General features: G+C 39.3%; 103 protein-coding genes and 1 pseudogene (1 of these 104 running past the window's edge). 45 read left to right on the top strand and 59 right to left on the bottom strand.

Annotated elements, in window-relative coordinates:
• Window positions 1-209, bottom strand: the 5' portion of a protein-coding gene (locus B155_RS0100530; RefSeq protein ID WP_018126273.1) for a DoxX family protein. The gene continues 163 nt to the left of window position 1, outside the view; the window shows 209 of its 372 coding nt (coding positions 1-209); the start codon lies at window positions 207-209; the stop codon falls past the left edge of the window.
• Between the two features lie 102 nt (window positions 210-311).
• On the opposite strand from B155_RS0100530, the gene B155_RS0100525 reads away from it, so the two are divergent.
• Window positions 312-656, top strand: coding sequence for a winged helix-turn-helix transcriptional regulator (locus B155_RS0100525; RefSeq protein WP_018126272.1), 345 nt, complete (start codon window positions 312-314; stop codon window positions 654-656).
• An 81-nt stretch (window positions 657-737) separates the two neighbouring features.
• Entirely contained in the window at window positions 738-1,067 is a 330-nt protein-coding gene (locus B155_RS0100520; RefSeq protein ID WP_018126271.1) for an antibiotic biosynthesis monooxygenase family protein, read from the top strand.
• An 861-nt stretch (window positions 1,068-1,928) separates the two neighbouring features.
• Here the strand turns inward: B155_RS0100520 and argH are convergent.
• The 8 genes from argH to B155_RS0100480 are packed head-to-tail and all read right to left on the bottom strand — an operon-like array spanning window position 1,929 to window position 10,047.
• Complete coding sequence (gene argH / locus B155_RS0100515) at window positions 1,929-3,233, bottom strand: argininosuccinate lyase (RefSeq protein ID WP_018126270.1); 1,305 nt, start codon at window positions 3,231-3,233, stop codon at window positions 1,929-1,931.
• Window positions 3,234-3,242: 9 nt separating this feature from the next.
• Complete coding sequence (locus B155_RS0100510) at window positions 3,243-4,298, bottom strand: M20 family metallo-hydrolase (RefSeq protein ID WP_018126269.1); 1,056 nt, start codon at window positions 4,296-4,298, stop codon at window positions 3,243-3,245.
• 60 nt (window positions 4,299-4,358) lie between these two features.
• Complete coding sequence (gene argB, locus B155_RS0100505) at window positions 4,359-5,120, bottom strand: acetylglutamate kinase (RefSeq protein WP_018126268.1); 762 nt, start codon at window positions 5,118-5,120, stop codon at window positions 4,359-4,361.
• Window positions 5,117-6,061, bottom strand: a complete 945-nt coding sequence (locus B155_RS0100500) for an N-acetylornithine carbamoyltransferase (RefSeq protein WP_018126267.1) — start codon at window positions 6,059-6,061, stop codon at window positions 5,117-5,119. The genes argB and B155_RS0100500 overlap by 4 nt, the downstream gene beginning before the upstream one ends.
• Window positions 6,058-7,185: an aspartate aminotransferase family protein gene (locus B155_RS0100495; protein ID WP_018126266.1), complete on the bottom strand. Its 1,128-nt coding sequence runs from the start codon at window positions 7,183-7,185 to the stop codon at window positions 6,058-6,060. Before B155_RS0100495 ends, B155_RS0100500 begins: the two co-directional genes overlap by 4 nt.
• Complete coding sequence (gene argC / locus B155_RS0100490) at window positions 7,185-8,147, bottom strand: N-acetyl-gamma-glutamyl-phosphate reductase (protein ID WP_018126265.1); 963 nt, start codon at window positions 8,145-8,147, stop codon at window positions 7,185-7,187. The genes B155_RS0100495 and argC overlap by 1 nt, the downstream gene beginning before the upstream one ends.
• A complete protein-coding gene (gene argG / locus B155_RS0100485) occupies window positions 8,140-9,336 on the bottom strand; it encodes an argininosuccinate synthase (protein WP_018126264.1) in 1,197 nt (398 codons plus the stop codon). The genes argC and argG overlap by 8 nt, the downstream gene beginning before the upstream one ends.
• 36 nt (window positions 9,337-9,372) lie before the next feature.
• Window positions 9,373-10,047, bottom strand: a complete 675-nt coding sequence (locus tag B155_RS0100480) for a GNAT family N-acetyltransferase (protein WP_018126263.1) — start codon at window positions 10,045-10,047, stop codon at window positions 9,373-9,375.
• Window positions 10,048-10,434: 387 nt separating this feature from the next.
• Here B155_RS0100480 and B155_RS14090 point away from each other — a divergent pair, with 387 nt between their 5' ends.
• Window positions 10,435-10,992 carry a VanZ family protein gene (locus B155_RS14090; protein ID WP_018126262.1) on the top strand — a complete coding sequence of 186 codons (558 nt, stop codon included), beginning with the start codon at window positions 10,435-10,437 and terminating at the stop codon, window positions 10,990-10,992.
• Window positions 10,993-12,134: 1,142 nt separating this feature from the next.
• Here the strand turns inward: B155_RS14090 and B155_RS0100470 are convergent.
• Entirely contained in the window at window positions 12,135-13,991 is a 1,857-nt protein-coding gene (locus tag B155_RS0100470) for a radical SAM protein (protein ID WP_018126260.1), read from the bottom strand.
• 295 nt (window positions 13,992-14,286) lie between these two features.
• Here B155_RS0100470 and B155_RS0100465 point away from each other — a divergent pair, with 295 nt between their 5' ends.
• Entirely contained in the window at window positions 14,287-15,486 is a 1,200-nt protein-coding gene (locus tag B155_RS0100465) for a serine hydrolase domain-containing protein (RefSeq protein WP_018126259.1), read from the top strand.
• A gap of 20 nt (window positions 15,487-15,506) precedes the next feature.
• Here the strand turns inward: B155_RS0100465 and B155_RS0100460 are convergent, their stop codons facing one another.
• Entirely contained in the window at window positions 15,507-16,190 is a 684-nt protein-coding gene (locus B155_RS0100460) for a class I SAM-dependent methyltransferase (protein WP_018126258.1), read from the bottom strand.
• A gap of 183 nt (window positions 16,191-16,373) precedes the next feature.
• Here B155_RS0100460 and B155_RS0100455 point away from each other — a divergent pair, with 183 nt between their 5' ends.
• The 3 genes from B155_RS0100455 to B155_RS0100445 all read left to right on the top strand — a co-directional run bounded on the left by B155_RS0100455 (window position 16,374) and on the right by B155_RS0100445 (window position 18,381).
• Window positions 16,374-17,444, top strand: coding sequence for a class I SAM-dependent methyltransferase (locus B155_RS0100455; protein ID WP_040368012.1), 1,071 nt, complete (start codon window positions 16,374-16,376; stop codon window positions 17,442-17,444).
• 131 nt (window positions 17,445-17,575) lie between these two features.
• On the top strand, window positions 17,576-17,884 hold the full coding sequence (locus tag B155_RS0100450; RefSeq protein WP_018126256.1) for an ArsR/SmtB family transcription factor: 309 nt from the start codon (window positions 17,576-17,578) through the stop codon (window positions 17,882-17,884).
• A gap of 14 nt (window positions 17,885-17,898) precedes the next feature.
• Window positions 17,899-18,381 carry an SRPBCC family protein gene (locus B155_RS0100445; RefSeq protein ID WP_205617747.1) on the top strand — a complete coding sequence of 161 codons (483 nt, stop codon included), beginning with the start codon at window positions 17,899-17,901 and terminating at the stop codon, window positions 18,379-18,381.
• A gap of 174 nt (window positions 18,382-18,555) precedes the next feature.
• Here B155_RS0100445 and atpC read toward each other — a convergent pair whose 3' ends face one another.
• Together atpC and atpD are read right to left on the bottom strand one after the other, a co-directional pair.
• The gene (gene atpC, locus B155_RS0100440; protein WP_018126254.1) at window positions 18,556-18,819 is read right to left on the bottom strand and encodes an ATP synthase F1 subunit epsilon; all 264 of its coding nucleotides are present in this window, start codon (window positions 18,817-18,819) and stop codon (window positions 18,556-18,558) included.
• An 11-nt stretch (window positions 18,820-18,830) separates the two neighbouring features.
• Window positions 18,831-20,324, bottom strand: a complete 1,494-nt coding sequence (gene atpD, locus B155_RS0100435) for a F0F1 ATP synthase subunit beta (RefSeq protein WP_018126253.1) — start codon at window positions 20,322-20,324, stop codon at window positions 18,831-18,833.
• Window positions 20,325-20,557: 233 nt separating this feature from the next.
• Between atpD and B155_RS0100430 the strand changes: the two genes are divergently transcribed.
• From B155_RS0100430 to B155_RS0100400, 6 genes are all read left to right on the top strand, one after another.
• Window positions 20,558-21,928, top strand: coding sequence for a cytochrome ubiquinol oxidase subunit I (locus tag B155_RS0100430; RefSeq protein WP_018126252.1), 1,371 nt, complete (start codon window positions 20,558-20,560; stop codon window positions 21,926-21,928).
• Window positions 21,929-21,935: 7 nt separating this feature from the next.
• Window positions 21,936-22,979: a cytochrome d ubiquinol oxidase subunit II gene (cydB, locus tag B155_RS0100425; protein WP_018126251.1), complete on the top strand. Its 1,044-nt coding sequence runs from the start codon at window positions 21,936-21,938 to the stop codon at window positions 22,977-22,979.
• Window positions 22,980-23,086: 107 nt separating this feature from the next.
• On the top strand, window positions 23,087-24,637 hold the full coding sequence (locus B155_RS0100420; protein WP_018126250.1) for a DUF4139 domain-containing protein: 1,551 nt from the start codon (window positions 23,087-23,089) through the stop codon (window positions 24,635-24,637).
• A gap of 198 nt (window positions 24,638-24,835) precedes the next feature.
• The gene (rsmB, locus tag B155_RS0100415) at window positions 24,836-26,158 is read left to right on the top strand and encodes a 16S rRNA (cytosine(967)-C(5))-methyltransferase RsmB (RefSeq protein WP_157464688.1); all 1,323 of its coding nucleotides are present in this window, start codon (window positions 24,836-24,838) and stop codon (window positions 26,156-26,158) included.
• A 107-nt stretch (window positions 26,159-26,265) separates the two neighbouring features.
• Entirely contained in the window at window positions 26,266-28,941 is a 2,676-nt protein-coding gene (locus B155_RS0100410; RefSeq protein ID WP_018126248.1) for a valine--tRNA ligase, read from the top strand.
• A gap of 915 nt (window positions 28,942-29,856) precedes the next feature.
• Complete coding sequence (locus tag B155_RS0100400; protein ID WP_018126246.1) at window positions 29,857-30,891, top strand: hypothetical protein; 1,035 nt, start codon at window positions 29,857-29,859, stop codon at window positions 30,889-30,891.
• Between the two features lie 155 nt (window positions 30,892-31,046).
• Here B155_RS0100400 and B155_RS0100395 read toward each other — a convergent pair whose 3' ends face one another.
• Window positions 31,047-32,045, bottom strand: a complete 999-nt coding sequence (locus tag B155_RS0100395) for a 6-bladed beta-propeller (RefSeq protein WP_276130742.1) — start codon at window positions 32,043-32,045, stop codon at window positions 31,047-31,049.
• 1,512 nt (window positions 32,046-33,557) lie between these two features.
• On the opposite strand from B155_RS0100395, the gene B155_RS0100385 reads away from it, so the two are divergent.
• The 9 genes from B155_RS0100385 to B155_RS0100345 all read left to right on the top strand — a co-directional run bounded on the left by B155_RS0100385 (window position 33,558) and on the right by B155_RS0100345 (window position 45,991).
• Window positions 33,558-35,861: an ATP-dependent helicase gene (locus B155_RS0100385; protein WP_018126243.1), complete on the top strand. Its 2,304-nt coding sequence runs from the start codon at window positions 33,558-33,560 to the stop codon at window positions 35,859-35,861.
• 40 nt (window positions 35,862-35,901) lie between these two features.
• Window positions 35,902-37,443 carry a DUF5723 family protein gene (locus B155_RS0100380; protein WP_018126242.1) on the top strand — a complete coding sequence of 514 codons (1,542 nt, stop codon included), beginning with the start codon at window positions 35,902-35,904 and terminating at the stop codon, window positions 37,441-37,443.
• A 139-nt stretch (window positions 37,444-37,582) separates the two neighbouring features.
• The gene (lon, locus tag B155_RS0100375; RefSeq protein ID WP_018126241.1) at window positions 37,583-40,108 is read left to right on the top strand and encodes an endopeptidase La; all 2,526 of its coding nucleotides are present in this window, start codon (window positions 37,583-37,585) and stop codon (window positions 40,106-40,108) included.
• A gap of 126 nt (window positions 40,109-40,234) precedes the next feature.
• Complete coding sequence (locus tag B155_RS0100370) at window positions 40,235-40,798, top strand: type 1 glutamine amidotransferase domain-containing protein (protein WP_018126240.1); 564 nt, start codon at window positions 40,235-40,237, stop codon at window positions 40,796-40,798.
• Between the two features lie 155 nt (window positions 40,799-40,953).
• Window positions 40,954-41,403 (top strand): SRPBCC family protein, encoded by a 450-nt coding sequence (locus B155_RS0100365; protein WP_026167111.1) that lies wholly within the window; start codon window positions 40,954-40,956, stop codon window positions 41,401-41,403.
• 195 nt (window positions 41,404-41,598) lie between these two features.
• The gene (locus B155_RS0100360; protein WP_018126238.1) at window positions 41,599-41,961 is read left to right on the top strand and encodes a hypothetical protein; all 363 of its coding nucleotides are present in this window, start codon (window positions 41,599-41,601) and stop codon (window positions 41,959-41,961) included.
• 896 nt (window positions 41,962-42,857) lie between these two features.
• Complete coding sequence (locus tag B155_RS0100355; RefSeq protein WP_018126237.1) at window positions 42,858-43,814, top strand: oxidoreductase family protein; 957 nt, start codon at window positions 42,858-42,860, stop codon at window positions 43,812-43,814.
• Between the two features lie 76 nt (window positions 43,815-43,890).
• Window positions 43,891-44,802: a ribosome small subunit-dependent GTPase A gene (rsgA, locus tag B155_RS0100350; RefSeq protein ID WP_018126236.1), complete on the top strand. Its 912-nt coding sequence runs from the start codon at window positions 43,891-43,893 to the stop codon at window positions 44,800-44,802.
• An 85-nt stretch (window positions 44,803-44,887) separates the two neighbouring features.
• Window positions 44,888-45,991, top strand: a complete 1,104-nt coding sequence (locus B155_RS0100345) for a DUF6588 family protein (RefSeq protein ID WP_018126235.1) — start codon at window positions 44,888-44,890, stop codon at window positions 45,989-45,991.
• 80 nt (window positions 45,992-46,071) lie between these two features.
• On the opposite strand, the gene B155_RS0100340 is transcribed toward B155_RS0100345, so the two are convergent.
• The 8 genes from B155_RS0100340 to B155_RS0100305 form a co-directional block, all read right to left on the bottom strand.
• Window positions 46,072-46,779: an ABC transporter ATP-binding protein gene (locus B155_RS0100340; protein ID WP_018126234.1), complete on the bottom strand. Its 708-nt coding sequence runs from the start codon at window positions 46,777-46,779 to the stop codon at window positions 46,072-46,074.
• 10 nt (window positions 46,780-46,789) lie between these two features.
• On the bottom strand, window positions 46,790-48,175 hold the full coding sequence (locus tag B155_RS0100335; RefSeq protein WP_018126233.1) for an efflux RND transporter periplasmic adaptor subunit: 1,386 nt from the start codon (window positions 48,173-48,175) through the stop codon (window positions 46,790-46,792).
• Between the two features lie 46 nt (window positions 48,176-48,221).
• Window positions 48,222-49,589, bottom strand: a complete 1,368-nt coding sequence (locus tag B155_RS0100330) for a TolC family protein (protein ID WP_018126232.1) — start codon at window positions 49,587-49,589, stop codon at window positions 48,222-48,224.
• Between the two features lie 113 nt (window positions 49,590-49,702).
• Complete coding sequence (locus tag B155_RS0100325) at window positions 49,703-50,041, bottom strand: hypothetical protein (protein WP_018126231.1); 339 nt, start codon at window positions 50,039-50,041, stop codon at window positions 49,703-49,705.
• A complete protein-coding gene (locus B155_RS12705) occupies window positions 50,031-50,450 on the bottom strand; it encodes a phage holin family protein (RefSeq protein ID WP_018126230.1) in 420 nt (139 codons plus the stop codon). Before B155_RS12705 ends, B155_RS0100325 begins: the two co-directional genes overlap by 11 nt.
• Window position 50,451: 1 nt before the next feature.
• Complete coding sequence (locus B155_RS0100315; protein WP_018126229.1) at window positions 50,452-50,667, bottom strand: hypothetical protein; 216 nt, start codon at window positions 50,665-50,667, stop codon at window positions 50,452-50,454.
• Between the two features lie 69 nt (window positions 50,668-50,736).
• Complete coding sequence (locus B155_RS0100310) at window positions 50,737-51,960, bottom strand: ABC transporter permease (protein WP_018126228.1); 1,224 nt, start codon at window positions 51,958-51,960, stop codon at window positions 50,737-50,739.
• A complete protein-coding gene (locus B155_RS0100305; protein ID WP_157464687.1) occupies window positions 51,960-53,186 on the bottom strand; it encodes an ABC transporter permease in 1,227 nt (408 codons plus the stop codon). Before B155_RS0100305 ends, B155_RS0100310 begins: the two co-directional genes overlap by 1 nt.
• Before the next feature lie 92 nt (window positions 53,187-53,278).
• Here B155_RS0100305 and bshB1 point away from each other — a divergent pair, with 92 nt between their 5' ends.
• On the top strand, window positions 53,279-54,007 hold the full coding sequence (bshB1, locus tag B155_RS0100300) for a bacillithiol biosynthesis deacetylase BshB1 (RefSeq protein WP_018126226.1): 729 nt from the start codon (window positions 53,279-53,281) through the stop codon (window positions 54,005-54,007).
• On the opposite strand, the gene B155_RS0100295 is transcribed toward bshB1, so the two are convergent.
• Complete coding sequence (locus B155_RS0100295; RefSeq protein ID WP_018126225.1) at window positions 54,008-54,823, bottom strand: inositol monophosphatase family protein; 816 nt, start codon at window positions 54,821-54,823, stop codon at window positions 54,008-54,010. It lies immediately after the preceding gene.
• A gap of 102 nt (window positions 54,824-54,925) precedes the next feature.
• On the opposite strand from B155_RS0100295, the gene rpiB reads away from it, so the two are divergent.
• The 4 genes from rpiB to B155_RS0100275 all read left to right on the top strand — a co-directional run bounded on the left by rpiB (window position 54,926) and on the right by B155_RS0100275 (window position 58,148).
• The gene (gene rpiB, locus B155_RS0100290) at window positions 54,926-55,366 is read left to right on the top strand and encodes a ribose 5-phosphate isomerase B (RefSeq protein ID WP_018126224.1); all 441 of its coding nucleotides are present in this window, start codon (window positions 54,926-54,928) and stop codon (window positions 55,364-55,366) included.
• Window positions 55,367-55,375: 9 nt separating this feature from the next.
• Window positions 55,376-56,674, top strand: coding sequence for a serine hydroxymethyltransferase (glyA, locus tag B155_RS0100285; RefSeq protein WP_018126223.1), 1,299 nt, complete (start codon window positions 55,376-55,378; stop codon window positions 56,672-56,674).
• Between the two features lie 13 nt (window positions 56,675-56,687).
• Window positions 56,688-57,527, top strand: coding sequence for a twin-arginine translocase subunit TatC (gene tatC / locus B155_RS0100280; RefSeq protein ID WP_240386227.1), 840 nt, complete (start codon window positions 56,688-56,690; stop codon window positions 57,525-57,527).
• Window positions 57,528-57,629: 102 nt separating this feature from the next.
• A complete protein-coding gene (locus B155_RS0100275; RefSeq protein WP_018126221.1) occupies window positions 57,630-58,148 on the top strand; it encodes an FKBP-type peptidyl-prolyl cis-trans isomerase in 519 nt (172 codons plus the stop codon).
• Window positions 58,149-58,153: 5 nt separating this feature from the next.
• On the opposite strand, the gene alr is transcribed toward B155_RS0100275, so the two are convergent.
• On the bottom strand, window positions 58,154-59,215 hold the full coding sequence (gene alr, locus B155_RS0100270; protein WP_018126220.1) for an alanine racemase: 1,062 nt from the start codon (window positions 59,213-59,215) through the stop codon (window positions 58,154-58,156).
• Window positions 59,216-59,242: 27 nt separating this feature from the next.
• Window positions 59,243-60,838, bottom strand: a complete 1,596-nt coding sequence (locus B155_RS0100265) for a phytoene desaturase family protein (RefSeq protein ID WP_018126219.1) — start codon at window positions 60,836-60,838, stop codon at window positions 59,243-59,245.
• A gap of 98 nt (window positions 60,839-60,936) precedes the next feature.
• On the opposite strand from B155_RS0100265, the gene B155_RS0100260 reads away from it, so the two are divergent.
• On the top strand, window positions 60,937-61,782 hold the full coding sequence (locus B155_RS0100260; protein ID WP_018126218.1) for an MBL fold metallo-hydrolase: 846 nt from the start codon (window positions 60,937-60,939) through the stop codon (window positions 61,780-61,782).
• A gap of 126 nt (window positions 61,783-61,908) precedes the next feature.
• Here the strand turns inward: B155_RS0100260 and B155_RS0100255 are convergent, their stop codons facing one another.
• Window positions 61,909-64,656 (bottom strand): alpha/beta hydrolase family protein, encoded by a 2,748-nt coding sequence (locus B155_RS0100255; protein WP_018126217.1) that lies wholly within the window; start codon window positions 64,654-64,656, stop codon window positions 61,909-61,911.
• A gap of 86 nt (window positions 64,657-64,742) precedes the next feature.
• Here B155_RS0100255 and B155_RS0100250 point away from each other — a divergent pair, with 86 nt between their 5' ends.
• Together B155_RS0100250 and B155_RS0100245 are read left to right on the top strand one after the other, a co-directional pair.
• A complete protein-coding gene (locus B155_RS0100250) occupies window positions 64,743-65,285 on the top strand; it encodes a hypothetical protein (RefSeq protein ID WP_018126216.1) in 543 nt (180 codons plus the stop codon).
• Window positions 65,286-65,315: 30 nt separating this feature from the next.
• The gene (locus tag B155_RS0100245) at window positions 65,316-66,080 is read left to right on the top strand and encodes a hypothetical protein (RefSeq protein ID WP_018126215.1); all 765 of its coding nucleotides are present in this window, start codon (window positions 65,316-65,318) and stop codon (window positions 66,078-66,080) included.
• A gap of 1 nt (window position 66,081) precedes the next feature.
• Here the strand turns inward: B155_RS0100245 and B155_RS0100240 are convergent, their stop codons facing one another.
• Genes B155_RS0100240 through holA form a run of 3 tightly spaced genes read right to left on the bottom strand, consistent with a single transcriptional unit; the run spans window position 66,082 to window position 68,095 of the window.
• Window positions 66,082-66,327, bottom strand: a complete 246-nt coding sequence (locus tag B155_RS0100240) for an anti-sigma factor (protein ID WP_018126214.1) — start codon at window positions 66,325-66,327, stop codon at window positions 66,082-66,084.
• Window positions 66,328-66,373: 46 nt separating this feature from the next.
• On the bottom strand, window positions 66,374-66,985 hold the full coding sequence (locus B155_RS0100235; RefSeq protein WP_018126213.1) for a sigma-70 family RNA polymerase sigma factor: 612 nt from the start codon (window positions 66,983-66,985) through the stop codon (window positions 66,374-66,376).
• Window positions 66,986-67,036: 51 nt separating this feature from the next.
• Window positions 67,037-68,095 carry a DNA polymerase III subunit delta gene (gene holA / locus B155_RS0100230; RefSeq protein WP_018126212.1) on the bottom strand — a complete coding sequence of 353 codons (1,059 nt, stop codon included), beginning with the start codon at window positions 68,093-68,095 and terminating at the stop codon, window positions 67,037-67,039.
• A gap of 132 nt (window positions 68,096-68,227) precedes the next feature.
• Here holA and B155_RS0100225 point away from each other — a divergent pair, with 132 nt between their 5' ends.
• Window positions 68,228-68,533, top strand: a complete 306-nt coding sequence (locus B155_RS0100225) for a TIGR03643 family protein (RefSeq protein ID WP_018126211.1) — start codon at window positions 68,228-68,230, stop codon at window positions 68,531-68,533.
• A gap of 63 nt (window positions 68,534-68,596) precedes the next feature.
• Window positions 68,597-69,505, top strand: coding sequence for a DPP IV N-terminal domain-containing protein (locus tag B155_RS0100220; protein WP_018126210.1), 909 nt, complete (start codon window positions 68,597-68,599; stop codon window positions 69,503-69,505).
• Between the two features lie 38 nt (window positions 69,506-69,543).
• On the opposite strand, the gene B155_RS0100215 is transcribed toward B155_RS0100220, so the two are convergent.
• The 4 genes from B155_RS0100215 to rpsO all read right to left on the bottom strand — a co-directional run bounded on the left by B155_RS0100215 (window position 69,544) and on the right by rpsO (window position 75,022).
• Entirely contained in the window at window positions 69,544-71,040 is a 1,497-nt protein-coding gene (locus B155_RS0100215; RefSeq protein ID WP_018126209.1) for an asparagine--tRNA ligase, read from the bottom strand.
• Window positions 71,041-71,092: 52 nt separating this feature from the next.
• Window positions 71,093-72,346, bottom strand: a complete 1,254-nt coding sequence (locus tag B155_RS0100210; protein WP_018126208.1) for a M16 family metallopeptidase — start codon at window positions 72,344-72,346, stop codon at window positions 71,093-71,095.
• A 168-nt stretch (window positions 72,347-72,514) separates the two neighbouring features.
• Window positions 72,515-74,629: a polyribonucleotide nucleotidyltransferase gene (gene pnp / locus B155_RS0100205; RefSeq protein WP_018126207.1), complete on the bottom strand. Its 2,115-nt coding sequence runs from the start codon at window positions 74,627-74,629 to the stop codon at window positions 72,515-72,517.
• Window positions 74,630-74,752: 123 nt separating this feature from the next.
• On the bottom strand, window positions 74,753-75,022 hold the full coding sequence (rpsO, locus tag B155_RS0100200) for a 30S ribosomal protein S15 (RefSeq protein ID WP_018126206.1): 270 nt from the start codon (window positions 75,020-75,022) through the stop codon (window positions 74,753-74,755).
• Window positions 75,023-75,418: 396 nt separating this feature from the next.
• On the opposite strand from rpsO, the gene B155_RS0100195 reads away from it, so the two are divergent.
• The 9 genes and pseudogenes from B155_RS0100195 (at window position 75,419) to B155_RS0100155 (ending at window position 83,400) form a co-directional block, all read left to right on the top strand.
• Complete coding sequence (locus B155_RS0100195; protein WP_018126205.1) at window positions 75,419-76,126, top strand: CPBP family intramembrane glutamic endopeptidase; 708 nt, start codon at window positions 75,419-75,421, stop codon at window positions 76,124-76,126.
• Window positions 76,127-76,184: 58 nt separating this feature from the next.
• Window positions 76,185-77,546 (top strand): amidohydrolase family protein, encoded by a 1,362-nt coding sequence (locus B155_RS13995; protein WP_071594787.1) that lies wholly within the window; start codon window positions 76,185-76,187, stop codon window positions 77,544-77,546.
• Window positions 77,547-77,668: 122 nt separating this feature from the next.
• Window positions 77,669-78,181, top strand: a pseudogene (locus tag B155_RS12700) (VOC family protein).
• Window positions 78,182-78,408: 227 nt separating this feature from the next.
• Window positions 78,409-79,038 (top strand): SDR family oxidoreductase, encoded by a 630-nt coding sequence (locus B155_RS0100180; protein ID WP_018126201.1) that lies wholly within the window; start codon window positions 78,409-78,411, stop codon window positions 79,036-79,038.
• A gap of 100 nt (window positions 79,039-79,138) precedes the next feature.
• Complete coding sequence (locus tag B155_RS0100175) at window positions 79,139-80,143, top strand: NADP-dependent oxidoreductase (protein ID WP_018126200.1); 1,005 nt, start codon at window positions 79,139-79,141, stop codon at window positions 80,141-80,143.
• A gap of 57 nt (window positions 80,144-80,200) precedes the next feature.
• Window positions 80,201-80,881, top strand: coding sequence for a type 1 glutamine amidotransferase domain-containing protein (locus B155_RS0100170; RefSeq protein ID WP_018126199.1), 681 nt, complete (start codon window positions 80,201-80,203; stop codon window positions 80,879-80,881).
• A 227-nt stretch (window positions 80,882-81,108) separates the two neighbouring features.
• Entirely contained in the window at window positions 81,109-81,939 is an 831-nt protein-coding gene (locus B155_RS0100165; protein WP_018126198.1) for an alpha/beta hydrolase, read from the top strand.
• A 1-nt stretch (window position 81,940) separates the two neighbouring features.
• Window positions 81,941-82,267 carry a DMT family transporter gene (locus B155_RS0100160; RefSeq protein WP_018126197.1) on the top strand — a complete coding sequence of 109 codons (327 nt, stop codon included), beginning with the start codon at window positions 81,941-81,943 and terminating at the stop codon, window positions 82,265-82,267.
• Between the two features lie 125 nt (window positions 82,268-82,392).
• Entirely contained in the window at window positions 82,393-83,400 is a 1,008-nt protein-coding gene (locus B155_RS0100155) for an alpha/beta fold hydrolase (RefSeq protein ID WP_018126196.1), read from the top strand.
• Between the two features lie 112 nt (window positions 83,401-83,512).
• Here the strand turns inward: B155_RS0100155 and rho are convergent, their stop codons facing one another.
• The 10 genes from rho to polA form a co-directional block, all read right to left on the bottom strand.
• A complete protein-coding gene (gene rho, locus B155_RS0100150; protein WP_018126195.1) occupies window positions 83,513-85,174 on the bottom strand; it encodes a transcription termination factor Rho in 1,662 nt (553 codons plus the stop codon).
• Window positions 85,175-85,272: 98 nt separating this feature from the next.
• The gene (locus B155_RS0100145; protein WP_018126194.1) at window positions 85,273-86,547 is read right to left on the bottom strand and encodes a bifunctional folylpolyglutamate synthase/dihydrofolate synthase; all 1,275 of its coding nucleotides are present in this window, start codon (window positions 86,545-86,547) and stop codon (window positions 85,273-85,275) included.
• Window positions 86,547-87,380: an aminotransferase class IV gene (locus tag B155_RS0100140; protein WP_018126193.1), complete on the bottom strand. Its 834-nt coding sequence runs from the start codon at window positions 87,378-87,380 to the stop codon at window positions 86,547-86,549. Before B155_RS0100140 ends, B155_RS0100145 begins: the two co-directional genes overlap by 1 nt.
• On the bottom strand, window positions 87,373-87,900 hold the full coding sequence (locus tag B155_RS0100135; RefSeq protein WP_018126192.1) for a TlpA family protein disulfide reductase: 528 nt from the start codon (window positions 87,898-87,900) through the stop codon (window positions 87,373-87,375). Before B155_RS0100135 ends, B155_RS0100140 begins: the two co-directional genes overlap by 8 nt.
• A gap of 73 nt (window positions 87,901-87,973) precedes the next feature.
• Window positions 87,974-89,191 carry a flavodoxin-dependent (E)-4-hydroxy-3-methylbut-2-enyl-diphosphate synthase gene (gene ispG / locus B155_RS0100130; protein WP_018126191.1) on the bottom strand — a complete coding sequence of 406 codons (1,218 nt, stop codon included), beginning with the start codon at window positions 89,189-89,191 and terminating at the stop codon, window positions 87,974-87,976.
• Window positions 89,192-89,199: 8 nt separating this feature from the next.
• Window positions 89,200-90,054 carry a rhomboid family intramembrane serine protease gene (locus tag B155_RS0100125; RefSeq protein WP_018126190.1) on the bottom strand — a complete coding sequence of 285 codons (855 nt, stop codon included), beginning with the start codon at window positions 90,052-90,054 and terminating at the stop codon, window positions 89,200-89,202.
• A gap of 15 nt (window positions 90,055-90,069) precedes the next feature.
• On the bottom strand, window positions 90,070-90,696 hold the full coding sequence (locus B155_RS0100120; RefSeq protein ID WP_018126189.1) for a rhomboid family intramembrane serine protease: 627 nt from the start codon (window positions 90,694-90,696) through the stop codon (window positions 90,070-90,072).
• A 10-nt stretch (window positions 90,697-90,706) separates the two neighbouring features.
• Entirely contained in the window at window positions 90,707-92,209 is a 1,503-nt protein-coding gene (locus B155_RS0100115) for a phytoene desaturase family protein (RefSeq protein ID WP_018126188.1), read from the bottom strand.
• Between the two features lie 166 nt (window positions 92,210-92,375).
• Window positions 92,376-92,666, bottom strand: a complete 291-nt coding sequence (locus tag B155_RS0100110; protein WP_018126187.1) for a GIY-YIG nuclease family protein — start codon at window positions 92,664-92,666, stop codon at window positions 92,376-92,378.
• A 221-nt stretch (window positions 92,667-92,887) separates the two neighbouring features.
• Window positions 92,888-95,644 carry a DNA polymerase I gene (polA, locus tag B155_RS0100105; RefSeq protein ID WP_018126186.1) on the bottom strand — a complete coding sequence of 919 codons (2,757 nt, stop codon included), beginning with the start codon at window positions 95,642-95,644 and terminating at the stop codon, window positions 92,888-92,890.
• 80 nt (window positions 95,645-95,724) lie between these two features.
• Between polA and add the strand changes: the two genes are divergently transcribed.
• Both add and B155_RS0100095 read left to right on the top strand, forming a co-directional pair.
• Window positions 95,725-96,726, top strand: a complete 1,002-nt coding sequence (gene add / locus B155_RS0100100) for an adenosine deaminase (RefSeq protein ID WP_018126185.1) — start codon at window positions 95,725-95,727, stop codon at window positions 96,724-96,726.
• A 71-nt stretch (window positions 96,727-96,797) separates the two neighbouring features.
• Window positions 96,798-97,937, top strand: coding sequence for a PP2C family protein-serine/threonine phosphatase (locus B155_RS0100095; protein ID WP_018126184.1), 1,140 nt, complete (start codon window positions 96,798-96,800; stop codon window positions 97,935-97,937).
• 53 nt (window positions 97,938-97,990) lie between these two features.
• Here the strand turns inward: B155_RS0100095 and tkt are convergent, their stop codons facing one another.
• From tkt to uvrC, 9 genes are all read right to left on the bottom strand, one after another.
• A complete protein-coding gene (gene tkt, locus B155_RS0100090; RefSeq protein ID WP_026167108.1) occupies window positions 97,991-99,991 on the bottom strand; it encodes a transketolase in 2,001 nt (666 codons plus the stop codon).
• Between the two features lie 171 nt (window positions 99,992-100,162).
• Window positions 100,163-101,176, bottom strand: a complete 1,014-nt coding sequence (locus B155_RS0100085) for a tetratricopeptide repeat protein (protein ID WP_018126182.1) — start codon at window positions 101,174-101,176, stop codon at window positions 100,163-100,165.
• A 145-nt stretch (window positions 101,177-101,321) separates the two neighbouring features.
• Entirely contained in the window at window positions 101,322-102,020 is a 699-nt protein-coding gene (locus B155_RS0100080) for an LOG family protein (RefSeq protein WP_018126181.1), read from the bottom strand.
• Window position 102,021: 1 nt separating this feature from the next.
• On the bottom strand, window positions 102,022-102,654 hold the full coding sequence (locus tag B155_RS0100075; RefSeq protein WP_240386226.1) for a DUF5683 domain-containing protein: 633 nt from the start codon (window positions 102,652-102,654) through the stop codon (window positions 102,022-102,024).
• The gene (locus B155_RS0100070) at window positions 102,632-103,567 is read right to left on the bottom strand and encodes a ParB/RepB/Spo0J family partition protein (RefSeq protein WP_018126179.1); all 936 of its coding nucleotides are present in this window, start codon (window positions 103,565-103,567) and stop codon (window positions 102,632-102,634) included. Before B155_RS0100070 ends, B155_RS0100075 begins: the two co-directional genes overlap by 23 nt.
• A 9-nt stretch (window positions 103,568-103,576) precedes the next feature.
• Window positions 103,577-104,374: a ParA family protein gene (locus B155_RS0100065; protein ID WP_018126178.1), complete on the bottom strand. Its 798-nt coding sequence runs from the start codon at window positions 104,372-104,374 to the stop codon at window positions 103,577-103,579.
• Window positions 104,375-104,487: 113 nt separating this feature from the next.
• Window positions 104,488-105,063: an anti-sigma factor gene (locus tag B155_RS0100060; protein ID WP_018126177.1), complete on the bottom strand. Its 576-nt coding sequence runs from the start codon at window positions 105,061-105,063 to the stop codon at window positions 104,488-104,490.
• Window positions 105,038-105,679 (bottom strand): RNA polymerase sigma factor, encoded by a 642-nt coding sequence (locus B155_RS0100055; protein WP_018126176.1) that lies wholly within the window; start codon window positions 105,677-105,679, stop codon window positions 105,038-105,040. Before B155_RS0100055 ends, B155_RS0100060 begins: the two co-directional genes overlap by 26 nt.
• Before the next feature lie 237 nt (window positions 105,680-105,916).
• Window positions 105,917-107,761 (bottom strand): excinuclease ABC subunit UvrC, encoded by a 1,845-nt coding sequence (gene uvrC, locus B155_RS0100050; protein ID WP_018126175.1) that lies wholly within the window; start codon window positions 107,759-107,761, stop codon window positions 105,917-105,919.
• A gap of 105 nt (window positions 107,762-107,866) precedes the next feature.
• Between uvrC and B155_RS0100045 the strand changes: the two genes are divergently transcribed.
• Window positions 107,867-108,568, top strand: coding sequence for an RluA family pseudouridine synthase (locus tag B155_RS0100045; protein WP_018126174.1), 702 nt, complete (start codon window positions 107,867-107,869; stop codon window positions 108,566-108,568).
• A gap of 43 nt (window positions 108,569-108,611) precedes the next feature.
• On the top strand, window positions 108,612-109,487 hold the full coding sequence (locus tag B155_RS0100040; protein WP_018126173.1) for a class I SAM-dependent methyltransferase: 876 nt from the start codon (window positions 108,612-108,614) through the stop codon (window positions 109,485-109,487).
• 3 nt (window positions 109,488-109,490) lie between these two features.
• Here B155_RS0100040 and mtgA read toward each other — a convergent pair whose 3' ends face one another.
• From mtgA to B155_RS12690, 7 genes are all read right to left on the bottom strand, one after another.
• The gene (mtgA, locus tag B155_RS12695; RefSeq protein ID WP_169331248.1) at window positions 109,491-110,387 is read right to left on the bottom strand and encodes a monofunctional biosynthetic peptidoglycan transglycosylase; all 897 of its coding nucleotides are present in this window, start codon (window positions 110,385-110,387) and stop codon (window positions 109,491-109,493) included.
• 58 nt (window positions 110,388-110,445) lie between these two features.
• Window positions 110,446-111,780: a DNA recombination protein RmuC gene (locus B155_RS0100030; protein WP_018126171.1), complete on the bottom strand. Its 1,335-nt coding sequence runs from the start codon at window positions 111,778-111,780 to the stop codon at window positions 110,446-110,448.
• Between the two features lie 6 nt (window positions 111,781-111,786).
• Window positions 111,787-112,590 (bottom strand): alpha/beta hydrolase, encoded by an 804-nt coding sequence (locus tag B155_RS0100025; protein WP_018126170.1) that lies wholly within the window; start codon window positions 112,588-112,590, stop codon window positions 111,787-111,789.
• Window positions 112,591-112,605: 15 nt separating this feature from the next.
• Window positions 112,606-114,072, bottom strand: a complete 1,467-nt coding sequence (locus tag B155_RS0100020; protein WP_018126169.1) for an ABC transporter permease/substrate-binding protein — start codon at window positions 114,070-114,072, stop codon at window positions 112,606-112,608.
• Complete coding sequence (locus tag B155_RS0100015; RefSeq protein WP_018126168.1) at window positions 114,072-114,818, bottom strand: ATP-binding cassette domain-containing protein; 747 nt, start codon at window positions 114,816-114,818, stop codon at window positions 114,072-114,074. Before B155_RS0100015 ends, B155_RS0100020 begins: the two co-directional genes overlap by 1 nt.
• 117 nt (window positions 114,819-114,935) lie before the next feature.
• Window positions 114,936-115,139 carry a PID-CTERM protein-sorting domain-containing protein gene (locus B155_RS0100010; RefSeq protein ID WP_018126167.1) on the bottom strand — a complete coding sequence of 68 codons (204 nt, stop codon included), beginning with the start codon at window positions 115,137-115,139 and terminating at the stop codon, window positions 114,936-114,938.
• An 18-nt stretch (window positions 115,140-115,157) separates the two neighbouring features.
• The coding region (locus tag B155_RS12690) for a T9SS type A sorting domain-containing protein (RefSeq protein WP_040368007.1) at window positions 115,158-115,343 on the bottom strand (186 nt) is incomplete at its 5' end.

Genomic DNA, 115,343 nt, shown 5'->3' with positions numbered 1-115,343 from the left:
TCATGATACCAGAAGCCAACTAGCAAGCCAACTACTCCTAATAATTCACCATACCCAATAAATAAAGTCCATAATTTACCGAAGCCAAAATTATTCATATTCTCCATCATACTTTGCTTTTGAAATACTTTAAATAGACTTGCATAACCAAAAGCATAAACTAGATAACTATATGCGCCCCAATTGATAATTTGAAATAATGTTTTCATAAATAATAATTTAATATTGAATGTTTATTTCAAAAACTAGAGGTTATAAGCATGAGTAAACAGTACTTACAAAATTGTATGGTACTAACAAATGAGTAAGAAATGAGAAAGAGTTGTTCTACCAATACAATTAATAAAAAACAGATAGAAGAAAATTGTGGTATAGCCTATACCAATTCCATTTTAAGCGGGAGGTGGAAGCTAAACATATTAGCATTTCTATTAAGCGAAAAGACACTTCGATACAGTGAATTAAAAAACCTCTTAGTTGGTATATCAGAACGTATGCTTATCACCCAATTGAAAGAACTCCAAGTAGATGGTTTAGTTAATCGCATTTCTTATCCTGAAGTACCACCTAGAGTTGAATATGAGTTAACCGATAAAGGTAAGTCCTTAGAACACATTTTAATCGAAATGGCAAAATGGGGTTCAACACATAAGTAAAGTACTCATCATTTCTGGAATTCGTATCATTTCTGCTAATCGGCAATTAGTTCATGGAAACCAATCTATTCCCATTTCTTTATGAAACCAATTAGTGTAATAAATTCAATTGAAGTACCTGAGGGCTTTGAAGAGGAAGCCATCAAAGTAAGAGATATCTATATCGCGTATTTCAAGACTAAAAAAGGATTTGTGAGTTCAACCTTCTATAAATCTATCAATGCTAATAACACCTTCGATTTTGTAAATATCGTGGTTTGGGATTCGTACGAATCATTCCAAGAGGTAGTGAATAGTGGGTTTGATGATGTAGATGGATTGAACGAAGATAATATGAAAGTACTTGGGAAAGGCTTCCCCCACCCTATTAAGGTATCCCCCGGTCAGTTTGAAGTTATTCGTAGTGATTAGAGTGAAGTCTTACCGATCTGCGAGTTTGCATTGTGGGATCTTTCGGGAAAATAGCTAGGGATTAACAATCCATTGAATGCTGTGAACAATATACCCACGGCCCTTGATTTACATCAATTCAGTAAAAAATACCTCAAGATCCTTCGCTACGCTTAGGATGACTGGAGTAGTTTCACGTGGCTTAGTATGCAAATAAAGATCCTGAATCACGCTGCACTTCGTTCCGCTGTTCAGGATGACATCGTTGGTTTTTTTGTTTGGTTGCGAGATAAGAGTTAAGTAACACTTGCTGGATAAACCTAAAAGCTCCAAGCACTCCCGGCGTTGGAATTGAGCAGGAGTTGCCTTCATTTCGCACAGCGGCAGAGATGCAGAACATGCGCCGCGACGCAAGGGTTGCGGAGCGGAATTGCATGTTGTGCCTGGCGCGGATAATGAAGGCCCGAATAAATTCCTGCCGGTGGCTTTTGCTCCCCTTTTGTCCACACAAAAGGGGAAAGAGAAGAAGTGAATGTGGCTTGGTAGGAGTGACAATATTTATAATATGAATCAGCTTAAAATTAATTGGTCATCCTGAACTTGATTCAGGATCTGTAAGGGAAACCTATTTGCGTTGCATGAATCTCAAGCAACGCTTCATCCAAAATCCTAACGCACAATCATAGCCAGATTAAGATCCTGTCCGCCAGCTGGCGGATCAGAATGACGGCGTTTTTATATGGGTGGATAAATAAAAGAAATTGCATCGTTGTTCCTTATCTTTAATGTTCTCGTTTTACGACTCCTATTATATAGAGCTTCGATATAGTCAGAGTTTCATAAACAAACACTCATATATAAACTACTTCCTTCCCTTTTGAGTCAATGTTCTAAATTTAAGACGTTCTCCATTCTACGCTGAATATCTTTTAACATTAAGTTTCCTATACTCCCTTCATGAGTATGATTCAATTTACTTGTTTGAGATTTTAATTCACCCTTATCTATCATCTTCGCTACTTGAAGATAGGCTTCTCTGAATGGTGTACCATTAATAACTAAATCATTAACAGCTTCTACAGAAAAAATAAGTTTGTATTTAGGATCTTTTAAAACGTCTTTAGCAGGTTCGATTTTTGAGACCGCATAACAAGTTATACTTAAACAATCTTTTATCTCTGTGATAGCGGGAAATAATAGTTCTTTTAGTAGCTGATAATCTCTATGATAGCCTGAAGTTAAATTACTTATGCTCATCATTATCTGATTCGGTAGTGTTTTTAAAACATTTGTTTTAGCACGTAATAATTCGAAAACATCAGGATTCTTTTTATGAGGCATAATACTAGATCCCGTAGTTAACTCATTAGGTAAATGTATAAAATTGAAGTTCTGGCTATTATATAAACAAACATCGGCCGCTAGCTTATTTAAAGTAGAGGCTATATTTGCAATAGCAAAGGCTACCACTTGCTCGGTTTTACCACGTCCCATCTGTGCATACACTGAGTTATATACCATACTTTCAAAGCCCAATAATTCTGTGGTCATTTGTCGGTTTAAGGGGAAACTTGAGCCATAACCAGCGGCAGAACCTAAAGGATTTCTGTTCACAACTTTATACGTGCCCTTCAACACTTCCATATCATCAACTAAGCTTTCTGCATACGCCGAGAACCATAGCCCAAAACTACTTGGCATGGCGGCTTGAGTATGAGTATAACCGGGTACTAATACTTTTTTATACTCATCTGCACTATGTATAAGTACCTCAAATAATGCCTTCGACAATGATTGGATTTCTTTTATTTGATCTTTCAAGTATAGACGAATATCAACCAATACTTGATCATTACGAGATCTACCTGCATGTATTTTTTTACCTAAATCTCCGAGTTTTCGTGTAAGTAACAACTCAATTTGTGAATGAATGTCTTCTACTTCATCTTCAATTTCAAATGTATTAGTAGTAGTAATTTCATCCTGAATTCTATTTAATTCTTTGGTCAGCTGTTCTAACTCAGTTGGCTTAATAAGCCCTATCGACTCCAACATTGTAATGTGAGCGATGGTACCGATAACATCATACTTTGCCAATTCAATATCTAGCTCTCGATCTTTCCCAATGGTAAATTGCTCAATAATTTGATCAGTTGTATACCCTTTGTCCCATAATTTCTTTGCCATTATAACTCCCTAAAACTCTAGATTACTTAATAATTGTATATATAAATCGATGCCTTCTTTAATTTCACTTAAGTAAATAAATTCATCTACTGTATGAGAACGGTGAGTATCACCTGGACCTAATTTAATACAAGGAAAAGGCATATGAACTTGATCAGACATTGTTTGAGAGCCGTAGCTTGTAATTCCTAACTCCATACCCTTACATACAATGGGGTGATCTTTGGGGATACTTGAGGCTTTTAAATGTGTAGACCTAGGAACAACATCACAATCAATGTGTTGTTTAATCACATTTAAAATTTCCGAATTGGTGTAATACTCATTGGGACGCACATCTACAACAAAACTACATTCATCAGGCACCACATTATGTTGGCTACCAGCTTCAATTTGAGTCACTGTCATATTCACCTTACCTAATATGTCTGATTCCTTTTCAAACTCATACTCTTTAAACCATTTGATGTAATCCATTGCTTTATAAAGTGCATTATCTCCTTCTCCTCGTGCGGCATGTCCACTTTTTCCATGTACTAAACAATCCAGTACAAGAAGGCCTCGTTCTGCGATGGCCATTTTCATTGAAGTGGGCTCTCCAACAACACCTAGATCAATGGAGCCCAATTCATCTAATACAATAGGAACCCCATTTTTTCCTGATGTTTCTTCTTCAGCAGAAGCTAAAAATACCAGATTATATGGCTGTTCAAATTTCGCCAAATGAAGAAATGTGTGAAGTAAACTAACAAGCGGACCACCTGCGTCATTACTCCCCACCCCATATAGTTTACCATCCACAAGTGTGGCACTAAATGGTTTATAAGTCCATTTTGAAGAGACTTTTACAGTATCGTGATGGGAGTTTAATAATAATGTAGGCATTTGAGGGTCTCTTTCTTTTGACCATGCCCAAACGTTATTTTTTTTTCGCTGAGTGCTGAAACCCAAAGTTTTTAAATAGTTTTCTATCACATTAGCGGTTTTATCTTCTTCACCACTATAGGAAGGAATTGCAATTAGCTCTTTTAAAAGTTCAATTGCCTGCTGGTTTAAATTCATCATAATTCAATCTCCTTCTTGAAAGGTGTCCCCTTAGTATTAATCAATGCAGTCTTAATTTTTCTATTTCACTATCCTAGTTCCGGCTTTCTTATTTTTAAAGGTATCAAAGCCTAGAATTCGAACATTTATTACCCCCTCATTCAAAGCTTTAAATCCTAAATCTACTTTAGGTATCATTCCGTTAGTTATTTTACCCATGCCTTTTAAATAGCGATAGAGTAATAAATTCATCTCTGTTACAAGTTCATCTCCGTTCAAAACCCCTTGGAGATCTAAACATAGATCTAGTGAAACGATTGAATGATTTACTAAGCTACAGGCAATGTAACTCGCCACATTATCCGCATTGGTATTTAATAATTGATCTTTTCCATTATGCGTTAGTGGAGCAACAACTGGTGTTATCCCCATATTTAATAATTGTATTAAAATCTCGGAATTCACGTATTGAATATCTCCTACCATACCAAAATCAATAGGATTCGAGCTTCTTTTAACCGATCGAATCAAATCTAGATCTGCCCCCGTTAATCCCAAAGCATTACATCGTAGAGCCTGAAGTTTAGCTACAATTTTTTTATTTACAAGTCCTGCGTAAGTCATAGTAGCCACCTCTAGCATTTTAGCATCAGTTATTCTTCTACCAGAAACCATTTTACTTTGTACACCTAGCTGATCCGCAATCTCTGAAGCTAAATTGCCTCCACCATGCACTAGAATTTTCTTTCCTCCAGTCTTTTCGAAATCGTGCAGAAATTGATCTAGTTTTGCCTCACTTTGAATTACTTTCCCACCAATTTTTATAACTTTTATTTCACTCATTGTTCAAGAATATTTTTGAATATAGTTTGTGCAGATACAATTCGATTTGAGGCTTCTTCAACTACAAGGGAGTTCGCACTGTCAATTACGTCATCGCTCACTACTACATTTCTTCTAACGGGTAAACAATGCATGAATTTAGCCTCATTGGTTCTTTGCATCTTAGCCACATCAACCATCCAGTTTCTATCATTCGTTAGAATTTTACCGTAGTCCGAATAACTGCTCCAGTTTTTTGCGTAAATAAAATCTGCGCATTCAAAGGCTTTTAATTGATCATATTCAACCTTTGCATTACCAACAAACTCAGGGGCAAGCTCATAGCCTTTGGGCTGTACAATTGTTAACTGGTAGTCTGATTTTTGAACCCAAAGAGAAAAAGAATTCGCTACAGCTTGAGGTAATGCTTTTGGGTGTGGTGCCCACGTTAATACCACCTTTGGCTTCTCGACCTTTTTATGACTTTCAATAGTCAATACATCAGCAAAGGCTTGCAGTGGATGTCGTGTTGATGACTCCAAATTTACTACAGGTACAGGGCAATGCTTTATAAATTGATTCAATACCTGTTCGGAATAATCTAAACAACGATCTTGTAACTGTGCGAAAGCTCGAACTGCAACAATATCAAAATAGGTCCCAATCACAGCAGCAGCTTCTTTTATATGTTCAGCACTGTTCCCATTCATAACCGCACCATCTTCAAATTCAATCTGCCAACCTCCTGCACTTACATCAAATACTGTAACGTGTACCCCTAAGTTTTGTGCAGCCCTTTGTGAACTTAATCTGGTGCGAAGACTTGGGTTCAAAAATAACAAGCATATCGATTTATTTTGTAGTTCTTTATGCTGTTTATAGGGGTTCTTTTTAATATCCTTAGCCATTTTAATGAGGTTAGGTAAATCGTCAACATCATCGATTGAAAAAAATCCGTTCATAATAATTCCATTTTTAAGGCTGATATAAATATTTCTAAATCTGGTTTTTTAATACTCAGGGAGGGTAATAATCTTAGCGTATGCTTATTTGAAGAGGATCCAGTAAAAATTTGGTGAAAATAGAGTAGTTTTTTCCTCAATTCTGCGATTTCAAAATCAAATTCAACACCAATCATAACACCTGCACCACGCACTTCTTTTACCCTTGGAAGTTTGCCGAGTTCATCCATCAAGAATGAACCCATACTTTCTGCATTGTTAATTAAGTTTTCGGCTTCAATAACTTCTAACACTGCTAAACAAGCAGCACATGCTAGATGATTACCGCCAAATGTAGAACCTAACATTCCTAAGGAGGCTTCGAATTTAGGTTGAGAGATAATAGCCCCAACTGGAAAACCATTGCCCATACCTTTTGCCATACTCACAATATCGGCTTCAATACTAGCCTGTTGATGTGCAAAAAATTTACCCGTTCGCCCATAACCAGATTGAATTTCATCAAGTATTAAAACTGTGTTCGTTTGCGAACATAATTTTCTTAGGTGTTTTAGAAACTTCACAGAAGGTGTATGAATTCCACTTATCCCTTGAATACCTTCTATTAACACAGCACATATATCCTGTTTTAATATCTCTTCCTCAGTCCCTTCAAAATCTTCCATTTGTAAACGAACAACTTCTGCTCCTTCATTAATTGGGAATACAATATTTGAATTGTCTGTAGCTGCCACTGCCAGTGAGGTTCGTCCATGAAAAGCTTTCTCAAAGACCAATATCTTTTTTCTTTGATTGTACGCTGAAGCGAGTTTCAGTGCATTTTCATTTGCCTCTGCACCCGAATTACACATGAACAAATTCCAATCTTTATAACCGCACATTGCTCCTAGCTTCTTAGCTAGTTCTAGCTGATTTCTTATTAGAACGGAGTTTGAGTAAAATGCAATCTTTCTTAGTTGTTCGGATAGGCGCTTTACAAAATGTGGATGAGAGTGACCAATAGATATAACGGCATGGCCTCCATATAAATCTAGATATTTAGTGCCATCAATTGTGTATACATATTGGCCTTTAGCTTCAACAGGTTCCACATCAAATAAGGAGTACACAGGTAGTAAATTCATTAAAATGCACTCCCTTTTAATTTTAGACCTAAAGATTCATCCATAGCGAACATTAGGTTCATATTTTGAATTGCTTGCCCAGAAGCTCCTTTTAATAAATTGTCAATAACACCTGTTATTAGTAATTGATGGCCTTCTTTTTGCAAATGAATGATACATTTATTCGAGTTCACTACTTGTTTTACATCAACCGCTTTTTCTGAAATAATTATGAATGGATGGTGGGCATAATATGTACTGAATAAATGAGTAGCTTCTTCAAGAGTAAGAGATGTATGCATGTAACACGCAGCTATGATACCTCTAGTAAAAGCACCTCGGAATGGAATGAAATGAATGGATTGATTAAAACTATGTTGAAGCTCTATAATACTATGAGATACCTCTACCAAATGTTGGTGCTTAAATGCCTTATAAATGGAAGCGTTATTACTTCTCCAGCTAAAATGGGTATTCGCTGTGGGTTTCTGCCCAGCACCCGTACTCCCTGTTATGGCTGAAATATGTATATCATTATTAAGATTTTTTGCAGCTGCTAATGGTATCAGACATAATTGTATACAAGTGGCAAAACAACCTGGGTTGGCTACATAATCTGCTGTACGAATCTGTTTTCTCTTTAACTCTGGTAGGCCATAAATAAATCCATGATCTTCTTTATATCTAAAGTCCGTACTAAGATCAATGATTTTTGCTTGTGTAGGTATTATACCTGAGGCTAGTATTTCTTTTGACTTTCCATGCCCCGAACAAATAAAAACTAGTTCTACATCATCTTTTAATTCGGACTCAAACACTAAATCAGTTTCACCTATAAGGTCTGGGTGAGCTTCATATATTTTTTTAGAAATATGACTATTACTCATTATTGACACCAATTCTGCTTTCGGGTGTGCTACTAAGAGTCGTATTAATTCACCCGCTGTATACCCTCCTCCTCCTATAATTCCAACTTTAATCATTTTGGTGCACCGCGTTTTGGATTTGAGTTGCGTTCGCTAAGATTTTCGTAAATCCTTTTACATCCTCACCGCTCCATCCGTTATTCATTTCACCATATTGACCCTGATTGGTTTGCATTAAATCGTTGTCAGATTCTATTCCTAATAATTCTATCTGCTTTGATTCTAATTTTATCTTCACGCTGCCCGTTACGTTGTTTTGAGTGCTTTCTAGAAAAACTTCTATGTCTCTCATAACCGGATCTAAAAATTGTGCCTCATGCATAAGCATACCATACCAATTAGCTAGTTGATCTTTCCAGTGCATTTGCCATTTGCCCAATACATGCTTTTCTAAAAGTTGATGAGCTTTGATTAGAATTATAGGTGCAGCTGCTTCAAAGCCTACACGACCTTTTATACCTATGATGGTATCGCCTACATGCACATCTCTGCCAACGCCATAAGGTTGTGCAAGGGCTTGTAACTTTTTAATAAGTTGAATTGGAGATAGAAGTGTATCATTTAAACGAACCGGTTCCCCTTTTTTAAAACCAATTTCAAGGGTAATTGAATCTTTGCGGGTTAACTTCGTAGGCCAAGCCTCTTCAGGTAGGGGTAGATTTGAGGTCAATGTTTCATCACCCCCAACACTAGTGCCCCACAATCCTTTGTTAATAGAATATTTGGCTTTTTCCCATTCTTCTTTAATTCCATGTTGAACTAAATAACCCACTTCTTCTTCACGGCTCAGTTTCATATCACGAATGGGGGTAATAATTTCCAAGTTAGGAACCATTACATTAAAAATTAAATCAAAGCGAATTTGATCGTTTCCAGCTCCTGTGCTACCATGAGCAATAGCATCAGCCCCAATTTGTTTAGCATATTCAGCTATAGCAATAGCTTGAAAAACACGTTCCGCACTTACCGAAAGTGGATAAGTATGATTTTTTAACACATTCCCATACAACAGATATTTTATTCCTTGCTCATAGAATGTATGCTCAACATTTATACAAGTGTGATGTTTTATACCCAGTTTAGTAGCTTTATTTGCTAATGCATTTTGTTCTGCATCATTAAAACCACCCGTATTAACAGCTACTGTATGTACTTCATACCCCTTTTCTTTTGCTAGATGAATTGCACAAAAACTGGTGTCTAATCCTCCACTAAATGCTAATACTACTTTCTTATTTTTTTTCATGATTACTATCTTTTTATTTCCTGAGTAAGGTTTCAGTTAAGCTTTATTCACTATCCCTTTTACAAAGCTTTTAAAAAACGTTAGAGGTTTTAGACCTTTATGAATTAAAGTGATTTTCATTTGCACCCATTGGTATAGTTTCTTCATGTTTACATATTCTTGTGCTTTTGGCTTCTTGTACTGAACCTGAGGGTTATATAGCATGCCAGTACACAAACAATTTTTACTGTCATTCCTAGATAGGATATCGTAATTCGGACAGCTTTTGCATCCTACCCAGAATGTTTCATCCTGAGTTAGTTCAGAGAAGGTGACGGGTTTATACCCTAATTCTGAATTGATATTCATAACCGCCAAACTCGTAGTAATACCAAAAAGCTTTGAGCCAGGATATTTCTTACTCGATAGTTCGAATGCCTTAGATTTAATTTGTTTGGCTAACCCTCTATTCCGGTATTCTGGATGTACTATAAGTCCTGAATTGGCTACATACTTTTTATTTTCCCATATCTCGATATAACAAAACCCAACCAGTTTTTTCCCATCTAATGCTATTACAGCATTTTCATTTTTAAATTTATTCTTAATGTACTCTGGGTCACGTTTAGCAATACCAGTGCCTCTTTGTTGTGCAGCTTTTTCAATTAAAGCACAAATTTCTGCTGCATATACCGCATGTTTGGACGTACCAAAATAAATAGAAACCGACATGTTATTGAATGGTTGTCTCGTAAGACAAATTAGAATTGAACTGCTTAAAAAAGCGTATAAGATGAGAGAGGTATTCGTGTATAAACGATTACCCTAAGACGTTACTGCCGCCGGAGAGTGCGCCGTAATGAACGTTGATCAATTCTATGTGCAAGTGTTGTTTGCATGACTTGCAAAATGAGAAATAAGAAACTTCTATGCAAAGTCTGATTTAAATTTATTTGTCAAGTATCAAATTTTAACATTTAAATGCGCCATAAACATAAATTCTAAACCTCCATCAAGCATCAAAACTAAAAATAATACGTACTTCAATAATATAATTATAGCTATTCTAAACTGAGCTAAGCTTATTAAATAGACATAGTGACTACACAATGTACATCGATGAATAAAAAAGCTCCGTTATTTACTTCGAAATTAGAGAAGAAACTTTGGATCTCCACATTTTTGGTCCTACTAGCAATTTACATTAGCATAGGCATCGCTCGTCCGCTAAATTCAATTTTAAAAGATTCAGGGTTATTGGTTCCCCTCTTTATCCTTAGTTTTATTTTCATACTACTTGCTCTTGTATTACTTGGATTAAAAAAGCGACCTGACATTTCTATTATAGGTGTATCTATAGGAGTGTTTGCTGTTTACCTGTTTGTACTTGTGCGAATAGAAATACCTGAAGAGCGAACACATATTATTGAATACAGTATATTTACTTCTCTTTTATATCTCACTTTAATAGAGAGAAATCGGCATTTAAACACCCTCACATATCCGTCAATTTTAGCTATCCTATTTACAATTCTATTTGGAAGCATTGATGAATGCATTCAATTTTTCCTACCCAATCGTGTATTTGATCTACGGGATATATTATTCAATTCACTCGCTGCAGTACTCGCAATATGCTCGTTAAAATCTTTGAGTTGGGCGAGAAATCGAAGCTAGAGCTTCTTGAATGCATTCCCAACGAGGACGTTGGGAACGAAGGAAAACGTTTGTGAGAGTAATCATAGCCAACTTAAGATCCTGAATCACGCTGCACTTCGTTCCGCTGTTCAGGATGACGTCGTTGTTTTTTGTTTGGTTGCTAGATAAGAGTTAAGTAACACTTACTGGATTAACCTAAAAAACTCCAAGCACTCCTGGCGTTGGAATTGAGCAGGAGTTGCCTTCATTTTGCATAGCGTCAGAGAAGCAGAACATGCGCCGAGTCCGCCAGTTGGCGGAAGAGGAATTGCATGTTGTGCCTGGCGCGGCTAAGGAAGGCCCGTATAAATTCCTGCCGGTGGCTTTTGCTCCCCTTTTGTCCACACAAAAGGGGAAGAGAAGAAGTGAATGTGGCTTGGTAGGAGTGACAATATTTATAATATGAATCAGCTTAAAATTAATTGGTCATCCTGAACTTGATTCAGGATCTGTAAGGGAAACCTATTTGCGCTGCATGAATCTCAAGCAACGCTTCATCCAAAATCCTAACGCACAATCATAGCCAACTTAAGATCCTGTCCGCCAGCTGGCGGACCGCTGTTCAGGATGACGCCGTTGTTTTTTTATCGAGGTTGAAAAAGGAAATTTGTTTCTATCTAAGACCTTTAGACTTCTCGTATGCACTCGAAGTGACAAAACAGGTGGATTCTATTTCTTTGTCATATCGACCGAAGGGAGATATCTATAGATGTAAGTAGATGCCCCTAATATACCTTAATGGCTCCAAGCACTCCCGGCGTTGGAATTGAGCAGGAGTTGCCTTCATTTCGCACAGCGGCAGAGAAGCAGAACATGCGCCGCGACGCAAGGGTTGCGGAGCGGAATTGCATGTTGTGCCTGGCGCGGATAATGAAGGCCCGAATAAATTCCTGCCGGTGGCTTTTGCTCCCCTTTTGTCCACACAAAAGGGGAAGAGAAGAAGTGAATGTGGCTTGTAGTCATAAAAGATCCTGAATCACGCTGCACTTCGTTCCGCTGTCCAGGATGACGTCGTTGGTCGGTAGTTTAGAGAGCATCGCCATATGCGAAGCTGGAGCTTCTAGAAGGCATTCCCAACGAGGACGTTGGGATCGAGTAAAAGTGGTAATGCTACAACCCCCTTAATTCAAATAGCTTTCAATCAAGTTACGAGGGTGACTAGGTGGGGTAACCGGGAAATCAAACCAATCCTGTAATTCGACATCAAAGCCTGTGCGGTTAAGATAGTTATGCAGTGCTTGGTTTAGTCCTTTAGTATACATTGGATGATCGGTGCCTTCAGGATCAACATGCCAGAGGTCGTTTTGGGCAAAGCCTTGGAATTCAGGACCTGTTACTTCAATACTAAACTCTTCAGGGTTTTTGCCAATCGGACTGTGTACAGTCGTTGTAAACAAGTGCCAAAAAGCAGATTGAATGCAGTTCTTTTCAAAGAGTTGACGAACTACTTCTAAGGAATCGATGGTTTCTTGCTGTGTTTCGGTTGGGAAACCATACATCAAGTAGGCATGCACCATGATGCCATTTTTCGAGAAGTTATTCGTTACACGACTCACTTGAGCGATATCCACCCCTTTATTCATTTTGGCAAGCAGGCGATCTGAAGCCACTTCGAGTCCACCCGTAACCGCAATACACCCTGCTTCGGCCATCAGCTCACAAAGCTCAAAGTTAAATGTTTTTTCGAAACGAATATTGGTCCACCAAGTAATCTTAACCCCTCTTTCTAGCAAGGCTTTAGAAAGCGCTTTACACATTTTAGGCGGTGCGGCTTCATCCACAAAATGGAAGCCTGTGATACCGGTATCCTCAATGATTTTTTCAATTTTATCTACCAAGAGATCCGCAGTCGAATTTTGATAATTGCCAATGTAATCTAAACTCACATCACAGAAGGAACACTGTCGCCAATAGCACCCATGCGAAATGGTTAGTTTATTCCAGCGCTTATCGGTCCACATGCGATGCATCGGGTTCACAACATCCAAAAATGACACATACTTATCATAAGGCAAGCCTTGATAGTTTGGTGCTGGCAAGCTGTTGTGGTGATAGATGGTATTCGGAATCTTATTCTTGTACACCACCTTCTCATCTTCCAACACATAGGTTCGCTCAAGGTCATCTAGGCCCACTTTCCCTTCTTGGAACTCAATCATTTTAAGTAGGGGGCCTTCCCCATCATCTAGGGAGATGAAATCCACGATTTCGAAGATGCGAGGATCTTCCAAACTTCGAAGTTCGGTGTTGCAATAGCCCCCACCAAAAGCCACCTGTATATCTGGAAAGAACTGTTTGATAAACTGCGCACATCGCAATGCAGCGAATAGATTCCCAGGAAAAGGTATGGTAAAACCAACAAGCGTTGGAGCGTATGCTTGAATCTTTTCCTCTAAGATGTTCAGCATCTCATCTTCAATCAAGGTAGGCTGATACCTCAAAAATTCATCCAATTGATCAAAGCTGCTAGCCGATGATCCAATTTGTTCAGCATATTTCGTGAAGGCAAAAAACTCATCTACATTCGCTTGTATATAATCCCCTATCTCTTCCACAAATAGTGTTGAGTAATGCTTGGCTTTATCAATAATGCCCTCATCACCTTCTGCCCATTCAATGTATTTATTCACATTTTTGAGTCGATGCCCTTGCGGCAGAAAACCCTCTTCTAAAATTTGACGTGCTGTTGCAATATCGTGCTGTTGTAGAAAAGCTATGACTGTATCAACTTGAGAGATGTAAGCATCTCTATGGGCATGAAGCTCTGGAAAATGGTTATTGCCCAATGCTTCGGCTTCATCAAAAATCTCATTTAAAAATGTACTTGTGAAGATGGTAGTAAATAACTCGATACTTAAGTCGCAATGAGATACCGAAACATCATGTTCTTCCAAGAATCCTTTTAAGTACGCCGTGGCAGGATAGGCGGTATTCAGCTGTGTAAAAGGTGGTGTTATAAGAAGGAGCTTGGCTTGCATGCTACGCGTTTGTGCATTGGGAAAATTACGTGGCCAAAATTACCCTTTTATGCAATGAAAATCAGCTTTCCACAACATCTATGGTAATTCTAAGGTTACTCTAAATTCGCAGACAAGCTCCATAACCTTTCACCCATACATACTGATTTTTATTTATCCCGAAGTACTTCACGTGTATGATTCTGCTCGGATGTAACAAAATACATTCAATTCCCTATAGGCCATTAGTTTAGAAGCTACATGAACATCTCTAAAGTGTTAATGATTTCCTCTTACAACTCACAAAAACTACATAATGCAATATCTATCCATCTTAATTAGCCTATTTATCATTCTTTCCTGTGCCCCTCCCAATTCACAAAACGAAATTCAACGACTAGATGATTCAACCATGCAGGAAGAGCAGTTAACTCAACACATTCAAGCGTTAGTAGATTCAGCCAATGTAACAGGGTTAACGGTAAGTATTTTTAATGAGCACTCCCTGCGTTATCAGAAAGCATTTGGGTACTCAAATGTGGCTTCTAACGATAGCTTGCAAACCAATCAGGTATTTTATGGCGCTTCCTTAAGTAAAGCTGTATTTGGATACATTGTGGCTGAGTTAGTGCACGAGGGTAAAATAGACTTAGACAAACCGTTAGAACACTATTTGGAGGTCCCCCTTCCCGAAATGCCTTTCAAAAGAGAATGGAGAAATTTCTCAAAAATAGCAGATGATCCCCGATATAAAATAATCACTCCCCGTATGTGCATGGCTCACACAACCGGTTTACCAAACTGGAGATGGCTGAGTAGAGAAGGTGAATTTACGCCTGATGGTGAAATTAAAATCTATTTCGACCCGGGCACTGAGTATAGCTACTCGGGAGAAGGTATTCGGTTATTACAAAAAGTGATGGAAAAACACCTAGACGTTGGCTTGGAGGAGCTAGCTCAAGATCGAGTATTCACACCTCTAGAAATGAATATGAGCAGTTATGTATGGCAGGATAGATTTGAGGATGTATATGTTAATGGGCATACCAAAGACCAACAAATTTTTGAGAAGGATATTGAAGACGAAGCTGGTGCGGCGGGCTCTATGGAAACGACTCCAGAAGACTATGCCAAATTTCTAACGCATGTTATGACCTTAGCCAGTAAGGACTCCGAAATCACAAATATCTTATTTGAACCGAATATTGAAATCAACTCGAAAAAGCAATTTGGCCCACTTTCCCTTGAAAAAACAGATGCTAATAAAACCATCGGATTGAATTACGGACTAGGTTGGGGCATACTAGATTCCCCATATGGAAAAGGATACTTCAAAGAAGGTCATAGTGAAGGATTTCAACATTACTCCATCATCTTTCCAGAAGCAGGAATTGGCATGTTACTCATGGCAAATAGCGACAATGCGGAAAGTATCTTCAAAGAATTGCTAGAACTTGGCATCAAAGACACCTACACCCCTTGGTATTGGGAACACTACATACCATACAACATGTAGGAATTGAGCATAGAATTTTTTTAGAACATCTGATACATGGTAGTTACGATAATCCCCTTTCCCTCATTGGGTTTTATCGTTAGCATAGTCTGCATCGATTTTGGTTTTAGGTTAAAAGGAGGTTGAGTGAGCTCTACCCCACTCCCTTTCTTCACGCGAGTGCCTTGCCCTGAGATTATATCTGTATTAGCCTCAAATTTGCCCTCTGGAAGGTGTTCGGTCACAATCACATACTGGTAAGTGGGAAGTTTATTTACCACGCTTGAAATCTCCGCATTTGAAAGATGCTGTAGAACTTGTCGCAGCATCGCACAATCGGCTTTAGGTAGTTCATCTTTGGCTATGTCTAAGCAATGAAATTCTAAATGATCCGCTTTAAATAACGTCTTGTTGTGCCTAATTAAAACTTCAACAATGTCTACCGCGTGATAGTGCGAAGCATATGGAAGAAGCTGCCGACCTACATTGAAATCTCCACATCCTAAATCACACACAGAAAGTGGGTGTTCAAAAGCTTGAAGAAAAGATGTCACCACTTCTAGGTAGGGATGTACGATATCGGGATTATGTGAGCCATCTCCCGAGTAAAATTCACCTTCTTCCCCACCCCAAAGATTAATGGCATACACCTGCTCCATAGCCTTTTTGGTTGGCCACGGCTTTTTGGTTTTCTTATATGAAGTTGAGGAGTTTTTCTTTGCCATTAAACAAGCCATTATAAAAAGGAATAATAGGGTTATTCACCTTTTGATGTATGTATTTCCAATAGATTTTAAACAGTAATTAATCATAGTTGTAGACCACCCATAATTTACCGTACTTCAACTCAATATTTTATACCAAAACGACACTGCCACGCATTCGTGGCTCTCGATTAATTCAATTATATGGAAACCGTCAGCTGTGATTATTGTGGCTCAAAGAGCTACACCACAAAGTTTGAAATAAACGTTTCAGATCAAGTATTAAGGTATTACAGGTATGCTCGAAATATCCCCAATAAAGAGGAAATGACGGGAGTTCAAACTATTGTTACCTGCGATGATTGCGGACTGATGTACACCAATCCTAGATTCAATACAGAGGAATTAAACCTAGTGTACTCTTCCGAAAAAATTATAGGGGGAAACTGGAGAAATTTTTGGTATTTGTTCGATTCTAATGCTCCAGATGCCTTTGAAAGCGGTGAACGCGTAGAGACATACAATCCTAATTTATATCAATGGAAGTTTGATATCATTGAAAAGTATTGTGGGAAGCCGGAAGGTAAACAAGGTTCAAAACTACGACTTCTAGATATAGGGTGTGGAGATGGGAAATTTGTGCACGATGCCATAGAACGTGGCTATGATGCCATGGGAGTAGATTTAAGTCCAGATCGTGTTGCTAAGGGTAAAGCACTTCATAATTTACAAGACCACCAAATTGCCTGCATGAATGTGGACGACTTTGAAGGTGAGGACAAATTTGACATCATTGTGATGTGGGATGTAATCGAACACGTTGAAAGCCCTTCTTCCCTGCTACAATCCATTCAAAAAATTGCCCACAAAGATACCAAGATCTTTGCGCTCACAATGTCGATTGACTCCATCACATATAAGCTGTTTAAAGAACACTGGACTTATATCAACCCTACTCAACATCTCCACTATTTTTCTCATAATACGATGGAGAAACTCTTTGCAAAATGTAATTTCAAGCTATTAGGGGTTGAAATGGATAATTCTAAGAATAAGAATGTTATCCATCTTTGCGCTCGTATTCTTGTAGGTCAGCTTAATCAGTTCTTCTTTTGGATGTTCGCCCACAAAAAAGGCATTCGCAAACTCTTTAAACCTTTCTATGCCGGTATTTCAGATGAACGCATGATGCTTCGTCTAGAAAATCTACACCCCGGTAAATATATAGGTAGATACCACGATAACTATGTATTTGTTGGGGAATTAGAGAAATAACTAAGCCTTATTTCCTCCTCTTTTTCTTATATCAACATGCCTTCATTAAAAATATATACCTACATATTTGCGCAAGTAAATTATTGCGTATATATTAGCAAGCAATTACTTGCACATTAATCATCTTTGATATGAGACGAGACGTATTTAATGCCATCGCCGATCCTACACGTAGAGATATCCTTCTAACTTTAACAGAAGACCCTCACAACGTAAATGCCTTAGCAGATAGATTTGATATGAGCCGACAAGCCGTTTCTCAACACGTTAAATATCTACATGAATGTGGTGTGATTACCATAAAAAAGGAAGGTCGTGAACGATTCTGTATGCTTGACCCTCAAGCACTTACTGAAGTGGCAGATTGGTTAGAACCATTCCGAAAATTATGGGAACAACGATTCAATCAACTAGACCAATTATTAAAAAACAAAAAATAGGATGAGGAGTTTTAATGATGAACGATACTAAATTTACCCAAGATGGTAACACGTTAACGGTAGAACGAACTTTTGATGCCGACTTAGACACAGTGTGGCCCTATTGGACCGAAGCTGAACTGTTAGACCTTTGGTGGGCACCTAAACCTTGGGTTTCAAAAACCAAAGAAATGGATTTTAGAGAAGGTGGACGCCGTTTATATGCTATGTGTGGTCCCGAAGGCGAAGAGCATTGGTGTTTAGCTACTTATACTCGCATAACTCCAAAATTATCGTTTTCTGGGGAAGATGCTTTTTGTAATGAAGAGGGAACCATCAATGAAGAGCTACCGGTATCAACCTTCACCAATACCTTTACAGATGAAGCCGGTAAAACCCATGTTACTATAGTTTCTGTTTATGCATCTGAAGAGCATTTAAAACAAATCATTGATATGGGTGTTAAGGAAGGGCTTAGTATGATCTTTGATACGCTTGATGAAATCTTAAGCAAGTAGCTCACTCTTTCAACTATATTCGAGCGATGATCATTTGATCATCGCTCGTTTATGGTACAAAGCTCGTTTCAAGCAGTCGTAGTTACCAATAATATTGAATAGTGGCCATAAAAAAAGCCAACCTTCTATCGAAGATCGGCTTTCTACGTTCCCTAATTGAATTGGAGAACAGGATTATTTTTCTTCTTCTACTACTGATTCAGCTAGAAGAGTAAGCTTGTTATTCGCTACTTCAACGAAACCTCCAGAAATGGTGTAGTTCGTGTCGCCGTCATTCTTACGGATTAACACTTCACCCTTCTCAAGAGTAGATACGATAGGCGCGTGATTGGCCTTAACTTCGAAGCTACCTTGAGTTCCAGGCATCTTTACACCGGTAACATCACCTTCGTATAAAGAACCTTCCGGAGTTAATATCTGTGCTTTAAAGATGCTCATAGTTTCCTTGATTAAGCTTCAGGCGCTTCAGCCAACATTTTTTCACCTTTCGCGATCGCTTCGTTGATGTCGCCTACCATGTAGAACGCACCTTCTGGAAGATGATCAAGCTCACCGTCGATAATCATTTTAACACCTTTCACAGTGTCTTCAATCTTAACGTACTTACCAGGAGCTCCAGTGAACTGCTCAGCTACGAAGAATGGCTGAGAGAAGAAACGCTGAACACGACGTGCACGGCTTACAATAAGTTTATCTTCATCAGAAAGTTCGTCCATACCAAGAATCGCGATGATATCCTGAAGGTCTTTGTAGTTCTGAAGTAAGATAGTAGCTTTACGTGCAGTGTTGTAATGCTCTTCGCCTACTACTTTAGGATCAACAATACGTGAAGTTGAATCTAGTGGATCTACCGCAGGGTAAATACCGATCTGAGTCAATGCACGGTTTAGTACTGTAGTTGCATCCAAGTGAGTAAAGGTTGTAGCTGGAGCCGGATCCGTTAAATCATCCGCAGGTACATAAACAGCCTGTACAGAAGTAATAGATCCTTTCTTAGTAGAAGTAATACGCTCCTGCATAGCACCCATCTCGGTTGCTAGCGTTGGCTGGTAACCTACCGCTGAAGGCATACGCCCTAGAAGTGCTGATACCTCAGAACCTGCCTGAGTGAATCGGAAAATGTTATCGATGAATAATAGGATATCACGAGATACTTCATCACGGAAGTACTCAGCAATAGTTAATCCAGATAATGCTACACGAGCACGAGCACCAGGAGGCTCATTCATCTGACCGAATACAAGCGTTGCTTGTGATTCTTTTAATTTAGTTTTGTCTACTTTGCTAAGGTCCCACTCACCTTTCTCCATAGACTCTTTGAATTCATCACCGTAGTTGATTACACCACTCTCGATGAACTCACGAAGAAGGTCATTACCTTCACGAGTACGCTCACCAACACCAGCGAATACTGAAAGACCACCGTGCTGCTTTGCGATGTTGTTAATTAATTCCTGAATAAGTACGGTTTTACCTACACCGGCACCACCGAAAAGACCAATCTTACCACCTTTAGCGTACGGGCAAAGAAGATCTACTACTTTAATACCTGTTTCCAACATCTCTGTTGAAGTCGCTAGCTCATCAAAGTTCGGAGCCTCACGGTGAATTGGGTAGTTCTGTTTTCCTTCAGGTGCTGAGATACCGTCAATAGATTCACCTACTACGTTGAATAGACGACCACGGATATCTTCACCAACTGGCATTGAAATGGCTTTGCCAGTATCCACTACTTCCATTCCACGAACTAAACCATCGGTTGAGTCCATCGCGATAGTACGCACACGATCTTCACCAAGGTGCTGTGCAACCTCGAGATAAAGTGTTGAACCATCAGTAGGGTTTTGAATTGTAAGGGCATTTAGTACGGCTGGAGTTTCGCCGTTTGAAAAGTCAACGTCTACTACAGGTCCAATAACCTGTGCAATTGTTCCTTTATTCATGTGCTAAATCGCGATTATATTAAAAATTTTAAGTGGGTTGAGTTTCTTAAAACTTGCACTCCTGCAAAGGCTGGTAAAGATAGGCAGATATAGAAACAGAGGCAATCGTTTTTCGCACTTAAAATAATCTCTTTTTTATTTGTGTAAAATAAATCACCCTTCACATTCTCTTCATAAATGCTCACTTTATTACAGCGTATTTATCTACTTGTAATAACAATGGCTTTGCACTCATGGATGTAGAAATTTTATCCCGCATACAGTTCGCCTTCACTATCGCTTTCCATTACATCTTCCCTCCTCTTAGTATTGGTCTTGGTTTAATGATGGTTCTATTTGAAGGAAACTATCTGATCACTAAAAATAAAAAGTATGAACAATTAGCTCGGTTCTGGACCAAGATCTTTGCCGTTACCTTTGGCCTAGGTGTAGCTACAGGCATTGTGATGGAGTTTGAGTTTGGTACCAACTGGGCTACCTACTCCCGGTATGTGGGCGATATCTTTGGTAGTGCACTTGCTGCCGAAGGGCTTTTTGCTTTTGCCCTAGAATCGGGTTTTCTGGGTATACTTTTATTTGGGTGGAACCGAACCAGTCCACCTGTCCATTTTATTGCCACGGTAGGAGTTTGGATAGGAAGTATGTTTTCAGCGGTATGGATTGTGGTTGCAAACTCATGGCAACAAACCCCCACGGGGTATCATATTGTAGGGGAAGGCATGGATGCGCGTGCCGAGATCGTTGATTTTTGGGCCATGGTTTTTAATCCTTCGAGTGTAGATCGTGTGCTTCATGTTTGGAATGGATCTTTATTAGCGGGTGCTTTTATGGTGTTGAGTGTAAGTGCATGGTACCTGCTTAAAAAACGCCATGTTGAGTCTTCCAAAAGTGCCTTCAAAATTGCCTTGATGGTAGCTACAACCTGTTCATTACTCCAATTGGTAAGCGGACACTCCTCCGCAGAAGTTGTAGCAGAACATCAACCTGCAAAGCTAGCCGCAATGGAAGGCCATTTTGATTCCTCTAAACCGGCCGACCTCTACTTATTTGGTTGGGTGAACCGGGAAGCACAAAAAGTAACGGGCCTTGCAATTCCTGGAGGAACGAGTTTCCTACTTCACCAAAATTTTGACGCTCCTGTAACAGGTCTCAATGATTTCGCCCGAGAAGATCAACCCGATGCTGTGAATGCCGTCTTTCAGTTTTATCATATTATGGTATCCATTGGTATGATTTTAATAGCACTCACACTTTGTGCCTGCTTTTATCTGTGGAGGGGCAAACTATTTCAAACACGATGGCTGCTTTGGGTTTTTGTGCCATCGGTGTTGTTTCCTCAAATTGCGAATCAAGCGGGATGGTTCGCCGCTGAAATGGGACGACAGCCATGGGTCGTGTATAACCTACTTCGCACTTCTGATGCACTTTCTAAGTCGGTACAAGCAGGACAAGTGCTCTTTTCCATTATCCTCTTTGGTATTGTGTATTTCATCCTCTTCTTACTGTTTATATATCTTTTGAATAAGAAAATTCAACACGGACCTGAGGAACTCGATACCGACACCTCCGATATGTATACCGATAAACTATCACCTGCTAAATAATAAGACCATGACAGAACTCGAATATTTCTTAGGACTAGATTACAATACTTGGTGGTTTCTTGTTGTGGGTGCTGTGTTTTCAGGCTATGCCATTTTAGATGGCTTCGACATGGGAGCTGGAGCACTTCATCTATTCATTAAAGGAGATGAAAACAGACGTATTGCCTTCAATGCTATTGGGCCCGTTTGGGATGGAAATGAAGTTTGGCTAGTTATTGGAGGAGGAACCCTCTTTGCCGGCTTCCCTGAAGTGTATGCCACTTTATTCTCCGCTTTTTATATCCCTATCATTCTATTTCTAGTGTTGCTCATATTCAGAGCCGCTTCCATCGAATTCCGCAGTAAAGAAGAAATGAGTTGGTGGCGCACCACTTGGGACGTGAGTTATTGTATATCAAGTATTTTACTCGCATTCATCCTGGGCATCCTTCTTGGAAATGTTATGCAGGGCATTCCCCTTGATTCTGATTTTGAGTTCGCAGGGCATTGGCTTGGATTTTTAAATCCTTATGCAATCATTGTAGGCTTTACAACACTGGCTTTATTTATGATGCATGGAGCTATTTACTTATCCCTGAAAACAAAAGGGAAGTTGTTAACAAAGGTCACCCATTTTGTGCGCTATACTGTAATTGGATTTGTGATCATGTTCATCATCCTTTCGTTTTATACCATGCTCTATCTACCCGAGCAAACACAAATCTTTAAAGAGCACCCCTCATTATTCATAGTCCCTATTCTTATGGTGCTTACCATTTCGAATATTACCCGATTGATAGCACACCGAAAATACTTCCCGGCTTTCCTATTCTCGGGTATAACCATCTGCTTACTGCTGATAGTAGCTGCATTGAATTTGTACCCAAACATTTTGGTATCTACTGTGGCAGAAGCTAATACATTGAATATATATAATGCCGCAGCTTCACAGAAGTCATTGGGTATAATGCTTACAATTGCTTCGATTGGTGCACCTCTTGCTATCTTTTATTCACTCTTTGTTTTTTGGGTATTTAGAGGTCGTGTTGAATTGGATGAGCACAGTTATTGAATAATAAACAAGCAATTCCTCGTTATTCATCATAGTTAGTAGAAACATGAAACAACCCCTTCCCTATGAATACGCTATTGCTCCTCCTCCTATTTTTGAGCGCACCTATGGGCGCAAACGCTCAAGCAGATACCGTAACAGTATCCACTAACATTGAAGATGTAACGGTTTATCGATCTCAAGCACAGATTGTACGCGTGGGCACCGCAACCCTGAAGCCCGGTAAAACCGTACTCATCTTCCCTAAACTCTCACGCTATCTACAGGCCAATTCTATAAGTATTCAATCTAACGGCTCTTTCACCCTCTACTCTCAAAACAGCCGAATGAATTATCTGAGTAATTCGGTTAAACGAGCAGAAATTGAGGCATTAGAGCGCCAAAAAGTAATTCTTCAAGACAAACTAGAGCTAAATAAATCTGACCTCATCGTTAATGAGCAAGAATTAGAAGTGATTCAAGCTGCTCTACAAGGACTTAAAAATGAAGCTTTAGATGCATCAGAACTTACTCAGGTTTTAACGACCTATCGAACTGAGTTCAAGCGCTTGCAAGGTGACAAACGAGCGTTGAATCACTCCAGCAAAGAACTAAACGAACAGATTCGAAAGGTTAATAATCAACTAAATGTGTTAGGTGCGAATGGCCGCGAAACAGCACAGGAAGTGATAGCAATAGTAGAATCTAATAATGCACAGAAGGTAGATTTCACTTTAAGTTATATGGTTCATGGGGCGGGAAGGGAACCAAGTTATGAAATCAGAACCCCTGATATTACCGACAACATCACCCTAAGCTACAAAGCCAATATTTACCAAAACACCGGATTCGACTGGGAGAATATCGCTTTTACCATTAGCTCTGCAGACCCAAGTGTAGGTTTTGAGTTGCCAGAATTGAACCCAGCTTATGCTCAGTTTTATACTTCCATTCCTCGTCCACGTCGCCAAGCTCCAGTGGCTCAAGATATGCAATTAGAGGAGGTCGTAATTACGGGATATGGAAATGATCAACTCAAAGCTAAAGCCCCAGGAGTTAGTATTGTTCAGAATCAAACCAACTTCAACTATAAGTTAGACAAACCGTTTAGTGTGCCTTCCGATGGAGACTGGCATACCACAACCATTAGAACCGAAGATGCCAACACTAGTTACGACTACTACGCCGTACCTAAGCATGCTAAGTACGCATTTTTAACGGGAAATATTGAGGATTGGGAGTCCCTTGATTTAATAAATGGTGACGCTCAAATATTCTTCAATAATCAATTTATTGGGAATTCAACGATTGATCCTTACACCATCGAAGATTCACTTCAACTTTCTTTAGGGAAAGATGAACGCATTCTTATTAGTCGGGAAAAACTTAAAGAATTTGAAGAACGAAATTTCTTTGGCAATAAAACACGTGAAACATTGGTGTATGAAATCACCATTAAAAACACCAAACAAGCCCCTATTAGTATAAAAATAGAAGATCAAGTACCACTATCCACCGATGAAAGCATCAAGATTTCGGTTAGAGATCTGAGCGATGGTACGCTCAATAAAGAGTCGGGAATTGTGAGCTGGAATCTTAACTTGAAAGCGGGCGAACAAAAGGTGCTACGATTGAGCTATCAAATGGAATATCCTAAAGGTAAGCGTGTGATATACTGATTTAGCGGTGTTAAAACACGAAATATTTCTGTGATTTTTGATATAGTTGCATTAGCAACTCCCCTCACAATATTTTATCTTTGAAGGAAATAAAGCCGGCTAGAAACCGGCTTGTTTCTTTTGAAGCATTCAAACAATAAAGGTGGCTCGATCACCTTTTTTTATAAGCACCTAACATCAATTAAAAACCTGAGTCCATTGGAACCCGAATTATCAGAAAGATCCGTCAGTGTAGAAATTCTACTAGAATTCGATAGAGAAAAAATTTTAGACTACTCCCTTGCCAATGAGTTGGACTCAAGAGAGAAAGCTCAGGTACGCGAGTATGTTCAGAATATTCTTCGCAAAAGAAGTTACCTCGACTTCCTAATCGACCACTTTTCGTCGGTGAGTTTAGAGGATATGAAGCCTGAGCTAAAGAACATCCTTCGTTTAGCTATTTACGATATGCTATTTATGGATAGCACTCCAGATTATGCAGCTATCAACGAAGCGGTAGACATCGCTAAGTACATGTTAGGTTCAAAAACAGGCGACCTTGTAAACGCAATTCTTCGCAACCTTCAGCGTGAAGAACAAAACTTACCAAAGCCAGCATTTAAAGACCGTACTAAGTTAGTAGCTACTACATTTTCACACCCTGAGTGGTTAGTAGCTCGTTGGAGTAAACGTTATGGTGAGCGTGAAGCTTTCCAGTTAATGCAAGCGAATAATACGCGTCCAAATTACTTTGTGCGTGTTAACACCATTCGTACTAAACCTGAGAATTTTGAAATGCGCATGGATAAAATGGGCATCGAATTTGAAGCGAGCGATTGGTTACCAAATTTCTACAAAGTAGACAGCGTGCAGCCATTCATCGAAAAAGGATTATTTGCGAAAGGCCTTTGCCATGTTCAAGATCTAGCGGCTGGTTTTGCACCCTTTGTACTCGATCCTCAGCCAGGTGAGAAAATTTACGACTTGTGTGCCGCTCCAGGTACCAAAAGTATCATGATTGCTGATTTAACTGAAGCAAAAAGCGATATACTTTCTGTGGATATTTCCGCAGAGCGTTTAGAAAAACTTGCTGAAAGCGCTCTCAACTTCGGTGCTGAAAACATCAAAATCCGTCGTGGTGATGTACTCGAACTTTCATTACCCCTCGCCGATGCTGTTTTACTTGATGCACCATGTACAGGAACAGGTGTACTAAGCAAACGTGCCGATTTACGTTGGAGACGTGATGAAGAAGGCTTAAGAAAAGCTGTTGAGCTGCAAGAGCAATTGCTCGAAGAAGCAGCGAACATGGTTAAACTTGGTGGCCGTTTAGTGTACAGTACGTGTTCACTAGAGCCAGAAGAGAACATGGACCAAGTGCATAAGCTTCTCGACAAAATGGAAGACAACTTCGTACTTGAATCGCTTGAAGATTTTGTACCTGAAGAGATCTTAGCTGAAGACGGCAAAGCTTATCAAACCTATCCACACAAACATGGTTGTGATGGGCACTTTGGCGTTCTGCTAAAACGTGTGAAATAACACAACTATCCTTTTTATAAGTGACAGGACTTTTGTTCTGTCACTTTTTTATTCTTCTAGATATTCTAGAACTCTTTTAATTCCCTGAACGACTAAAGCTCTTTACAGTGAAAGAAGCCGCTAAGAACAAAGAAATTCCAGCTCAATACAATCCTTCCAACATCGAAACCAAGTGGTACGATTACTGGATGAAGGAAAACTATTTTCACTCTACACCTGATGATCGTGAACCATTTACGGTAGTAATTCCCCCACCTAATGTAACGGGTGTACTTCACATGGGGCACATGCTGAACAATACTATTCAGGATGTATTGGTTAGAAAAGCTCGAATGCAAGGCTTCAACGCTTGTTGGGTACCGGGAACCGATCATGCCTCTATTGCTACCGAAGCAAAAGTAGTTCGTAAGCTTCGTGAAGAAGGCATTAAGAAATCAGATTTGAGTCGTGATGAGTTCATGGAACATGCTTGGGAATGGACGCACAAACATGGCGGCATCATCCTTGAGCAGCTTAAGAAATTAGGGGCTAGCTGCGATTGGGATCGCACTACATTCACCATGGATGAAAAGTATTCAGAAAGCGTAATTGATACTTTTATCGACCTGTTTAACAAAGGGAAGATCTACCGTGGTGCTAGAATGATCAACTGGGATCCAGCTGCTAAAACGGCCCTCAGTGATGAAGAAGTAATTCACAAAGAAGTAAATTCTAAACTTTACCACGTTCGCTACCAAGTAGAGGGTACCGACGAGTATGTTACTATTGCTACTACTCGTCCTGAAACGATTTTAGGCGATACGGCTGTATGTATCAATCCTAACGACGAACGCTATACGCACCTTCATGGTAAAAAAGCCATTGTGCCTTTAGTAAACCGTGAAGTGCCTATCATCTTGGATGATTATGTAGATATGGAATTTGGTACAGGGTGCCTTAAAGTAACTCCTGCCCATGATGTTAACGATTATGACTTAGGTGAACGCCATAACTTAGAAACCATCAACATGATGAATGCGGATGGTACCATTAGTGAAGAAGGCGAGCTTTATGTTGGTATGGATCGTTTCGACGTTCGTAAGCAAATCGTAAAAGATCTTGATGAAGCTGGAAATCTAGTTGAAGTTGAAGATTACCAAAATAAAGTAGGTTATAGCGAGCGTACTGATGTGGTTATAGAACCACGCCTATCATTGCAGTGGTGGGTCGCTATGAAAGAATTGAGCCAACCTGCTTTAGAGAATGTGATGAACGATAACATTCAGTTCCACCCGGCTAAGTTCAAAAACACTTATCGCCATTGGATGGAAAATGTTCGTGATTGGTGTATCAGTCGCCAGCTTTGGTGGGGACATCGAATTCCTGCCTACTACTACGGTGAAGGTGAAAACGATTTTGTAGTAGCTAAATCAGCCGAGGAAGCGCTGAAACTTGCACAGGAGAAATCAGGGAATGCTTCCTTAACTGCGGCAGACCTCAAGCAAGATGAAGACGTACTCGATACATGGTTCTCGTCGTGGTTATGGCCAATCTCTGTATTCGATGGCTTCTATGAAAAAGACGAAGTTGACTACTATTACCCAACCAACGACTTAGTTACCGCTCCTGAAATCATGTTTTTCTGGGTAGCGCGTATGATTATTGCCGGCTATGAGTACCGTGGTGAAATGCCATTCAAGAATGTGTATTACACCGGTATTGTTCGAGATAAGCAAGGTCGCAAGATGAGTAAAAGCTTGGGGAACTCCCCAGATCCACTTGATCTCATTGCTCAATATGGTGCTGATGGTGTTCGTATGGGTATGCTATTCGCAACACCAGCGGGTAACGACCTCCCCTTTGATGAAAAGCTTTGTGAACAAGGCAGTAAGTTCTGTAATAAAATCTGGAATGCCTTCCGCTTCTTAACCATGAATATGGATGAGAACGAGACCTACACACCAACTATGGTTATTGATGAGGATAACCTCGTAGACCGTTGGATGCTAAGCCGTATCAATCAAACTATTAAAGAGGTGGAAGATGACTTCCAAAACTACCGCCTTAATGATGCACTCAAGAAAGTGTACTCTTTAATTTGGGATGACTTCTGCGATTGGTATATCGAGCTTGCGAAGCCTAATAACTATGGCGACAAGTTTGATGTTGCTAAAATGAACATCGCCCTTGGTATGTTCGAGCAACTGATGAAGTTATTACACCCATTCATGCCATTCATTAGTGAAGAAATTTGGCAGTACATCGACGAGCGCTCTAACAAAGAAGCACTTTGTATTTCCGAGTGGCCTAGCTACAACGAAGAGCAAGTGTTTGAAGATGATATCGCACTCTTCGAGCGTATTCAGCAAATGGTATCGTCGTTGCGCAATATCCGTGCTGAAATGGGACTATCGCCAAAGGCAGATATTGAAATTCAGATTAAGTCGGATGATGCAGAACGCCTCAATGACAACTACTGGATTATTCGTAAGCTACAGTCGGTGAAGTCGCTCTATATTGCTTCAGTGATGGAAAAGCCTAAGGCCTCTGCTTCTGCACTTATCGACAAAGATGAACTCTATGTACCACTTGCTGACCTTATCGATGTAGATAAGGAAAAGGAGCGTATTCAGAAGGAAATCACTCGGGTTGAAGGATTCCTTAAGGGAGTAAATGGCAAGTTGAATAACGCTAATTTCGTAGACAACGCCCCTGATGCGGTTGTTCAAAATGAACGTAATAAAAAGCGTGACGGCGAAGCCAACTTAGAGAAGCTTAAAGCACAACTAAAAGACTTCGAGTAAAGCTGTTTGCGAAATGAAGGCATTGCTTTCATTTCGCACAGTGTCAGATAGAAGAGCATTAAGAATGCATTCCCAACGGGGACGTTGGGAACGAGGTCAATCGGTTGCGAAGAGTCTCAACCCCTGAACTAGCTATGAATAGTTCTCTTATTTGAGATTCTTCGTGTTAACACCCTTCAGCATCAATGCAGCCTTTCCTACTCAGAATGACAGCTTTTTTATTAGATCTTTAAACTTCTCATTTCACGCGAAGTGACAAAATGTTTAGTATCTCTATCTTTGTCATATCGACCAGAGGGAGATATCTAAAGTTTGACTCAACTATTCTAATAGAACTACAAGACTCCAAGCACTCCCGGAGTTAGAAATAATCATTCATAGCCCATTTGTATCCACCTATTCTAGTAAAAGGAAGAACAACCTAAGATTCCCTGTTTGACGAACCATCGGCATGGATTATTATCAACGCCTTGCTCAGAATCCGATGGGAGGAGTTTGGAATCTTATTGACCTTTTGGGCACTGGCGCCTGTCCCGTTGCAGAACGGGAGGTCAAGCCAAAAGTGTCAAAGAGTTACCCAACATCTACAAGGATGACGCCGTTGTTGGGTATTTGGTTAATTGAATGAATTTGCATTGATACTACTGATGCTGGAGTTTCTAGAATGCATTCCCGTCGTGGACGTTGGGAATAAGGGTAAAGTGAATTAGAAGTGCTATGAATATTGTATTAATTACACTTTTAAGTGTTTCGATTTATAGATATATATTTAATTATATTCACTTAGTAAGAGTATTAAATAGATATTGATTGTCCGATAAATGTCCTCGTACGGTAGATGATTATTTACACTTTTATCAAATGAGGCAAACATTGAAACTCTTTCTTCACTTTTGAAAAGCAAGATCAGCCCATATGAAATATTTAATTAGTACTGTATTCACACTAGGCATCTCTTTACTATTTTTCTCTCAACTTCCGTGGAATGTATCTGGACAAATTGAAAATTCTATATTTGACCCTGAAAATATTTGGATAATAAATGAGTCAGAGATTCTTGTAAATGACCATGGTTTTAAATCTTCCCCTATTAGCCTAATAGATTTTAACAGCGACACTCTAATCTCAACTTTGAGAAAAGGAAGAGGTCCAGGTGAAGTAACTAGTACTTTCTATAAAAGAGTAACTGCTTTTTCTAATGGTGATCTTCTTTTATGGGATGCGGGTGCCAATAGAATAATGAAATACACCAAGCGCTTAGATTATATAACCGATTTAAGGTTTGATGGAAAAGGAAGAAAGTTTTTTCAGGTAGGGTTAATTAACGACTCTACGTTATTCACAATGCAAAATTCATCAAATTTTATAAGTGCATGGCGCATAGAGGATAATGGGATATTAAATAGGAATGAATTATGGAGTATATCCATCGATGAGTATGAGGAATTAGCACCATTAAAAAATTTCATACTACAGCAAACTCTATACCTGACAAATTATGATGGAGTACTATATCTAGCCTTTGAATTTTCATCACTTCTTGTAGCGATTGATGAAAATGGTATTAAATACTTTCAAGATGGACCTGATAATATCCCTCTACCAATGAATGAAGACGAAGGTGGTATTTACAGTTTACCAGTAATGGGGAAACACCCAGAAGGTGCTCGTGATATATCAGTTAATAAGGATCATGTATATATAACATTTAGTGGCGAAACCATCAGTAAATGGGAACAGATAAAATATACATTTAACTTTGATGAACTCATTGAAAAAATTTCACACTCAAAACGCTTACTCATTTTTGATCGAGAAACGGGGAACTTTATTGATGAAATTGAATTACCACGTGCTGCAATGAAGCTTAAGATTGTAGGGAATTCGGCCTTTCTATTGAATAGCATTGATGATGTACCAAGAATTTATAAGTATACCTTAGAAGAGTGAGCGGCCATTTTATATGTGTTGATATCTACAAGGATGATGTCCGTTGTTGGGTGTTAGGTAAATTAGTGAAATTGCATCGCCATATGCGAAGCTGGAGCTTCTAGAATAAGAATGCATTCCCAATGAGGACGTTGGGAATGAGGGTAAACCTTACCCTATTCCTTCAACTCAATGGTACCACGATACACGTAAAATCCATCTTCCGCCCCATCAATCACATATAACTGGTCTTGCTCATCCATCCAGTAGAATCTCATTCGGCGATAAAAGTCATTCTTTTGAATTCCGGGGTGTAAGTTGGTCACCGGACCGTGAGCTTTTAATTCCCCCTGTTCATCAAATAGATTCACATACAGCTTTTGGCCATCACCTATCTCTAATAAACCTAAATGTAAATAGTCTCCGTTTTGCTTTTGAAATATACCTAGACTCTCGTTCTTCATTATTCCCGCCAAGGGCCCATATTGTTTAGGATTTGATGCCATTCCTTTTCCAATTACTTCTCTGGGATTTTCATATTCAACATAAACTCTCTCTGTTTCCCGATATCCTTCAAACACCTTCTTCAATTTCCAAGCCCCATTTGTTTTTTTGTATTGTAAAATTTTACCTCTATAAAAAAAAGGAGCTAAGGTTAATATATTATCTCTATAAGTGATTAAACCTTTATAAAATTTCCCTTCAAAATACCTTTCAAAATCTTTATTGACATCTATTGTATGTATAATTGGCACAAAGCTTTGTACAACCTTAAAATCATTCAGTGATACTTCATGCATCAAAAAATCTTTTTCCGGAGGTATCTGCTTTCTTACACCCTCCATTAACCGATTGTAAGAAAGAATTTTATTCTCACCCATATACATCAAGTAGTCTGGGTACATATACACATCTTTAGGGAGTACTTTCGTTTCTAGTACTTCTCCTTTGTTACTAAACGTAGTAAATCTTCTCTGAAAGAAATCAAATACCAAAACTTCATCATTTGGCAAAATTGCCATCTCACTAATCTTTGAAAATTCTCCAGGTCCTCTCCCTTTATTACCAATAGATTTTATATACGAACCCTCTTTATCAAAAACTAAGACGGAACCTTGTCGTTCATCTGCCACATAGATATCACCCTCGGAATTTGCTACTACTATTGTGGGCATTGCAAATAGATACTCTGGGTCATTTTCTGACCCTAATTCTAAGTTCTTCTCAAAAGTGAACTCTATTCGGGCATTCTGGCTGTACAATAGCAAAGGCAGTAAGCACCAAAAAAGTACGGTTGTAATAAAGCGCATAAGTTGTTGTATATACGTTAATTACTGAATTAAAGAGTATACAGCTTGAATTACAACCACTAAGTTTATGTATCCTCAAATATCCTTATAGAGGGTCATAACCCTTACAAGGATGACGCCCTTTGTTGGGTGTTGGGAATTAACAATCTATTTAATGATGTGAACAACTTCCCTATGTCCCTTGATATATATCAATACAATATAATAATGCCCCACCTCTTATCCCCTAAGATCCTGCGCTATCGCTTAGGATGACACTATTAATTAATTTCGTCATCCTGAACTTGATTCAGGATCTGTAAGGGAAACATTTTTGAAATGCTTAGACTTTTCTCAACGCTCCGTGACCCAATCCTATCACACAATTCTAGCCAGCTTAAGATCCTGAATCACGCTTCACTGCGTTCCGCTGTTCAGGATGACGTCGTTATAATTTGGGTGGGTAAATTAGTGAAATAACATCGTTGTTTACGAAGCTGGAGCTTATCTCTAACATTCCCAACGTGGACTTTGGGAATAAAGTCAATCGGTTGCAAAGAGTCTCAAGCTATGAACTAGCTATGAGTAGTTCTCTTATTTGAGATTCTTCGTGTTAACACCCTTCAGCCTCAATGCAGCCTTTCCTACTCAGAATGACAGCAAAATTGAGAATCGTTGTAGATGAATTAACTTAAACACCTCCAACCATCTCCGGCGTTGGAGTTGAGCAGGAGTTGCCTTCATTTCGCATAGCGACAGAGAAGCAGAACATGCGCCGAACACGACAACTGTCGGGTGAGGAATTGCATGTTGTGCCTGGCGCGGCTAAGGAAGGCCCGAATAAATTCCTGCCGGTGGCTTTTGCTCCCCTTTTGTCCACACAAAAGGGGAAGAGAATCGTTTGTAAGAGTAATCATAGCCAACTTAAGATCCTGTCCGCCAGCTGGCGGACAGCTGTTCAGGATGACGTCGTTATTATATGGGTGGGTAAAATTAAGAGATAGCATCGCCATATGCGAAGCTGGGGCTTCTAGAATGCATTCCCAATGAGGACGTTGGGAACGAGGGAAAATGTCAACGAAATACCCAACATCTACAAGAATGATAGCTTTTTTATTAGATCTTTAGACTTCTCATTTCACACGAAGTGACAAACAACAGAAATATCATTGTAGCACCAATATTGCCACTAACTAGGGATAAGTACCTTCTTAAAAATTCAAAAATCTACTCCCTCAATACTCTATTATTCTTCCTATATTCTAAACTTAGTTTTTGACCCGCTATGAGTAAATGAATCTTTCACATAGGCGCTCCTTCTTCCCAAACTTTGGTATATATGAAGGTGGTTCAATGAACTAACACTTCAAGCAAATTGATCACTTAAACCACGTTGGATTGAAGACCTTTTCACTACAACCAGAGACACCTAAAGCAACCCCTGATTTCCTTAAAGGGCTTAACGAGCAACAGCATAAAGCAGTAACTCATACCGACGGCCCATTGCTTATAATTGCAGGTGCAGGTAGTGGTAAAACACGTGTACTTACCTTTCGAATTGCTTACCTGCTTCAGCAGTTTAAAGCAGCCCCCAATGAGATTTTAGCCCTTACCTTCACCAACAAAGCCGCTCGAGAAATGAAAGAGCGTATCAAAGATTTAATTGGTGATAAAGCACAGAAGTTATGGATGGGTACCTTCCACTCTATCTTCTCGAAGATATTGCGTTTTGAAGCCGACAAACTAGGGTACGGCAAAGACTTCACCATCTACGATACCAGTGATTCTGAAACGGTGATAAAGCTCATTCTTCAAGAGCTTAATTTTGATCCTAAAGAGATTAAACCAAAAACGATTCGAAATAAAATCAGTGATGCAAAAAACCAGTTAATCTCTCCAGATCAGTTTCAGCATCGTTTTGTAAGCAGCACCCTCGACGACATCACAGCTAAGGTATATCAGATTTACATCAAGCGTTTGAAGCAGAGCAACGCCATGGATTTCGATGACCTGCTAGTGAAACCTATTGAGCTATTTGAAAACCATCCAGAGGTATTAGAGGCCTATCAAGATCGCTTTAAGTACATCATGATTGATGAGTATCAAGATACCAATCATGCCCAGTATAAAGTGACTAAAATGCTGGCAGATAAATTCAAAAATATCTGTGTGGTAGGTGATGATGCTCAGAGTATTTACAGTTTCAGAGGCGCTGATATTTCTAACATTCTAAACTTCCAAGAAGATTATGAGAATGCCACTCAGATTCCCTTAGAACAAAACTATCGCTCTACAAAGTCTATTCTACAATGTGCTGATTCCATCATCAAAAAGAACAGCAAGCAATTAGATAAAACCCTGTGGACGGAAAAGAATTACGGGGATCCCATTACTCTTTTAGACAATTTTGATGAACGTGATGAGGCGAATCGTGTGGCCGATCATATCATCAATTTGAAGATGAGGCATGGCTACAAAAATAACGATTTCGCCATTCTGTATCGAACGAACTATCAGTCGCGCGTATTTGAAGAAGCCTTACGTCGAAAAAGCCTCACCTATCAACTTGTGGGTGGTTTATCCTTCTACCAACGGAAAGAAATCAAAGACGTTATAGCCTACCTCACACTATTGGTAAATCCACATGATGAAACGAATCTAATTCGAATCATCAATGAACCATCTCGTGGCATAGGCAACAAAAGCATCCAAGATCTGCGTGCCGAAGCTCGAAATACAGGTCAAAGTGTATGGTCGATCTTACAAGAAGTAGAATCCACAAGTGTTTATAAGCCTGCCAAGGTTCGTATTCGTGAATTTGTGAATATGATTCATCGATTGCGTTCTGACTTAGAAAATGGTGCTGGCCTTACCGATGCCACTCGTAATGTGCTTGAGCAATCGGGGTATATGAAAGCATTAGTGGAAGAAAACTCGCAAGAGTCGATGATGAGGCGCGAGAACATTCTTGAATTCCAGAATGCCATCGCTTATTACGAAAAAGGTGCTAAAAAAGCCTCTCTCAGTGCATTCCTCCAAGAAATTAGCTTAATCACTGATGGTGATAAATTTGATGAGAATAAACCAGCAATCACCTTAATGACTGTGCACGCCTCAAAAGGACTTGAATTCCCATGTGTATTTGTTGTAGGCATGGAAGAAAATTTATTCCCTGTTGGTGGCCGTGAAGGATTTGAAGCCGACATCGAAGAAGAACGTCGACTTTTTTATGTAGCTATCACTCGGGCAGAAGAGCGCTTGTATTTCAGCCATTGTAGAAACCGCTATAAGTTTGGGGAAGAACAGCGTCAAATACGTTCTCGCTTTATTGATGAAGTAGATGCTGGTGTAGTTCGTACAGAAACAGGTGCTACCATCTCACAGCGACAAGATCGCTTTACATTAAACGACGAACCACCAAAATCAACTACCTCATCCGGAACCCAAGTTGAATATGACTGGGAACAACCTATCAGCAAAAAGACTTACAAGTCAGCCTCAGGTAGTACCATTCAATATGATTACAGCGATGGCGAAGATCCCTTTCAAGTTGGTGCGGTTGTAGAACATGCAAAATTTGGAGTAGGTAAAATCGTTAGTAGGTCTGGATTAGGATTGGACACCAAAGTTGTTGTATTTTTTAAATCCAGAGGGCAAAAGAAATTAATGCTTAAAGCAGCCCCATTACAGGTTATAGGTTAGTACAGTTTTACAGACAGACGGCATTCGATTTATGAGGACATTGTTATTTACGCTCTTACTTAGCACACTAGCATGGTGTGCAACTATAGCACAGCCTGTAGTTACACCTCAGAATATGGCTTTGGGTGGCGGCGGTGTGACCTATATCACCGATTACAATGCCAATTTCATTAATCCTGCAAACCTGTTGATAAAAGATCGCAAGAGATCTATCGACATTGGATTATTCTCTACTACCACCTCCTTCAACGCTGTTCGGAATCACGAAAACTTATTTAACCAACTCGATAACTACCGGCTCTATTTCGAGAATTATGACGAAGGCAGCTATGATGTTAGCATGACTGAAAAGCGTGATATCATAGAAGATCATTACAAAAGAGAGCGCCTTCTATCGGTTCATCAAGCCAATATGCAGTCTACACTTTTTGGCCTAAGCTGGAAGCGTAGTGATAAAGCATACTCTATCGCAATGCGAAGTAGAGTGGGTTCAACCATAGGCACCGGAAGAAATTGGTATACAAGCCAACCTGTTGTCCGCGATAATGTATCTATGTGGAATCAATCGTTGAATCACGACTATCAGATCCTCCACGAGATTTCCTTTGGCTATGCTGAAACACTTCCTCTTTTTAACGGCCTCAGTTCGCGCCTAGATCGTTTTATGATTGGTATTGCCCCCAAATTTATCATAGCTGGTGCCTATCAAAATGCTGAGTGGAAAAACACTTACAACAAAGCGGCTACTTCAGATGATGTAAATCGCTCCCAGACATTTTCATGTAGAGCGGTAGGCAGTATCTCAGACGTAACTAAGGCATATTTGGAAGGTGAACCTGCTGATAACGCTACTACAAATCTTTTACCTTCACTTAAGAATGAGATTCAAAATGTATATGGCTATGGTGTAGGGCTAGATGTAGGCTTTACTTATTTACTTACCTTCGGAAGTGATTTCTCTACTTTAAATGATCGAGTTGAACAGACGCGAAAATCACTTCGTGTTTCATTTTCAATTACCGACATCGGATTTGTGAAATACAACAAACAAGGCATTGTATACGATGAGCAAAGCCAAAATACCACTATTACTACAAGTCCAAGTTCAGGTTCATCAAGTTCACATTATGCAACCGATGAAGCCACTGAAATGTTTGTTGGGGCTCCAGGCCAATACTTAAACTACTTAGTGAATCAAAGCAACACTAATCCCTTCAATACCTTTGATTATTCAGAAGAATATTTTTCAACGATGTTACCTACGGCTGTAAATACCGGCATCATGTTGGAATTAAATCGCATTAAAATGATGGGCGATTTCAGTGTAGGCTTATCAAATAATGCATTTAATACAACAAAATTAGTAACTTCAGTAGGTATGGAGTTACGTCCCATTAAGTTCTTACCTCTTCGAGGTGGAATACAAATAATTCCAGGACTCCCGGGCTCATTTAATGTGGGTACAGCCATTGAAACTAAGAAGTGGGACTTGTCATTATCCGCGGGCGTATCAGCGAGAGCTTTTACGAATGGCACTTATACCTCGGGAATTGGCGTAGCGGCTTTACAGTTTCATTTATAGAGTTAGAGAAGTTAAACTGACAGTTTGCCCGACCAGCCTGACATTCTCCATAAAACTATGACGGTTTGTGTTTGCCTATAGTTTGGCTCTGTATTTGCCATGTGCATACCAATAAAGAAATTTTGAGATAATCCCTTTTATGAAAGACCGATTTAATATTTTTGAACGCTTAGACGAATCAGATCATGGGTTTGATGATTTTGAACAAGCTATTCCACTGATGTCTGAAGAGGAAGAGCGTGAACTCACGGAATCTGTAATCCCTGAGTCGCTTCCTATTCTACCTCTAAAAAACACCGTGTTATTTCCAGGTGTTGTTGTTCCTATTACTGTAGGTAGAGATCGCTCATTAGCACTCGTAAAAGAAGCCTATGCCGGTGATAAGATAATCGGTGTTGTTACCCAAAAAGATGAAGATGTTGAAGAACCCGAAGCATCTGATTTACATACCGTAGGTACTATGGCTCGTATCATCAAGCTGATTAAAATGCCTGATGGTAGCAAGAGCATCGTCATTCAAGGAAAGTCAGCGTTCGAAGTAGAAGAATTCACACAAAGTGATCCTTATTTCAAAGCCAAGGTGAAAAGCTATCCTAAAGAAATGGATATCCAAGGCGTTGAATTAGATGCATCCATTCGCAATATCAAGGAGACCGCAACTCGAATTATAAACCTGTCGCCAAACATTCCAACAGAGGCGACCATAGCGGTGAACAACATCAATAGTCCATCGTTTCTATTGAATTTCATTTCATCTAACTTAAATGTTGGTATCAATAAGAAGCAAGAATTGCTCGAAATCCAAAACTTCTCTGAAAACCTAAAGAGGGTGATGGAGTTTCTGGAGCAAGAAGTTCAAGTGTTGGACATGAGCGAAAAAATCCGAACTAAAGTGAAATCGGATATCGATGACCAACAGCGTGAGTTCTACTTACGCCAACAGATGAAGGCCATTCAAGAAGAACTTGGCGAAGATGCAGAACACCAAGAAATTGAAAAACTGCGCGAGAAACTAAAAACCAAAGATCTTCCAGAGCACGCTAAAACAGAAGCAGAAAAGGAACTTCGTAGACTTGAAATGACGCCAAATTCATCTCCGAATTATGGAATCATACACAGCTATCTAGAATGGATTTTAGATCTTCCTTGGAATGAATATTCAGAAGACAAACTCGACCTAAAATACGCTAAGGAAGTTTTAGATGAAGACCATTACGGCTTAGAAAAAGTTAAGAAGCGTATCATCGAATACTTAGCCGTTCTTAAGTTAAAGCAAGACATGAAGGCTCCTATCCTTTGTTTTTACGGCCCTCCGGGTGTTGGTAAAACATCGTTAGGTAAGTCGATTGCTCGTGCTTTAAATCGTGAATTTGAGCGCTTCAGCTTAGGTGGAATCCGTGATGAGGCTGAGATCAGAGGTCATAGAAGAACTTATATAGGAGCCCTTCCAGGTCGCATTATCCGTTCTATGAAGAAAGCCGGAAAAGGTAACCCTGTTATCATGCTCGATGAAATTGATAAGGTTGGTGCCGACTACCGCGGCGACCCTACCTCTGCCCTACTTGAGGTTTTAGATCCAGAGCAGAACGATACCTTCAGCGACAATTACCTCGAACTCGAGTACGATCTTTCAAAAGTACTCTTTATCGCAACAGCGAACAGTTTAGATACTATCCCTGCCCCACTACGCGATCGAATGGAAATCATTGATATCAGTGGGTACACATTGGAGGAAAAAACTCAGATTGCTAAAAAATATCTGATTCCAAAGCAGGTAAAAGAAAATGGCTTGAAGGAAGAACAAATTAGCTTCCACGACGATGCCATTGAACGCATCATCGACCAGTATACTCGTGAATCGGGCGTACGTAACCTTGAACGCCAAGTAGCAGGTGTTAGCCGTGGGGTAGCTGCAAAAGTTGCCGCTGGCGAAATCGAAAATTTTGATGTGAAAGTAGACGACATTGAAGAGTTTCTAGGAAAACAGAAGTTTTTTAGTGATGCTGCTGAACGCACAACCGTTCCTGGTGTGGCAACAGGCCTAGCTTGGACCCCATACGGCGGTGATATCCTCTTTATAGAGGCTAGTGTTTCAAAAGGTTCTGGCAAACTGAATATCACAGGTCAGCTTGGCGATGTTATGAAAGAGTCGGCCATGCTTGCTGTTTCATACCTCAAAGCTCATTCCGAAACTATAGGAATTCCAGAGGAAGCCTTTAAGTATTGGGACCTACATATTCACGTTCCTGCAGGTGCTGTACCCAAAGATGGACCATCAGCCGGTGTTTCACTCATGTCGGCTATTGCTTCAATCTTTACACAGCGTAAGGTTAAAGGTACAATAGCCCTTACGGGTGAAATTACCCTACGTGGTTTAGTACTTCCTGTTGGTGGTATAAAAGAGAAAGTATTGGCTGCAAAACGTGCAGGTATCACGCAGGTATTGTTACCGAAAAAGAATGAGAAAGACGTCGCTGAAATCGAACAAGATGTAATCGGTGATCTTAAAGTAAATTACCTAGAACGTATGGATGGAGTGCTCGATCTGATGCTCGAGAAAGAGACGATGAACGACCCTACTGAATACTTTAAAGTAAGCGATGCTTATAAAAATACAGTTTCTGGAAATGGAGCTGGAAGTTCACAAGTCACCGTGAACAAGTAACTTAGAAAAGCGAAGGACTTCCCTCCTTCGCTTTTTTTATTTATCTCTTAGAAGTCGGAACTAAGCCCCCAATCATCTCTTATAAATAGTGTAATTACAAACTATTAATTCAAGAGATTAAATAAGATGAATACCGACTTAAGTAATAAAACTGTTGCCATTTTAGCTACCAACGGTTTCGAAGAAATTGAACTTACCAATCCAAGAGAAGCACTCGATAATGCCGGTGTAAAAACATTTTTAGTGGCGCCATCAGCCGAGACTATCCGTAGCTGGGATTCAGATAAATGGGGTGGAGAATTTGAAGTAGATGTGAAGCTTGAAAATGCTAAAGCCGAAGAGTTTGATTCATTACTACTACCTGGTGGAGTTATAAACCCCGACCAACTTCGTATGAATGAAGACGCCTTAAATTTTATACGCGCATTCTTTGACGCTGGTAAACCCGTAGCCGCAATTTGCCACGGTCCCCAAATACTCATTGAAGCAGGTGTACTTGAAGGTAGAACGATCACCTCTTATCCATCCATTAAAACCGATATTGAAAATGCAGGTGCTCGCTGGCTCAACCAAGAAGTAGTAGTAGACGCAGGGCTTACAACTAGTCGCAGTCCTGAAGACTTACCTGCTTTTAACGATAAGATGCTCGAAGAGCTACGTGAAGGTGTTCACGATGAACAAACCACCTAATAGTTAATTACCTAAATTAAGCCCTGCTTATTCATTTAAGCAGGGTTTTTTTATGCCTGAAATTCGAGCAATTACCATCACACCCTCGTTAAATCTTAGTAGTTGTAAATGCTTCCTAAATGCTGTTAATTGGCTTTCAAAAATGGAGTATCACTATGGAGACCTCAGTATCGATTCTAATTAATAAGCCAAAAGAAGATGTTTGGGAAGCTATTACCGACTTCGAAAACTGTCAAAATTATATTGAAGCCATCGAAAGCCTAGAAATATTACACAATCCTGAAGACACTCTACTTGGCTTCAAGTGGAAAGAAACGCGTGTGATGTTCGGAAAGGAATCTACCGAAACTATGTGGATTACGGCATTTGCTGAAAATGAATTTTACCAAGCCCGTGCTGAAAGCCATGGTTCTATTTATACCTCGCGACTATCCATTCAGGAAGAAGGCGATCAAACTAGATTAACGATGAGTTTTGCAGGAGAAGCTATTTCCTTTTTTGCTAAAGTGATGTCGAAATTAATGAGTTCTATGATTATGAAATCTATGGACAAAGCACTCCTCAAAGACCTAGAAGACATCAAAGCACATGTTGAGTCTAAATAAAATTTGAACGCTCGAGGCTGATTCATTTCATATTGTCATCGGCTTAAATTATTAGGAGACAGTTACTTCACCTCGTTGTAATCCTCAAATTACAAGGTTTGTACCTATCCAGATATATGCCCGCCTAGAACCAACCGTTTGTTTATTGCACCACGATTAACTATCTAATTTGTACAAGTAACAACGCTATTTCTCATGAGCAACTCCCTCCTGTTAAAAAAGAAGCCTAATATCGAATTTCATTTCTTGGAGCACGGCTTTCAACTAAATGATACCGAAACAGCATTAAACTCTGGATTTTACTCCTATCAAGAAATTCAATCTGTAGTATTACATAGAGTGTGGTTTCCCCGACTTTCGGTATGGATGCGAGTATTTACAACCTTCTTAAATGGAGTGCCCTTCTTTCCAGATGCCGATAGTTATAAATTTTCGAGTATCGTTATCCAAACCGACTCCTTAAAAATTGGGATTTGGTTAACCAATACAACTATGGCTAAACAGGCTAAGAAGCTCAAAGAGATGCTCGATAAGGTGGATGGGGAAATCAAATCCTAGCCTTCTGCTTTCCTAAGTAAACCATCCGACGGATTGCCCGTCAGGTGGTTGAATAACGAGCTATTTTATCTCAACACTGGCGAACATCACGGATCTAGCCCTCACCCATCCATCGGACGGGGCATCCGCTTCTTCCTTAGCTAACCATCCGACGGATTGCCCGTCGGGTGGTTGAATAACGAGCTATTTTATCTCATCACTGGCAAACAACTCAGTTCCAGGCCTCACCCATCCATCGGACGGGGCATCCGCCCGATGGAATAGCCATATTCTTCATCCCTTTGTTAACAATCCGACGGATTGCTCGTCGGGTGGTTGAATGACCAGCTATTTTATCTCAACACTGGCGAACATCACGGATCTAGCCCTCTCCCATCCATCGGTCGGAATATCCGCCCGATGGACTTGCCATATTCTTCATCCCTTTCTTAACCATCCGACGGATTGCCCGTCGGGTGGTTGAATAACGAGCTATTTTATCTCAACACTGGCGAACATCACGGATCTCGCCCTCAACCATCCATCGGACGGGGCTCCGCCCGATGAACTCGCCATTTTCTCCATCCCTTTGTTGACCATCCGACGGATTGCCCGTCGGGTGGTTGAATGACCAGCTATTTTATCTCAACACTGGCAAACAACTCAGTTCCAGCCCTCAACCATCCATCGGACGGGGCATCCGCCCGATGGACTAGCCAAATTCTCCATCCATTTCTTAACCATCCGACGGATTGCCCGTCGGGTGGTTGAATGACGAGCTATTTTATCTCATCACTGGCAAACAACTCAGTTCCAGGCCTCACCCATCCATCGGACGGGACATCCGCCCGATGGACCAGCCATATTCCAATTCCTCTCTAGCAAAGTCTAATTACTATGCCTTATCTTTGGAGCTTATGGACGAACAACTAAACTCTATCATACTAAACGCTACAGGCGCAAAGGCAATCCTTCAACAGGAAATAATCCAAGAGTTATGGAGTGGCTATGGGAAGATTCTTCGTGTAGGCTTAAAAGGTGCCACATCAAATAGCGTAGTAGTAAAACACGTTCAATTAACATCGAAAAAACAACATCCTCGTGGTTGGAATACTGATATCGGCCATAATCGAAAGTTGAAATCATATGAGGTAGAAACTAATTGGTACCAACATTACAGTAGAGAAAGTGCAGCTCGATTACCCCATTGTTTAGCGATAGAAACCATGGATGGGCAGGTGGTTATGATTCTCGAAGATCTTAATGAAGCAGGTTACCATCTTCGAAAAACACATGTGAGTTGGGATGAAATTTCCGCTTGTTTGAAGTGGTTGGCTCAATTTCATGCCAGTTATCTAAATCAGAAACCTGCTGGACTTTGGGATACTGGAACCTATTGGCATTTAAATACTCGTCCTAATGAACTTGAAGCGTTAACCGACATTCCATTAAAAGAAGCTGCCCACCTCATTGATAAAAAGCTAAATAGCTGTATATACAAAACTTTTGTTCATGGTGATGCTAAGCTAGCTAATTTTTGTTTTTCTGAACAGGGAGCAGTAGCAGGTGTTGACTTCCAATACGTTGGTGGTGGTTGTGGGATGAAAGATGTGGCCTACTTTATTGGGAGTTGCCTTCACGAGGATGACTGTGAACAGTTGGAAGATCAAATCCTTACCACATATTTCAATTATCTACATCAAGCCTTAGGAACGAAAAATGACGCCCTAGAAGAAGAATGGCGCTCACTATATAAAGTAGCTTGGGCCGACTTCCATCGGTTTTTAAAGGGATGGAGTCCTGGGCACTGGAAAATTAATAGCTATATCGAGCGGGTAACAAAAGAAGTCATTCAGGAATTGATGACTCCATAGTTAGTCCTTTTATGTACCTAATTGTATTAATGGTTTATTTAATGCCATTATCCCAACTAGTTTCTTATTATTGGGCATGAAAAAAGGCAGAGTTATAGAATCTACAGGTAGCTGGTATAAAGTTGATACAGGAAACGAAATTATTAAAAGTCGTTTGCCCGGTAAGTTTCGACTTGAAGACAAAAAAGTAACCAACCCTATTACCGTAGGCGATTGGGTGAGTCTGGATATCAACTCAGATGAAACGGGTTCTATTACTGAAATTCATGAACGTGAAAATTACCTTACCCGCCAAGCCACACATGGTAAACGTGGCGAACATATTCTCGTTTCAAACTTAGACCATGCCTTTGTGGTTCAAAGCATTCGTAAACCAAAGCTTAATGAAGGCTTTATAGACCGTTTTTTAGTTACCTGTGAGGCCTATGAAGTGAAGCCTTCAATCATTGTTAACAAAATGGATTTAGCTACCGAGGGCGATAAAGCCTTTTTGGCGGATGTGTCGGCCGTTTATCAAGATCTCGGATATGAAGTTATACCAACCAGTATTGAAGACCCAGAGAGTATTGAATTCTTACAGACTAAATTGAAAGGGAAAACCTCTGCATTCATCGGACCATCGGGTGTAGGCAAAACGAGTTTATTAAATGTGGTTGATCCCGACTACGATTTCAAAATTGGTGAAATATCTGACTTCTCCAATAAGGGTAAACATACCACTACCTATGCTCGCCTTATTCCACTTTATTTTGGTGGGTATCTCGCGGATACGCCTGGCATTCGGGAATTTGGACTCGTAAATATCGAACCATGGGAGTTATCTTTGTATTTCCCCGAAATGTTAGAACCTCGAGAAGTATGCAAATTTAATACTTGTACTCACGTTCATGAGCCCGGATGTGGTGTAATGGCAGCATTTGAAGCAGGTGAAATTGATGCAAACCGATACCGATCTTATATGAATATGCTCGAATCTCTTGTTGATTAAGAAATTCCAATACCTCTTCGAGGGTATTCATAGTGTTGAAATAATTCGTGATATTACGCACAAATCAAAATAAAATGGAGATCCCATGAATAAACGCTACCATAAAGGTATAAAAGCACTACTTAGTACTCTGGTACTTGGCGTATTGCTCATTACCCCTGCCAAAGCTCAATTTGGTGACATCGGTGCCTTCTTAGAAGCAGGTGCTAAAGATGCAGAGTTATTAACTCGTGAATATTTAAAGCCTTTTCCAACAGGTTTTGGATCTGGTTTAAATGCTGGTTTTACTGAAGGCGCAGCACCTAAAAAGATTTTAGGATTCAGCATTCAGATTCGTCCATCTGTGGCGGTGGTACCAAGTACCGATCAAAGCTTCGACATCTCAACTCTAGATTTAGAAAAAATCAGAGTGGCCGCTGGCGAAGACCCTATAGCCCCAACTATTGCTGGTGAAGACAAAGCTGGACCACTACTCGAAATCTTCGATGACCCTAATGATCCAAACAGAAATAAGTTAGGTGAATTCAGAATGCCAAAAGGTACGGGCTTCAATTATGTGCCCGCTCCTATAGTTCAAGCAAGTATTGGCTTAATTAAGAAAACAGATGTAACCGTACGTTACTTACCTGAAACTAACATTAGCGACTTCGGCGATATCAGTATTCTTGGTGGTGCTATCAAGCATGAACTATCGCAATATGTTCCTGGTGGCAAGTTACTACCTGTAGATATTTCTGTAATGGTTGGTTTCAACCAAATCACAGCTAATGCTGATTTAAATTTAGAACCAGTTGGTACTCGTGACCCTAATGACCCTAATTTAGGTTCAAACCCGAATCCTAATTTCGACGATCAACAAGTAAAAACTACTACGAATACGTTTGTAGTAAATGCGTTAGTTGGTAAATCACTTCCGTTCATCAGTGCTTACGCTGGTGTAGGCTTCCAACAAGCAACTTTTGATCTTGATATGAAAGGTGACTACCCGGTTAAATCTTTTAACCCAATCACACCTACCCAAGATTATAACGTTGTTACTGATCCATTCGGATTTTCTATAGATAGCGAATCTAACATGCACCTATTAGGTGGTTTTAGACTTCGCTTAGGAATTCTTGCTATCTATGGTGAAGCTACCTTAGCAAGTTACTTTACTGCTAACGCTGGTGTTGGTATCAGTTTTAGATAATCGAATCTTAGATATCGATAAAACAAAAAAGGCACTCCATTTGGAAGTGCCTTTTTTATTTAAAATACATTAGCCTAATTCTATGCTAGAACAGGGTTTTCCACTTTCTGATCTGATTCGATAACCCCATCACGAAGTCGAACTATGCGTCGAGAATACTCTGCTATTTCATTCTCGTGAGTTACCAAAATTATGGTATTCCCTTGGCGATAAAGCTCTTCAAACAAATGCATAATTTCATCACCTGTTTTGGTATCTAAGTTACCCGTTGGCTCATCCGCTAGGATAATAGAAGGTCGGTTAACAAGTGCTCGTGCAATAGCCACACGTTGACGCTGACCACCAGATAATTCGTTAGGCTTGTGATCAAGTCGATCGCCTAAGCCAACCTTAGTAAGTACATCGGTAGCTCTTTCACGCCGATCAGCACCTTTAATACCTGCATAAATAAGTGGAAGTTCAACATTAGCTAAGCAAGTAGTTCTAGGCAAGAGGTTGAAAGTCTGAAATACAAAACCGATTTCACGATTTCGAACTTCAGCAAGCTCAGCGTCATCCATTTCACTAACTTTATTGTTGTTCAAGATGTACTCGCCTGATGTAGGGGTATCTAAACACCCAATCATATTCATCAAGGTCGACTTACCTGAACCTGATGGCCCCATAATTGCGATATACTCATTCTTGTCTACTTCAAGTGATACCCCATTTAAAGCCTTCACTAAGGTCTCACCCATTTGGTAGAAACGAGTTAGATCGCGAATCTGAATTACAGCATTTGATGACATATTGCCCCTTTTAAGATGCGTCAGTGTTTGATGACTCTACACTCACTTTATCTTCATTTTTTAAGTTCTTAGATAATGTACGATAACTACCGATTACAATTTCATCGCCAGCTTGAACTCCAGAAAGAATCTGTATGTGTGTGTTATCACTAATACCGGTTTCTACCTCACGACGGTTTGCTACTCCACCCTCCACTACAAATACTACTTTTCTGATGTCTTCCTGCTTTACAATCAGTTCGTCATCCGAAGTACTAGACGACTGAATGTCATCATTTGTTTTATCATCTCCAGATTTTCCAGCACTTGATTTACTATCTTTTGCAAAATCACGCACTGTTACGGCTTGAATAGGCACAGATACCACATTGATAGCTGTTTCTGTTTCAATATCAACGGTAGCCGACATTCCTGGCTTAAAGTTTGGAGAAAAAGAAGCAGCTGGGTTTTCAGCAATCTCGTCTTTTACCAATTTACTACCACTCATACCAAGGTTATGTGGGGTAACAATGCGAACTTTCACCTGATAGTTTGTGATTTGCTCGTTAGAACCTGCCCCTGTTACACGTGCAGAGTTTGCAATTTCTGTTACAATACCATCAAATCTACGCTCAGGATATGCATCCACTTCAATACGTGTAGTATCGTTTAAGTCGATATTAACAATGTCATTTTCGTTTACTTCAACCAATACTTCCATTCGATCTAGTAATGAAACACGCATCATCTCCGTACCAGCCATTTGAGAGTTCCCAAGAACACGCTCACCGGCTTCAACCGTTAATCCTGTAACCGTACCATCTTGAGGGGCACGAATTACCGTTTGCTCTAACTCTTCTTCCGCTCTACGAATCTGAGCTTCCGCACTTTGAATTTGATATTCAGAAGCTTTTAAACTCGCCTTTTGTGCATCATAATTTGATTTACTTTGCACATAATCCATTTCTGAAATAACGCCTTTCTTATAAAGCTCTTCATTCTTTTTGAATGCAGATTCAGCTTGAATCAAACTAGCTCGCGTTTGCTCAAGTCTAGCTTTCTGAGTAAGAAGTGCGGCCGTTAACTCATCAATTCTAGCTTGATAAATATCTGGTTTAATACGAACCAGTAAGTCACCTTTGTTAATGAAGTCACCTTCTTTAACGGCTAACTCAATGATTTCACCCGATACATCTGGACGAATAATTACTTCCACTTCAGGCTGTATTCTACCAGAAGCTGATACCAGCTGAGTGATAGTTTTTAATTTCGCTTTGGTGGTTTCAACCATTACCCCTTCGGTTTCACCCCCTATAATTCCAGCAGCTCTTAAGCCAAAGCCTACTACGAATATTAGTACTAAGAAAACCCCTAAATAAGTTAGAATCTTTCCAGTCGATGACTTTTTCTTGGCCATTTCAGTATCCCGTTTTATTAATTTTAATTATTCTCTAAATGAATGTTTAGTCGAACCTTACATCCTCACCCGTGAGCTTTCCTAAGTAGTAATCCAATAGTTTTTCTTGGAAAATTAGATTGTAAAGGGCACTCGTTCTTGATGATTGTGCTTGTAGGTATTGGTTTTGAGCTTGACTCAATTCAATGAGTGTACTCGCTCCTACATTATACCGCTCTTGTTGAGTAGCAAAGGCTCTTTCTGAGGCAACAAGTGATTTTTCTGCTGCTTCTAATTGTGCTGTTAATGAAGTGAAGTCATTAAACGCTTGTGTAATTTCTTGAATGATTTGCAGCTTCGTGTTTTCTAAGCCAAGCTCAGCATTCTTTAAGCTTACTTGCGACGATTGTATGTTGTACATACGGTTCCAATTGTTGAAAATTGGTAGTGATAAGCTAATCCCAAGCGACTTATTAACTCGTTGATCAAAGAACTGATCACTGAAGCTTACGTCTTGTCCACCTAAACGGTATTGATCACTATAACCCGAAGAAACAGAAGCATTGGCACTTACAGTTGGAAGTAGACTTCCTTTTGCAATTTGTAGCTGGTACTTCAACGACTCTAAGTTGTATTCAGCACTCTTCAAATCCGATCTATTTAATAGAGCTTCTTCGATAAGGTCACGTGCATCATAGTTAGCTACTGGCGACGACTTTACCGCTTCTGGATCAAAGTTAGGAACTACAAATTCGTAGTTAACTAAAGGATCAACTTGCAAGGAACGCACTAACTGTAGCTTCGATAGCTTTAATGCATTTTCACGTTGAGTGATGGTTAATTCTGCATTAGCAACTGTTGCTTCTTGGTTGTATAAATCCACATTTGGACGAGAACCAACTTCAACTTGAGCTTTTGTTTGATCTAACTGCTTTAAGGTAGTTTCTAAATTCTCTCTAGCATCCTCAAGCAATTGCATGTCCAATAATACACGAAGGTATCTACTGGCTGTGTCAAAAATTACATTTTCACGTGTACGATTGAAGTTTTCTTCACTTGAGTTCTGCCCCGACTCACTCGCACGTAGGGTTAAAATATTATTGAACCCATTAAAAATTGGCATGTTTGCACTGATACTACCGCTGGTACTACTTGATGTAACGTCGGTAAAAGAAAGGGTTTCCTGTACAAACTGACGTCCAGTTGTTTTAGAGTATCGCATACTCGAAGACACGCTTGGTAAGAAATCTGCTTTTTCACTTAGAATGCGCTTGTCGGATAATTCTAAATTGTTCTCCGCTTGCTTAAGTAAGTAGTTGTTATCAAGAGCTAAATCGATAGCTTCTTGTAAGGTTATAGTTCGCGTCTCCTGAGCTTGAATAGAATTGATTAGAAATAAAGCTCCAAATGCCGTCAGTAAGAATAACTTTTTCATTTAATATACAATTTGGTTGATGATTCGCTTCCACGAAATCATTCAATGATAGTTTCAATGAGATGGAAGTTTTTTTGAACTTCCTTCGTTTCTTACTTAGGCGAAAAGTATTCTTATTTCTCGCGGGAATTTATTTTCCCATCTATGAAGTCGGTGAGCAGCGATAAACCCTTTTTTGTAATCGCTTTTTTGATTTCTGAGGCAATCAAAGAACTTCCTGATGAACTGCTATATCGGTTCTTTCCTTTTGGGCGGGCTAGAAGAAAGCCTACAACGAGCGCTCCTCCTACAACATGCAGTGGGTACTTTCTAATAATTTCTTTAGGATCGAGTGATTCCACCACTTCATCCTTTACATCATCGATAGAGCGATCGATACCTTCTTGAATGCGAACTAACTGATTTTCTAATTCCTGCTTCTTCTTTTCTATGTCAGATACTTTAGTTGCCATGGTTTAGCTCCTCTTCTACCGTTTTTTCGGCAATATATTTGAGTTGTTCTTCTTTCTTTGAGTCAAGTGCATCGATGATATCATGCATAATTTGAGCCTGAATTTTGCGAGAAAGATTTTTAGGCTGGGATAGTACTAAAATCAGGCCTATTAAAAACACAAACCCGCCCACTATGCAAAAACCGAGAGCGGTGTTATTAAGTAATTCACCTAAATAAAAACTTAAGGCGAGCATCAAGAACAGAAGGCCTGTGCCCAATATGGTGTAACCAAATAATTGCTGAACAAGTTTACCTACCCAAAGAGATGCCTTATCACTCACATTGAGTAACAATAACTCAATGCGAGTCTCTACATACTCTTTCAGCTCATTTGTTACTTGCTTGATACGCTGCCCTAATTGATCCATGTTAGTCCTCGTTTGAGGTGAATGCTTTACCAATTAAGAAACCAACGGCTAAGCCCAGGAGTACGCTCTTAACGGGATTGGCACGTACAGTGTCTTCAGCTTGGTTGCGGATTTCTTGAATCCGCATCTGAATATCTTCATCAGCAAGCATTTCGCGGCCTCTTTCAAAAGCCACATCTAACTTGTCGTTTAGATTTCGAATGATTTCGTCGTTCATAGGTTTGCCCTTTTTTGATACTAAGATAGTAAATAGGAACCGAAGCGTAAATCATTCCTTTAAGGAAAGTTATTCGTAGCGTAAACTCTCTATTGGATCAAGCTTTGAAGCTTTAAATGCTGGGTATACACCAAAAACTAGACCAATAATTAGCATCCCAAAAAAGCTTAAGCCTACCGACCATATTGGTATTACAGGTTCAGAGTCGATTAACACAGCTACATAGTTTCCAGCTGCAATACCGGCAATCAATCCAATAACACCACCTAGCTGGCATAAGAATACAGCTTCCATTAAAAACTGATTCACAATAGCCTTACGAGTGGCTCCTACTGCTTTTCTTACTCCAATTTCCTTCGTTCGTTCCGTAACAGAAACCAGCATGATATTCATTACACCAATTCCAGCTCCTAACAAGGTTATACCACCGATAGCAAATCCAGCGAAATAAAGAATGTAGGTAAAAGCATCAAAGGTGCCACTTAAACTATCGTTGGTCACTACTTCAAAGTCATTATCATCTACTGGAGATACACCACGAATTACCCGCATGATTCCTGTAACTTCATCTATCGTCTCTTCCATCATAGTTATAGCTGGAGCACGCAATTGAATTCCAATTCCCCTATTTCCACCGTACACATTTATACCCGTGGTATAGGGAATGAGTACAAAATCATCGAACGACTGCCCCATGATTTGCCCTTTCGATTCCAAAACTCCAATCACCGTATAAGGCTGCCCATCTATACGAATGGTTTTCTGAAGCGGATATTCACTTTTGAATAACTCAGTTTGAATGTCTTTCCCGATTATAGCTACTTTGCGAGCATACTGAATGTCTTCTTCGTTGAAGTTTCTTCCATCTTCTAAGTTGTATGCATTGTTCGCTATATACTCGCTATTACCTCCACGAATGGATTTATCAGGATCTGTTTCTTCGTTGTTAAAAGATACTTTTGTGAAGCTAAAAGAGGTCACAGGACTCATGCCCTCCCCAATATTCATTCGTTCATCTAGTTCTTCAGCATCTTCAAACTTTATGTTCTTACGGTTTCTCTTACTTGCATCATCGGGACCTAATTGCACCGCTGGATTTTTCTGCACCGTTATTACATCGGTGCCAAGAATACTCATCGTGTTGGTAAAGAAGCTATCAATTACAGCAACGGCTGTAGTAGATACAATTACAGAGAATACTCCTATTACTAGAGCTAAAAGTGTAAGACTCGAACGAATTTTATTCGCCTTTAGAGAATCAGTTGCCTGTGAAAACGTTTCTTTAATATTCATTATTCAAACCTTAGTGATTCAATAGGATCCGACTTTGCTGCTCTATATGCGGGTATAAAACCAAATATGACTCCAACCAGTGAGCAAAGTATAAAGGCAAAAGCCACCACACTCACATTCATAGTTGCTGTAAAAAATTGATCAATGATGAGTGTTAGAATACCTGCAATTATCACTCCAATTACTCCTCCAGCCACACAGATAGTAACAGACTCAATTAGAAATTGACTGAGAATCTCCCATGATTTAGCTCCTACAGCTTTTCGTATCCCAATTTCTTTGGTACGTTCACGAACGGAAACAAACATGATATTCATAATTCCGATCCCTCCAATTAATAACGACAAGCCTACTAGCACAAAGCCCCCCATATACAAGCCGTTTTTGAACTGAGATAAAACTTCCTCGAAAGCTTGAGGTTTGTTGATAGCAAAATCATTGTCTTCTGCGGCATCCAGTTGGCGCACTTGGCGCATCAAACCTTCAATTTCGTATTCTCCGTCAATAAATGTTTCTTCATCGGGAAATTTCACTCCTAATCGCACATCATTTTTCAATCCAAAAAGAGTACCATATGTTTTAACCGGTATGATTACTTGGTTGTCGGCATCCCCTAAGCCTAAAAACATTCCCTGTTTTTCAAGCACTCCAATAACAGTAAACTTTCGTCCTCTAATTTTAACCTGTTTCCCTAAAGGATCTTCATTCTCTTCAAATAGCCCATCTACTAGCGATTGCCCAAGCACAATTACTTTACTAACATTTCGAACTTCTTGCTCTGTGAACATCCGCCCCCTTACAATGTTCATTCCTTGTACTAACAAATGATTTGCTGTGGCACCCACAATCCCAACCCTTTCGGCTGTTTCCCCCTTGTACTTAATATTCGTGCCTCTTTGAGCATAAGCTGAAATCTCAGAAGCTAACTTACTTCGCTCTTGTAGAAAATCACGATACGATAATTCAATTTCAGGGCGATTCATGATCTCCCACCATTCTAAATCATCATCCCAAGGCCACTTTTCGATATAAACCACGTTAGTGCCTAACATGGCCATACTTCTATCAAAAGTCTCATCCATTCCTGTAGTTACGGCATCCACAACCGTAACCATCGTAATTCCAATAATGATACAAAGAGCCGTTAAAACAGATCGTACTTTGTTGATACTCAGAGCTCGAAATGCAATTCTAAGTCCTTCGGTGAGGCTAGTAAATATTCTCATAGACATTTTGATGAAGTTCGGCGACCTTTACGGGTGTAAATTAATTACGTTGCACTCTCTTTGAAAATAATCACCACTTTAAATTTTCTACAATGAAACTAGACGTTTTAGTATTTGCTGCGCACCCCGATGACGCCGAATTAAATATTGGTGGAACTATAAGTTCGTTAAGTAGCGAAGGTAAAAAAGTAGGCGTTGTAGACCTCACACAAGGTGAAATGGGGACTAGAGGAAGTGTTGAAATTAGAGCCAAAGAAGCTGCTAAGGCATCAGAAATTCTTGGTTTGAGTTACCGAAAGAATTTAAACCTTGGAGATTCCATCCTTGAAAATACACGTACTAATCAACTTAAAGTGATTGAAGTTGTTCGAGAGACTCAACCCGAGGTTTGCCTCATCGGTGCTCCATTTGATCGCCATCCAGATCATATCAAAGCCACCAACTTGTTAATTGATAGTCTTTTTTATAGTGGGTTAAAGAACATAGAAACTTCTTCCCAATCGCCTTGGAGGCCATCTCATATACTACATTATATGCAAGATCGACCCATTGAGTATGATTTCATTTATGACATCTCTGGTTTTTGGCAACAGAAGAAAGAATCTATTCTAGCTTTTGCCACACAGTTTAACGTTCACAATGAAGGTGATGAACCAGCGACCTATATCTCTAGTGAAGATTACTTCAAGCAAGTAGAAGCGAGGGCGCGTTACTTCGGCCATTTAGGAGGTTTCGAGTATGGTGAACCCTTTAAGTATTACAACGGCCCCGTACCTCTCAATAATTTTGATGTATTTCTTGGTTCAAAAGTTAAACGATAATTAAGTATTCAGCTTATAAAAGTGAGTATCAATTTGTTGCTGTAGAAATTGAACCATAGTTTCGTTTCCACCAATAATTTGTTTACCAAACAACCAGTTATCCCCTTTGCCCCAGTCAGTTAAGCTTCCACCTGCTTCTAGTATAATGAGGGCACCTGCTGCTACATCCCATGGGCTTAATCCCAGTTCAAAAAAACCATCAAAACGGCCAGCGGCTACACAGCATAAGTCGTACGATGCAGCTCCAGGACGTCGAATACCATGCGTTGATTGCATCAAACTCTTAAACAATGACAGATACTCATCTACATAAGTGAAGCTGGTGTAAGGGAAACCAGTACCTAATAAACTCTGAGATGGATCGGTTAATTTTGAGACGTTCAATCTTTGCTCACCTAGCCAAGCCCCTCCTCCTTTTGTAGCATAGAATAATTCTCCTTTAGCTACTTCTTTTACCAAGCCTACAATTGGTTGCCCATTCTCCCACAATGCTATCGATACACAAAACACAGGAAACCCGTGTGCGAAGTTAGTAGTGCCATCAATCGGATCAATAATCCAAACGCGTCCTTTTGGCAAACTTAATTCATTTGATGTTTCTTCCGCTAAAAATGAATCATTTGGAAATTGTTTTGAGATATGAGAGATGATTGCTTTCTCAGATGCTACATCAGCATCGGTTACTAAATCATTTTTACCCTTTAATTCTATATCAAATGCTTTTGAGTTGCGATAATCTAGAATAATATTGCTAGCAATATCGGCTGCTTCCATCGCTATTTTTAGTTCATTCTTGTAGGGTAATGAATGTGGCATATTGGTATCTACTAAAAAATATAGTTGGTTTGTTTAAAAGCTTTAAACTAAGTGATTTTTTAGAGATATTTGGGTCTCTTTACTCACCTTAAATCACGATTAATGATTATCCCAATTGCGAGCGATCACGCAGGTTATTCCGCTAAAGAACAAGTAAAAGAAATTCTAGAGAATTTAGGCCAGACTCCCATCGATTTTGGTACTCATTCTGAAGACTCTGTAGACTATCCTGAATTTGCTGTACAAGTTTCCGAACGTGTTAATAATGGTGAGTATGATCAAGGCATCATTGTTTGTGGCAGTGGCCAAGGTGTTTGTATGACGGCAAATAAATACCCAAAAGTACGTGCTGGTTTAGTGTATTCAGCAAAAGTAGCTGAGATGACACGCCTTCATAATAACGCAAACATCATGTGTTTACCAGGCCGTGAATTGAGCAAAGAACAGCTTGAAGAAATTATTAAAACTTGGCTCGATACTGAATTTGAAGGTGGTCGCCATGAACGCCGAGTTAATAAAATTGAATCACTAACTACAAAGTAAGCTCCTCACATGAAATCACTGAATGAACAAGATTCAAAGATCTTTGACTTACTCGGGAAAGAAACGAATAGACAAAATTTAAACCTTGAACTTATAGCTTCTGAGAATTTCACCTCAAAAGCGGTGATGGAAGCTCAAGGCAGTGTACTCACAAATAAATACGCGGAAGGCTACCCTGGTAAAAGGTACTATGGTGGTTGTGAGTTTGTAGATGTAGTGGAAGACATCGCTCGTGATAGAGCTAAAAAATTGTATAACGCCGACTGGGTAAACGTTCAACCTCATTCTGGTGCCTCAGCCAATGCAGCTGTATATCTAGCTTTTATGAAGCCAGGTGAAACTTTGTTAGGCTTTGACCTTTCTCATGGTGGACACTTAACGCACGGTTCTCATGTAAATTTTTCAGGTATCTATTTTAAGCCTGAATTTTATGGTGTAGAAAAAGAAACGGGTCGCTTAGACTATGACAAGATTCGCGAGAAAGCGAAAGCCGTTCAGCCTAAAATGATTTCAATTGGAGCTTCCGCATATTCTCGTGATTATGATTACGAGGCATTCAGAAGCATTGCTGATGAAGTAGGTGCTTACCTTTGGATGGATATGGCGCATACAGCAGGTTTGATTGCTACCGGTCATTTAAAAAGCCCACTCCCTCATGCACACGTAGTTACAACTACTACGCATAAAACTTTGCGCGGACCTCGTGGTGGAATGATATTAATCGGTAAAGATGGCGAAAACACCTTAGGTGTTGTGGCTCCAAAGTCTGGCCGAGTGAAAAACTGGAGTGAAGTATTAGATTCTGCAGTATTCCCAGGTACTCAAGGTGGTCCACTTATGCATGTGATAGCCGCTAAAGCTGTTGCCTATGGTGAAGCACTACAACCTGATTTCAAAGACTATCAAACTCAGGTGATTGCTAATGCTAAAGCTATGGCTGATGAGTTCATGGCTATGGGTTATGACATTGTTAGTGGTGGAACCGACAATCACTTAATTCTTATTGACCTCCGTAATAAAGGTGTGACGGGTAAATTAGCAGAAGAAGCGCTCGGTCATGCAGCAATTACCGTGAATAAGAACATGGTACCGTTTGACACTGAAAGTCCATTTGTAACTTCAGGAATCAGAATTGGTTCGCCGGCTATGACAACTCGTGGTTTTGGTGAAGAAGAATTTCGTACAGTGGCAAAACTCATCGATCGTGTAATTCAAGATCCTGAGAATGAAACCGTGCATGCAAAAGTAACCCAAGAAGTTGAGGCATTGTGTGAGCAATTCCCTCTGTACGACTTCATAACGGCCTAAAAGCGGAAGTAGCTTGAGCGAACGTCAGATCATGCAGAAAAACCCTCCTAAGGCTCCCAAGCCCGAGGACCGCACCTCAACGATGAGTTTTCTAGAACACCTAGAAGAACTCCGTTGGCGCATTGTAAAAGGGTTGATAGGTGTTTTAGTTGGAGTTGTAGTTGCGTTTATATTTTCCGATTACTTCGTAAATACCATTTTATTGGGGCCTGCTAATGCCGACTTCTTCATGTATGACATCATTCGTATCGATGCTATTGATTTAACCCTTCAAAGTAGGCGTTTACCGGGGCAGTTCTTTACCTTTTGGGGGGTTCTGTTTATAGTAGGTTTGGTAATCGGCTCTCCTATTCTGTTTTATCAATTGTGGTCGTTTGTTGAACCCGCTTTTGAAGTTTCAACAAAGAAGAAAACGGTTATAACAGCCTTTTTCATCACCCTATTCTTTTTACTTGGTGTAGCATTTGGTTACCTCATTTTGGTTCCATTTGCATTGCAGTTCTTTGCTTCCTTTTCAATATCTGAAGCGGTTCGTAATGATTTCGATATTAACTCTTACTTCAGTTCATTGAGCATGTGGGTGATATCCTGTGGAATGATTTTTCAGATACCCGTTGTAAGTTATGCCTTGAGTAAAATTGGAATTCTGACCCCCGAATTTTTACGCCATTACCGCCGCCATGCACTCGTCGCATGCTTGGTGGTTGCTGCATTTTTAACTCCACCTGATCCCGTTTCTCAGATATTGATAGCTATACCACTTACAGTTTTATATGAGTTCTCAATATTTGTAAGTAAAGTTGCTCTCAAACAACGAGAAAAGGCATTAAAAGCGGCATTAAATAGCGAATGAGGATAGGTATTTTAAAGTCATTCCTTTTATCTTAGGCAGATACTAAAACTAATGTTCATTAGTTTATAGAGCATAATTTTTACTAACCAAAGCTAAAGTCATTTGAAGACGCGCATTTCATTCTTACTTCTATTTTCTCTTTCCATTTTCATTATCCAGTGTGATGACGGCAATAATGATTTCATTCGTAGAGATTACACTACCGTACCTGCTCCATTTTCTATTGAAGGAGCTACTAAAGACACTACTGAATCAGGTGTAATTTATTACGACATTCAAGAAGGTAGTGGTGAATTAGCTATTCAAACTAGAGACGATGTTTCCTTTCACTTCACAGCTTGGCAGCGAAATATTACTACCATAGATAATATTATTGGTAGTACCTATGAAGATGGAAGCACTGAGACAACGGGATTTGTTTCTATTTTCAATTTTCAAGTTGTAGATACACGCTTTACAACTATTGGGAGTAATAAATTACGCATCAATACTCCATATATGGCTGAAGGTGTAGTAGGCATGAAAGAAGGTGGTAAGAGAGTGTTAATCTTTCCTCCAGAATTCAATAACTCTGGAGACACTATCCGAGTTGACTTCGAATTAGTAGAGATTGCTTACTAAAAGACTCAGTCTTTAAAAACCCTTTTAATTCTACTATTTAAAGCAGTTGTGACTTCGTAGGGTATGGTTTCATTTAGTTGAGCCCATACCTCTGCACTTAATTCCTTGTCGTTTAGAAGTGCTACTTTATCCCCTTTATGGAAGTCATTTGTAGGTGTGAATATTCCGATGTAGTCCATAGTTATTCTTCCTACTTGAGGGTATAGTTTCCCATTTACTTTAAGCTGAATTTTCCCTCCTAAACGCCGTTGAATCCCATCACTATAACCAACAGGTACTGTTCCTATGTATCCGTCTTCTGGAGCTACCCAGCTTGCACCATAGCCAATATTATCCCCTTTTTGTACTGCACGTGTTTGAAGAATATGAGACTCCCATTCTATCACGGGGATTAGAGCATCTATTTTAGTGGAACCTGGAGCATAGCCATATAAACATACGCCAGGCCTTACAGCATCGAACTGTATCTCTAAATCTGAATAGTTAAAAATGGCTCCTGTATTAGCAGTGTGGGCCATAATATTAGATGGAAATGCCTTCCTTACTTCTGTAAATCTTGCGAGCTGACTTACAACGCCTTCGCTATCTAGTACATCCGCTGTGGCAAAATGTGTGTATATCCCCGTGCATGTCAACTGAGACGATGATTTATACTTCTCAATCGCTAATTCATATTGTGAATATGGGATTCCAAGTCGCCCCATGCCTGTATCAAAATTGATATGATACTGGGTGCCATCTACCAAAGTATCGAAATCATTTATATCCCCAACGGTCGCTATCAAATTGTGTTCTTTAAACCAACTGGCCTTTTCTAATTCTGGAAGCTCAAATACTAAAATCGGATTCTGAATACCTATTGTTCTTAGAGTGATGCCTTCCTCTACTCTAGCCACACAAAAGCCGTCCACTTTAGGTGCAAGATATTTGGCAATTCCTTCTATCCCATGGCCATAGGCATTGTCTTTTACCACAGCATAAACTTTCACACCATCTTTGAGCTGAGCTTTAACGGCATTTAGATTATGAACTAATTTAGAACAATGAATTGTGAGTATAGATCTCAATGAATTTCGTCTACTTTTGAGGTTTTACTAAAACCACGATTTTTTATGTTTTTTCAGAATTACTTGAGCAGCATTATGTCCTGCAGCACCAAAAACACCCCCACCAGGATGGCAAGATGCACAGGATAGATATAAATTTTTAATCGGGGTTTCATACTGACTCATTTCGGGAATCGGCCTAAACATAAACATCTGATCGAAGCTCATTTCTACGTGCATTACATTTCCCTTCAATAACCCATGTTTGCGTTCTATATCTAAAGGCGATTGAATGTACCAATCTATCAACTTGCCTTTCATATTTGGCGCATAATCCACCACTACATCGTAAATCTTTTGGGCTTCACGCTCACGAATATCATCCCACTGAACTCCATTCGCTAGTTCATAAGGATGCCATTGAGCCCAAACAAACATAGTATGCTTGCCATCTAAAGCTACATCTGGATCTATGGCAGAGAAGGTCATAGCAAGTGCCGCTGGCTTCTCTGGAGGCAACCCCTTTGTGTAATCTCCTATCGCATTTTTCATGTACTGAACTGAAGGTGCTAGTAGCTGAATACCATTGTGTATGTAAGGGTCTTCTGGAGCGGCAGTATAAATCGGTAATTCTTCTACTGCACACCGAATTACCATTCCAAAGCCATTTCCAACATTGATGTTTTTAACCTTCTTAAACATCGAATCTTCTAAATGTTCCCGACCTACCATTTTCATCATAGTGGTTTGAACATGGGCATTCGAAACTATGATATCCGCTTTAAATTCTTCTCCTGATTCGGTTCGAACTCCGATGGCTTTACCCTGTTCAATCATTATTTTCTCAACAGGACTATTACTTCTTACCTCGCCACCATATGCTTCAATTAGGTTCTTCATGGCTTGTGTGAGCATACCACTCCCTCCTCTTGGGTGTTTGGCTCCACTTTCATGCAACATCGATTGCCATCCAACAAAATCGCCCGTAGCTGAATGATCAGGTAGAGGACCAGACTGAGCTGCAAACCACAACAATGGCGCTTTCATATATGGGTTATCAAAAGCATCATCTACAACCTTACCATAACTTGATAGGATTTTTTGAAGGCCTGCTGTTTGTTCCCCTTTATTGAACATTGCTCCTTCTTTCATTTGTTGAAGAGCCATTTCAGCAAAAATATTTTTAGCAGAAGGTGCTGTCATAAACGCTTTTAACACTCCTTGATTTATCTTCCCCCAGAACTTTATAAAGTCTTTATAGTTCTGAACATCCTCTGGAGCTACTTTAGCAATAGATTCTAGGGTTCGTTCAACATCCTTAAAAAAGTGTATTACCCCTTTACCCGTTGGCACGGGATACGACATGATGGGGTCCATATCGATATATTCTAAGCCATATTTTTCGAGCTCTAGTTCTTCGATAATCCCTGTTTGATGAATCATGATGTGAACCGAGGAACCAACGTCCATTCGAAAACCATGTGGATTTTCAGGCGACTTGAACATAGTTTCGGTACAAACAGCGCCCCCAATAGTATCGCGGCGTTCGAGTACTAAAATCTTTTTACCTGATTTGGCTAGATAACACCCCGTAGTTAGCCCATTGTGCCCCGAACCAATAATAATTACGTCGTATTTGTTCATAGAAGAAGATAAAATGAATTGTTCAAAAGCTAAGATTTATTAAGTTGTTTTCGAATCTTTTTTAAAGTCATCTAACCGTATAACATTTAGGACCATTCATGAACATAGGTCGTTTTCAAATTGAACATTTGAGTGAAGGCATTTTTGAAAACCATAAAGATGGCACTTTCAATAAATTGGCCTATGAAGACCATATACAAAGTGAAGAAAACAAAGACTATAAGAAGGTTCGAAAAATCGGTATAGATCCTATTTTAATTAAAACGGGAAAGCATAATATATTGGTAGACACAGGCTTAGGATGGGGTTTAGATCACAACAGTGAATATACACATGCTTCAAATATTGTTACCAATCTAGATATATTTGGCCTAACTCCTGAAGACATTACGCACGTTGTTCTTACCCATCTACACTATGATCACGCCGGGGGCTCAACCTATGTTGATGCATATTTTAAAACCCAAACGACCCTCCCATTTGCTAATTACTTTGTCCAGAAAATAGAGTGGCTTTATGCTTTAGAACAGATTCAAAACAATGGCGGGAAAAACACTTCCAGGTATGAGCTGGATGAACTATATAAGTTAGAAGCAGAGTATAAACTTGTGCATTTAACAGATCACACCACTCAATTGGTACCCGGAATTGAACTCATTCATACCGGTGGGCATACACCTGGGCATCAAATTGTAAAGATTCAAGATGAAGGTGAAACAGCTTATATATTTGGGGATTTAATCCCAGATGATTCTCACATCAATCAGTATTCTACAAAGAAAGAAGATATAGATCCTTTACAGGTTGTAAAGGCTAAAACATTATTACTGCGCAAAGCCTTTGAAGAAAATGCTGTGTTACTATTTTACCATTCCATACATACTAAGGCAGGTCGTTTACTTAAAGATGTGGATCAAAAGTATGTACTTGAGGTTGTGAAATAACGGTTTTTTCAGTCTTGATTCAGGTCTTTAAGAGTATTCACTTGGGAGAATCAAGGCTTCTTGATTAAACGAGCATAAAAAAAGGCGGTTATCAATTAACCGCCTTTTCGCTTTAAGCTATCTCAATTATTTACCTTGGTAGGCTTCACCTTTTAGGATCCATTCTGGACTCCCCTCTCCTTTCAAATAATAATCGAAGTACTCTTTCATACGAATTGCGTAATCCAATTTATTCGGGAATTTCTGAAGGTGATGTGGCTCACCGTGATACTGTAGAAAAATCACATCTTTATTATATCTACGCATCGCTAGGTACATCTCGATACTTTGATACCAAGGCACCGCTCCATCCGCATCACCATGCTGAATAAGCATAGGTGTAGTGATTTTATCAGCGAAGAACACCGGTGAGTTCTCAATATATTTTTCTGGTGCTTCTACTAAACTTTGACCAATTCTACTTTGAGTTTTCTCGTATTGGAATTGACGTGCTAAACCAGAAGCCCATCTAATTCCAGAATATGCACTGGTCATATTACTCACTGGAGCTCCTGATACGGCAGCATCGAAGATATCGGTTTGAGTAACGATAAAAGCAGTTTGATACCCACTCCATGAATGCCCATGAAGCCCTAATTTATCTTCATCAGCAATTCCCATTTCAATTAACTTCTGAACACCCGGCACTAAACTCTTAGTAGCTGCGAATCCGGGCCTACCAATTTCAAAACGAATATCTGGTAAAAACACCACATAGTCATCGCTCACATACTGAGCAAATACAGGACGGTGATTTGTTTTGGGTTCATTGAAATCGTGTAATCGATTAGAATAGAAGCGATAGTAGTAAGTCATAATTGGGTATCGCTTTTTCGGATCGTAGTTATCCGGCTTGATGATAATACCCTGCATGTAGGTTCCATCAAGACTGAGCCAATCAACCAATTCCGCCGTACCCCAATTCCACTTCTGCTTTAAGTCCATGTGCAGCTGAGAAACTTGTTTAGTACGCTTAAAACTTTTGTCGTTCGCTACCCATAAGTTCGGAAATTCATCGTACGCTTCGCGTTTATAGAGAATTTTATTACTGTCTTCAGCTTTTGCAACAAGAGTGAATTTTTTATCCTCTTCCAGAATCTGTTTTACACCTGAACCATTGATTTTAGTGCTATAGAAACCAAAGTTTTTCTTTAAATCATGGTAAGCCGTTAAAAGTATTTCTTCACCATTTTTGAAGTAATCTTTATCCTCAAGATTGGTTACTCTGAAAATACGTTTCTCGGTTCTACCCTCACCATTGGTGATATTGGTTGCTTTCCCGCTGCTTAGATTGAAGTGCCATACATCATATTTATCGTTGATGAGTACGCTATTCCCTTTATCAACCCAACCCGCAACTCCATATCCGGGGACATCCGATGGATAATCATGGTCTTCATTGTAGAAAGGGGTATCAATTGATGCTGTTAATGATTTCGTTTCTTTGCTTTGAGTATCATATACATGCCAATTGGAATCATCATAGTAAACTACATAAGCATCATTTGGCGACTGATAGGTGAAACCACCCAATTTTTCAACAAAGCGAGTTCTTTTACCATTATTTAGATCAACTATATACCAATCATTATATGATCCATCCCAAGTAACCTCAATCAGATATGGGTCACTGTTATAACCTAGTACAGTTTCTGATGAATGATCTATTCTAATTTCAGGCATGCGTACATCAGCAAGTTGAACCCAGTTATTTTGATCTAAATGATAAACTGATGTATAAAGGTGGTTTTTCCTGCTATTCCACGTTACGATTTCATGCGTTTTAATACGAGGGTCGTCTCCATGCCATAGATCCATTTCCCTATCATCAACGATATCTTCAACACTGTAGATATCAATATCTTCTTCACTATCATCACTTTCTTTCTTACCAACGTCGGCCATAGCTCTACCTTGTAAGCCAAAGAAAAGACGTTTTCCATCATGTGTGAACCGTAGTGAATTAACTGAAGTAAGCGCATAGTCAGGGTCAACATCTGTAGAAAGTACTAAGCTTTTGGCAGAAGAGTTATTGGCTTCCCAGAGTTTTAATTCCGCATCAGAAACTTCATAATCTTCATTAAAAGGAGCCTTCGTATAAGCCATTCTTGCTCGTTTATTATCCCAAGTGATATTGGAGTAATAAGTATTTTCAGAAGCATCCACGCTCATTGAGTTTTCATTCTTAAGATTGTAAACAAACAGCCCATTTTGTTCACCCGATGTATCCACCGTTGCATAGGCAAAGTGTGTTGAAAGGCTATCAAAACTCATCGATGACACAAATGGGAGCTCTGTCTCCGATCCACTTTCTAAATTGATAAGCTTAACCGGCGTACCCAATTTTTTATTTTTATGCTTTAACTCTTCTATTTCCTTAGTAGCATAATGTTTGATGGCCACCCATTTCCCGTCATTTGATAAGCTATATGAAGCCACTCTATCTACTTCAGATGTATTTCCTGAAGATAGATTTAGGTACATAAGGCCACGCTTTGGTTGGTTTTTTTTGGCTTTGATTTGTTCAACTAGTGGTACATTTTTATAGGCGAACACCCACTTTTCGTTTGAAGTGATTCTAGCTGAACTCCCTAAATCCAGTTCATATTCAGTAGAATTTGAGGTGTGTTGAATCACCACTTTTCCATCACCACGATCAGGCCACACATCATATGCGATCCAATTACCATTGCTAGAAAATTGTGGACTTCGAATGTCCTCAAATTTCATTACATCCTCGAATGTTAATACGCCCTGAGCGGACAGTAATGGTGTAAACATCACCATCCAGAGTATTAAACCCGTTATAGATTTAGCTAAGTACTTTATTTTCATCGATTCCCTTTAGATTAAAATTCATTATGAAATAACAGATTAAACTTCTTTTATTCAATGTGTTTGATCAAATATAAATTGGGAGCATGGAAGAAGTAGCGAATCTGTTATACTCAAACATCTATTTACAAGCTTTAGCTGTTTTAACTCCGATAATAAGCTTTGTACTTTGGATCTACTCGAAAGCCAAAAACAAAACGCATGCCGATGGACTGGTTATAGAATCCAAGGATGAGTTTCTATGGTTTCAAAAAGAAGTGATTGCTAAGAAACGAACTTTGCTTTCAGCCCTAGCCCACTCGCTAAATTTTGATCTTCTTGAAGCGAGTCATTTCAGAAAACCATCACCGTCCTTCCCACTTCTTATGCATTCCGATTGGCTACCCACAAAGCCTATCTCTTTAGACAAAATTGATATAGAAACCATAGAATATCAATCCCCAAAAGTCTTTCCACCAAATTCATTATTACCGCTAAAAGATAAAGAAACCACCTATCCTACTTTTCATGATGCCATCTATGAACTAATGAAACCACGCATCTTTAAAAGTAATCCGCAATATCGAATAATGGGATTTCAACCTAATTCAGATAGATATACCATACAAATCTCAAGGGAAGCCGATTAGTATTTTTCGAAAATCGATTTTGGGAAGCCGATGGAATATGAGCTGGCTAAATCTGTAATCTCTAATAAAGAACGATTTAAAAATCATTTCACCATCAAAGATTACGTGAAATGGTCCTCTAATAACTACAGAAAAAAAGCTGTCAAGGCATTGGCAAAAACTCCACATTCCTTTCATGATATTGTTGTATTAGGGGGTATTTCTACCTTAACTCTGATATATAATGAGGAAGAAAACGACTTCAGGTTTTTAATGCATGAACGGAGTACTAAACAGGGTTATGCTTCGGGAATAAAGCATGTAATCCCTGCTGGAGAGTATCAGCCCTTAAATAAAAGTGATCGATTTGAAATGGATTTACCTCTTTGGCATAATATCATGAGAGAAATGGCTGAGGAATTAGCGAATAAGCCGGAGTATGAAGAAAAGGAAGGAAAGCGAATTGATTATCAAAGCACCGAACCATTTAAAAGCTATTCAAATGCTCCCACCAATGGTGATCTAAAAATTTACTTTGCAGGATTTGGCTTAGACCCACTCAGTTTACAAGGTGAGATTTTGACAATCATGGTCGTCCGCGAACATACATTTCATACATTATTCGGGAAAGAGCCTTTAGAAAAAAACGAGGAAGGCTTTTTAATATCCTCAGATGGTAAATGGGGGCTGCCTTTTACAGAAAAGGAAGTTACAAATATGCAGAATATGGCCGTGCTGGCTGCAGGCCATACCTTATTGAGTGTAGCTATACAACAAAAGCCATTCCTGCTATCGGAAATGGCTTCTTCAAAATAACTTAATTTGTCTCTGCTGCGATTCGTTCTTTTAAACGATCTTCAAAACCTTCTTGGGCTTTGTACTGCTTCAGTAAACTCATCAACTTTTTTCCTTCTTTCGCTGAGAATGCTAGTTCACGCAAATCATCGTCGTGAACCAACACCTCTTCGAAAGTGTCTCTCTCGACCAGATCAAGCTGTTCGTCTACGTAGTCAGAAATATAATTTTCAATTACCGGATGGTATTCTTTTTCTAAAAATTTCATAAAGGGTAATGCTAGTGTGTGTCTTCATTACCCTTTTAGTCTGCTTTTAGAAAGAAGTTCCCAAATCCACGTAACTTTCTATCATGTGTTGAATTTGTGCACGGCCACGGTTAATTCTTGACTTCACCGTACCCATTGGAATATCCGTTACTTCAGAAATTTCTTCGTAAGTCATTTCTTGTAAGTCACGTAACATCACTACTTCTCTAAAGTCTTCTGGCAATGCCATTAGTGCTTTTTCAAGCTGCTCTAGGCTTAATTTCTCGTGTAATTCTTGGTCGGGTAGGATGTTAGTATCCTCGATATGCATTTCATAATCCTCAGAATCGTTAGGATCTTTATGAATAGATACTTTGTGCATTTTTTGCTTCTTCTTGTACAAGCTCTTCGCCAAGTTTAATGCGATGGTGTACATCCAAGTTGAGAACTTAGCGATTCTCTCATAAGAAGATTTACTTTTATGAACTCTTAAGAAAGTTTCTTGCACTAAATCTTCACAATCTTGGTGGTTGTGAGTATAACGATATAGGAAATTGTGCAATCTATCTTTGTAACGGAATACAAGCTCGTTAAATGCGATTTCTTCTCCATTCTGGAAGTATTCCATTAAATCTTCATCGCTATAATTTTTTACGGCTGTAGTATTAAACGAGTCCATTATCAATCCACTAAATTTTATTTCTGTTCTTGTTAAAACAGCGAGTCGGTATTAACCGATAATTCGCTTCACAAGGAGAAATAAAATCGAGGTGGAGTCGAGTGTGGTAAAACCTTTAATAGAGCGGTCAGCATCTAAAAGGGCTTCGAAAACACGAGGCATATCGCTGTAGCGAAAATTCGAAGCATCATCCCAAAGTTTGTTGAAGTACCAGGCACTAGCAATACCCAGTTCGCTTTGAATCTGATTCTTAGCGAAACCTTTTTCGGCGAGTCTTCGAATTTGCCAAATGTTTGTAAACACACTGTTAAAGAACCCCACGAGTCGAATAATTTCTCCCGTGTCTGTTTTAGTGTGTTGCAACATTTGTTCCGAGATATAAAGTGCTTTGCCAAGATCTCGCTTAATTAGGGCTTCTTTGAGCTCAATCGCCGTATATTCGCGATATGAGCCGATTATTTTTTTTACATCGGACTCTGAGACCCTTACAGAAGTGTCTACAAAAGTACACACTTTGTCTATTTCGGTAGACAAAAGCTGTAAATTGTTCCCAACAAATTGGGATAATAATTGAGCTGCTCCGGGCTCAATTGCTTTATTATGATGAGACTTCCCCCAAGCTATTACCCAATCAGGAATCAAATAATCCGATAAAGCTTCGAATTGATGATATCCTACATTTTCACTTTTCGAGAGCGCTTTACCAAGATTGGTATTCCCAGCAGGCTTTCCTGTATCAAATAATACCAGTAAACAAGTGGGGTTGGGATTCTCTATATAGTGAATAAAATCTTGAATTGAGCCTTCCCCTCCTGCACCCTTTCCTATTTGAAGAAAGTTTCTGATTACAAGAACTCGGCGTTCAGCCATCATAGGATAGCTTCGTGCAATACTCAGAGCTTTGGCAGGGGTTACATCTTGCCCATATAATAGGTCAAAATTAAAGTCTTTCTCATGCGGGGGTAAAACGGCAGAAAACTTATCTAATAGCTGATCAAGGTAGAATTCCTCTTCTCCATAAAGATAATAGATTGGCTTTAGCTGGCGTGATTCTACCTGCTTAACCAACTCTAAATATAAATCTGTGCTATTTTTTTTCTTTGCCGCCATGGAAGATTGAAGGTACAAAAAGTGAAACCCAGTTCTCCACTTCAATTCAAAAAATTATGCATTAAATAGAATCTTAAGTGTGAATGAACGCTTGAACTTTGAAAAGCTTTCTATCAGGCAAAATGAGAGAATATGAGCGACCACATTACAGAGAAATATCAACTCGACGATCACCAAGTAGATCGTATAATCGGAATGGCTTGGGAAGACCGAACTCCATTTGATGCTATAGAGTATCAGTTTGGACTATCTGAACAAGAAGTAATCTCACTTATGCGCTCCAACTTGAAGCATAAAAGTTGGGAGAGATGGCGAAAGAGAGTTTCTGGGCGTGCCACAAAGCACCGAAAATTAAGAAGCGATTTAGTGAAAAGATTTAAATCAGCCGCTCAAAATCCCACCACAAATAATCGTATTGCTAAGAAAAAATATACCTAGCAGAATTAGGATGATTAGATAAAACTGAGTTAATTCATTGGTTCATATATATTAATAGACACTATGAAAAACTTAGTACTTGTTCTTATCGTGCTTTTAATAGCGTGCTCGAAATCACCCAAACCCATCAGCGAACCTTCCGGGAAGATGCTAATCACTACCAACCGCGATGGCAATTATGAATTATATAGCATGCAGGCTGACGGTTCAAACCCAATGAATTTAACCCAATCTGAAAGTTTAGAATTTGGTGGGAGTTGGCATCCAGATGGAAATTCCCTTGTTACCTACTCAGATCGAGATGGGAATAACGAAATTTATCACATTGATATTTCAACGGGTTCTGCAATACGACTTACTGATCACGAATCTAGTGATGTACTGCCTACTTTCTCGCCCGACGGTAACCAAATTCTCTTCATGAGTGAACGCAATGGAAGTAGCAGAGATCTATTTATCATGAATGCCGATGGAACGAATAAAAGAGCTTTAACTAACAATGAGCTTTATGAAGAAAGTCCTGCTTGGAGCCCTGATGGATCAAAAATAGCATTTACTCGACTCATCAAAGAACAAGTAGACACTACTCTGGTTAGTAATGGGGAGATTTTTATAATGAATGCTGATGGCAGCAAGGTTCAGCGGCTTACCCAAAAAACTGGCTATGATTCAGGAGCTGCATTTTCTCCAGATGGAAGCCAGATTGCCTTCTATGGTATGGCGAATGAATCTTTCGACCTATTTATAATGGATGCTGATGGTTCGAACCTCTACAACCTAACCAATGATTCATTAGAAGCTTATTCACCAAGTTGGTCACCTAATGGTGAATGGATTGCCTATACAGGTGGCAATAGAGAGAATTACGATATATATCTTATTCACGTAGACACCGGTGAACGTCGCCGAATTACGACTACTGAAGGACGAGATGAAAACGCAAAATGGTATCATAAAAAAACCTCTGACTAAACGAATAATCAGAGGTTTTAAATTTATTAGACCCTTATTTAAGGTCTAAGTCTTCCCATCATACGTGGGAATGGAATAGTCTCTCTCACATGAGATAAGCCGCATAACCAAGCCACAGTACGTTCTAAACCTAGTCCGAAGCCTGAATGAGGTACAGAACCATATTTACGAAGATCTAGATACCAGCCGAATACATCCATCGGCAAGTCGTGCTTTTCGATGTGATTTTGTAAGAACTCGAGATCATCTTCACGCTGGCTACCCCCAATAATTTCACCGTAGCCTTCTGGAGCTAATACATCCACTCCCAGAACGAGGCGTTCATCTTCAGGGTCGCGCTTCATGTAGAAGGCTTTGATTTCAGCTGGCCAGCGATGCACCATCATTGGTACTTCTTGCTGCATCATTAACACAGTTTCATCAGAGCCACCGAAATCGTTACCCCACTCAAAATTTTGAGCAGATTCTTTCCACTTCGGTATGTTTCTGTAATCTTCTTCAATTTGATCTAGACGAGCAGATATTTCGATTTGGCGTGCTTCAATTTGCTTCTTACGCCATTTCTTCGCTGAACCGTGCTCCTTTTTAATCTCTTCACGTTCTTGTTTCAGCGCTTTCTCTTCTTCCTTTCTATCGGCCATCATCTTATCGAGCATTTCTGCGGTAGCATCGCTCTTTAGAATTTCCACAGCCTCAGAATACGTGATTCGCTTAAATGAATTATCCGCTACCTTTTCAAGCTTCGAGATATCACGTTCTAAAATTTCTAGCTCATTGCGTCTCTTATCTACAACACGCTGTACGATGAACCGGATCATATCTTCCGCTAAATCCATGTTCATATCTAAATCGTAATAAGCCATTTCAGGCTCAATCATCCAGAACTCGGTAAGGTGGCGACGAGTTTTAGATTTCTCAGCTCTAAATGTTGGGCCAAAGGTGTAGATTAACCCATGAGCCATTGCCATGGCCTCGCCATAAAGTTGACCTGTTTGCGCTAAATAAGCTTTTTCATCAAAGTAATCGGTTTCGAAAAGTGTAGTACTCCCCTCTGCCGCATTGCTCGTAAAAATTGGAGAATCCATTTGAACGAAGTTTCGCTCTTGGAAAAAACTATGGATAGCGAAAATGATTTCATTTCGAACGCGCATTGCCGCCCATTGCTTTTGGCTACGCAACCATAGGTGGCGGTTGTTCATTAAGAACTCAACACCATGTTCTTTAGGCGTAATTGGGTAATCTTCTGCAATCTGAACAATCTTTAAATCAGATACATGAATCTCATGCCCACCAACACTACGCTCATCGGCTTTAACCGTACCTGTAATTTCTAGTGAACTTTCTTGCTTAAGAGCATTGGCAGCTTCCCAAACCGATGTATCTACATCATCTTGAGCCACTATACATTGTGTAATTCCAGTACCATCTCTAAGCTCGATGAAAGCAAGTGCTTTACTTGTTCGGATGTTATATACCCATCCTTTTAGTGTCACTTTTGCATCAACATGATCACTAAGTTTGTTGATATAAATCATTTCAAAAATCAGTTGTTAATTGAGGTTCTTATCAAGTAAGGTAAAACTATTTTTAACCTTGTTCAGGAGTTAATATCGCTTCTGTAAATGAAGATTGATCAAAGAAATTAGATGAGAAATCACGCATATCTTCAGCCGTAACTAAATCTATATTTTCTACTAGTTCATCTAAAGTCACAAAACGGTCGAAATAAAGTTCACTTTTTGCTAATCGCATCATACGGTTACTTGTATTTTCTTGCGACAAGAGCAGTTTCCCTTTCAGCTGCGTTTTGGCTTCAACAAGTTCTTTCTCAGGAACAATATCATTTGATATTTTTTGAAGTTCCGCTACAATCAACTCATTCACGTGAGCTACATAGTCTTTATCTGTTCCAACATATACGCCCCATAATCCCGCATCAGTATACGATTGGTTGAAGGTCTGAATGGAATAGCAATAGCCGTATTTTTCACGAACGTTTTGGTGTAAACGCGAACTCATTCCACCACCAAGTACTGTATTAGCTAGCAACAATAAATACTTATCAGAATGATCGAAGTGAATACCACGACGCCCAAGTACATAATGAGTTTGCTCTATAGCTTTAGTAAGTTCAATTTTTTGAGCGTTGTAAGGTGTGAGCGGTTGTTCTTCATTTTCTACTTGCTCAGCAGGTAAATCTCCAAAGTAGTTACTCACTATCTCTACAACTTGTTCGTGATCCACATTACCTGCAACCGATACCAATAAATTACCTGCTTTATAGCGGTCACGCATGTACTGATATAAATCCTCTCTGGTAAAGGCATTTACCGTTTCTTCATAGCCTAATACTGGACGCCCTAATTGATGCCCATCAAACATTTTTGAGGTAAATTCTTCAAATAAGTAATCGTCTGGAGAATCACGATACATCTTCATCTCCTCTACTACTACTTTCTTTTCTTTCTCAACTTCTTCGCCTGGAAAAGCAGGATTTAACACCATATCAGAAAGTACATCTAAGGCTCTATTTAGTTGTGAATCTACACAACGAGCATAGTAGCAAGTATACTCGGATGAGGTAAAAGCATTAAGGTAGCCTCCAACCGATTCCATACTCAATGCAATATCATACGCCGAGCGAGTATCTGTACCTTTAAAGAGCATATGCTCTAAAAAGTGCGTTACTCCAGCTTGGTCTTTAGTTTCGTTTCTTGAACCAGTTTTTACCCAAATACCCACCGAAATACTTTTTACACTTTCGATATGCTCGGTTACAATACGTAAACCGTTAGGTAATACTGTTTTATTGATGAAGTCGATTTCTTTTAAATTTTCCATGGATCTGTTCAATTATCAAATGGGACTCAGGTATTGTACCGGCGAATATACGCTGTTTCTAAAAAGGTACAACTATGAAATTGGATTGTATTAGGTAGTGCTATAACGACAAAAAAGGCACCCCCGTTTGGGAGTGCCTTTCTTTAAATAATAATCGGAATAAAAAGATTATGAATCTTCTCTTTCGATGAGTGCTTTTCTAGAAAGGCGAAGTTTTCCACCATGTTCTACTTTAAGCAGCTTCACTTCAATTTCATCACCTAGTTGTAGGTAATCGGTCACTTTTTCAACACGTTTGTGATCGATTTCTGAAATATGGAGAAGACCGTCTTTTCCTGGAGCTACTTCAATGAATGCACCGAAGTCTTTAATCGACTTCACAACACCTTTATAAGTAGCGCCTTCTTCAAGATGACCAACAATCATCTTAATACGGTTCTTAGCTTCTTCTGCTTTGTCTAAGTCGTTTGCAGAGATTGTAACTTGGCCTTTTCCATTAGCATCTTCTTCGATGATAATTTCAGTGCCCGTTTCTTTCTGAAGCGTTTGAATAACTTTACCGCCAGGTCCGATAACAGCGCCAATGTCGCTACCATCAATTTCCATCTTAATAAACTGAGGAGCATATTTGCTGATTTCAGTTCTTGGAGTAGAAATGGTTTCAGCCATTTTACCTAAGATGTGCATACGACCAGCATGCGCTTGCTCAAGAGCTTCTTCAATAATTTCGAAGCTAATACCTTGAACTTTCATATCCATTTGGCAAGCAGTGATACCATCAGCAGTACCTGCTGTTTTGAAGTCCATGTCGCCCATAAAATCTTCTTCACCACGGATATCAGAAAGAACAACTGTATTGTTCTCGCCTACAATCATACCCATTGCAATACCTGCAACTGGTTTTTTAAGAGGCACTCCAGCATCCATAAGGGCCATTGAACCGCCACATACAGAAGCCATTGAAGATGAACCGTTTGATTCAGTGATATCTGAAATCACGCGAATCACATAACCGAACTCTTCAAAAGTAGGCATCATCATTCTTAAAGAACGCTCTGCTAAATGACCATGACCAATTTCACGACGACCAGGACCACGTAAGAAACCAGCTTCACCAACAGAGTATGGAGGGAAGTTGTAGTGTAGCATAAACTGCTTTGCTTCTTGATCGAATAGGGTATCTACAGATTGCTCATCACGCTTAGTACCTAATGTTACTGATACTAATGCTTGAGTTTCGCCACGAGTGAATAATGACGAACCGTGTGCACGAGCGATATATCCAACTTGTGTCCAGATATCACGGATATCGGAAGGAGAACGACCGTCGATACGACGTTTTTGCTCTAAGATCATGTTACGCAGCTCGTTCTTCTCGATGCCGCCTAAGATCTTTTTCGCTTCTTTCATTTGATCTTCGTCGTACTCAGTTTCTTCTAGTTGAGCTACAACGTCATTCTTAATCTCAGTGATTTTCTCATTGTATTCTTCTTTTCCAAGACCAATGTTAACCACTTCTTTAATTCTGTCTTCAGCAAGCTCTTTAACCTTCGCTTCAATATCAGCTGGAGTTACAGGAGCCACAAATTCTCTTTTTGGCTTTCCTAACTCTTCACGTAGTTCGTTCTGGAATGCACAAAGTTTTTTAATAGACTCATGAGCGGCTTTAATAGCATCTAACATCTCTTTTTCAGAGATTTCTTCCATTTCACCTTCAATCATTAGGATACTGTTTTCAGTACCACCAACAACCATATCGATGTCACTATCTTTAAGCTCTGTAATAGTTGGGTTAATGATGAATTCACCATTTACGCGTCCAACACGAACTTCAGCCATTGGGCCGTCAAAAGGAATATCAGACAGGTGAATAGCTAATGAAGCACCTACGGCTCCTAATACATCACCATCGTTTTCTTCGTCAGAAGAAATAACACTTGAAATTACTTGAGTGTCGCACACATATCCTTTTGGGAAAAGTGGGCGTAATACACGGTCGATTAAACGACTAGATAGGATCTCTTTTTCGTTAGAGCGTCCTTCACGTTTCATGAAACCGCCAGGAAAACGTCCTGCAGCCGAGAAACTCTCTTTATGATCTACTGTGAGCGGGAAAAAATCTTGCCCCGGTCTAGGTTCTTTAGCGCTAACCGCGGTACAGAGTACCATGGTATCCCCCATTCTTACAACAACAGCACCATCGGCTTGTTTTGCTATGCGACCTGTTTCTACAGATAGCGTTTTTCCGGGTGCGAATTCTATACTTCTAAAATCTTCTTTCATTTATTTTTGTCTTTTCTATTGTTTACTGCTTTTTCCCACCCTGTATTGATAGGCGTTTGGAATGCGTGGTATAAAAGGTGGGATAAATCGAAAAAGGCTCCGCGGTACACGGAGCCTTTGAAATTATTTACGAATACCGAGTTCTTTGATAAGCTCTCTGTATTTCTGAATGTCGTTTTTCATAAGGTAGTTAAGCAAACGACGACGCTTACCTACTAATTTCAATAAACCTCGACGAGAAGCGTGGTCTTTCTGATTATCTTTAAGATGCTCAGTAAGATGATTAATTCGGTGAGTAAATAGGGCGATCTGGCCTTCAGTAGTACCGGTATTGGCTTCTTCTCCGCCAAACTTCTTGAAAATATCTTTTTTTTCTTCTGCTGTAATGCTCATTACAATTTCTGTTATAACTTTAAATCGATTTAATAGTTTGCTAAGATAAGCTTTTTAGTGGTAAGCAACAACGGGTATAACAATTATTAAAAAGCCCTCATGTTAAGATCCTCCAAGGCTTAGCACCTTTATAAGATACGCTTTTATCGCCTTATATATAAGCTTCATATATATTTTCCTTTTATAAAACTCTATCCCAAGATTATACACTACTCATCACTCCTTCTTATTTATTGAGCATAGTTCAATCACTACACTCAATCATTATTGCGAATACAGAATGCAGAAATTTCATTGAAACAATTTTATCAACTGTAAGTAGTGCCCAGCTTAATACATCAAATAATGTGATGTTGAAGTCTTTAACCTTCAGCACTTTAGCAGGTTCAAAAAAATATGATTGGAATCTTAGTTTTATTAGCTCTCTCTTGGTTAATCCTACACTATGTAGAAAAAGAAAATTTATCTGTATTAGGTGTTTACCCAACGAAAAAACGAGTTGTACATTTTTTTGCAGCCTTTTTAGTGACTTCCTTACTCTGCTTTGCAACACAATACATAGAATTAATCTTAACTGATTCTGAATGGTTTATTAATGATAGTATTGCAGGAATTACTATTGTAAAAGGCTTTTTCTGGGATATAAAATCCGTATTAACAGAGGAATTATTGTTTCGAGGAGCACTATTGTACATTTTAATTCAAAAAATTGGTGAGCAAAAAAGCATTCTGATTTCTGCTTGTTCTTTTGGCGTATATCATTGGTTTTCATTTGGCGTATTCGGCAATACTTTTGCTATGCTACTAATCTTTATTGGAACTGGACTAATGGGTTATGCATTTGCACTATCTTTTTCAAAATCCAAATCTCTACTTCTTCCTATTGCACTTCATTTAGGTTGGAATTTCACTTACAACACAGTTTTTTCGAATGGTCCATTAGGTGAATTAATCCTTATTTCCCGAGGTGGAGTTGAACTCACTGGACTTACCTCTCTATTTAACTTTGCAAACGGTCTTATAATCGCTCCAATTATTGTACTCTTATATGTTTGGTTATTTATACCTAACACAACAAACAAGGCCTCGATGGCAGAAGATTAATTTGATAGGCCTTTTTCAATTCACACCAATATTAATTGTTAGAACTATTTTTTAAGTATTGAAACATTTACTTCTTCTCGCCCCAATATTTTTGATCATCTCTATAGTAATAGTAATCGATTCCGAACCTGAATCGGTGCTTATTACTAATATTAAACTTATCGATGGAACAGGAGAGCCCGCTCGAGAGCGCCAATCTGTATTAATTGTAGATGGATTAATTAAGAAAATCAGTAATGCCCAATCATTCCAGCCATCAAAGAACACAGAAATTGTTGATGGAACTGGTAAAACCATGATACCGGGACTTATAGGTGTGCATAATCATCTTCACATTCCTCGCCACCCTTTTATCGGTAAGATTGCTTCAAAATTATATTTGGCTTCAGGTGTAACAACTATCCAAACCGCAGGAGCTGCATACCCTTATGAAGAGATAGAATTAGCAAAACAAATAGAACTTCGTGAATTTATTGGCCCTGAAATAATCCCAAGTGGTCCATACATAACGGGTGATGGAGGGAATCCCAATATGATAATCCCTCAAGATGAAAGTGCATTGCGCGACACTATAAGGTATTGGGCAAATAAAGGTGCTAAATGGATCAAAGTTTATAGGAATGTAGATCCTAACTTTTTAGAGGTCGTTATTGAGGAGGCGCATAATAACAACATGAAAGTAACAGGCCACCTCTGTTCTATTACATTCCAAGAAGCTTCAGATTTAGGAATAGATGCAATTGAACATGGTTTTAATAGTGTGTCTGATTTTAGAGAGGGTAAAGAATATGGTAAATGCTCAGGGTCAAGAAATTATATCGATGAACTGCCACTAGATGCTAAAGAAGTAGATGAATTACTCCAATTATTGATAAATAACGGCACCGTTTTAACTTCAACACTTAGTATTTATGAAGCCAGTATACCTTCGAGGAGTTATTTAGATGTGCGAAGCATCACAGTTATGTCTGACACATTTAGAGGAAATTTTAAAGATCTAAATGAGAATCGATACACTAAGAAAGATGTAAGTGAGCTTAGAGAGCGAAGATTAAAGCGCATAATGGAGTTTGAATATAGGTTTTATAAAATGGGAGGAATTCTTGCAGCAGGTGTAGATGCTGGTCGCCATATATTGCCTGGATTTGGTGACCAAAGAAATTTTCAATTGTTGTTAGAAGCAGGATTTTCCGTTGAGGAAGCGATCCATATTATGACTAAAAATGGAGCGGTAAAATTAGGTAGAGATGATATTGGAACCATAGAGATTGGGAAAAAAGCTGACTTCGTTTTATTGGAAGGCGATCTAAAAAAGAATGAGGACGTAATTCATAACGTAAATGAAGTCTATAAAAACGGAATGAGTTACGAGCCAGACACAATACTTAAAAGTATACTAGGTCAATATGGACTTAATTAATTCGCTTCACTCAATTCCACACCCTCATTCTCTGAATGCATAGCTTAAAAATGGAACAGATACTCATTAAGTAGAGTTGTCAGGTTGAAGATATGTAAACCTTCCACTTAAATAATTGACCTATGAGTACTCCTAGATATCCTAAATCGTTTTCACATATAGGTATCACGGTTCCAGACATTCACAAAGCCGTAGACTTCTATCAAGATGTAATGGGTTGGTACGTAATTATGAAACCCTCTACCGTAAAGAAAGAATCAGAAACTGCCATTGGAAAGATGTGCATAGATGTATTCGGCGAGAATTGGGAAGAATTTGAAATAGCTCATATGTCTACGTCTGATGGAATCGGTATTGAGCTATTTTGTTTTCCTCTTGGAAATAAAAAAGCACCTGAATTTAATCCATTCAATACCGGTCTATTTCATTTTTGCATTCAAGACCCAGATATAGAACACTTGACCAAAAAAATTGTTGAAGCAGGCGGAAAGCAAAGAATGCCAATTCGAGAATATTAACCCGACGAAAAACCATATAAGATGGTGTATGTTGAAGATCCATTTGGTGTAGTATTTGAAATATATACTCACAGTTATGAATTAACTTATTCTTCAGGTGCTTATCAAAATGAGTAATAGGCAATTCCTAAAGAGTGAGGCTTGTCTCTACTAAGTGAACAATTACTTCTTATAAAACTGTCTTTTAGACTAAGCGATCTATTGTGTCTATCATTGATACAGGTACTCTGATTACGTAACTCTTTCTCAATCAGTCTTATCAATAGTAACTATACGGTAATAGGAACTCATTCTGTGGGGTTCTGTTCACTTAATAGAATACTTAATAAAGTTATTATTGAATTATGAAAATGAAGAAAGAAAGAGTTTTAGTTGCAGGAGCACACGGAACCACAGGAAAACATCTTATTAATCTACTAGTGGAAAGTTCTACATATGAACCCATTGCTATGGTTCGAAAAGAAGAACAAAAAACATTTTTTGAAGACCAGGGTATTGAAACGGTTTATGGAGATTTAACAGAAGACATTAACAATACGGTTAAAAACGCAGATAAGGTTATTTTTGCTGCTGGAAGTAAAGGAAAAAACTTAGAAGCGGTTGATAAAAATGGAGCTATAAAACTAATTGATGCATCCGAAAATCACGGTGTAGACAAATTCGTGATGTTAAGCTCTATGGGGGCAGATGATCCTACCAAAAGTGAAGATCTACAGGATTACTTAAATGCTAAAAAAGAAGCCGACGAATACCTTCAAAACAGTTCATTAAACTATACTATTGTTCGCCCTGGATCACTTACAAATGATGATCCAAAGCATCAAATTATGCTCGAAGAAACTATTAACTCAAGTGGTTCAATTCCTCGAGCTGATGTTGCGAAAACATTAGTTGGAGTACTAGAGACATCAAAACGCAATAAAGAACACTTTGATATCCTTAGCGGCAACAATCCCATCTCTGAGATTCTCTAGTCAGATATATACTAACCAATTACAGTGTTGTTCTTCTCAAGGCATCTTTAATACCAATGTTGAACAACAATAGGAATGAACTTTTAAAACCTAAAGCGACATGAATTCTACAAAGACTATTTTATTAAACAATAGACCTTCGGGCACCCCCACAACATCTGACTTTAAAATTTCGAACTTAGAATTATCTGATTTAAAAGATGGGGAAATCTTACTTCAAGCAAAGTATATCTCTGTTGACCCGTACTTAAGAGGCAGAATGACTGATCAGAAGTCATACATTGAACCCTTTGAGCTAAATAAACCCATTAGTTCTGGCATGGTAGCCGAAGTTATTGAATCTAATAATGATCAATATACAAAGGGTGATTTTGTATCTGGCATGTTGAACTGGTCAGAATATCAGATTCATAATGGAGCTGAGCTCAACAAAGTAGATCCCAATCAAGCTCCTCTATCTGCATATCTAGGCGTACTTGGAATGACTGGGTTAACTGCTTACTTCGGTTTATTGGATATCGGAAAACCTAAGGAAGGAGAAACTATTTTAGTGTCTGGTGCTGCTGGAGCCGTAGGTAGCATAGTAGGTCAGATTGGTAAAATTAAAGGATGTACAGTTATTGGTATTGCGGGAAGCGACGAAAAAATTGAGCTATTAACCAATGAATTTGGGTACGATAAAGGTATCAATTACAAAACTACCAAAGACATGAATGCTGCTATTAAGGAAGCCGCTCCTAATGGCATTGATGTCTATTTTGATAATGTTGGAGGTGAGATTTTAGATGCAGCACTTGCTAACATTAACCGATTCGGCCGAGTTATAGCATGTGGTGCCATCAGCTTATACAACAAAACTGAACAACCAACTGGCCCAAGAGTTGAGATTACACTGATCAAAAAGAGCGTTCTAATGCAAGGGTTTACCATTGGTAATTATGCCCAAAAGTTTGGTGAAGGTATTAGTGAACTAGCCAAATGGTTAACCCAAGGTAAGTTAACCCATAAAGAGACTATTGTAGAAGGATTCGATCAAGCCCCACAAGCATTTATTGATCTATTTTCAGGGAAAAACCAAGGAAAAATGATTGTAAAGGCAGACTAAGCCATTCAAAAAGAACTATTCATAATTAATAAATAGACTTAAATAAAGGATAAAGAGATGAAATTTTTATTTGTATTAACCTCACACAACGAACTAGGCGACACTGGAAATAAAACCGGTTTCTGGATTGAAGAATTTGCTGCGCCCTATTACTATTTAACCGACAAAGGCGCCGATATTACCATTGCATCACCTATGGGAGGACAACCTCCTATCGACCCATCCAGCGATACTCCAGATAATCAAACGCCGGCTACACGCCGTTTTAAAGAAGATGAAGCTCTTCAGAAAAAACTAGCGAGTAGTATCAAGCTTTCACAAATACAGATGGATGATTTTGATGGGGTATTTTATCCCGGAGGCCATGGTCCATTATGGGATCTAGCCAATGATGAAGATTCGATTCGTTTGATTCAAGAATTTTATGAAGCAAATAAACCAACTGGTTTAGTATGTCATGCCCCTGCTGCTTTAAAAAATGTGAAGCTTTCTGATGGCGAATTCCTTGTGAAAGGTAAAAATGTAACCGGTTTTACTAATTCAGAAGAAGCTGCCGTTCAATTAACGGAAGTGGTACCATTTTTAGTAGAAGATATGCTGAAAGAACGTGGTGCAAACTATAGTAAAGCTGATGACTGGCAAGCTTATGCCGTACAAGATACCAACCTTGTAACTGGTCAAAATCCTGCTTCATCTGAGGCTGTTGCTGAAAAGCTTTTTGCAATGTTGAGTAACTAAGCAAAAGCCCTCTTTTATTTTAAAGCCTCTTACTACTAGTGAGAGGCTTTTTTTAGTATTTCTAATAAGGGATATAAACTTTTAATACTACAATTTTATAAAGTTGTATTCCCTTGTTTTATAGATAATTAAGATTCCTTTCACTTTTAGTTAGCTAGTTGGAACATTCATTGAATTGGCCTTAAATTCTTCGCAGTAATAACCACAAATCATTCGTACTGCCCTCCATGATTAGATACGTAGCCACTCTCCTATTCTCTTTATCACCATTATTATGTATTGCTCAAGATATACCAGATAAAATTTCTGAGTCGGAGTTTTCAATAGGTAAGTCAATTCAAATTCAATCGACACTATTAGGCGAGGCTAGAGACCTTAACATATATCTCCCTTCCAATTACGAAACGAATAAAGATCAATCATACCCAGTTATTTATTTATTGGATGGCTCAATAGATGAAGACATTATACACATTGCAGGCATTACACAATTCGCAGCATTCCCTTGGATTAATATCATTCCAGAATCGATTGTAGTTGGTATTGGAAATGTAGATCGAAAAAGAGATTTCACGACCCCATCACAAAATGAGCTAGACCAAAAAGAATTTCCTACCTCTGGCGGAGCCTCACATTTTGTACAATTCATTGAAAAAGAATTACAGCCCTTTATTGAAAATAATTTTAGAGTAACGAATCAAAAAACTCTAATCGGACAATCTCTAGGTGGACTTTTGGCCACTCACGTTTTATTCACTCAACCTCATCTATTTGATAATTACATAATTGTAAGCCCAAGTTTATGGTGGAATGATGAAAGATTATTAGATGCACCTACTGCACCCTATCAAAGTAAGAAATCAATTTATATAGCTGTGGGGAAAGAAGGTGACGTTATGGAGCGTACGGCACGAGAACTTTACGAAAAACTACTTTCTACTCAATCGAACCGTTCTCAGGTTCATTTTGAATTTCTGGAAGATAAAACTCACGGTGATGCACTTCACATCGCTGTGTATCATGCTCTTGAAGTCATGTTCAAGCAGCAGAAGGATTGATATGAATTGGACATTACTAATTGTAGCTGGTTTATTTGAAGTAGCATTTGCTGCCTGTCTTGGAAAAGCGAATGATGCTACAGGTTCGGCCATGTATGGATGGTATGGAGGATTTCTACTTTGCTTAGCTATTAGCATGACTCTACTAGTTCGCGTGACCCAACATTTACCTATTGGAACAGCTTATGCGGTTTGGACAGGTATTGGTGCTGTTGGTACCGTTTTACTAGGAATATTCGTTTTTGACGAACCTGCTACTTTTTGGCGAATATTCTTTTTGACTACACTTATTGCATCCATCATAGGGTTGAAAATTGTATCCAACTAATTCGGTTCCAAGCGGGTTTCTACTTCAACATTCTAATTTTTTGTCCGAAATATATTGACGTAATTCAAAAGGTTTTTGGGGTAATAGAAACCATATCATATTTATAAACAAAACATTGAAGGGTTATGAAACTTTGGAGTAAAATTTTATTAGGGGTCGTATGCCTCATCGGCATTTTTGTGATTTGGGTATCACTCATGGAAAAGGAGTTTACAGAAACTAGCAGTGATGCCTATTTAAAAAGTAGTGTGGCATTATTTGAAGCTGAAGGCATATCCCCAACTTCAAATTTCATTGAAACTGATGGCCCTATAAAACGCATTCATTATTATGAAATGGGTGAAGGTGAACCTCTTGTACTTATACATGGTGGCGGTGGATATGCCTCGCAATGGTATTCTATATTAGATGAACTCGCTCAAAACTTTCACCTATACATACTAGATCGCCCGGGAAGTGGCTTATCCGATAATTTTGATTACAAAGATGTAAATCTTACAGAGCATAGCGTTGACTTCGTGCGTTCATTCATGGATGCTAAAGGACTTGAAAAAGCACACTTTGTAGGGCATTCAATGGGAGGTTTATTTACGGTAAACTTTGCACATATGTATCCAAACAGAGTAGATAATATTGCCCTAATTGGGCATCCAGCGGGCAGCAATGTTGAAATCCCACCACAAGTAATGCTAATGAGTATAAAAGGTGTCAACAAGCTATTGCTGAAACTCATCGGTCCCCCATCTATTGAAGGAAGTAAAGATTTTCATCGAATGATGTTAGTGCATCAACCTGAAAAGCTATCCGATATTTATTGGCAAAACGATGTTAATGCGCAGTTGATTCCTGGAAACGCCCGAGCATTCAACTCATTGATAGAAAATTGTGTCAGCTTTGGTGGTTTTGAAGAGCAGTTTTTGATTCAAGATGCCTTGTTCGATCTACCACATAAAGTCACATTTATTGTAGGTGATAAGGATGTTTGGGATACGATCGATAATGCAAACTACTTAGTTTCAAATATGAACAATGCATCCATTCATGTCATTAAAGACGCTTCACATTTACCATGGCTAGATGCACCTGAAGAAAGTGCGAGCCACATTATAAATGCATTGCAACCAAGTGAGTAGTAGGATTACAAACAAAATTTGTAGCCTAATTACATCTTTAGTCACTTTTTCTATTCCATAAAAAAAGCGAATCTGATTGCTCAGATTCGCTTTTAATAATTAAATAAGTTGTTTACTTATTCATGGAAATCAAAAACTCTTCATTCGTTTTTGTTCCTTTAATTTGCTTCAATAAGAATTCCATCGCTTCGAATGCATTCATATTGGTTAGATAGCGACGTAATAGCACTACTTTTTCGCGCTCCTCTTCGGCTACAAGTAATTCTTCACGACGAGTACCACTTCTAAAGATATCAATAGCAGGATACATTCTACGATCTGAGATTCTACGGTCTAACACGATCTCCATGTTTCCCGTACCTTTGAATTCCTCAAAGATTACATCATCCATGCGAGAACCCGTATCTACTAAAGCGGTAGCTAAGATGGTTAAAGAACCACCATTTTCAATGTTACGCGCTGATGAGAATAACTGACGAGGCTTCTTTAACGCTTCAGAGTCTACCCCACCCGTCATGGTTCTACCTTTGTTGCTAGCCGTTACATTATATGCACGTGCTAAACGCGTGATTGAATCCAATAAGAGAATTACATCGTGTCCACTTTCAACCAATCTTTTTGCTTTTTCAAATACTAATTCGGCTAAAGCAATGTGATTTTCTGGCTTTTCATCGAAGGTTGAAGCTGTTACTTCAGCACCTTTCACTGAACGCTCCATTTCGGTTACTTCCTCAGGACGTTCGTCAATTAGAAGTATTAATATCTTGGCATTAGGATGATTGGTAGCAACGGCATTGGCGATACCACGTAATAAAGTAGTTTTACCTGTCTTTGGTTGAGCTACTATCAATCCACGTGTTCCTTTACCTACTGGGGCAAATAAATCGATGAATCGTGTTGAGTAATCACTTGGCGTGAATTCCATCACAAAGCGATTATCTGGGTGAATAGGTAACATATCGTCAAAATCTTGACGGTTATCCATATCCCGTGGGATACGTCCGTTTACTCCTTCCACTCTCAACAGTGCGAAGTATCGCTCTCCAACTTTAGGTGGACGAATGATTCCTATAACGCAATCACCTTGTTTTAATCTAAAACGCTTAATCTGTGAAGGCGATACATAAATATCATCAGGACTCGCCTTGTAGTTGTAATTCACTGAGCGAAGGAATCCATAGCCATCTGGCAAAATTTCTAACGTACCCTCATTAAACAAAAATGGTCCTAATTGAGGCTCTAATTCCGCAATACGCTCTTGAAGTGTTTCAGCATTAGACTCTGGCAACTGGTCGTGTTCTTGGCGACGCTTACTGTTCTTATTGCGATTGTTATTTCGCTGCTGTTGCTGCTGTTTTTTCTTCTCCTCTTCCTTATCGTCGTCTTTCTTTTTATAGGAAACGATATGGGATTGTCCACCGTAAGTAGCTAGCTCATCTTCTTTTTTTGAAGATTGGCTATTGTTTTGGTGAGCGTCTTTTGGAGTTTCACTTACTTCATTCTTCGACTTTTCGTCTTCTTCTAACAGTGATAATTGCTGCTCCTTCTTCTTATCTGAATTAGCTCTTGTACTCTTCGGACGTAATTTTACAGTGATACCTTTCGGCTTCGACTCTGAGGTCTCTCTGATCTTTTCTATAAGATCTTTCTTTTTAATTCCTGTAACCCTTTTTACTCCTACCATCTTTGCAAGTGTTTGCAATTCAGGCAGTTTCTTTTTTTCTAAGGACTCCAGTTCCCCAGCCGTTAGGTTTACGGTCTGATTTTCTGACATAAAAAATTGTGGCTATTATTTGGTATAAATAATGAAATTCTTACTGAGTTTGGGGTGAATGCCATAGTATCGTTGTAGAAACTTTATTGGGCACTCAATCAGGTAAGGAAAGAATCGGTTGGATCTGCTATTGTATTTATCCACCGCTTAACTATGGGATAAAAGTAAAAACTTCCGATAAAAATTACTAATGAAGTATCCAATTCATTCAAAATACTTTCTGCGGTAGAATCATCGATCTTTTTAACGGGTAGTAAGTCATTAACTTGTTCATAGCTAGCCGCCCTATCCACCTTCTGTTGATAGTAAAAGAGATTCTTATGTTTCCTCAATTGCGATAGACTCTGCTCATGCACTTTATCCTTCATCAAAGATAGAACGAGCGTGGCTTCTTGCTGAAATTCGTCTTCTATAACGCGTAGTGATGATTCTAGAGCTTCTACATTATGTGCACCTGAAAAGTACCATTGTTTATGGGGCAGTAGTTGTTCAAATCTGCCCGGTGCCCCTTTGAAATTTACAATGGCTTCATGGGCTGTTGTTACTTCTACAGGAAAGCTATTTTGCAATAACTTCACTCCTTGTAAGCAAACTTCAACATTATAGGCATTCACCGATTCTATAAAATTCGTTTGAAGTACTAGTGTTGAATCCTTATAGCAAATCTCTCCTTTATCAAAATGTACCTTTGTTAAATCTATACAATGAATGGGTGCATTTTTCTTTAACGCTACTTCTTGAATGACTGACTGAACAGAATTCGAGACCTTCCCTACTACAACTGGAACATCTTGTTTGATGATACCCGCCTTTTCAAAAGCGATTTTTTCCTCGGTATCACCCAAAATTTCAATGTGATCTAAGGCAACACTGGTTATTACAGATAATTTGGGAGTGATAATATTTGTGGAATCGAGTCGACCACCGAGCCCGGTTTCTATAATGGCGATATCTACCTTTAGTTTACTAAACACCCAAAATGCTAGCGCCGTACTTATTTCAAAAAAAGTAAGGAGTGTATTTACCAATACTTCTTCTGTTTCTTGGAAGAAAGCTAGAATGAGTTCATCATCAATTGGGCGACCGTTTATACGAACACGTTCGTTGTAATGGATTAGATGTGGGGAGGTAAATAAGCCAGTTTTATACCCTGCATGCCTATACACTTCTTCAAATAAATGACAGGTTGTGCCTTTGCCATTGGTTCCCGCTACATGAATGGTTGGGAAATTATCCTGTGGATTCCCGATAGCTTCACAAAATGTTGAAATATTTTCTAAAGCGAAATTAGCCGCTGAAGCGCCCTTATCTTGGAACTTTGGAATGGCTTCAAGATAAGTCCATACATTTTCTATGTTTCTGAAGCCTTCCATTAGTTTAATCGTTTCTTTTTATTTGTAGAATACAAACTTGAAATCTGTGTAAGAACTGGGTGGCCGGTATCAAAGAGAGTATCGCCTATCTGTTGAATGGGGATTATCTCTCGAACTGAATTACATGCAAAAACACTTTCAGCCGATAGCAGTTCATTCAGTGTATAAGCTCCTTCTTCTACTTCGATCAAGCTTTCACTTTTGCAACTTTGTAGAATGAAATTGCGAGTTATCCCTGTAAGGGGATCACATTGCACTGAGGGTGTATAGAGTGTGTGATCTTTAATCCAAAAAAGGTTAGCTATGGTAGTTTCACTTATAAAGCCTTCTTCATTTAGCATGAGTGCGTCATCTGCGCCGAGCTTGTTCGCTTCCTCGGCCGCTCGATCATAGTGTGCACGACTTGAAAGCTTTAAGCTAGTCTCAATATTCTTTTTAGAAGCCACAGGTGTTTGCACCAATGCTAACTTCCAATGTGGTAGCTTTTCGGGTAAATCACGAGTTGAAATAACTACATGTCTACTCCTATCAACCGAACTCGTACATTGAATTTTTACCACACAATCTTGTGCTAGTAAGGCATTGTGACTCAATAATGTTAGGATATATTTTCGAATACTTTGCACGTTTACAACACTTTCTATGCCCAAATATTCCATGCCTTTATTCAGTCGATCTATGTGTTCTTCTAATAAAAAGAACTTCCCTTGATAGGAACGGATTGTTTCAAAACACCCTACTTCCTCAAACGATGAAGACGTAGCTACTTTTTGGGTAGCACCTTCTTTGAGATGGATTTCTCCATCTATTAGGATGTAATCATGTTTACTCATTTATCTTATCGCGCAGTAATCCATATCCTGCATTTTCCTGATATCCAATGTGAACATATTTCACTTTCCCAGTTGGGTCGAATAAAATGTATGAAGGTATGCCTGGTACTTTTAAATCATTAAATAAATCTGCCCCGTCTACATAGTAAAGACCATCTCTTAAACTGCTCTCGTCGATTGTCTCGCGAGCATCTTTCACTATAGCGGCTAATACAACTAATGAATCTGTTTGATCGGCTAAGGTGTAGATTTCATCTATCATGAATTGTGATTTTTCAGACCATGTAGCCCAAAATAAAAGCACTACATTATTTCCCTTAAACTGCTGAACGGAAAGAGAATCATCTTCAAATACATACTGCAATTCTTTGGTAAGTAATGAATCACTTTCAGCAATTCCTTCTTTAAATCGCTCTGCTTGAGTGCCCTTATAATTTATAGATGAATAAATGATAGAAAGTGCTGCTATGATGGCTATAACCACCATAAATAAAGGGAAATGTTTGTTATCTAATTTCATACTAATTGAAAGACCGCTTGTGCCTTAGCATTCTAAATTGAAAGGATTATTGCTACCCAATGGAATGTGAACCTTAGTTCTTTCCGTAATTCTTTTTGATGTAGTCGTTGAGGATTTTGCGAAACTCATCACCGATGCCATCCCCTTTTAAGGTTTTGAAGTGCTCACCATCCATGTACACCGGAGCTTTCGGTTCTTCAAAAGTTCCAGGAAGTGAGATTCCAATATTGGCTGCTCGCGATTCACCCGGTCCGTTAACAACGCAACCCATCACGGCTACATCCATCTCCTCAACGCCTGGATACACCTGTCGCCAAACAGGCATCGACTCTTTGATATACTCTTGAATGTCTTCGGCTAGTTCTTGGAAGTAGGTACTCTTGGTACGTCCACATCCGGGGCAAGAAGTTACTTGAGGAATGAAACTACGAATGCCTAATGATTGCAATACTTGTTGTGCTACTTGAACTTCGAGTGCACGATCTGCCCCCGGTTGTGGGGTTAAGGATACACGAATGGTATCGCCAATGCCACGTTGCAGAATCACTGATAGCGCTGCAGAACTTGCCACCATGCCTTTCATACCCATTCCTGCTTCTGTAAGTCCAACATGTAATGGATACGGCACTACTTCAGCTACACGAGTGTAAACTTCCACTACATCTTGTACACCCGACATCTTACAACTGATGATAATTTTATCGGAAGCAAGGCCTACTTCTTCGGCAAGCTTTGATGAACGCTTTGCACTTTCAACCATGGTGTCAAGCATAACTTCTTTGGCCGACTTAGGCTTGGCTAGGTCGTTATTAGCATCCATTTTCTGTGCAAGAAGCTGTTGATCAAGCGACCCCCAGTTTACACCAATACGCACCGGTTTGTCATATTTAATGGCTTGCTCTACAATGGTGGTAAAGTTCTCATCACGTGCTTTGGTGCCTGTATTCCCCGGATTAATGCGGAATTTGGCAAGCGACTCTGCCATATCTGGATACTTAGTAAGTAGTACATGACCATTGTAATGGAAGTCGCCAACAATAGGAACGGGAACTCCACGGTTCATCAACTTCTCTTTAATATGAGGCACCGCTTTCGCAGCTTGATCATTGTTCACGGTAATTCGAACAATTTCTGACCCAGATTGATGAAGATGATCAATTTGATTTACCGTTTCTTCAATGTCTGCAGTATCGGTGTTCGTCATAGACTGCACAACAATAGGAGCTCCCCCACCAACAGGAACATCTCCTACCATTACTTGTATCGACTTTCTTCTATTAATAGAAGCCATGTATTGCCCTACTTCTTTTTACTTAATTCGAATAATTTCTGTTTTTCCTCTTTGGTAAGAGCATCGTAGCCATCCTTTGAAATCTTTTCAAGAATTTCATCTAATTCAGATTGCTCTACCTCTTCCACAACTTCCACATCACGAACAATACTCATGTTATTATTTCGTGGTTTTCGTGATGGTTTAAGCTTGCCGAAAAGATACTCAAAATATCGGATGATAACGCTTAGGTCTGTACCGTTTTTGTAGGCTTTCAACAATAGATAACCACTTAAAGCTCCACCAATATGTACTAGTCTTGCTACGCTATCTTGTTTACCAATAAACAACACATCAATAAGTACCCAACCTACCACAAAGTATCGAGCTTCGATGGGTGGCAATAAGAATAGCATGATGGGAGCTCTTGGATAAAGCATTGCAAAAGCTACTAGCACTCCTGTAACCGCACCTGATGCCCCTATTACTAAGTTTAAGCCAAAAATATTAGCGAATATGGCATCTAAAAGTGCTCCAAATATGGCAGCTGAAAAATATACAATGGTAAATGATCTTGGGCCGATTGTTTCTTCTACTGATCGTCCAACCCAATACAACCAAAGCATATTAAATAGAAAGTGTAGAAAACCAACATGTAAAAAAGCATAGGTAATTAAGCGCCAAGGCTGAATAAATACCGTTGGGAAGCTCGGATCGAACGCAAAGGCTTGAAACAATAGATTGTTTACAAAATTGCCACCAAGCATCTGAATAAGGAATACTATAGTTGTTGAACCTATAATCCATCGAATGGCCGTGGGCATACGCATAAACCCACGTTTAGCTGTATTCCAAAAAGAGTCGTATGACTGATTATTCATCATAGAATGCGAAGATGATTAAGCGTAAGATTGAGGCTTTTTAAGTTTCCACAATTTAATAAGGATGAAACCAACCACCAATCCTCCTAAGTGAGCAAAATGTGCAACTCCTGAATCGGTTCTGGTTAATCCGTTGAATAATTCAAACAACCCATACATAGCTACAAAGTATTTCGCTTTAATTGGAATGGGTGGAAAAAGCAACATGATGCGATTATCTGGGAACATCATTCCAAAGCCTAAAAGTATCCCAAATACAGATCCTGATGCCCCAATGGTTGAACCATCACTTACTAGTATTTGAACAATTCCAGCTCCAATTCCTGTTAGAAAGTAATACAGGAGAAATCGTTTGGTACCCCATAAGTTTTCTAGAGCTTGCCCAAAAATCCACAATGCAAATAAGTTGAAAAAGATGTGCGAGAAGTCGGCATGTAGAAACATATACGAAACTAATTGCCACGGTAAGAAACCATCACCTAAAGGCTGAAGCACTAAAAATGGAGCAAGTAAATTCCCTAATGGAGTCCAACCGCCGCCCGTAATACTTACGGTTGCTAAAAAGAAAATACCGTTCCAAATAAGGAGGTATTTTACTGCGGGTGGAAAAACTGAAAACTGCGTGTTCGGAGAAAACTGATTCAAAAGAAGTTCTTTATTTGTGATTTTTTAGGATGCGCCAATATACGTTGATACCACTTAAAGTTACGCCAGGAATTCCCTGTCCTGGGTAGGTTGTATCACCTACGAGGTAAAGACCTGTAAATGGTGTCTGATTGGGTGTCCAATTTAGCAAGCTCCGTGCCATGCTTTGGGGTATGCCACCTACCCTGCCTTTTTTACGGTACACCCAATTCTGCCAAGTTATAGGCGTTGCTGTATGAATTGTTTCTATATTTGAAGCGGCAAAACCCGGAAGCTTAGATTGTAATGTGCGAACGATGTAATCTTCAACTTCTTGCTTTGCTACATCATATTCACCCTGAAGATTAAACCAATATTCTGGAGAGGCGTGGCACGACACATTTAAAGTTCGGAATCCATTTGGGGCCCGCTGGGTATCCCCTTTTTGTGACATAGATACAAAGATAGATTCGGAATTTGTATAAGGAACATGTTCTTCGCCTAAATGGATTTGATGATGCAAGCTCATCGAATCTGTGTAAGTATCGGTGGTAGCTATCCCTACAGAAATAGCACCCCATGCTTTATCATATTTCTTGGATTCATTTACGAAATATTGACTCATCGTACCTCTGGTAATCTCTCCCATATTCCAAACTGGGATATTAGAAACAACGATAGGTGCTTGGTACTTATTTCGTATAGAAGATTTCCCACGCTGAGTTTCAAGGGTATACCATCCATTGGAGAAACTCACATCAGTTACCCGTTCTCGAGTATAAAGAGCACCCCCTTTTTTATGAATAAAATCTCGGATGGTGTTTATCATTTCAATGAGTCCACCCGGCACATAGTAATTGGAATAGTTGGTGTAGGTGATTCCAGCTGCCCCAAAAATAAAAGGGGTATCTTCACTTTTTGACTGTGCTGTAATCATTAACTGCTCATCTACGAAACGCCTAAATCGAGGGGTGTCCACATTAAAGCGTTGCATTATTTCCCGCATTGATTTAAATGCATAAGGCAACACATAAGCATCTTTGGGGTGGTTGGAAGTAAACAATTGCCCCCAATCTGATATAGACTGTGGTGGGAAGGATGGGTTTTTTAGCGAGACATCCCATACTGTATCTGCCACTTGAAATGCTTTTTCCCAAAATGCTTTTTGAGCTGTGGGGTTACCAAATACACGTCCTGCTTCTTTTATCCATTCATCGCGATCTTTATAACGCGTGGCTTGTTCCCCCTCAATCCACACCGACATACTTGGTGAAATTTCTTCGCGTGGAATTCGAATTCCTGTCTCTTGTTCAAGTTTCCAAAGGGGTTGGTTTTCATCGAAACCAATTAGCGTGGTAGCCCCAGATTCAAAGGTCAATCCTCTTCTGTAATAGGAGGAACTACAGCCACCTGGAAGTGCCGCTGCTTCTAGTATTAGTACTTTAAATCCGCTGTTTGCAAGTAGGGCTCCTGTCGACATCCCGCCCATTCCTGAGCCGATGATGATGACATCATTATCTTTATTTATCTGCATGTGGGTAGAACCACTTCACCTACTTAAAATGTTCCTTAATTGAAGCTTATTTTATTAATCTGAATCGTAGATATTGATTGAGCTATGGAATGACGGTGCCGTTTTTACACAATGTTGATATGACGTCATCCTGAACTTGTTTCAGGATCTTATGTGCTACCACAGGTCAAGCCCTTAAAGTCTCATACCAATCTTCCAATCTTGGATTATGTTGCTTTACCAAATTCCATTTCCATTCTTTATGCCAGTTCTTTAATTGCTTTTCGCGGTCAATAGCATCAACTATAGAATCAAATTCCTCTGCATAAATCAAAATTGTTTGCTTATACCTAGTAGTAAATGCTGATCCTTTCCCTTGTTTGTGTTCCCAGATTCTTCTCGTGAGATTAGAAGTAATACCTATATATAGCGTACTTCTTTGAAAATTGGTTAGAAAATAGACGTATCCTTTGCTCATGATTAGTAAGACAGATCAAAGAATAAATCCTTACAAAGATCCTGAAATAAGTACAGGATGACGTCTTTTTGGTAGTTTTTTTAGTACGATCAATTAAAAATATACAGTCTCCTCTATAAAATATTGAAATAAGTATGAGTCTTACATTTCCACGATACCTATTCTCTTAGGAGTAAAAAAACTCCTGAGACTATTTCATACTATTTTATTTTACTAACTCCTTAGTGTGCCTCTAGCCAGTTTTCGCCAATACCGGCTTCTACTTTTAACGGTACAGCCATCTCCACAGCTTGCTCCATCATTTCAATAATCTTTGGAGGCACAGTTTCTAATTCCGATTCATGAATTTCAAAGATCAATTCATCATGAACCTGAAGTAGCATGCGACTCTTTAGATCTTCAGAGCTTAACCAGTCATGAATTTTGATCATTGCCAGCTTTATAACATCCGCAGCCGTTCCTTGAATAGGCATATTTATGGCAACGCGTTCAGCGAAACCACGCACATTCCAATTCCCAGAGTTGATATCAGGTACATACCTTCTACGCCCCATCAGTGTTTGAACATAGCCGTTGTCTTTAGCGAATTGTTTGGTGTCGTTAATGTAGTTCAAGATATTTGGGAATCGATTGAAGTATTCATCAATCATATCTTTCCCTTCATTATTCTCGATACCTAAGTTTTGAGCTAAACCAAAAGCACTTAATCCATAAGGAATACCGAAATTAACTTCCTTTGCCTTACGACGGTGATCTGCAGTTACTTCTTCCAAAGATTCTAAGTGAAATATCTCTTTCGCAGTACGCGCATGGATGTCTTCCCCATTTTTAAAGGCTTCTATCATGGCTTCATCTTTAGCGATATGAGCAATCACTCGAAGTTCAACTTGAGAGTAATCGGCCGACATGATCTTATATCCATCTTCGGCTATAAAAGCCTTACGAATTTCACGTCCTCTTTTAGTTCGAATGGGGATATTTTGAAGATTGGGATTAGAAGACGATAGTCGACCCGTAGCCGCTACACTTTGGTTAAAGTCGGTATGAATTCTACCTGTGTCTTCATTAATCAATGATGGAAGGGCATCCACATAGGTAGATTTTAACTTCGCTAATTGGCGGTATTCAAGAATCAAACTCGGAATCTCATACTTCACTGCTAACTTGGTAAGCACTGATTCATTGGTCGAATATCTACCAGTTTTGGTTTTCTTCCCTGCTGGTAATCCAAGCTTTTCAAAAAGAATGGTGCCTAGTTGCTGTGGAGAATTGATATTAAATTCCTCACCGGCTTTCTCGTAGATTTTTCCTTCTAGTTCTTTTAAATCTGTTTCTAAGTCCTTTGAAAACCCATTCAACATATCCGTATCCAAGCGAACCCCTTGGTATTCGATCTCAGCTAATACTTTCATCAAAGGGAATTCAACGGTATCAGCAACTTCTACTAAGCCGTCTTTCTCTAATTGCTTATGCAAAATCTCATATAAGCGAAGGGTGATATCAGCATCTTCGGCGGCATATAGATATACTTCTTCAGGGCTTAAATCGGCCATCGAAATTTGCTTCTTTCCTTTACCTATAAGCTCTTCGATGGGCACAGGAGCATAGTTCAACAATTTCTTAGCCAGCTCATCCATTTTCACTTTTTGATTCGCATCAATCAAATAGGCAGCGATCATTGTATCGAATGGCTTTCCTTTTAATTGAACACCACATCGTTGTAGAATGAGGTAATCGAATTTAAAGTTATGAGCTACGAGTGTGGTTTCTTTATTCTCGAACAGTGGACGAATTACATCCATCACCTCTTGCTGATCGAGTCCACCTTCCACATTCACAGGTATGTAATATCCACTTCCAGCTTGCACCGAAAATGAAACCCCAACTATTTTTGCAGATACAGGATCAGGCGAATCTGTTTCTGTATCAAAACTGAGAACTTTAGCTCCTTTCAGCTCAGCTACTAAAGCATTTACCCCTTCCATGGTGTTTACCAAGCTATATGCGTTGTTTTCAGCATCAAGCTTTTCTTTAGGGGCTTCTTCTACAAACGTACCAAATAGATCACCTTGGTCACCCGCTTTGTTTTCAATTTCGAGCGGTTCTTCCCCTAAATATTTTTTTGTAAGCGTTCTAAACTCCATTCGCTTAAAGAACAGACCTAACTCTTTTTTGTCTTCACCATTCCAAGCTAAAGCTTCCCATTCAAGTACATCAGGTACATCTGTTTTAATGGTTACCATTCTCTTTGCGTGCATAGCTTGGCCGGCATAATTCTGAAGTCCTTCACGCTGACGCTTCGCCGTGATGGTATCGGCTTTTGCTATGGCCTCATCTAACGAGCCGAATTTTTGAACTAACTTCGGAGCTCCTTTCTTCCCTATACCCGGAACACCTGGCACATTATCTGAAGCATCTCCTATAATTGCTAACACATCAATTACTTGTTCAGGGTATACTCCAAAGTATTCCATCACCCCTTCCCTATCAATGATATTGAAACCACCATCTTTGTTATCGGGCTTCATCATTTTGATATGATCATGCACTAACTGCATAAAATCTTTATCGGGGGTTACCAAAAGTACATCTACATCATCTGCATTGGCACCTGCAGCAATTGTACCAATCACATCATCTGCTTCATAGCCATCTTTTTCGATATTCTTTATACCCCACTTTTCTACCATCTCTTTGATTAACGGTATCCCAACTCTCAATTCGTCGGGTTGAGGTGGACGATTCGCTTTATAGCTATCATCCATTTCATGCCTGAAGGTTGGAACATGAGTATCCCAAGCCACTGCAATGTGAGTTGGCTTCTCTTCTTCTAACATCTTCAACAAGGTATTAGCGAAGCCTAGAACAGGCCCTGTTGCTATTCCTTCGGAGTTTTTAAGTCTAGAATTTACAAATGCGAAGTGCGCTCGGTAGGCTAAGGCCATACCATCTAACAAAAAGAGAAGTTTCTTTGACATGAAGTCCTTTTATTAACAAAAATTGTACCTTCAGAAACTAAAGGTTTTGCAGATAATTCCGAACTCAGATTCCCAAACCATTGAAGAATTTTTCCGAACTCGTTAAAGAACTTCCTAAAATCGAATTACATCTCCACTTAGACTGCTCTTTAAGTTATAAGGTGGTGAGTAAGTTAATTCCTGGCATATCGAAAGAAAGTTATTCGAAGAAATTCATTGCACCCAACAACTGTGCAGACTTAAAAGAATATATCGAGTGTGCTTCAGCTAGTATCGATATCATGCAAACGAAGGAACAACTAAAGCTAGTAACCTTAGATTTATTTGATCAACTCTTAGCTGATAATGTAATTTATGCAGAGATTCGTTTTGCTCCCCTTCAACATCTTAAGAAAGGCTTAACCGCTGAAGAAGTAGTACAAGCCGTTGATGAAGCTATAAATGAGGGTAAGAAAAAAACGGGGATTGAAGCTCGTTTAATACTGTGTACACTTCGTCATTTTTCTGAACAGCAAAGCATGCAAACCATCCATTTAGTGGATCAATTTCGTGGTTCAAATGTAGTTGGGTTTGACTTGGCTGCTGATGAGGCAGGTTACCCAATAGACGCTCATCGATCGGCATTTAATTTCGCAAGCAAGAATAATTTACCGTGTACATGTCATGCCGGGGAAGCTCTCGGTGCGGAAAGTGTGAAAGAAGTAGTGGATGAATTGCACGTTCAGCGTATAGGTCATGGAGTTCGAAGCATCGAAAACCTGCCCCTGATTGAACACCTTAAAAAGTGCCATATTCACCTGGAAGTGTGCCCAAGTAGTAACATTAAAACCAATATGTACCCTACTTTGTCAGATCACCCAGTAGATAAACTGTATCATACTGGTGTTTCAATGAGTATTAATACCGATGGTCGTTCCCTTTCAGATATTGACCTGATTACAGAGTATCAAAATTTAAAAGCTCTATTTGGTTGGGATATGGAGCATTATCGCTGCTGTAATCTTGAAGCAATAAAAGCTGCTTTTATTGATATTTCGCTAAAAGAGAAGCTGAAGAAGCGTATTAATGAAGCATATCAGTAAGATGATGTACCGATATAACTTTTTCTGTATAATTACGAACAAGGCGCTACTTAAATAAAGGAAAGTACACTTTGAGTTTAAAGAACGAAGCACAATCAGGTTACGGAACCAAGAAATTTTATCAGGAATATGTATCGGGCATGAGCCGTGATCGTATTTCCAAAGAGCTTACCGCCGATACCGATCGCCTTAAATTATTATACAAAGAAGCCGTTGAGGATATTGAGCGCCAACAAGGTCAAAACTTACCTGGCCATGTTAAGTTCTTACGCTTATTCTCTGACTTAACTCAACGCTTGAATCCAACTCGCCGATTAGCTTTCGGGTTAGGTGCTGTTAGTTTTGTAGCTCATTACATCGTAGATATATTTGGGCTATCAGGCATTATCTTCTTTTCAGAGCTGCTTCTCCCATTCAGCTTTGCATCCATGTTCTTGTTGCTGTTAGTAGAACTATTGGAAAAATCTGATGTCCAAAAAGAAATTGATTTAGCACGAGATATTCAGCTTAGCCTACTCCCAAATACTTCCATCAATAAAGATAACATGGAAGTGTACTCTTTTGCTCATACCGCTAAAGAAGTTGGTGGCGATTACCTCGATGTTATAGATACCGACAAAGGCACTTATGTGGTAATTGCCGATGTATCCGGAAAAGGACTTTCTGCTGCCTTGTACATGGTGCGGATGCAGGCTTTAGTAAATATGATTGTTCGAAAAGAAGAACCCTCTCCTAAAGATCTATTCATTCAGTTGAATGACTATGTGAAGAGTAACAGTAGAGATAAAACCTTTGTTACTGGATGTGTGGCGTACTTTCCGAATGACAAAGATGAGTTCACATATGTAAGAGCAGGCCATAACATCCCAATATTTTACAGCCGTGAACGTGATACCACTTTTAACCTTAATGCTGAAGGTTTTGCACTTGGTATGACCAATAGTGCATTACTTGAAAAGCATTTGGAAGTGAAGAAATTCCACTTTAAGAAAGGAGACTCGGTACTGTTCTATACCGACGGACTGAATGAAGCTCGTAATTTCAGAGGTGAAGAATACGGTGAAGAGCGTATACAGTCGTTGATGGAGATTTACGGCTCCTTACATGCCAAGACCATTGTGCGCAAGCTACAGAGCTCATTAGAAGCCTTCATAGGTGAAGAAGCCCCACTCGACGATATTACTTTTACATGTATCCACAAGCCTGAATAAAAAAAGCAGTGCTCTTTCGAACACTGCTTCTCAAACATTCACAAAGTGATGACTTATTTTGCTTGTTGAAGTACCGCTTCTACAGCACGATCACTTGTAATACCAAAGTGCTGATACAGTTCCTCATAAGGAGCAGATTCGCCAAAGGTATCAATACCAATTGCGATTCCCGTGTTGCCTATCCATCGTTGCCATCCAAAAGTAGATCCAGCTTCTATAGAAACACGGTTCGTTACAGCTGTAGGTAATACGCTTTCGATATAATCGGCATCTTGCTGTTCAAACAGTTCCCAGCAAGGCATACTTACCACTCGAACATCTAAGCCTTTTTCAGCAAGTTTAGCTTTGGCTTCCATCGCTAAATGAACTTCAGAACCAGAACCCATTAAAATTGCATCGGGTGTTTCTTTGTCTGAATCAGCAAGTACATAAGCCCCTTTTGCAGTTAGGGATGCACTATTCGCATCATTTCTTTCAAAAGTAGGAATGTTTTGACGTGTGAGAACAATGATACTTGGACCTGTACTATGCTCGATAGCTACTTTCCAAGCATGCGATACTTCGTTCGCATCACCTGGGCGAAGTACAAGTACATTTGGCATCGCTCTTAAACTTGCTAAATGCTCAACCGGTTGGTGAGTGGGTCCGTCTTCACCTAAACCAATACTATCATGCGTCATTACATAGATAGAAGGTGTTTGCATAAGGCCAGCTAGTCGGATAGATGGACGGCAATAATCAGTAAATACAAAGAAGGTTCCACCGTAAGGGATCATTCCACCATGTAAAGCCATGCCATTTAATGCGGCAGCCATACCATGTTCACGTACCCCATAGTGTACATTACGCCCGGTTGGGCCATCCAACACAAAACGACCTTCATCTTTTAAATTGGTTTTAACAGAGCCTTCAAGATCGGCAGAGCCACCAAATAAATTGGAAACTCCATCTTTTAAAGCATTAAGTACCGTACCTGAAGCTCCTCTAGACGCCACGCCTTTTGCATCCGCTTCAAATACTGGTAAAAGCTCTTCTAAGTTAGATGGAAGCTCACGGTTAATCCATTGAGTAAACAAAGCAGCGAGTTCAGCGTGTTGCTTGCTATACGAATCAAATAAAGCATTCCAATCTGCCTCTGACTTTGCCCCTTTTTCAACTTCACCACGATATACAGCTAACGCTTCTTCAGGTATGAAAAATGGTTCGTCACTTACCCAACCAAGGTTCTCTTTCGTTAAACGAATCTCTTCCTCACCAAGTGGAGAACCATGTGATGATGCTGAATCTTGTTTATTAGGACTACCAAATCCAATATGTGTTCTACAAATCACGATAGAAGGCTTAGAAGTTTCCGCTTTCGCAGATTGAATAGCCGATTCTATTTGTTCGTGGTTATGACCATCAATTTCTTGAACGTGCCATCCATATGATTCAAATCGTTTAACGGGATCTTCTGTAAAGGCTAAGTCGGTTGAACCATCAATGGAAATCGAATTCGCATCGTATAGGTAAATCATCTTACCGAGCTTCAAATGGCCCGCAAGAGAAGCCGCCTCATGTGAAATACCTTCCATCAAGTCACCATCACTTACGATAGCATAAGTGTAATGGTCAACAATATGAGCATTAGGCTTGTTGAATTTTCCTGCTAAGAAATGCTCTGCCATTGCCATTCCTACACCTGTGGCAAACCCTTGGCCTAATGGTCCTGTGGTCATTTCAACGCCTGGAGTTAAATGGCTTTCAGGATGACCAGCAGTGATGCTACCCATCTGTCTAAAGTTTTTAATGTCTTCTAAGCTTACGTCATATCCTGTTAAGTGGAGTAAGCTATAAATAAGCATAGAACCGTGGCCAGCAGATAGAATAAAACGGTCACGATCTGCCCAATTTGGGTTCTTTGGATTATGCTTTAGGAATTTAGTCCACAGGATGTACGACACATCAGCCATACCCATAGGCATACCAGGGTGCCCCGAGTTTGCTTTTTGAACGGCATCCATAGATAACGTTCTGATTGTATTAACACATAGTTGGTCGAGAGAGGAAGACATATAAGAGAGTAGTAGTTAGTTTAACAGTCTAAAATGATCGGCATCAAAGATATGAAATGCCTTTCTCAGATATAACTCTGATTCAAGCATTTTTGAACATTAGTTTAGTTCATAAAAAAAGCCTCTCATCAAATGATAAGAGGCTTTTATATTCCGTTAATAAGTCATCAATTATTGAGCTGACTTACACTTTAATTCAAATTCCATTGCGTGCTCAGCTGGACCTTTAAAAGAACCATAGAGTGCATCGGTGTATGCTTTACAAGCTTCAGCTTTTTGGCTTTTGCTTTGGTAAGCAAGACCTAGCTCGAAGTAGATTTTCGCACGGTCAGTTTTACCACCGTTTTCAAACTCAAGAGCTTGGTTTGCAGAAGCAATAGCTTTATCGAATTCTGATCTCTTGTTATAAGCTTCAGCTAAACGGTAATGTACATCAGCTGATTCAGACTCATAAGTAAGAGCTAGTTTTAAAAGCTCAATTGCTTTAGCGTAGCTTTTAGCTTCGATGCTCTTAGCGCCTCTAAATAATAACTCATCATGAGCAGCTTGATTCGTTCTACGAACTACTTTGCCCTGGTTTGTTTGCTCGCCAATAGCGATTGCTTGGTCAAACCAGTTCAAGATACCATCTAAATCTTCTGGAGAAGTCTTTTTAACTACAAGACCTTTTTGGTAGTAAGGTAGCGCGTAGTTTGAATTTGCACGAATAGCTTCGTTTAGAGCTACATCAGCTTGTTCATAGTTTTCTCTGTTAAATAGCATAATTGCTTTTTGGTAATACAACTGTGGTACATAGCTTACAGCGGTGCGCTCTACATTCTGATCGTTGTATTGTTTTGCGATTCCACCAGCATTTTTAAAGGCATCAATCGCTTTATCTAGGTCAGCAATTTGTTTAGACTGCTTAAAACCGTTGAATAGAGAAGCGGCTTTATTAAGAGCTACTTTAGGAATTTGTTGTTCCGCTCTAGTCTTAATATCCGTTCCTTGCTGTGTTCCTAGACTTGCACCAATAGAAGCAGCCTTTTCATAACTCGAAATTGCGGCATCATAATTCTTAGCCTTAGCCTGCTCTAGTGCAGTATTATAAATATTTACGGCATCATCGTACGACTCTTGTGCATATACACTACCAGCTAATAATGCCACAAATAGCACGAGTATTCCTCTTTTAAAAACCTTCATATTTCTAAACTTGTTGTTTTGTTAATTATTCAAAGCTTTCAATTTAAATAAAAAAGCTTCATATCTAAAACCAATAACACGTAATTTTTGGGTATTATTGCTTTTACTTTAAATGATGAGAAAGTTCTCATGTTCCCGATTATATTTAAAAATTCGGGTTTAGTTCGTGTTTTTTATAGAAGCTACAGATAATATCTACCGCTTCTTCGGTACTATCAGTGATATGAAACAAATCTGTATCATTATCAGAAATAGTCCCTTCTTCTTTCATCGTTTTGTTAATCCAGTCTACCAAGCCACCCCAGTACTCTGAACCAAAGAGCACAATAGGAATTTTTGATATTTTTTTGGTTTGAATAAGTGTGAGACTTTCAAAAAGCTCATCTAATGTTCCAAACCCGCCGGGGAAAACGATAAATCCTTGTGCATATTTCACAAACATTACTTTTCGTACAAAAAAGTAATTGAAATCAATTGAATACTCTTTATTAATGTATTCATTCATTCCTTGTTCGTGGGGCAAATCAATTCCCAATCCCACTGATTTCCCATTTCCTTGCATCGCACCTTTGTTTCCAGCTTCCATAATACCAGGTCCGCCCCCAGTAATCACACCGAAGCCTTTATCTGCAAGTAGTTCACCCGTTTTTACGGCAAGGTCGTAATATTTATTACCTGCTTTAGTACGTGCTGAACCAAAAATTGAGATACACGGTCCTACTCGATAAAGTTTATCGAACCCATCAACAAACTCGCCCATAATTTTAAAAACACTCCAAATATCATTGTTGTTATTTGGGCTAAAATTATCCGGAACCGTTTCTTTATAACGTCTTTCTTTCATACTAAAATCTTAAAGTGAGTGTAATAGATGGGACTTCGCCTGTAAGAGGCGTTCTTATAACATCAGGAGTGAACCTACCATTCATTGATAAATCGTCAGAGACATCAAAAGAACGAAGATGTGCGAATACATAGGCATCCACTGCATTGAGTAAATAGGCTAATCCAACGGTTATATATATGAAGTCGCGCCTATTCCGTAAAAAATTTCTTCTCGATTTTAAAAAACTAGCATTCTGATTCGCTAAATATTCTGGGGTTGCGCCGAATCGCTGGTCCGTATTTTCTTCAAATGAATTATAATATGCCGCTCTATAATCGTGATAGGTTTTTGTTAGATACACACTGTAATAACTTAACCCACCAATCAACCCATACACGATGGGCACCTTCCAAACTTGTTTGTTGGTTACTTGTCCCCACCCTGGTAGAATCAAAGAACGCCTAAATACCATTTTGGGATCAGGGTATTCCTGAGTAACCGTGCTATCTTGAGAGTAATACCTAATTGAATAACGCTCATCTGCTGAAAATTTTTGAGATGAGTATGATTGAAATTGAGCTGCCACATCTTGGCTACTCAACAGCAATAAGAACGCTATAATAAGCGATTTAAATGGTATCCAAGAGGCCAAGGATACGCTCCAAATCGTCTTCAGAATAATATTCAATTTTAATTTCACCGCCATTCGCTTTTGGCTTAACCTGAACTTTGGTACTAAAGGTTCTTCTCAGCCTAGATGAAATATCCTCATAGAATGGATCATTATCATTTTGTTTAGGCTTTTTCTTGGTTTTAGGAGTTCCTATAACTCGAACTTGATCTTCCATCTGGCGCACCGACCAATCGTTTGCTATGGCTTTTTTAAGCAGCTTCTGCTGGTCTTCTTCCTGCTCTAAGCTTACTAAAGCACGAGCATGCCCCATCGAAATTTCATTTCTCTTGAGTGCATTTTGAATGAAATCGGGCAGGGTTAGCAGTCGTAACATATTTGTTACTGTAGTCCGATTTTTTCCCACTCTATCTGCTACTTGAGCTTGAGTATAGTCGAATTCATCCAGCAATCGTTTGTAAGCTAAAGCTACTTCAAGAGCATTTAAGTCTTCACGCTGAATATTCTCGATAAGAGCGAAAGCCATACTTTGCTCATCATCCGCTTTACGGATGTAGGCTGGAATTTCTAATAAACCAGCTAATTTTGAAGCCTTTAGACGTCGCTCACCACTAATGAGCTCAAATTTCTTTTCACCAAGATAGCGTACGGTAATTGGCTGAATAATGCCATGTTCTTGAATAGAATTCGCGAGTTCATCTAATCGCTCCTCATCAAATTCTTTTCTTGGCTGATGTGGATTCGCTCTAATATGGTCTACAGGTACATGAAGAACTACATTTACTAGTTCAGCAGGGTCAATTGCTTCTACTTCTACTTTTTCTTCTTCAGTCTTCTTTTTAGGCTCTTCATTCTTCGGTGATGCCTCTTTATCGTCTTTGTATTCAGGAAAGTAGACACCTAATCCACGCCCTAATACTTTTTTTGTAGCCATATTAATCTCCTAATTCGAAAGTACTGGACTATCTTTAAACAGCTTTCTATTCTTTTTTATAATCTCGCGGGCCAAAGATAAATAGTTTTTACTTCCCGTACTTGTGGAATCATAAAGCAGTGCCGGTTTCCCAAAACTTGGGGCCTCAGCAAGCCTAATGTTTCTTGAGATCACGGTCTTTAACACGCGATCGTCAAAATATCTTTTTACTTCATCTGCTACCTGATTAGAAAGACGCGTGCGAGTATCATACATCGTTAACAATACGCCTTCGATATCTAACTCAGGGTTTAAATGCTGCCTTACAATCTTGATGGTATTAAGAAGTTGTCCTAATCCTTCTAGTGCGAAATACTCACACTGAACTGGAATCACAATCGAATCAGAGGCTGTAAGTGCATTAATAGTTAATAAGCCTAAGGAAGGTGGACAATCAATGATGATGAAATCATACTTATCTCTGAGATCGCCTATAGCTTTATCAAGAATTCTCTCACGATCTTCACGATCTATCATTTCGATTTCAGCGCCAACAAGGTTGATATGCGCTGGCACAAGATCTAAGAACTCAAGTTCAGTAGACCGAATAGTATCCTGAGTTTCAGTGCTACCAATCATTACTTCATAGATAGAGTTGGTCACCGTTTTTACATCAATGCCTAACCCGCTAGTAGTGTTACTTTGTGGGTCGATATCAATAATAAGTGTAGGATGCTCGATGGCAGCTAAACTAGCTGCAAGGTTTATGGCTGTAGTAGTTTTACCCACTCCACCTTTTTGATTGGCAATAGAAATTACTTTACCCATTAATACTCGCTTTACTTTGGTTCATAGGCATAAAATTCAATATAAAGCGAGGCACCCTCCGATACAAAAATACTTATTCACATCAAATCGAAAAGTTATCCACAACTCTATATTTACTGAGAGGGAGAGCTTGTTAACAGCACTCCTTGACGTTGTGGAGTGATTGGGGTGTTCTGATCTTTTACAAGCATTAACTTATTGTAGCTATTTTCGAAGTCTTGAATTAGCGCTTTAGCTCGATTTTCGTCAATTCTATCGGAAATATTGAGCACTTCATTTCTATCTACCCATGGCTGAACGGGCGATGCACTTTGCGTACCAACTTGATTACTGAAGGTATTTATTTCGTTATCGCTTTGTGAATAAATGAATGCTCCACTTATGGCAATCAGCACTACAGCTGCTGCGGCTACTTTGGTGTGCCATGCTTTGGGAATAAGGGCCGCACGTAGGTTTTTCTTTTGATCTTGAACCGCTTGGGCTTGAACCGATTCAAGTAAGTGCGATGGAGTTTCTTTGAGGGGGAGTTTTCTAACTTTGTTGTAGGTGCTTCTTAAACTTTCAACTTCGATCAAGAGATTTTCATTTTGCATCATCTCTCGTTCAAATTCGATTTCCTCAGAGGGATCCATCTCCCTCATGAGGTACCGAATACAGTCTTCATCATTTAATGGCATGTTTGATTTCATGTTGTCTTTCTTCTTCAAAGTACTTCCGTAAATTTATTAACGCATACCTCATACGACCAAGAGCCGTATTAATAGACACGTTAGTCAATTCTGCGATTTCTTTAAAGGGCATTTCGTAATAATGCCTCAATAGTACTACGGTGCGTTGCTCTTCTGGGAGTTTGGCGATGTGCTTCATCAAACTAGACTTCGTTTCAGATTCTACCATTTGATCATCGGCATCAACCCAACTCTCATCCGACATCATGTCGAAGTAATCAGAGCGTGAGTCGCCATCGTCGTACCACCCATTAACGTCAACAAATCGTTTTTGTTTTCTTAAATAATCAATTGTTGCATTATGCGCAATTCGCATCACCCATGCGATCCATTTACCTTGCTCATTGTAGGTGTCATCCATCTTGGTAACAACCTTAGAGAATGTTTCCTGGAATAAATCATTCGCCGTCTCAGGGTTGTTCACCATACTGTATATATAGGAATAGATCTTCGCTTGGTGGCGATTCAGTAATTCGTTAAACGCAGCTTCATCAGCTTTCTTTCTAAATAGCTTAACAAGATCACGATCTCTTAATTCTTTGTAAGATGCCTTTGTATTTCTTTTTAGTAGTTCCATTACAGTCACCCTGTAGTTTTGGGTTTGGCTCTATAGATATGATATTTGAACCTTGGTTTCCTCCGATTGATTCATATTCTCACATTCTTCTATAGAACGATTTAACCATCTGTATACAGCTATTACGAAGAGCTTTACCAAATGGGTTGTCCTTATGTTAATATCTGAACACCAAGTTCAACATCACATGATGATGTTAGGTCAATGTCACATCCTCACATCGGTGGCTAAGACGAGCTATGATTGGAAATAGTTGAAAATATTTTCGCCTACTTTGTTGCCTGTAACTTTTTGAAGCTCAGTAAGCTCTAATTTTTGAATGGCTTTTACCGAACCAAATTCTTTTAAGAGTTTCTGGGCGGTCTTCTCTCCTACCCCTTCAATATCTGTTAACTCTGTAACTAGTGTTCGTTTAGATCTTTTCTGACGATGGAAAGTAATAGCAAATCGATGGGCTTCATCCCTTGCTTGTTGCAACAGTTTAAGAGCGGTTGATTTCTTTGGAATCATATATGGCTCGGACCTTCCTGGTACAAAAACTTCTTCTAAACGTTTTGCTAAACCTATGATATCGCATTCACCATAAAAGCCAATTTCTTTGAGCGCTTCTACAGCTGAACTCAATTGACCTTTCCCACCATCAACCACAATTAGATCCGGAATCTGTAATCCATCTTTCATCACTTTAGAATACCGTCGAGTTAGAATCTCTTTCATCGAGGCGAAATCATCAGGACCTATTACCGTTTTTATATTGAATCGTTTGTATTCACTCTTTCTTGGTTTGGCGTCTACAAAACACACCATCGATGCTACTGGGTCGCTACCTTGCAAATTGGAGTTATCAAAACACTCGATTCGGCGGGGTAGTCGTGTTAGGGGAAGGTGTTCTTTGAGCTCCTTAACAGCATGAGGAATTCGATCTCGTTCGGCCTTCTCTTTCTCTAATCTTCGTTCATTTAAATGCAGGCGTGCATTGGCTTTAGCCATTTTGATAAGCTGAGCCTTCTCTCCTATTTGAGGTACATGAACAGGTACTTTTTTACCCTTCTCTTGATAGAGATACTGAGTCAGTGCTTCATCATCTTCTAACGCATTGCTGATATACACCTCATCCGGAATTGCAGCGGTGTATTGCCCTGTGTAATAATCTTCAACAAACGACTGTAGTAGAACTTCTTGAGAGAGACCTTCGATATTCTTTAAAAAGCGATGAAATTTACCAATGAGCTTCCCTTCTCTTACTTTAAATAGAACTCCACATGCTTCCGATAATTCATGATCTATAATCAATGAAAATACATCTCGGTCTACTTTTTTGTCGGCCACCATCTTCATCTTCTTGCTGTAACGCTCAAAAGCCACCAAGCTATCGCGAATTTTAGCCGCTTCCTCAAAAGCCAAGGCATCGGAAGCAATCTGCATCTCTTCTTTTAGCTCACGTAATAACTGATCTGTTTGGCCATTGAGTAATCGCTCCACTTTTTGGATGATAGACTGATAAACCTCTTCATCCCAGTCTCCCGAACAATTTTGAAGATAATCATCAAAGCAGGAATGCCATTTGGGGATACTTCGAGTTCGATCAATGTTCTTTATAGAAACTGCACAGGTGCATAAATCGAAACCTTTCCGAATGGTCTCGAGCATACGCTTCATGTTGATTACACTATCGTATGGCCCAAAGTATTTACTCCCATCTTTTATAACCGTTCTGGTAGGAAACACGCGGGGCTTAGACTCTTTAGTGATGCAAATGTATGGGTAGCTCTTATCATCTCGATACATGATGTTATATCGAGGCTGATACTGTTTAATGAAGTTGTTTTCTAAGATGAGAGCTTCTGCTTCAGAGTCCGTGATCACCACTTCCAAGTCATCAATCTTCGAAACCATCGTCTTAATACGCCCATCCACTGGTCTAGATTCTTGAAAGTACGAACGAACACGATTTCTCAGCTTCTTTGCTTTCCCCACATAAAGCACACTTCCATTTTTATCCTTGTAAATATATACACCGGGGGATAGTGGTAGATTGGCTACTTTTTCAGATACATCTATACGAACATGGTCTTCACTCATGCCCAAAGATAGTATTCCTAAAGAGCTCAATCCAAATTAATAGATAGGATGTATCAGGGCGAATCGTATTCCACAATTGAGTGCATAATTCCATATTTTTGAGGCATGAGTAAAAGAAAGAATACGACGCGTACCAACCCCGACATCCATGTAATTTATGAAGACAATCACCTGCTCGTGATTGATAAACCTGCCGGGGTTTTATCACAAGAAGATCATACTGGCGATCCTGATGTTCTTACGCTCTGCAAATCATATCTAAAAAAGAAGTATAACAAGCCGGGAAATGTATTTTTAGGGCTTGTTCATCGTTTAGATCGTCCTGTAAGTGGGCTTATGGTTTTAGCTCGTACCTCGAAAGCGGCGGCTAGGCTTTCTGAGCAAGTTCGCAAGCATGCTATGGACAAGACCTACTGGGCAATGGCTGAAGGTATGACTCCGATGGAAAAGACCTTGGTTCATTACTTAGAAAAGGACAAAAATTCTAACAATGTATCTGCTTATAAATCTAAGCGCGGTCGTGCTAAAGAAGCCAAATTAAGTTTCAAAACAATTAAGCAAAGTGCTCATTATAGTTTAGTGGAAGTGGATTTGATAACGGGTCGGCCACATCAAATTCGTGTACAATTTGCTAAGGAAGGCTTTCCACTTTGGGGCGATTACCGTTATGGTGAGCCGGGAAAAAAAGGAAAAGACTTAGGCTTACGTGCGGTCAAGCTAGCCTTCGACCATCCAACTACCCAGAAAAGAATGTTTTTTGAAGTTGATCCGCCCAACCTACAGCCTTGGAATTTCTTTGATTATTAAACCCCTTCGAATTAATCAAATCATCTAACCGAGATCACTTTTAATGGCTAGCCATAAACTTTCATACACGGCCTCCTATATAGCCATTAAGTTTTATGGGCTGACATTAGATGAGCGAATAGGGAATCATTTTTCAACGGCTACTAAGAACTTCTATCGCAATTTGGTAGCCTTTCTACCCAGTCATTTGAGCTGGTATCAGAATTCACTCTCCAAGAGTTTTTGGCGAAAACTATTTATAGCCTCTGAAGAATTATTACTTCCCGGCGACTTGATGCATATCATTTGCCGAAAGTATTATATCGAACAACTGATTGATGAAGCTTTGAGTGAGGGTATTTCACAAGTTGTTGTGCTAGGGGCAGGTTTTGATCATAATGGCAAGTTTAAAGCCAATGAAAAAGCTACTTTTTTTGATATAGATACACCTTACATGGTGGAACAAAAAGAAGATTTTTTAAGAGATTTCGGGTATAAGAATAGCAATCATCATGTCTGCTCGATTGATGTAGAAGAGCAAAATTTAGTAGATGTTTTAACACATCATCCTGATTTCGATTCTACTAAACCGACACTGTATTTAGCGGAAGGTTTTTTTGATTATCTAAGCTTGTCTACTACTAAACAGGTGCTTGAGCAAATACGGAGCTTGACACCTAATCATCAGCTGATAACTACTCTTTTTGCCTTAGAGGAGCTCAACTTCTTTTATCGAAGCAGTTTCACAAGTGGAGTGGCCATGGTAGGTGAAACGCTGAAACTGCCCTTAAATAGAACCGAGTTCATCCAATTAATGAAAGATCACCAATACACGCTTCAACAAGAGATTTCTCACCAGCAGATGTATGATGATTTGGTGTGTTCTACAGGGTTGAAATTACCCGTTATGAAAGGCTTCTACATATTAACCTTCAAATAGATCTTAGTAGGTCGAAACTGAATCTTTTTTAGTGGAATCTTGGCCTTCGCTCGTTGTTAGATTAAAGGGTTTGAAATTTGCCTTCGGTAAGTAGGTAATTTCATAATCTGAAGTGGTCGTATCCTCTTCAATATGCTGATAGGTTGTATCACTGAAAACGGGCTTTGGTGGTTTCTTTTGCACATACGCAATGCCGCTTAGGTTCATCATATTGCGTAGAATCCAATCTTTTCTTTCGGCGACGTAAGGCGATGGTGGGTTTAAACGCATACGCTTTGGATTGGGTAAAACGGCAGCTAATCGAGCGGCTTCATCAGCTTTTAATTCCAGTGCTTCCTTTGCAAAGAAATGCTCGCTTGCTTTACCAACTCCATATACGCCAGGACCGAATTCCACTACATTTAAATATAATTCTAGAATACGTTCTTTCGACCACAGCTTCTCTACTGTTAAAGCCAAACCTGCTTCAACTCCCTTTCTGAAGTAAGTTTTATTGGAGCTTAAAAATAAATTTTTCACTAGCTGTTGGGTGATGGTACTTGCTCCCCTCACCCGTTCACCGTTTTCCATTTCTTGAAGAGCTTTACCTATTGCTTCAAGGTCGATTCCATTATGTTCCCAGTATCTTTGGTCTTCTGAAGCCACCACAGCCCATTTCAAATGCTCGGGTATATCTTGTGTTGGCACCCAATAGGATTCCAAAGAATATGGTTCTTGGCCCACTTCATCCCAATTTGTACTATGGGTAAATGCCGTTGATGTGGGGTTCACCCATTTGAACGACCACAAAGTGAAAAATCCAATTACGCCCATTATCAATACAGCCCAAGCCGTACCTATGATACATTCCTTTAGGATGTACTTTGGGTTGAAATCAATCGATGATATAGCTCTATACATATACATACAGTGTGTTTTGTATGTATTAAACCTAAGAAGCTAAAAATTGTTCTAAATTTTATTCTTCCTCTGAAGATGGAAGTTGTTTGGTAGCTTTTGCCCCTAGTTCTTGGAGCATTTCAGCTTGACGAATTAGGTTTCCTCGCCCAGTTTTCAAGCGTTTCATCGCTTCATCATAGCTACTCTGCGTTTGATTTATTCTGTTCCCTATATCATTCATGCTATCCACAAATAAGGTGAATTTATCGAGTAACTCTCCCCCTCTATTCGCGATCTCTAAGGCATTTTTATTCTGATATTCCCGCTTCCAAATTGTATTAATGGTTGAAAGCGTTGCCAACAGCGTTGATGGGCTTACGATAACGATGTTTCTCTCAAAAGCTTCGTTATATAAATTTGGTTCGGTTTGAAGAGCCGCACCAAAAGCAGGTTCAATTGGAATAAATAACAGGACAAAATCAGGTGTTTTGTTCTCGTACAATTGAGTGTAGTTCTTGTCACTCAAACCCTTCACATGAGCACGTATGGAGTTCACATGTTGCTTAAGCGCCGCTTGAGCTTCATTTACATCTTGAGCCGAGGCAAAGCGCTCGTAAGCTGTTAATGATACTTTTGAATCCACGATCAAGAATTTCTCATCCGGTAATTTGATGACTACATCAGGTTGAAGTCGACGGCCGTCTGTCATAGTCTGGCTTTGCTGCGTGAAGTATTCTTGGTCTTTTCGAAGTCCTGATTTCTCCAGTATACTTTCAAGAATCACCTCTCCCCAATTTCCTTGAGCCTTCGAATCACCTTTTAAAGCCTTTGTTAGATTTTTAGCATCTTCACTCATCTTCTGATTCAAATCAGCCATTTGGCGAATCTGCTCCTTTAAAGTGAAACGCTCTTGCGTTCCTTTTTCATAAGTCTCTTCTACTTTCTTTTTGAACTCATCTAACTTAATTCCAAGTGGGTTCAAAATCTGATCCAAGCTCTCCTTGTTCTGCTTGGTGAACTTCTCCGATTTTTCATCCAGAATCTTATTCGCCAAGTTCTCGAACTGAACCTTTAGCTTTTCCTGCATGTCTTCTAATTCGGCACGTTGTTCGTCTAATCGTTCTTTAAGTGCTGAATGTTCTGCTTTTAAACTTGCTAAATTTCTATCCAGTTCCGAAGAATGCCTTCTCTCTTCTTTTAGCGCTTCTTCTTTTGAAGACTGTACTTCTTGAATCTTTTTTTCAAAGCTACTGATCTCCGTATCAAGCTTTAATTGGTTTTCTTCTAGTTGCTTGGTGAGCATTTCATTTCTCTCTTCCAATCGTGAAGATTCTGATCTTCCTTTAAAAAATGCGATGGCAAACCCGGCTATTGCGCCAACTAAAAGTGATGCGATGATCAATAATTCGTTCATAGATAATTACTTATTAAGAATATCTGGTAGTAGTTCTTTAACTCTTTGATTTCTGTACACTCCAAGGTGTCCCTGCCCTTCTAAGATATAGCTTCGATCACCCGGTTTCAGATATTTTTTTAGCGAAAGTGAGCGTTCGATTGGAAGTACTCTGTCATGTTCAGCAAAGAAGATGGTTATAGGTTCCTCAATCTGGGATAAGGCTATATCTGTTCGCAATGGATAACGAACTAGAAAATCGGGTAAGAACGGGTAGTTCTGATTCTTCATATCAAGGATACTGGTATACGGTGTCCATAACATGAGTCCACGGGGATTTTCTTTGGCAGCTACTTGGGCAGCTATTCCAGTTCCCAATGAATATCCTACTACAAATACAGAATCTTCTTCATATTCATGGAGCATTTCAGAGTACACAAATTGCATATCCTCAATGAGATCCTTTTCGTTGTTTAAGTCACCGCTACTTAAACCAAATCCTCTGTAATCAGGATATAACACATCGAAACCTTCATCTAAGAATAATTGAAACTTCAGCGCAGAGGTCTTATTAGTACTCGCATTTCCGTGAAAGAATAAAACCAATTTGTTGCTCGAATCGGATTGAAAAGCATGAATAGCATGGATACTTGCACCCGATGGAGTTTCAAAAATACGTTCTTCAAAAGGGAATGGATATGAATAACTGGTATTTGGAGGCAGTTTAACTGGTCGAAAAATTAATTCGGTTTGCACAAAATAAAAGTACCCGCATACCATCAAATAGATACAAAAAAGTCCACCAAGGAGTTGTACGCTAAACTTTTTCATTCCCTTGTACTCCCATTAATTTGAGAACTTCGATTCATACAAATCAAAACTCCATTGTACCAGCAATGCCATTAATGCGGCAGGTATAGCGCCTTCAAGTATTAAAGCAGTATCGTCTAGTCTGATTCCCGTTAGTATTGGCTGACCATAGCCTTCTGCACCAATAAGCGCTCCAAGTGTTGCCGTTCCCACATTGATAACCGCCGAAGTTTTGATACCCGCTAGAATGGTTGGTTTAGCGAGAGGTAACTCAATTTTCCTCAGTATAAACCGATTGGATAGCCCTAAGGCCCATGCTGATTCTTGCACAGAGGCAGGGATTTCCTTTATACCTGAATGAGTATTTCTAACTATTGGTAGTAAGCTATACAAAAATAAGGCGGCCATAGCGGGTAAAGAACCTATACCTAATAATGGAATCATGAATACTAATAGTGCTAAGGACGGTATGGTTTGAAGTACCCCCACAAAGGCAAGTAAGGGTCCTTCTAGCCAAGAATTCTTTACCGCTGCGATACCCAATGGTATAGCCACTATAATAGCCAAGGTTAGAGAGATTCCTACTAGATATAGGTGACCTAAAGTGTTGATCCAAAGTCGCGACCACACGGTACTTTGAACCACCTCACTTTTGATAGAAAATTTATCATCTAAGAAGTTTGCAGCAACTTGCTCATCAGACTCTCCTTCTAATTTAACCTGAGCATTTAGTGCCACCATTTCGCTTTCGGTTATAGTACCCTCTAAACTTTCCAAAAGCGATACCATAGATTCATCGATATCCATTCTGTAAAGAATAATCGCCTGATAGTCTGGAAAAAATCCTTGATCATCTTCAAGTACGGCAAGGTCGTAATATTGAATTTCAGCATCGGTTGAATAGAGATCGATGGCATCAATATTTCCAGCTTCTAATCCACGGTAAGCTAGGTCATGATCTAAACCTGTAACTTGCTGATGTGGTAAATTATATGCCTCACTAAGTCCTTTCCAGCCATCATTTCGATCTAAAAACTCGTTGCTGAAGCCTAACTTTAAATCCGGGTGCTTCGCAAGATCTGATATGGTTTTTAAACCTCTTTGTGTTGCCGTTTCTTTATTCACACCTATAGCATAGGAGTTATTGAAGCCCAATGATTTAGTAGCTTGTACCTGATACGGTTTTAAAACTTCATTCAAGGCTTGATGTGAATCTATATTTTGCCCATTCAATATTTCTTGGATAATGGTTCCGGTATAATCAGGATAGATATCAATTTCCCCTTCTAGCAAGGCATTCCATAAAATGCGTGTGCCCCCTAACTGAGACTTATACTGTGTTTGATATCCATTATCTATTAGTAGCTGATTGGTGATTTCCCCAATAATTACCGACTCTGTAAAGAGCTTACTTCCAATTACCACTTCCTTGTTATTATCCTGTGCCAGGATAGCAATTGGAAGAAATAACCCAAGAACTAAACTGATGCATGCAATTCTCATCACTCTTGCTCCACTTGATGTAGCAAGCTACGCTGTGCATTGATAAAATCGCTTACAAAATCATTGGCAGGCTTATTTAAAATGGTTTTGATGCTGCCTCTCTGAACTACGCCTCCGTCTTTCATAAGTAATAGCTCATCCCCAAGATATGCGGCTTCTCCAAGATCATGAGTCACCAACACCACCGTTTTATTGAGCTTACTGAAAATCTCTTTCAGCTCCGATTGCATTTCATTTCTAACTAGTGGGTCAATCGAACCTAATGGTTCATCCATTAGAATATAATCTGGGTCAAGCATCAAAGCTCGCATTAGGCTAACACGTTGAGCTTCCCCACCTGATAGTTGGGTAGGTTTTTTATCTAATAGATTGGTAGAAATATGAACCAGCTCACTTAGTTCATTTACTTTATGGGATATATCGGATTCAGACCACCCAAAGTATTCAGCGGCTAGGGTTACATTCTTCCGAGCACTCATGTGTGGAAAGAGTCCTCCTTTTTGAATTACATATCCAATTCTTTTTCTAAGCGCATCAGTGTTTTTTTTATCAAGCTTATCCTTCCCAAAATGAATTTCACCTTCATCGGGTGTAATCAGACCGATCATTATGCGCAGTAAAGTTGATTTACCACAACCACTAGGACCAATGATGGCTAGTGTTGAACCTTCGGGTACATCTACATTCACCTGATGCAACGCTCGTTGCGTTCCGAAGTATTTAGTAATCTGATGGACCTTAATCATGCAAATAAGCTCATATATAATTGAACATGATGGAGGTTAATGAAAAAGCGTTGGCAACCCAACATAAAAAAAGCACCCTCACAAAAGTAAGGGTGCTTCAGAGTTATGGTTCAGAGATCAGAGATTGGTATGCTCTGATTCACTCTTGTTGCCTTTCAGCTTTTTATAAGCATACGCGCCACCTGCTGCGGCTAGTAAGCCGAGGCCACCATCAATTGGGGCTTGTGCAGGTGCACTTGGTAATCCCGGCTGAGCAACCGTCCACACCGAGAGTAATAGTATCATTGCTAAACTTGCGAGTATTGTGATAAATATCTTCATGAATCTGTCCTTTTATAATTACTTGATGAGCGTCATTTGACGAGTGATTACTTGGCTACCCGCTTTCAAACGGTANTAGTAGATACCACTGGCTTGATCGGCTGCATTCCATGTTACTTGGTAGCTGCCGGCTGTTTTCGTCTCATTAATGAGCTGGGCTACTTTTTGCCCCATCACATTGTATACCGTTAACTGTACAGGACC

The organism is Balneola vulgaris DSM 17893 (assembly GCF_000375465.1).
In the GTDB taxonomy this organism is placed as follows: Bacteria; Bacteroidota; Rhodothermia; order Balneolales; family Balneolaceae; genus Balneola; species Balneola vulgaris.
Note: the sequence above shows the minus strand (reverse complement) of the source record. Positions and strands in the feature narration are given on the sequence as shown.

Bases quoted from the DNA above. Each gene is read 5' to 3' on its own strand.
- B155_RS0100525 (WP_018126272.1), top strand. From the start codon at position 312: ATGAGAAAGAGTTGTTCTACCAATACAATTAATAAAAAACAGATAGAA.
- B155_RS0100520 (WP_018126271.1), top strand. From the start codon at position 738: ATGAAACCAATTAGTGTAATAAATTCAATTGAAGTACCTGAGGGCTTT.
- argH (WP_018126270.1), bottom strand. From the start codon at position 3,233: ATGGCAAAGAAATTATGGGACAAAGGGTATACAACTGATCAAATTATT.
- B155_RS0100510 (WP_018126269.1), bottom strand. From the start codon at position 4,298: ATGATGAATTTAAACCAGCAGGCAATTGAACTTTTAAAAGAGCTAATT.
- argB (WP_018126268.1), bottom strand. From the start codon at position 5,120: ATGAGTGAAATAAAAGTTATAAAAATTGGTGGGAAAGTAATTCAAAGT.
- B155_RS0100500 (WP_018126267.1), bottom strand. From the start codon at position 6,061: ATGAACGGATTTTTTTCAATCGATGATGTTGACGATTTACCTAACCTC.
- B155_RS0100495 (WP_018126266.1), bottom strand. From the start codon at position 7,185: ATGAATTTACTACCTGTGTACTCCTTATTTGATGTGGAACCTGTTGAA.
- argC (WP_018126265.1), bottom strand. From the start codon at position 8,147: ATGATTAAAGTTGGAATTATAGGAGGAGGAGGGTATACAGCGGGTGAA.
- argG (WP_018126264.1), bottom strand. From the start codon at position 9,336: ATGAAAAAAAATAAGAAAGTAGTATTAGCATTTAGTGGAGGATTAGAC.
- B155_RS0100480 (WP_018126263.1), bottom strand. From the start codon at position 10,047: ATGTCGGTTTCTATTTATTTTGGTACGTCCAAACATGCGGTATATGCA.
- B155_RS14090 (WP_018126262.1), top strand. From the start codon at position 10,435: ATGAATAAAAAAGCTCCGTTATTTACTTCGAAATTAGAGAAGAAACTT.
- B155_RS0100470 (WP_018126260.1), bottom strand. From the start codon at position 13,991: ATGCAAGCCAAGCTCCTTCTTATAACACCACCTTTTACACAGCTGAAT.
- B155_RS0100465 (WP_018126259.1), top strand. From the start codon at position 14,287: ATGCAATATCTATCCATCTTAATTAGCCTATTTATCATTCTTTCCTGT.
- B155_RS0100460 (WP_018126258.1), bottom strand. From the start codon at position 16,190: ATGGCAAAGAAAAACTCCTCAACTTCATATAAGAAAACCAAAAAGCCG.
- B155_RS0100455 (WP_040368012.1), top strand. From the start codon at position 16,374: ATGGAAACCGTCAGCTGTGATTATTGTGGCTCAAAGAGCTACACCACA.
- B155_RS0100450 (WP_018126256.1), top strand. From the start codon at position 17,576: ATGAGACGAGACGTATTTAATGCCATCGCCGATCCTACACGTAGAGAT.
- B155_RS0100445 (WP_205617747.1), top strand. From the start codon at position 17,899: ATGATGAACGATACTAAATTTACCCAAGATGGTAACACGTTAACGGTA.
- atpC (WP_018126254.1), bottom strand. From the start codon at position 18,819: ATGAGCATCTTTAAAGCACAGATATTAACTCCGGAAGGTTCTTTATAC.
- atpD (WP_018126253.1), bottom strand. From the start codon at position 20,324: ATGAATAAAGGAACAATTGCACAGGTTATTGGACCTGTAGTAGACGTT.
- B155_RS0100430 (WP_018126252.1), top strand. From the start codon at position 20,558: ATGGATGTAGAAATTTTATCCCGCATACAGTTCGCCTTCACTATCGCT.
- cydB (WP_018126251.1), top strand. From the start codon at position 21,936: ATGACAGAACTCGAATATTTCTTAGGACTAGATTACAATACTTGGTGG.
- B155_RS0100420 (WP_018126250.1), top strand. From the start codon at position 23,087: ATGGGCGCAAACGCTCAAGCAGATACCGTAACAGTATCCACTAACATT.
- B155_RS0100400 (WP_018126246.1), top strand. From the start codon at position 29,857: ATGAAATATTTAATTAGTACTGTATTCACACTAGGCATCTCTTTACTA.
- B155_RS0100395 (WP_276130742.1), bottom strand. From the start codon at position 32,045: ATGCCCACAATAGTAGTAGCAAATTCCGAGGGTGATATCTATGTGGCA.
- lon (WP_018126241.1), top strand. From the start codon at position 37,583: ATGAAAGACCGATTTAATATTTTTGAACGCTTAGACGAATCAGATCAT.
- B155_RS0100370 (WP_018126240.1), top strand. From the start codon at position 40,235: ATGAATACCGACTTAAGTAATAAAACTGTTGCCATTTTAGCTACCAAC.
- B155_RS0100365 (WP_026167111.1), top strand. From the start codon at position 40,954: ATGGAGACCTCAGTATCGATTCTAATTAATAAGCCAAAAGAAGATGTT.
- B155_RS0100360 (WP_018126238.1), top strand. From the start codon at position 41,599: ATGAGCAACTCCCTCCTGTTAAAAAAGAAGCCTAATATCGAATTTCAT.
- B155_RS0100355 (WP_018126237.1), top strand. From the start codon at position 42,858: ATGGACGAACAACTAAACTCTATCATACTAAACGCTACAGGCGCAAAG.
- rsgA (WP_018126236.1), top strand. From the start codon at position 43,891: ATGAAAAAAGGCAGAGTTATAGAATCTACAGGTAGCTGGTATAAAGTT.
- B155_RS0100345 (WP_018126235.1), top strand. From the start codon at position 44,888: ATGAATAAACGCTACCATAAAGGTATAAAAGCACTACTTAGTACTCTG.
- B155_RS0100340 (WP_018126234.1), bottom strand. From the start codon at position 46,779: ATGTCATCAAATGCTGTAATTCAGATTCGCGATCTAACTCGTTTCTAC.
- B155_RS0100335 (WP_018126233.1), bottom strand. From the start codon at position 48,175: ATGGCCAAGAAAAAGTCATCGACTGGAAAGATTCTAACTTATTTAGGG.
- B155_RS0100330 (WP_018126232.1), bottom strand. From the start codon at position 49,589: ATGAAAAAGTTATTCTTACTGACGGCATTTGGAGCTTTATTTCTAATC.
- B155_RS0100325 (WP_018126231.1), bottom strand. From the start codon at position 50,041: ATGGCAACTAAAGTATCTGACATAGAAAAGAAGAAGCAGGAATTAGAA.
- B155_RS12705 (WP_018126230.1), bottom strand. From the start codon at position 50,450: ATGGATCAATTAGGGCAGCGTATCAAGCAAGTAACAAATGAGCTGAAA.
- B155_RS0100315 (WP_018126229.1), bottom strand. From the start codon at position 50,667: ATGAACGACGAAATCATTCGAAATCTAAACGACAAGTTAGATGTGGCT.
- B155_RS0100310 (WP_018126228.1), bottom strand. From the start codon at position 51,960: ATGAATATTAAAGAAACGTTTTCACAGGCAACTGATTCTCTAAAGGCG.
- B155_RS0100305 (WP_157464687.1), bottom strand. From the start codon at position 53,186: ATGAGAATATTTACTAGCCTCACCGAAGGACTTAGAATTGCATTTCGA.
- bshB1 (WP_018126226.1), top strand. From the start codon at position 53,279: ATGAAACTAGACGTTTTAGTATTTGCTGCGCACCCCGATGACGCCGAA.
- B155_RS0100295 (WP_018126225.1), bottom strand. From the start codon at position 54,823: ATGCCACATTCATTACCCTACAAGAATGAACTAAAAATAGCGATGGAA.
- rpiB (WP_018126224.1), top strand. From the start codon at position 54,926: ATGATTATCCCAATTGCGAGCGATCACGCAGGTTATTCCGCTAAAGAA.
- glyA (WP_018126223.1), top strand. From the start codon at position 55,376: ATGAAATCACTGAATGAACAAGATTCAAAGATCTTTGACTTACTCGGG.
- B155_RS0100265 (WP_018126219.1), bottom strand. From the start codon at position 60,838: ATGAACAAATACGACGTAATTATTATTGGTTCGGGGCACAATGGGCTA.
- B155_RS0100260 (WP_018126218.1), top strand. From the start codon at position 60,937: ATGAACATAGGTCGTTTTCAAATTGAACATTTGAGTGAAGGCATTTTT.
- B155_RS0100255 (WP_018126217.1), bottom strand. From the start codon at position 64,656: ATGAAAATAAAGTACTTAGCTAAATCTATAACGGGTTTAATACTCTGG.
- B155_RS0100250 (WP_018126216.1), top strand. From the start codon at position 64,743: ATGGAAGAAGTAGCGAATCTGTTATACTCAAACATCTATTTACAAGCT.
- B155_RS0100245 (WP_018126215.1), top strand. From the start codon at position 65,316: ATGGAATATGAGCTGGCTAAATCTGTAATCTCTAATAAAGAACGATTT.
- B155_RS0100240 (WP_018126214.1), bottom strand. From the start codon at position 66,327: ATGAAATTTTTAGAAAAAGAATACCATCCGGTAATTGAAAATTATATT.
- B155_RS0100235 (WP_018126213.1), bottom strand. From the start codon at position 66,985: ATGGACTCGTTTAATACTACAGCCGTAAAAAATTATAGCGATGAAGAT.
- holA (WP_018126212.1), bottom strand. From the start codon at position 68,095: ATGGCGGCAAAGAAAAAAAATAGCACAGATTTATATTTAGAGTTGGTT.
- B155_RS0100225 (WP_018126211.1), top strand. From the start codon at position 68,228: ATGAGCGACCACATTACAGAGAAATATCAACTCGACGATCACCAAGTA.
- B155_RS0100220 (WP_018126210.1), top strand. From the start codon at position 68,597: ATGAAAAACTTAGTACTTGTTCTTATCGTGCTTTTAATAGCGTGCTCG.
- B155_RS0100215 (WP_018126209.1), bottom strand. From the start codon at position 71,040: ATGATTTATATCAACAAACTTAGTGATCATGTTGATGCAAAAGTGACA.
- B155_RS0100210 (WP_018126208.1), bottom strand. From the start codon at position 72,346: ATGGAAAATTTAAAAGAAATCGACTTCATCAATAAAACAGTATTACCT.
- pnp (WP_018126207.1), bottom strand. From the start codon at position 74,629: ATGAAAGAAGATTTTAGAAGTATAGAATTCGCACCCGGAAAAACGCTA.
- rpsO (WP_018126206.1), bottom strand. From the start codon at position 75,022: ATGAGCATTACAGCAGAAGAAAAAAAAGATATTTTCAAGAAGTTTGGC.
- B155_RS0100195 (WP_018126205.1), top strand. From the start codon at position 75,419: ATGATTGGAATCTTAGTTTTATTAGCTCTCTCTTGGTTAATCCTACAC.
- B155_RS0100180 (WP_018126201.1), top strand. From the start codon at position 78,409: ATGAAAATGAAGAAAGAAAGAGTTTTAGTTGCAGGAGCACACGGAACC.
- B155_RS0100175 (WP_018126200.1), top strand. From the start codon at position 79,139: ATGAATTCTACAAAGACTATTTTATTAAACAATAGACCTTCGGGCACC.
- B155_RS0100170 (WP_018126199.1), top strand. From the start codon at position 80,201: ATGAAATTTTTATTTGTATTAACCTCACACAACGAACTAGGCGACACT.
- B155_RS0100165 (WP_018126198.1), top strand. From the start codon at position 81,109: ATGATTAGATACGTAGCCACTCTCCTATTCTCTTTATCACCATTATTA.
- B155_RS0100160 (WP_018126197.1), top strand. From the start codon at position 81,941: ATGAATTGGACATTACTAATTGTAGCTGGTTTATTTGAAGTAGCATTT.
- B155_RS0100155 (WP_018126196.1), top strand. From the start codon at position 82,393: ATGAAACTTTGGAGTAAAATTTTATTAGGGGTCGTATGCCTCATCGGC.
- rho (WP_018126195.1), bottom strand. From the start codon at position 85,174: ATGTCAGAAAATCAGACCGTAAACCTAACGGCTGGGGAACTGGAGTCC.
- B155_RS0100145 (WP_018126194.1), bottom strand. From the start codon at position 86,547: ATGGAAGGCTTCAGAAACATAGAAAATGTATGGACTTATCTTGAAGCC.
- B155_RS0100140 (WP_018126193.1), bottom strand. From the start codon at position 87,380: ATGAGTAAACATGATTACATCCTAATAGATGGAGAAATCCATCTCAAA.
- B155_RS0100135 (WP_018126192.1), bottom strand. From the start codon at position 87,900: ATGAAATTAGATAACAAACATTTCCCTTTATTTATGGTGGTTATAGCC.
- ispG (WP_018126191.1), bottom strand. From the start codon at position 89,191: ATGGCTTCTATTAATAGAAGAAAGTCGATACAAGTAATGGTAGGAGAT.
- B155_RS0100125 (WP_018126190.1), bottom strand. From the start codon at position 90,054: ATGATGAATAATCAGTCATACGACTCTTTTTGGAATACAGCTAAACGT.
- B155_RS0100115 (WP_018126188.1), bottom strand. From the start codon at position 92,209: ATGCAGATAAATAAAGATAATGATGTCATCATCATCGGCTCAGGAATG.
- B155_RS0100110 (WP_018126187.1), bottom strand. From the start codon at position 92,666: ATGAGCAAAGGATACGTCTATTTTCTAACCAATTTTCAAAGAAGTACG.
- polA (WP_018126186.1), bottom strand. From the start codon at position 95,644: ATGTCAAAGAAACTTCTCTTTTTGTTAGATGGTATGGCCTTAGCCTAC.
- tkt (WP_026167108.1), bottom strand. From the start codon at position 99,991: ATGTCTTCCTCTCTCGACCAACTATGTGTTAATACAATCAGAACGTTA.
- B155_RS0100085 (WP_018126182.1), bottom strand. From the start codon at position 101,176: ATGAAGGTTTTTAAAAGAGGAATACTCGTGCTATTTGTGGCATTATTA.
- B155_RS0100080 (WP_018126181.1), bottom strand. From the start codon at position 102,020: ATGAAAGAAAGACGTTATAAAGAAACGGTTCCGGATAATTTTAGCCCA.
- B155_RS0100070 (WP_018126179.1), bottom strand. From the start codon at position 103,567: ATGGCTACAAAAAAAGTATTAGGGCGTGGATTAGGTGTCTACTTTCCT.
- B155_RS0100065 (WP_018126178.1), bottom strand. From the start codon at position 104,374: ATGGGTAAAGTAATTTCTATTGCCAATCAAAAAGGTGGAGTGGGTAAA.
- B155_RS0100060 (WP_018126177.1), bottom strand. From the start codon at position 105,063: ATGAAATCAAACATGCCATTAAATGATGAAGACTGTATTCGGTACCTC.
- B155_RS0100055 (WP_018126176.1), bottom strand. From the start codon at position 105,679: ATGGAACTACTAAAAAGAAATACAAAGGCATCTTACAAAGAATTAAGA.
- uvrC (WP_018126175.1), bottom strand. From the start codon at position 107,761: ATGAGTGAAGACCATGTTCGTATAGATGTATCTGAAAAAGTAGCCAAT.
- B155_RS0100045 (WP_018126174.1), top strand. From the start codon at position 107,867: ATGAGTAAAAGAAAGAATACGACGCGTACCAACCCCGACATCCATGTA.
- B155_RS0100040 (WP_018126173.1), top strand. From the start codon at position 108,612: ATGGCTAGCCATAAACTTTCATACACGGCCTCCTATATAGCCATTAAG.
- mtgA (WP_169331248.1), bottom strand. From the start codon at position 110,387: ATGTATAGAGCTATATCATCGATTGATTTCAACCCAAAGTACATCCTA.
- B155_RS0100030 (WP_018126171.1), bottom strand. From the start codon at position 111,780: ATGAACGAATTATTGATCATCGCATCACTTTTAGTTGGCGCAATAGCC.
- B155_RS0100025 (WP_018126170.1), bottom strand. From the start codon at position 112,590: ATGAAAAAGTTTAGCGTACAACTCCTTGGTGGACTTTTTTGTATCTAT.
- B155_RS0100020 (WP_018126169.1), bottom strand. From the start codon at position 114,072: ATGAGAATTGCATGCATCAGTTTAGTTCTTGGGTTATTTCTTCCAATT.
- B155_RS0100015 (WP_018126168.1), bottom strand. From the start codon at position 114,818: ATGATTAAGGTCCATCAGATTACTAAATACTTCGGAACGCAACGAGCG.
- B155_RS0100010 (WP_018126167.1), bottom strand. From the start codon at position 115,139: ATGAAGATATTTATCACAATACTCGCAAGTTTAGCAATGATACTATTA.